Origin of the sequence: Geodermatophilus nigrescens (assembly GCF_900129495.1) — a bacterium.
Lineage (GTDB): Bacteria > Actinomycetota > Actinomycetes > Mycobacteriales > Geodermatophilaceae > Geodermatophilus > Geodermatophilus nigrescens.
In genome coordinates this window covers 1,075,114-1,190,456 of record NZ_FQVX01000002.1, presented here as the reverse complement: position 1 = coordinate 1,190,456, position 115,343 = coordinate 1,075,114, and the positions used below count along the sequence as shown (strand labels likewise).

Genomic DNA, 115,343 nt, shown 5'->3' with positions numbered 1-115,343 from the left:
CGGGTGCCGCCGGTCGGGGCGCTCGCGCCTCAGGCCACCAGCTCGTCCAGCAGCCCGCGCACGCGGCGGTCGAGCTCGTCACGCACCGGGCGGGCGTCCCCGCCGGCCGGTTCCTCGACCGGCCAGTCGAGGTAGCGGGTGCCCGGCAGCACCGGGCAGCCGCGGACGGCGCCGAGCCGCACGACGACGGCGGAGACGTGCACCGCGTCGGCGGTCAGCGGCCGGGGCAGCCGGGCGGCGAGGTCGACGCCGACCTCCGCCATCGCCGCCACGGCGGCCGGGTCGACCCGCGCCGCCGGGGCGGAGCCGGCCGACAGCGCCCGCACCCGGCCGGACGCGCGCCGGGCGAGCAGCGCGGCGGCCATCGGCGAGACGGCCGCGTCGGAGGCGGCGACGAACAGCACCGTCGGCGGGCCGACGGCCGGGTCGGGGGCGCTGCGCTGGGGAGCGGGGGAGGGGACCACGGGCACTCCGGTGCGGGTCGTGCGCCGGCTGAGGCCGGTCGCGTCGGGACGTCGTCCGGGCGGGGACGGCGCCGTCCTCCGGGCCCACCGTGCCACCCCCGGCCCGCGGGCGCATCACTCGCGCAGCAGCGTGACCTCCTCCAGGTCCATCTCGTGCTGCACCCGGCGGAACACCTCGTCGTCGATGCGGCGCTGGTCGCGGTAGCGCACGAACACCTCCCGCTCGGCCTCGAGCATCGCCCGGCGCAGCCGCCGGTACACCGCGCTCGGCGTCTCCCCGCCGCCCGCGATCGGCCCGCCGAGCCGCTCCCACGCGGCGTTGGTGCGCGCCTCGATGCGCGAGCGCAGCTCGGTGACGGTCTGCGCGTGCAGCGGGTCGCCGTCGTCGAGCGCCTCGAGCCGGGCGACGGCGGCCGTCCCGGCGTCGGTCTGCGCCTGGGCCTCGGCCAGCGCGTCGGCGGAGCTCTCCGTGCCGCGCACACCGAGCCGGCGGATGAGGGCGGGCAGCGTCAGCCCGTGCAGCAGCAGCGTGCCGACGGTGACGACGAACGCCAGGTAGACGACCTCCGCGCGGCCGGGGAAGGGGTCGCCGTCCAGCGTGGTCAGCGGGATGCCGGCCGCGGCGGCGAGCGAGACCACGCCGCGCATCCCGGCCCACGACACCACTGCCAGGTGCCGCCACGACGGCGACTCCCAGTCGGCCCGGCGGCGGGCCAGCGGCCGCAGGTAGGTCGTCGGGAAGACGAACGCCACCCGCGCGACCAGGGCGACGAGCACCAGCACCAGCCCGACGGCGGTCATGCCCCACACCGACGGCCCGACGCCCTCCACCACCGCGCGCAGCTGCAGGCCGATGAGGGCGAACACCGTGGCCTCGAGGACGGTGTCGGCGGCCTGCCAGACGGCGCGGTCCTGCAGCCGGGCGACCGGGTCGGCCGCCGGGGAGCGGTGCCCCAGGTAGAGGCCGGCCAGCACGACGGCCAGCACCCCGGAGGCGTGCACCTCCTCGGCGACGACGAAGCCGACGAAGGGCACGAGCAGGCCCATCGCGGACTCGAGCACGCCGTCGTGCAGCAGCCGCCGGATCCGGTCGACCAGCCAGCCCAGCGCCCAGCCGATCGCGGCGCCGCCCGCGGCGGCCAGCACGAACACGCCGAGGCCCTGCGCGATGCCGTACCCGGCGCCGGCGGCCACCGCGACCGCCACCCGGTAGGCGGTCAGCGCGGTCGCGTCGTTCACCAGGCTCTCGCCGCCGAGGATCGTCATCACCCGCCGCGGCAGGCCCAGGCGCCGGCCGACGGCGGTGGCCGCGACGGCGTCGGGCGGGGCGACGACGGCGCCGAGCACCAGCGCCGAGGCCAGCGGCAGCCCGGGCACCAGCCACCACGCCGCGAGCCCGACCGCGACCGTGGTCAGCAGGACGGCGCCCAGCGCGAGCAGGCCGATCGGGCGCAGGTTGGCGCGCAGCCGCAGGTAGGAGCTGTCCAGCGCCGCCGAGTACAGCAGTGGCGGCAGCACCAGCGTGAGGATCAGCTCGGGGTCCAGCGCGTAGTCGGGGACCCCGGGCACGAACGACAGCGCCAGGCCGACGACGACCAGCAGCAGCGGCGCCGAGACGCCGGTCCGCCGGGCGAGCACGGTGACCGCGAAGGAGCCGGCCAGCAGCGCGACGAGCGGGAGCTCCATCAGACGAGCGCCGCGTCGGGATAGCACCAGCGCCAGGACTCACCCGGCTCCACCGACCGGATGATCGGGTGGCCGGAGGTCCCGGCGTGCGCGGTGGCGTGCCGGTTCGGCGAGGAGTCGCAGCAGGCCACGTGCCCGCACGACAGGCACATCCGCAGGTGCACCCACCGGCTGCCGATGGCCAGGCAGTCGCCGCACCCCTCCGTCGAGTCCGGCGTCACGTCCCGGATCTGGTCCAGGTGCCCGCAGGTCGTCATCCCGCCCCCTCCTCCTCGTTCTCCGCCGCCCGGGAGTCGACCACCGGCGCGACGCGGGCGGCAACGTCCCGCGGCCGGTCGCGTCTTCCCGTGGCAGGGTCGGCGGCGACCGCACGGGCCGGGAGGGGGCGACGTGGACCTCGAGGAGGTCGCCGACGAGCTCTACGGGCTGCTGCCCGGCGACTTCGTGGCCGCCCGCACCGAGGCCGCCCGCCGGGCCCGCGCGGCGGGGGACAGGGCGCTGGCGACGGAGGTCGCCGCCCTCGGCAAGCCGTCGACGGCGGCGTGGGCGTGCAACGCGCTGGTGCGCGAGCAGCCCGACGAGATCGCCGGCCTGGTGGAGCTCGGTGACCTGCTGCGGGAGGCGCAGGAGAGCCTGGCCGGCGACCAGCTGCGGGCGCTCGGCACCCAGCGCTCCCGGCTGCTCGCCGCGCTCACCCGCCAGGCGCGGGTCGTGGCCGCGCGGCTCGGCCTCCCGCTCAGCGACGCCGTCGCCGACCAGGTGGAGCAGACGCTGCGCGCGGCGCTGGCCGACCCCGACGCCGGCGAGGCGCTGCTGGCGGGGCGGCTCACCGGCCCGCTGTCGGTGTCCGGCGGGCTCGGCGTGCGGCCCGACCTGCGGGTGGTGCCGCCCCCGCGGCCGGCCCGGCCCGTCCCCGAGCGGCCTGCCCGGCCGGCTCCGGACCCGGCGGCCGAGGAGCGCCGCCGGGCCGAGGAGGAGCGGCGGCGGGCGGCCGAGGAGCGGCGGCAGCGGGAGCTGGCCGAGGCGCGGGAGGACGCGGAGGCGGCCGCGGACCTGGCCGAGGAGGCGGCGCGGGGCGCCCGCACCGCCCGGGAGCGGGCCGGGCGGGCGGAGCGCCGGGCGGCGGAACTCGCGGCACGGGTCGAGGAGCTGGCCGCCGAGCTCGCGCGGGTGCGCGAGGAGGCCGCCGAAGCCGACGGCGAGGCGGGGACCGCCCGGCGCCGGGCCGACGCGGCCGGGCGGGCGGCGGAGCGGGCGGCCGCGGAGCGCGACGCGGCGGCCGCCCGGGTGACCGATCTCGAGCGGGCCGGGCGCTAGCCCATCGTCCGCTGGCCGTCCAGGGACTCCCGCAGGATGTCCGCGTGCCCGGCGTGCTGGGCGGTCTCGGCCACGACGTGCAGGAAGACCCGGCGGACCGAGCGGACGGCGCCCGGCGGGAACCACGGCGCCTCGGGCAGCGGGTGGGCCGTGTCGAGGTCGAGGCTGCGCACCAGCTCGTCGGTGCGCGCGGCCACCTCGTCGTAGAGCGCGAGGACCGAGGCGAGCGTCTCGCCCGGCTGCAGCACCCAGTCGGCGCCCCAGTCCTCCGGCGACTGCTCCAGCGCCGCCGTCCCGCGCACCGCGAAGTCCGCCCAGGACCGCTCGGTGACGGCGACGTGCTTGACGAGCGTGGCGAGGGTCAGCTCGCTGGCCGTGGTGCGGCGGGCGGCCTGCTCGTCGGTCAGGCCGCGCACCGTGAAACGCAGGAAGCCGCGGTGCGCGGCCAGCGTCTCGAGCAGGTCGGCCCGCTCGGCGGAGAGGGCGGGGGAGCCGGTCGGGGGAGCGGTCGGAGCGGTCACGGGGTCCTCCTGGTCGTCGTCTGCCGGTGTCTCCATCGTCGCGGGGAAGCGGACGGATCCTGTCCGCTGGGCGGGCCAGGATGGGCGCATGAGCGACCCGGCCGTCCGCACGCTCCGCCTGCTCTCGCTGCTGCAGACCCGCCGCTTCTGGTCCGGCCCCGACCTCGCCGCCCGGCTCGGCGTCTCCGTGCGCACGCTGCGCCGCGACGTCGAGCGGCTCCGCGAGCTCGGCTACCCGGTCGACGCCTCCCGCGGCACCGACGGCGGGTACGCGCTGGCCCGCGGCGCGGCGCTGCCGCCGCTGGTGCTCGACGACGACGAGGCGGTCGCGCTGGCCGTCGGGCTGCAGGCCGCCGCGGCGGGGCCGGTCGCCGGCATGGCCGAGACGTCCCTGCGGGTGCTGGCCAAGCTCGTGCAGGTGATGCCCGGGCGCCTGCGCGGCCGCGTCGAGGCCCTGCGCGCGGTGACCGTGCCGGCCGGCGTCGCCCCGGCCCCGGGCAGCCCCGACGCCGTCGACCCCGACGTGCTCACCGCCGTCGCGCTGGCCTGCCGCGACACCGAGCGGCTCGGGTTCGGCTACGCCCCGCCGGACCGGGAGCGCGAGGAGCGGCTGGTCGAGCCGCACCGGCTGGTCTCGCTGGGGCGCCGCTGGTACCTCGTCGCCTGGGACCTCGACCGCGGCGACTGGCGCACCTTCCGGCTCGACCGGCTCGACGCCCCGCGCGGCACCGGCTCCCGCGCCGCGCCCCGCCGCTTCCCGGCCGAGGACGCGGCGGCCTGGGTGCGGGAGCGGCTGGACAAGGCGTGGGCGCGGCACGTGGTGGAGGCGGAGGTGGCCGCCCCGGCGGAGCAGGTGCGCGGGCGCATCGGCCGCTGGGCGACCGTCACCGAGGACCTCGGCGACGCCTGCCGCGTGCGGATCGAGGGCGACGACCTGGACTGGGCGACGGCCGCGCTGGTCGTGGCGGGGGCGCCGTTCACCGCGCTGTCGCCGCCGGGGTTCGCCGCGCACGTGCGCGGCGTGGCCGCGCGCTGCGCCGCCGCGTCGCGGGCCGGCGCGGCCGCGCCCAGCATGGGGTCATGACGGAGTCAGCCGGCCGCGTCGCGGTCGTCACCGGGTCGGAGTCGGGCATCGGGCGGGCCGTGGCGGTCGCGCTGGCCGAGCAGGGGTGCGACGTCGGGATCACCTGGTACCGCGACGAGGCGCACGCGCAGGCCACCGCCGAGGAGGTGCGCTCCACGGGCCGCCGCGCGGAGGTCCGCCACGTCGACCTCACGCAGCTGCCGCAGGCCGCCGATGTCGTCGACGAGCTGGCCGAGGCGCTCGGCGGCGTCGACGTCCTGGTCAACGACGCGGGCACCGGCCACTCGACGCGCATCCTGGACACCGACTACGAGACCTGGCGCGAGGTGCTGGCCACCGACCTCGACGCGGCGTTCCTCTGCCTGCAGCGCGCCGCGCGGCGGATGGTCGACGCCGGCCGCGGCGGGCGGATCGTCAACATCACCAGCGTCCACGAGCACCAGCCACGGGTGGGCGCGGCCGCCTACTGCGCGGCCAAGGGCGGCCTCGGCCTGCTCACCCGCGTGGCGGCGATCGAGCTGGCCGAGCACGGCATCACGGTCAACGCCGTCGCGCCGGGCGAGATCGCCACCCCGATGACCGGCCAGGAGGACGAGGACCCGGCCTCGCCCGGCCACGAGCGCCCCGGCGTCCCGGTCGGCCGGCCCGGGTACGCCCACGAGGTCGCCGCCGTCGTCGCCTTCCTCGCCTCGCCGCAGGCCTCCTACGTCACCGGGGCGTCCTACGCCGTCGACGGCGGCATGCTGCAGATGGGCCCGATGGCCGGGTCGCACATGACCTCCGACGACTGGCGGCGCCCCTGACCCGGGCTTCCTGACTCAGGCGTCCAGCAGTTCCAGCAGCCGGGCGCGGTCGGGCCCCGGGAAGGCGGCGGGCGGTCGCGGCCCGGCCGCGGCCAGCGCGTCCACGCGCTGCCGCACCTCCGGACGGGCGAGCACCTCGGCCAGCGGCGCCATGCACAGCCGGAACTCGACCATCGCCCGGAAGAGGTCGGCGTCCTGCATCGCCGCGCCGAGGAAGGCCGTCGTCTCCGGCGGTGGGGGAGGCGCGGGGCGGCCCTCGCGCGCGGCGGCCATCTGCGCGAGGCGGACGCGGTCCTCGGCCAGCTGCTCCTCGACGAACGGGGCGGCGTCCCGCTCGCTCGCCTCGGCGAAGGCGGTCGCCAGGTCGGCGGGCCGGTCGAGGTGGCCGGCGACCGCGGCGCGCAGCAGCGCGGCGTGCAGGATCCCGACCGACAGGCCGCGCCCGGCCGAGGGGTTCGTGCAGGCCCAGGCGTCCCCGACGGCGGCGAAGCCGGTGACCACGGGGCGGCCGTCGGCGACGAAGCGGCGGTGCCGGTCCAGCCCGCCACCCATCGCCAGCACGCCGTCCAGGGCGGTCCCGTCGAGCCAGTGCGCCTGCAGGGGGCACGCGGCGATGACCCGGTCGAAGGTCGCGGGGTCGCGCAGCGCCCGGAGCGGCCGGTCGCCGCTCTCCCCGTAGACGGTCACCGACCAGGTGCCGGCGTCGCCGACGAGGGTGAGCAGCGAGATGCTGCCCAGCGGGCACACCGGCGGGCCGACCGCTGCCGGCGGCTCCGGGCCCGCCAGGTAGCGGGTGTAGTAGACGAAGCCCGAGTCCTGCGCCCGCACGCGCGGCGGGACGGCACCCAGCTCGGCCAGCCACCCGGCCGAGCGGCTCCGCCGGCCGGTGGCGTCGACGACGAGGTCCGCCCGCAGGTCCTCGCCCGCCGTCGTCCGGACCCCGGCGGCGTGCGGGACGCCGGCCAGCGCCGGGGCGCCGGGCAGCAGGCCCGCGACGCCGGTCCCGCGACGGATCTCCACCCCCGCCGTCTCCTCGGCGGCCGCCGCCACCACCGACTCGACGACCGGCCGCCGTCCGGTGACCCCCCGCAGCCGGTCGTCGCCGTCCCGCGGTGCGCGGTCGGCGATCGAGGGAGGCAGCGCGGACAGCCGGTCCACCCAGACGCAGCCGGCGTCCAGCAGCCGCCCGGTGAGCCCCGGCAGCTGCTCGTCGGCGACGGCGCGGAAGCGGGCGTGCAACGTGTGCGGCTGCCGGAACTGCGCCACGCCACGGCGCCGCCAGCCCGCCCAGGCCTCCGCCGGCGTGGCCGGGGCGCCGTCGGGGTCGGCCTCCAGCACCGTCACCTCGTGCCCGTCGCGGGCCAGCATCATCGCCGCGCACAGCCCGACGACGCTCCCGCCGCACACCACCACCGAGGCCATGTCCGCCTCCTCGCCCGCCGGTCGCCCCCCGTGGTGCCGGCAGGCTCCTCCGGCGGCGGGCGGGGAGGGAACGGGGCGGTGCGCGCCGTCCGCGGAACCCGGGCGCGCCGGTACGCAGGGTCAGTCGACGCGCGAGCGGTGCGAGCGGGCGGCCTTCTCGCGGTAGAGCGCGGTGTCGGCGCGGGCGAGCAGCGCGGTCAGCCCGTCGCCCGGGCGGGCGGTCGCCGTGCCGGCCGACCAGGCGCCGGTCGAGACCGCGCGCAGGCGCAGCAGCAGCTCGGCGGTGGCCGCGGCGTCGCTGCCGGGCAGCACGAGGGCGAACTCGTCGCCGCCGAGGCGCCCGAGCAGGTCCGAGCGGCGCAGCTCCCGCCGCCAGGCCGTGGCCAGCGAGCACAGCAGCGCGTCGCCGGCCGCGTGCCCGGCGGTGTCGTTGACGGCCTTGAAGCCGTCGAGGTCGAGCAGCACGACGGTGACGGGCTCCCCGGCGCGCTCGGCGGTCGCGAGCAGCCGCTCGGCGCCGTCCTCCCAGGCCCGGCGGTTGGCCACGCCGGTGAGCGGGTCGGTGCCCGCGGTGCGCCGCAGCGCGCCGGTCTGGCGCACCTGGGCCTCGGTGAGCACGACGGTGGTGACGACGGCGGTCAGCCACGGGGCGAGGAAGCCCGACGGGACCGCGGCCAGCGCGCCGGCCGACACCACGGCGACCGCGCCGAGGACGTGCAGCCGCGCCTGCGGGGCCGGGAGCACGTGGCCGGCGAGGACGCCGAGGGCGACGAGCGCGGGACCGAGTCCCACGACGCCGACCGCGGTCACCGACTGCCAGGCCAGCAGGGCGGTGAGCGCGGCCAACAGCGCGAGGCCGGCGTGCACGGCGGCCATGGGGAGGCGGTCGCGGCCGAGCTCGAACGCGGCGGCGAGCAGGCCGCCGGCGACGGCGAGGACGGCGAGCAGCGCGACGGGGGTGCGCGCGGCCATCGGCCACAGCGCGCCGAGGGCGCACATCGCGGCGGCGCAGCCGTACAGCAGCGCGAGCAGGCGCAGCCCGCTCCTGCGGTCGCCGGTCACCGGTCTCCCTCCGTCACGGGGGGAGCATCGTCACCTGATCGGGCGCTCCTGAGGAGACCCCACCCGCACGGGTGGTCAGCCGGTGAGCTCCGTGGGCACGGCGATGACGTCGACCATCGCGCCGCGTCGGTACACCGTCACGGGCAGTGGCTGCCCGACGGCCTCGGCGAACAGCAGCCGCTGCAGGCTCTGCGCCTCGGCCACCGGCGCGCGCCCGGCCTCGAGCACGAGGTCGCCCGGCCGCAGCCCGGCCCGGTCGGCCGGCGACCCGGCGACGACGTCGACCACGCGCAGCCCCCGCCGCCGGCCGGTGCGCGCGGCCAGCTCCGCGGGCAGCGGCGCGGGGCTGCTGACCAGGCCGAGGTAGGCCCGCCGCACCCGGCCGTCCCGGACGAGGGTGTCGATGATCCGGCGGGTGGTGTCGTTGACCGGCACGGCCAGGCCCAGCCCCCACCCGGCGACGGCGGTGTTGATGCCGACCACCCGGCTCGCGGAGTCGGCGAGCGCGCCGCCGGAGTTGCCGGGGTTGAGCGCTGCGTCGGTCTGGATGACGTCCTCGACCACCCGGGCGGTCCGCCCGTCCCGCGTGGGCAGCGACCGGCCCAGGCCGCTGACGACGCCGGCGGTCACCGAGCCGGCCAGGCCCAGCGGGTTGCCGACGGCGACGACGAGCTGCCCGACCCGCAGCCGCGCGGCGTCGCCGAGCACCACCGGCTCGGGCGCCCCGGCGGTGGCCCGGACGACGGCGAGGTCCGACAGCGGGTCGGTGCCCACCACCTCCACCGGCGTCTCGGAGCCGTCGCCGAACACGGCCCGCCCGGCGCGGGCCCGGCCGACGACGTGCGCGTTGGTGAGCAGCAGCCCGTCGCCGGGGACGACGACGGCGGAGCCCGCGCCCGAGCGCCCGTCGGGCCCGGTGACCTGCAGCGCGGCGACGTGCGGGGTGAGGTCGGCGGCCACCGCGGTGACCACCTGCGAGTAGGCGTCCAGCGCCGCGTCGGTGTCCGGTCGGGTCACGGCGCACCTCCTGGAGTCGATTACACCGTTACAGCGACCAGTGGACGCCTGCGGAGGGCCGGCGGGCCACCCTCCCGGCTACGCCGTGAGCGATCACCGCGCGGCGGCGGGTGCGCGGCCGTAGCGTCGGCTTCCCCGGCGAACCCACGGCACCCAGGAGCGGCGTGTCCCCCGAGCAGTCCCCGCCCGACCGCGCCGTCGGGCGCACCCTCGGCGTCGAGGAGGAGTTCCACCTCGTCGCCCCCGGCACCTTCGACCTGACCCCGGGACCGGGTGCCGCGGCCGCGGCGCTGGCCGGGGAGGCCGGCCCGCTGGTGCACCCGGAGATCGCCACCACGCAGCTGGAGACGGCGAGCGGCGTGTGCACCACGCTCGCCGAGGTGCGCGCCGACCTCGTGGCCGGGCGCGCGCAGGCCGCCGCGGCCGCCGCCCGTGACGGGCTGGTCCTGCTGCCGGCCTCCACCCACCCCTGGGACTCCTGGCACACCATGCCGGTGACGCCGGGGGAGCGGTACGAGGCGATGGTCGACCGCTGGGCGGGTCTCGCGCGCCAGCAGGACATCTGCGGCTGCCACGTGCACGTCGGCGTCCCCGACCTCGACACCGCCGTCGCCGTCCTCGACCGCGCCCGGCCCTACGTCCCCCTGCTGCTCGCGATGACCGGCAGCTCGCCGTTCCACGACGGCGTCGACACCGGCTACGAGTCGTGGCGGACGCTGTGGTGGACCCGCTTCCCGCACGCCGGCGCCCCCGAGCCGCTCGGCGACGCCGACGGCTACCGCCGCGTGCTCGCCGGCCTGGTCGCCTCCGGCGTGGTCGCCGACGGCTCGCACCTGTACTGGGACGTCCGCCCGTCGGCCCGGCTGCCCACGATCGAGTTCCGGCTGGCCGACGTGTGCACCACCGTCGACGACGCGGTGCTGCACGCGGCGCTGGTCCGCTCCCTGGTGCGGGTGCTCGCCGGCCGCGCCGAACGGGGCGAGCCGGTGCCCGAGGTGCGGCCCGAGCACCTGCGCGCGGCCCGGTGGCGGGCGGCGCGGGAGGGCCTCGGCGGCCGGCTGTTCGACCCGCTGCGCCTCGAGCTGGTCGACGCCCGGGCCGCCGTCGGGGGGCTGCTGGGTGAGCTGGAGGCCGACCTCGCCGACGCCGGGGAGTGGGACGAGGTCACCGCCCTGGTGCAGGACCTGCTCGGGCGGGGTACCTCGGCGGCGCGGCAGCGGAGCACCTGGCTGCGCACGGGCGACCGCCGGGCGGTCGCGGAGTGGGTCGTCCGCGAGGGGGCGGCCGGGAGGGCCTGATGGACCCCGACGACGTCCGGCGGCTCGCGCTGCCCCTGCGCGACCCCGCCGACCTGGACCCGCTGCTCGACCGGATCGGCGACGCGCGCGTCGTGGCCGTCGGCGAGGCCAGCCACGGCACGCACGAGTACTACGCCTGGCGGTCGGCGCTCACGCGCCGGCTGGTGGAGGAGCGCGGCTTCGGGCTGGTGGCCGTCGAGGGCGACTGGCCCGACTGCCGCCGGGTGGACCGCAGCGTGCGGCTGCGACCGGGCGGGGCCGCCGACCCGCGGGACGCCCTGGACGCCATCGACCGGTGGCCGACCTGGATGTGGGCCAACGACGACGTCGTCGACTTCACCCGGTGGCTGCGCGGGGTCAACGCCGGGCGCCCGGAGCCGGAGCGGGTCGCCTTCGCCGGGCTCGACGTCTACAGCCTGTGGGACTCCATGCACGAGCTGCTGGCCTGGCTGGAGGAGCACGAGCCCGGCCACGTGGCCGCCGCCCGGCGGGCGCTGCACTGCTTCGAGCCGTTCGGGGAGGACGGCGCCGAGTACGCCTTCGCCACCCGGTTCGCGCCCAGCACCTGCGAGGAGACCGTCGTCGAGCTGCTCCGCCGGCTGTGCGAGCGGCGCGCCGCCGACGACGGCCCCGGGGACCCCGACGACCGCGACGACCGCTTCGCCGCCGAGCAGAACGCCGCGGTGGTCGTCGGCGCCGAGCGCTACTACCGGGCGATGGTCGGCAGCTCGGCGGAGTCCTGGAACGTCCGCGACGAGCACATGGCCGACACCCTCGACCGGCTGCTCGGGCACACCGGCACCAAGGCGGTGGTCTGGGAGCACAACACGCACGTCGGCGACGCGCGGGCCACCGACATGGCCGACGCCGGCATGACGAACGTCGGGCAGCTGCTGCGCGAGCGGTACGGCACGGGGGACGTCGTCCTGGTCGGGTTCGCCGGCCACCGCGGCGGCGTGGTCGCCGGGCGGGAGTGGGGCGCGCAGATGGAGCGGATGGCCGTGCCCGCGGCGCGGGAGGGCAGCCTGGAGGCGCTGTTGCACGAGGAGGTCGGCCGGGACGCGCTGGTCGTGGTCCCGCGCGGCGACCGGCCGGCCTGGCTGGACCGGCGGCTCGGGCACCGGGCGATCGGCGTCGTCTACCGGCCCGAGCGGGAGCGGTGGGGCAACTACGTGCCCACGGTGACCGGCGACCGGTACGACGCCCTGCTCCACCTCGAGGACACGACGCCGCTGCAGCCGCTGCACCTCGAGCGCCCGGACGAGCACGTGCCCCCGCCGGGGCACCCGGAGTGACGCGGCCCGCGGCGCAGGGCCGCCTCGACAGCCGGCCCGGCGCCGGTCCGGCCGGCCCGCCGCTGCCGGCCGGCGTCACCCGCCTCGACCTCGGCGGGGACGCCGAGGCGCTGGTCCGGCTACCCGAGGGCACCGGGCCGCGCCCGCTGCTGGTGTTCTGCCACGGCGCCGGCGGGGACGCCGTGCAGTCGCTGGCCGCGGTCGGGGACGTCGCCGCGGCTCGCGGGGTGGCGGTGCTCGCCACCTCCTCGGTGGCGACCACCTGGGACCTGATCGCCGGCGGGCTCGGCCGCGACGTCGCCGTCCTCGACGCCGCGCTCGACGCCGTCGCCGGGCGGCTGCCGGTGTCCCGGCTGGCGCTGGGCGGGTTCTCCGACGGCGCCTCGTACGCGCTGTCGCTGGGCCTGGCGAACGGCGACCTGTTCGAGGCGCTGCTCGCCTTCTCGCCCGGCTTCGCGGCGCCGCCGGGCCGCACGGGGCGGCCGCGGGTGTGGATCGCCCACGGCACCGCCGACCGCGTGCTGCCGGTCGAGCGGTGCGGCCGGCGGGTGTCGCACGCGCTGTCGGCCGCCGGCTACGACGTCACCTACGACGAGTTCGCCGGCGGTCACGTGGTGACGCCGGACCTGGTGACCGCCGCGCTCGGCACCTGGCTCGGGAACTGACCGCTCAGATCGAGCGGGTCTCGCCCGCGCGGTCGGCGAAGGCGTCCTCGAGCCGGCCCGCCAGGGCGAGGTCGACCCGCATCCGCAGGTCGCGGACCCCGTCGGCGTCCTGCTCCAGCGGCTGGTGGGCGAGCTGGCCGCAGACCTCGTCCGCGGCGCGGGCGACCGCCGTGCGCTGCTCGTCGTCCCGGCAGACGACGGCCACGTCGCGCAGCATCCGGAGGAGGGCGACCAGCACCGTCGGCTCCCCGGCGCTGAACCGGCGGAGCTGGCCGCAGGCGAGGTCCAGGTAGTAGCGCAGGTCCCGGTCGGGGACGACGACGCGGCCGACGCCCTCGGCGTCCTCGTGCAGCGTCGCGCCGAGGTGGCGTCCGGTGAGTCGCACCAGCAGGTCGGCCATGTGGCCGACGGCGGTCGCGGCCGTCGTCGGGTCGTTGACCGCCGGCGACATGGCCTTGATCGCGATGTCCTCCAGCTGGCGGAACCCGAAGCCGGCGTCCTGGTCGATGGTGCGCTCCGCGGACAGGTGCACCGCCTCGCGGACGGCGTCGGCGACGCGGTCCGCCGCCGTGCCTCCCGCCGCCCACACCGTGGCGATCGGGGACCCCTGGACGACGTGGTCGCCGGGGCGGACCTCGATGCGCACGACGGCGTCCTGCGCCTGGGCGGCGCGCACCGCGTGCTCGGCGTCGGTGACGCGCACGAAGCCGCTGCGGGTCGCCCGGACGGGTGTCCCGCGGGCCCGGCCCGTGTCCAGCTCGTCGGGGGAGCGAGCGGAACGGTCGCCGTAGTCCCGGTAGAACACCCGGATCGCCGTGTCGGTCTCGTCGTGGACGCGGACCATCATCGAGTCGACCCGCAGCATGCGGGCGATGTGCGTGACGAAGGCCAGCAGCGCACCGAAGGAGGCCAGGCCCAGCAGCGCGGCGACCAGGCAGACGAGGGTCGGCACCGGTTCGGCCTGGTCGATCCCCCGGAGGCCGGCCAGGGCGAAGGTGAACGTCGCGGCGAACACGGCGAGGACCGTCTTCGTCACCCGGTCGCGGACGAAGTCCCGCAGCAGGCGGGGGGAGAACTGCGAGGACGCCAGCTGCAGCGCGACGACGGTGAGGCTCAGCGTGAGCGTGGTGATGGTGACCGCGCCGGTGGCCACCACCTGCAGGAGCGACCCGGCGGCGCTGCTGTCGCTCGGCCACAGTCCGGCCAGGAGCCCGGAGCGCGGCTCGACCTCGCCGAGCAACCACCCGGCCACGGCGGCGACCAGCCCGGCGGTGGCCGGCCACACCCACAGGGGTGCGCGCGAGCTCTCGGCACTGCTCCGGCCGCGGGACGTCGTCGGCATGGGTGCCTCGCAGGGGCGGGGGTCCGGCCGGGACTCCTCCCCGGCACCCGCACTCTCCCCCACCCCGGCTCGGCCCGCGCGAGCCGGTGCCCCCACCGCTCGTGGCCCGGACGCACGCCGGCCCCGGACCACGGGGTCCGGGGCCGGCGTGCGTCGGCGGAGTGGATCAGGTCGTGCGGATCAGGTCGTGCGGATCAGGCGGTGCGGATCAGGCGGTGCGGATCAGGCGGTGCGGCGCCCGACCAGGTCGTGCTGCTGCTCGGGGTTGACGTCGTCGGGGGTCTGGGGGTGGTCCTTGGGCCCGCCGGTCTTCGACGTCGCGAACCCCTCACCGAGCTTCTCCAGCGCGAGGCGCCCGTAGACCTGCTGCTGGGTGGCCACCCGCTGGGAGCGGCCGCGGCCCAGGAAGCTGACCATCCAGTGCAGCACCGTGGTGACCCGGCTCTTGAAGCCGATGATGTAGAAGAGGTGCACCACCAGCCAGATCACCCAGGCGATGAAGCCCTCGAACTTCATGTTCTTGATGTCGGCGACCGCGGAGAACCGCGAGATCGTCGCCATGTTGCCCTTGTCGTGGTACTTGAACGGCGGCTTGGGCCCGCGGCCGGTCACCCGCCGCTTGATGGCGTCGGCGGCGTAGCGCCCGCCCTGGATGGCCACCTGGGCGACGCCGGGCAGCTTGTCGGGGTGGTTGGCCATGTCGCCGACGACGTGGATCTCCGGGTGGCCCGGCAGCGTGAGGTCCGGCTGCACCGAGATGCGGCCGGCGCGGTCGACCTCGGCGCCGGTGGCGTCGCCGAGCAGCCGGCCGAGCGGGGAGGCCTGCACGCCGGCGGCCCACACCTTGGTGGCGGCGCTGATGCGGCGCAGCTGGCCGTCGGAGTCCTTGACGGTCAGGCCGTCGGCGTCGAGGTCGGTGACCAGGGCGCCGAGCTGGACCTCGACGCCGATCTCGTTGAGGTGCCGGCGGGCCTTCTCGCCGAGCTTCGGCCCGAACGGCGGCAGCACCTGCGGCGCGCCGTCGAGCAGGATGATGCGGGCCCGCTGCGGGTCGATGTTGCGGAAGTCGCGGCGCAGCGTGCGGTGCGCGAGCTCGGCGATCTGGCCGGCCATCTCCACGCCGGTCGGGCCGGCGCCGACGACGACGAACGTCATCAGCCGGTCGACCTCGGCCGGGTCGGTGGCGAGCTCGGCCAGCTCGAAGGCGCCGAAGATGCGGCCGCGCAGCTCGAGGGCGTCGTCGACGCTCTTCATGCCGGGGGCGAACTCGGCGAAGCGGTCGTTGCCGAAGTAGGACTGCCCGGCGCCGGCGGCGACCACGAGCTCGTCGTAGGGGTGGACCGTGGTGCGGCCGAGGATCGTCGAGGTGACCGTGCGCGCGTCGACGTCGATGTCCACGACCTCACCGAGCACCACCCGAGCGTTCTTCTGGTGGCGCAGCACCTCGCGGGTGGCCGGCGCGATCTCGCCCTCGGACAGGATCCCGGTGGCCACCTGGTAGAGCAGCGGCTGGAACAGGTGGTGGCTGGTCTTGCCGATGACGGTGACGTCGACGTCGGCGTTGCGCAGCGCCTTGGCGGCGAACAGGCCACCGAAGCCGGATCCGACGATCACCACCCGCGGCCGTCCGGTCGAGGGGCTGCCGGGGGCGGTGGGCGCAGGTGATGTCGTCATGATGACTGATCCTCTCCCGTCGGGGGCTCCGCTGTCCTGTGGCGGGCCGGTCGGGGCGGTGATCCCCGTCACGGCCGCGCCGGCCTGCTGGTCTGTTCGCCGGTCGGTCCGCTCGCGGCCACCGGTCCCACCCGGTACAACCGGGCCGGTGCCCGCCGTCATCCCCCGGATCGTGCTGGTCCCGGGGCTCGGGCTGGACCGGCGGTCGTGGTCGCGGCTGCGCCGGCGGTCGCCCGCCGACGTCGTGCTCCTACCCGGGATGGGGCGGTCTGCACCTGTGCCGCCGCTCGACGACCTCGCCGCCGCGCTGCGGGCGCACCTCGGCGAGGGTCCGGTCGTCCTCGTGGGCCACAGCCAGGGCTGCCAGGTGGTCGCCGCGGCCGCCGTCGACCCGCGGGTGGCCGCCGTCGTGCTGCTCGGCCCCTCGACCGACCCGCGGCTGCGGCGGGCGCCGGTGCTGGCGGGCGCGTGGCTGCGCACGGCGCTGCGCGAGCCCTGGTGGCAGGTGCCGCTGATCCTCGCCCAGTGGCTGACCACCGGGCCGCGGGCGATGCACGCGCTGTGGCGGGAGAGCAGCCCCGACCGCATCGACGGCCGGCTGCGCGCGGTGACCGCGCCGGTGACCGTCGTCCGCGGCACCCGGGACCGGCTGTGCGACGCCGCGTGGGCCGCGCGGGTGGCCGCCGCGGCGCCGCGCGGGCGGGTCGTCGAGGTGCCCGGCGCGGCGCACATGACGCCGCAGACCCACCCCGGCGAGGTGGCCGCCGTGCTGCGCGACGCCGTGGCGCGCGCGACCCGGCCGGGCGAACCGGCGCCGCCGGAGGCCCGGGACCGGGGGAGGGGCGTGCCACCATGACCGCATGGCCACCTCCTCCGCCTCGGCCGGCGCGCTGCTGCACCACGTGCGCACCGGCCGCGCGCGGAGCCGGGCCGAGCTCGTCGCGCTGACCGGCGCGGCCCGCAACACCGTCAGCGCCCGCGTCGACCAGCTCATCGCCGCCGGCCTGCTCGAGGAGGGCGGGCGCGGCTGGAGCACCGGCGGGCGACCGCCCACGCTGCTGCGCTTCAACAGCGCCGCCGGCTGCGTGCTCGCCGTCGACCTGGGCGTCACGAGCGTCGACGTCGCGGTCACCGACCTGTCCGCGCAGGTGCTGGCCACCGTCGGTCACCCGATCGACATCGCCGACGGGCCCCGGCCGGTGCTCGCCGAGGTCGACCGGCTGGCCCAGGAGGTGCTCGCCGAGGCGGGGCTCACCCCGGCCGACGTGTGCGCCGTGGGCGTCGGCGTCCCCGGACCGGTGGAGTTCTCGACCGGCCGGCCCTCCCACCCGCCGATCATGCCGGGCTGGCACGACTTCCCGATCCCGAGCGCCTTCGGCCGCTACGAGTGCCCCGTGTTCGTCGACAACGACGTCAACGTGATGGCGCTGGGGGAGATGGGCGTCGCCGGGTCCGACCAGGACGTGCTGGTCGTCAAGGTCGGCACCGGCATCGGCTGCGGGATCGTCGTCGAGGGCGGCGTCTACCGCGGCGCCCAGGGCAGCGCCGGCGACATCGGGCACATCCACGTCCCGTCGGCCGACGGCACCGAGGTGGTGTGCCGCTGCGGGCAGCTCAACTGCCTCGAGGCGATCGCCGGCGGCATGGCCCTGCTGCGCGACGCGCAGGCGGCCGGCCTCCCGGTCACCACGACGCGCGAGGTCGTCGAGCGCGCGGCGCTGGGCGACGGGCAGGCGCTCGAGCTCGTCCGCCGCGCCGGCCGCACGATCGGCACGGTGCTCGCCGCGCTGGTCAACTTCTTCAACCCGCACCGGATCGTCATGACCGGCGGGGTCGCGCGGGCCGGCGTCCCGCTGCTGGCCGGCATCCGCGAGGCCGTCTACGCGCGCTCCATGCCGCTGGCCGCCCGCGCGCTGGAGATCACCGTCAGCGACGCCCCCGACCTCTCCGGCCGGGTCGGCGCCGCGCTGATGGCCATCGAGGGCTACCTCGACGACGACTCGGTGTCCGAGGCCCTCACCCGCGCACTCGCCCGCTGAGCCGGCGCTCCCACCCGCGTCACCACCCGCGTCGCCACCCGCGTCACCGGCGTCCCTCCCGTCGCCCGCGCGGCGGCGATTTCATCGCGATTCGGTAACCGCCCGATCGGGACCTTGACCGACCTGTGAACCGCCTCATACGTTCTGCCCTCAGCGGACTAATGGTCAACGATGAGCAGAAGTCGGGAGGTGACGTCGTGCTCCACGGGATGCGACGACCGACCGCCGGCGGTACCCGGGCGGTCGCCCGGTGACGGCGCCGGCACAGGAGGCAGTGCTGCGCGGTGCGCCGCTGCTGGAGATGCAGGGCATCGTCAAGACCTTCCCGGGCGTCCGGGCCCTCGGCGGCGTCGACCTCGACGTGCGGGCCGGCGAGGTGCACTGCCTGCTCGGCCAGAACGGCGCGGGCAAGTCGACGCTGATCAAGGTCCTGGCCGGTGCCCACCAGCCCGACGAGGGCACGATCACCTGGCAGGGCGAGCAGGTGGCGCTGAGCAACCCGCAGGCCGCGCTCAGGCTCGGCATCGCCACGATCTACCAGGAGCTCGACCTCGTCGCCGGGCTCACCGTCGCCGACAACGTCTTCCTCGGCCGGGAGCAGTCCCGCTTCGGGCTGACCTTCCCCGGTGAGATCAACCGGCGGGCCGCGGCCCTGCTCACCCGTCTGGGCCACCCCGAGATCCGGCCCGGCGCGGAGGTCGGCTCGCTGTCGGCCGCCTCACAGCAGATGGTCAGCATCGCGCGGGCGCTGTCGCAGGACGCGCGGCTGATCATCATGGACGAGCCGTCCGCGGTGCTCGACAACGAGGAGGTCGGGCGGCTCTTCGACGTCATCCGCGACCTCACCGCCGACGGCGTCGCCGTCGTCTACATCTCCCACCGCCTCGAGGAGATCCGCGAGATCGGCGACCGGATCACCGTCATCAAGGACGGGCGCACCGTCGCCACCGGCCTGCCGGCCCGCGAGACCCCGACCCGCGAGGTCATCACGCTGATGACCGGCCGCGACATCGAGTACGTCTTCCCCGAGCGGGCGACCCCCGTCGCGGCGGGCACCGCGCCGCTGCTCGAGGTCGAGGACCTGGCCCTGCGCGGGTCCTTCTCCGGCGTCTCCTTCGCCGTCCGGCCCGGCGAGATCGTCGGCCTGGCCGGCCTCGTGGGCTCGGGCCGCTCGGAGATCCTCGAGACCGTCTACGGCGCCCGCCGCGCCACCGGCGGCGTCGTCCGGGTCGGCGGCCGGTCGCTGCGGCGCGGCGACGTCGGCGCCGCGGTGGCCGCGGGTGTCGGGCTGGCTCCCGAGGAGCGCAAGAGCCAGGCGCTGCTGCTCGGCGAGTCCGTCGCCCGCAACATCAGCATCTCCAGCCTGGCCCGGTTCGCCCGCGGCGGCTTCCTCTCCGGAGCCGCCGAGCGCACCGCCGCCCGCGAGCAGGTCCGGTCGCTGGACGTGCGCCCGGGCGACGAGACCCGCGAGGTGCGGACGCTGTCCGGCGGCAACCAGCAGAAGGTCGTGCTCGCGCGCTGGCTGCTGCGCGACTGCCGGGTGCTGCTGCTCGACGAGCCCACCCGCGGTGTCGACGTCGGTGCCCGCTCGGAGATCTACGCGCTGGTGCGCGACCTCGCCGACCGCGGCGTCGCCGTCGTCGTCGTCTCCAGCGAGATCCCCGAGGTCCTCGGCCTCGCCGACCGCGTGCTCGTGGTCGCCGAGGGCCGGGTCATGGCCGAGGAGCCCGCCTCCGCGCTCGACGAGCACCGGGTGCTCGACCTGGTCATGCAGGGGACCACCACGCACGGCGTCGCGCCGGAACTCCACCACACGACAGGCGTCGCGCAGGCGCAGCACGAAGGGACCGGAGCATGAGCAGCGACATCGGCGGCAGCACCGCGCTGGCCGCGGGGACCGGGAAGTCCGACGCCGACGGCCCCGGCGGGTCGCGGGGGGCCCGCTCCGGTGGCCTGCTGGCCGGCCCGGTCGGCCGCAACCTCGGCCTGGTCGTCGCCCTGGTCATCCTCTGCATCGTCGGCGTCGCCACCGCCGGCGACCGGTTCGCCAGCGTCGACAACGTCCTGACCATCCTGCGGCTGGCCTCGGTCATCGGCGTGGTCAGCATCGGCATGACGTTCGTGATCATCGGCGGCGGCATCGACCTGTCGGTCGGCGCGCTGGTGGCGCTGTCCTCCATCTGGGCCACCACGCTGGCCACCCAGCAGATGGCCGAGGACACCCACTGGATCGTCATGGTCTTCACGGCCGTCGTCGTCGGCGGGGTCGCGGGACTGGTCAACGGCCTGGTCATCGCCTACGGGAAACTCGCCGCGTTCATCGCGACGCTGGCGATGCTCACCGGGGCCCGCGGCCTGGCGGAGATCATCGCGAACCGGCGCACCCAGATCGTGCGGGACAGCGACTTCCTGGCCTTCTTCTCCGGCGACGTGCTCGGCATCCCGACCCTGGTGATCATCTTCGCCCTGGTCGCGGTCGCCGGGTGGGTGCTGCTCAACCGGACCACCTTCGGCCGGCGCACCTTCGCCGTCGGCGGCAACGCCGAGGCCGCCCGTCTGGCCGGCATCCGGGTGCAGCGGCACACGGTGAAGCTCTACGTCCTGTCGGGCGTCTGCTGCGGCATCGCCGCCGTGATGCTCATGGCGCGCACCACGACCGGCAGCTCGACGCACGGCACGCTCTACGAGCTCGACGCCATCGCCGCGGTGGTCATCGGCGGGACGCTGCTGATCGGCGGGCGCGGGACGATCGTCGGGACCGTCATCGGCGTCCTCGTCTTCGAGACCCTCGGCAACATCTTCACGCTCAACAACCTGTCGAGCTCGGCGCAGGCCGTGGCGACCGGCGTGATCATCGTCCTCGCCGTCCTGCTGCAGCAGCGGCTGGCCACCGGCGGGTTCAGCTTCCGCCGGCCGTCGTCCGGGGGACAGGCCGGCGGGCCGGTGCTGACCGGCGCCCCGTCGGGGGCCGTCTCCGGCGGCACCACCACCGACGGCGGCCCGGGCGGCACCCGCCCGGCGCCTCCCGGCAAGACCCTCTGACACCCGGCGCGCGACCGCGCGCCGGACCGCACCACCCACCGGGCGCCCGCCCGGTGGCGGACCACCCCGGCTCCCGGACAGGGGGCGACACCTGAGGAGACAGCATGTCTGCAACGAGGCAGCGTCCGTTCCGCCGCCTGCCCTACGCCACGGTCGCCCTGCTCAGCGCAGGCGTCCTCGTGGCCGGCTGCACCAGCAACACCCCGGAGGACTCCGGTAGCGGCGGCGGCGGTGGCGGCAACACGGCCGCCAGCGACAACGACGAGGCCGGCGACACCGTCACCATCGGCTTCTCGGCGCCCGCCGCCGACCACGGCTGGATGGCCGGCATCACCGAGGCCGCCCGCGCCGAGGCCGAGAGCTACGAGGACGTCGAGCTGGTGGTCGCGGAGGGCACCAACGACGTCAGCACGCAGATCAGCCAGGTCGAGACCTTCATCAACGACGGCGTCGACGCCATCGTGCTGCTGCCCTTCGACGGCGCGGCGATGACCCCGGTCGCGCTGCAGGCGATGGAGGCCGGCATCCCGGTCATCAACGTCGACCGCGAGTTCGACAGCCCGTTCGCCGCCCGCACCACCGTCCTCGGTGACAACTACGGCATGGGCGTCTCGGCCGGCACCTACGTCTGCGAGCAGCTCGGCGACAACCCCGACGCCGTCGTCGCGGAGATCGCCGGCATCGACTCCCTGCCGCTGACCCAGGACCGCAGCCAGGGCTTCGCCGACGCGCTGGCCGAGTGCGGTCTCGACGTCGACAACCGCGTCGCCGCCGACTTCACCGTCGAGGGCGGCGAGGAGGCGGCCTCCAACCTGCTCCAGGCCGCCCCGCAGATCGACGCCATCTGGAACCACGACGACGACCAGGGCGTCGGCGTCCTGGCCGCCATCGAGAGCGCCGGCCGCGACGAGTTCTTCATGGTCGGCGGCGCCGGCTCGGCCAACGCCATGCGGGCGATCCAGGAGGGCAACTCCGTCCTCCAGGCGACGGTCATCTACCCGTCGACCCAGGCCGCCGACGGCGTCCGCCTGGCCCGCCTCATCGCGCAGGACAAGGCCCTCTCCGACCTGGTCGAGATCGAGATCCCGCGGCAGATCGTGCTGAACGCGCCGGTCGTCACCGCGGACAACGTCGACCAGTACATCGACACCGCCTTCGAGTCCTGAGCCGCCCGGGGCGGGGCCGCCGGACCACGGCGGCCCCGCCCCACTCCCCGAGGAGAACCCGATGACCCCGCCCGACCGGCCGACCCTCGGGGTGGGCCTGATCGGCTACGCCTTCATGGGCGCGGCGCACTCGCAGGCCTGGCGCACCGCCCCCCACTTCTTCGACCTGCCGATCCGCCCCGACCTGCGGGTGCTCGCCGGCCGCGACGCCGGCCGCGTGGCCGAGGCCGCCGGCAAGCTCGGCTGGTCGCAGACCGAGACCGACTGGCGCCGCGTCGTCGAGCGCGAGGACGTCGGCCTGGTCGACGTCTGCACCCCCGGCGACACGCACGCCGAGATCGCGATCGCCGCGCTCGAGGCCGGCAAGCACGTCCTGTGCGAGAAGCCGCTGGCCAACACCGTCGCCGAGGCCGAGGCCATGGCCGAGGCCGCGCAGCGCGCCGCCGCCCGCGGCGTCCGCTCGATGGTCGGCTTCACCTACCGCCGCGTGCCGGCGATCGGCCTGGCCCGCCGGCTGGTCGCCGAGGGCCGCCTCGGCCGCATCCGGCACGTCCGCGCCGCCTACCTGCAGGACTGGATCGCCGACCCGTCGGCGCCGATGTCCTGGCGGCTGGAGAAGGACAAGGCCGGCTCCGGCGCGCTCGGCGACATCGGCGCGCACGTCGTCGACCTGACGCAGTACATCACCGGCGAGACCGTCACCGGCGTGAGCGCGCTGCTGGAGACGTTCGTCAAGGAGCGGCCGCTGGCCGCCTCCGCCGGCTCGCTGTCCGGCACCGCCGGCGAGGGCATGGGGCAGGTGACCGTCGACGACGCCGCCGTCTTCCTCGCCCGCTTCTCCGGCGGCGCGCTGGCCACCTTCGAGGCCACCCGCTTCGCCCTGGGCCGCAAGAACGGCATCCGGATCGAGATCAACGGGTCCGAGGGCAGCCTGGCGTTCGACTTCGAGGACATGAACGTCCTGGAGTTCTTCGACGGCAGCGAGCCCGCCGAGCGGGCCGGCTTCCGCCGGATCATCGTCACCGAGCCCGAGCACCCCTACGTCGCCGCGTGGTGGCCGGCCGGGCACGGGCTGGGCTACGAGCACGGCTTCACCCACCAGGTCGTCGACCTGCTCACCGCGATCGCCAAGGACGAGGACCCCACGCCGTCGTTCGCCGACGGCCTGCAGATCCAGCGCGTCCTCGACGCCGTGGAGCGCAGCGCCGCCGCGGACGCGACCTGGACCCCCGTCCCCGCCTGACGAAGAGAGGTTCTCCCTCATGCCACGCCCGATCACCCTGTTCACCGGCCAGTGGGCCGACCTGCCCTTCGAGGAGATGTGCCGGCTGGCCTCCGAGTGGGGCTACGACGGCCTGGAGATCGCCTGCTGGGGCGACCACCTCGACGTCGAGCGCGCCGCCAACGACGACTCCTACGTCGCCGAGCGCCTCGCGCTGCTGGAGAAGCACGGCCTGCAGGTCTTCGCCATCTCCAACCACCTCAACGGCCAGGCCGTCTGCGACGACCCGATCGACGAGCGGCACCGCGGCATGGTCAACGCCCGCGTCTGGGGCGACGGCGAGCCCGAGGGCGTCCGGCAGCGGGCGGCCGAGGAGATGAAGCTGACCGCCCGCGCGGCGGCGAAGCTCGGCGTGAAGACCGTCGTCGGGTTCACCGGGTCGAAGATCTGGAAGACCGTGGCGATGTTCCCGCCGGTGCCCGAGTCGATGATCGAGGACGGCTACCGGGATTTCGCCGACCGGTGGAACCCGATCCTCGACGTCTTCGACGAGGTCGGCGTCCGGTTCGCCCACGAGGTGCACCCGTCGGAGATCGCCTACGACTACTGGACGACGGTCCGCACGATGGAGGCCATCGGCCACCGCGAGGCGTTCGGCCTCAACTGGGACCCGTCCCACTTCGTGTGGCAGGACCTCGACCCGGTGTCGTTCATCTGGGACTTCAAGGACCGGATCTACCACGTCGACTGCAAGGACGCGAAGAAGCAGGTCGGCAACGGCCGCAACGGCCGGATGGGCTCGCACCTGCCCTGGGCCGACCCGCGGCGCGGCTGGGACTTCGTCTCCACCGGGCACGGCGACGTCCCGTGGGAGGCCTGCTTCCGGATGCTGAACACGATCGGCTACGACGGCCCGATCTCGGTGGAGTGGGAGGACGCCGGCATGGACCGCCTCGTCGGCGCCCCGGAGGCGCTGGCGTTCGTCCGCCGCCTGGCCTTCGACCCGCCGGCGGCCGCGTTCGACGCCGCCTTCGCCAGCGGCAACTGAGGAACTCCCGGCGTCTGCCGGGGGAGTGCGGCGGAGGGTCGGGCGCGGACGCGCGCCCGGCCCTCCGTGCTGTCCGGGAGGTCGTGCTCAGGCCGCCGGGACGAGGCCGGTGACGGCGCGGCACCACGAGGTGACGGCGTCGAGCACCTCACGGTCCACCGGCTGCCGCAGCTCGCGGCGGTAGGCGCGCAGCGAGGCCGGGCCGGGCTGGCGCCGCAGCGTGTGGGTGAGGTCGGGCGGGCGCAGGGTGGTGACCGGGCCCGCGACCGTCGCGGCGATGGTGTCGAGGTCCGCGGCCGGCACCTGAAGGTCCTTCCCGCCGGTCACCGCGAGCACCGGCACGGGGATGCGGGAGAGGTCGCCGCGGGGGTCGTACGCCAGGAACTCGCGGTGCCACCGCGCGTTGAGGCGGACGCCGCCGACCCGGGCGACGTCGCCGGTGGTGGCCCGGATGCGCTCGTGGTTGGCCGCCACCTTCCGCTCGAGGTCGGTCCGCAGCAACCGCAGGAGCCCGCGCACGGGCGCCGGCAGCGTCGGCGCGATCTGCCGCGCCTGCCAGCGCAGCAGCGCGTCGCCCGGGGTGGCCGACCCGGCGAGCAGGACGACGCCGGCGACACGAGCGCCTGCCGTGCCGGCCGCCGTGGTGGCCAGCAGGGCGCCCTCGCTGTGGCCGGCGAGGACGATCCGGTCGCCGTCGACCTCCGGCCGCGCGGCCAGCGTGTCCAGGGCGCGGAGCAGGTCGTCGGCGTTGTCCGTGAACCCGGCCCGCCGCCAGTCGCCCGGTGAGCCGCCGACGCCCCGCTTGTCGTAGCGCAGCGAGGCGAGGCCCGCGGCGGCGAGGGCGTGCGCCAGGTCGCGGGTGACGCCGAACCGCATCCGCCGGTGGTCGGAGTCGCGGTCGAGCGGGCCGGAGCCCGGCGCGAGCAGCACCGCCGGGACCGGACCGGCGGTGCCCGGGAGGGTGAGGGTGCCCGCGAGCGGCGGCTCACCCGGCACGGTCACCGGCAGCTCGCGCCCGGTCACGTCCGCGCGCCCGGGACCGCGGCGACGACCGCTGCGGGGTCGGGCGCGCTGACGAGCGCGGCGTCGAACCGCTGACCGGCCAGTCCGAGCCGCACGGCGGGACCGCGGCGGACGCTGACGAACGTCCGCTTCCCGCGCCGGCGCCAGGTGCCGATCTTCCGCAGGCCGGGCAGGCCGAGGCCGGGGGCGCGCAGGCCGCGGGCGGCGGCCGGCCCGTCGGGGACGACCTCGGCCGAGCGCACCGCCGTCAGCGGGACCTCGAGGTCGCGCAGCAGGCCGAGCACCCTCTCGGCCGGGGTGAGGGTGATCCGCAGGGTCCGCGCTGTCGTCTCGATCGTCGCCATGGCACCATCGTTCTCGACCGTGAGACCGTTGTCAATCATGAGAGAGGTCGAGCGTGGCAACAGCCGACCTGCTGCTGCACCCCGTCCGCCTGCGCGTGGTGCAGGCGCTGCTGGGGGACCGCACCCTGACCACCGGGAACCTGCACGCCGAGCTGCCCGACGTCCCGGTGGCGACGCTGTACCGGCACGTCGGCGTGCTCGCGGACGCGGGCGTCCTCGAGGTGGTGGGGGAGCGCCGGGTGCGCGGCAGCACCGAGCGCACCTACCGGCTGGTGACCGCCGCGGCGTCCGTCGGCCCGGACGAGGCGGCGGGCATGACCCCCGAGGAGCACCGCCGCGCCTTCGGGACGTTCGTCGCCGCGCTGCTCGCCGACTTCGACCGCTGGGCCGACGCCGCCGGCCCGGACGGGCTGGACCCCGCCCGGGACGGCGTCGGCTACCGGATGACCGGCCTGTGGCTGGACGACGAGGAGTTCAGCGGCCTGCTCGACGACGTCCGGGCGGTGCTGCGGGCCCGGCTGGACAACACGCCCCGCGCGGGCCGGCGGCGCCGGCTGGTGGGGACGGTGTTCCTGCCCGGCGGCTGACTAGGCGGCGGCGCGCTCGGCCTTCCGCTCCGCCTTGCGCTCGGCCCGGGCGACCCGCTTGTTCGCCTTGGCCAGCGTCCTGCCGGCGCGCGAGATCTTCCGCGAGCTGCGGTCGACGGTGCCGCGGGTGAGCAGGCCGACGCCGATGCCCAGCAGCCAGACGTCCTTGGCGATGGACAGGCCCTGCTCGGTGGGGGCGAGGCTGCCCTCCTTGCGCATGCCGGGCGTGCGCAGGTAGAGCCCGAGCAGCCCGCCGGCGAACCCGGTGAGGACGGCGCCGGCCAGTGCGGTGGGCACGAACGGCGTCAGCAGCGCGGCGCCGACGGCGATCTCCGCCGTCGAGAGGGCCTGCACGAACTGCCGCGGCTCGACGTCCTTGAGGAAGGGATACGTGCCGGACGCGAAGCCGTGCAGGCCGGCCGCGGTCTGCTCGTCGGCGGCGCGCTTGCCCAGGCCGCTGTTGAGGATGAACGCGCCGGCCGAGATGCGGGGGCCGATCTCGGACAGGGTGATGGGCAGGGCCACGGGGCACCTCCGCGGGGTCGGGGACGGTCGGGACTGCACTGCCCGACCGTCCCCGCCGGAAACCGCCCGGGGCTCAGCGGCCGCCGCGCCGCGAACGGCCGCTGAACGACGCCGCGGAGTGCGAGCCGGCCCGCGCGGCGAGCTCGGCACGGGTGCGCGCCGGGCCCTGCGGGCTGCGGGACTGGCCGCGGCTCCCGGTCGCCTTCGTGGACGACGACGCCGTCGCCGTCCCGCTGCCGCCACCGGACCCGCCGCGGCGGCGTCGGCCGCCGCCCTGGCCCTGCGGCTGAGGGGCGGGCGCCGGGGCCGGCTCGACGTACGGCGCGGCCGGGCCGGTGAGCCCGGTGATCTGCTCCGCGCCGGGGCGCACCTGGCTGACGATCGGCGTGATGCCGGCCTGGCGGGTCAGCGTGCGGACCTCGCCGTTCTGGTCCGGCGTCGACACCGTGACCACCGTGCCGCCGGCACCGGCGCGGGCCGTGCGGCCGGAGCGGTGCAGGTAGGCCTTGTGCTCGGTCGGCGGGTCGACGTGCACGACCAGCGAGACGTCGTCGACGTGGATGCCGCGGGCGGCGATGTCGGTCGCGCACAGCACGCGGGTGCCGCCGGTGCTGAACGCCTCGAGGTTGCGCTCGCGGGCGTTCTGGCTGAGGTTGCCGTGCAGGTCGACGGCCGGGATGCCGGCGGCGGTCAGCTGCTTGGCGAGCTTCTTGGCCTGGTGCTTGGTGCGGGTGAACAGCACGCTGCGGCCGAGCCCGGAGGCGAGCTGGCGCACGACCTCGGCCTTGTCGGCGGCGCTGACCTGGAACACGTGGTGGGTCATCGTGGCCACCGGCGCGACGGCCGGGTCGACCGAGTGGGTCACCGGCTGCGACAGGTAGCGCTTGACCAGCACGTCGACGCCGTTGTCCAGCGTGGCGGAGAACAGCAGCCGCTGGCCGCCCTGCGGGGTGCGGTCGAGCAGCCGCTTCACGCCGGGCAGGAAGCCCAGGTCGGCCATGTGGTCGGCCTCGTCGAGCACGGTGACCTCGACGGCGGACAGGTCGGCGTGCCCCTGCCCGATGAGGTCCTCGAGCCGGCCGGGGCAGGCGACGAGCACGTCGACGCCTGCGGCCAGGGCCTGCACCTGCGGGTTCTGGCCGACGCCGCCGAAGACGACGGTGGAGCGCAGGCCGAGGGCCGTGGCGAGCGGCTCGACGGTGGCCAGCACCTGGTTGGCGAGCTCGCGGGTCGGCACGAGCACCAGCGCGCGCGGCTTGCGCGCCTGGCGCCGCGTGGTGGAGGCGGCCAGGCGGGCCACCAGCGGGAGGGCGAAGGCGATGGTCTTGCCCGAGCCGGTGCGACCGCGGCCGAGCACGTCGCGGCCGGCCAGGGAGTCGGGCAGCGTCGCGACCTGGATGGGGAACGGCGCGGTGATGCCGCTGGCGGTGAGCACCTCGACCAGCGGGGCGGGCACGCCGAGCTCGGCGAAGGTGGCGTCGGTGGGCAGCACGGTGGCGACGTCGCCGGCCGGGAGCACGGGCGTCGCCGCCGGGGTCTGGGTGGGGGCCTGCACCGGGCTGTTCTGGGCGGCGCCGGTGCCGGCGCCGGAGCCGCGGCCGCGGCCGCCGCGACGGCGGCGGGGCCGGGACGTGCCGGCGGCAGGAGAGGACTGCGGGGAGGTCATGGGTTCCTCGGTGGTGCTCGGGTCGCCGTCCTCGGCCACCGCGGGCGCACGCCGGCCCCGGTCGGGGGGCGGGTCGCGCCGTCGGCGACGTCGGACAGCCGGGCGCGCCTCGGTGGCGCTGCTCCAGCCCGACGTCGAGTCCTGCAGCTCCGGATGAGCGAGGGCGGCGCCGGTACGTCCCACTCAACCAGACGCGGCCGCCGGACCTGCCCTGGGCGGGGGAGGCGCGCGTCACACCCGCCCCGTCCGGGTGGCCTTTGTAGCGCTATCGGCCCACGCCGGCACCCCGGTAGGTGCGGCGGTAGGCGCCCGGCGGGACGCCGATCGAGGCGCGCAGGTGCGCCCGCAGCGACGCCGTCGTCCCGAAGCCGGCCTCGGCGGCCACCCGGTCGACCGAGGCGTCGGTGGACTCCAGCAGCCGGCGGGCCAGTGCGATCCGCTGCGCGGCCAGCCAGCGCTGCGGCGACTGGCCGGTCTCCTCGCGGAAGCGCCGGGTGAAGGTGCGCACGCTCATCCGGGCGTGCGCGGCGAGCCCGGCGAGGGTCAGCGGCTCGCCGAGGCGCTCGAGCGCCCAGGCGCGGGTGGCGGCGGTGCCGGCGTCGCCGGTCTCGGGCAGCGGCCGCTCGACGAACTGCGACTGCCCGCCCTCCCGCCACGGCGCGACGACGTTGCGCCGCGCCACCCGGTTGGCCACCGCGCTGCCGTGGTCGCGCCGGACGAGGTGCAGCAGCAGGTCGATGCCGGCCGCGTTGCCCGCGCTGGTGAGCACGTCGCCGTCGTCGACGAACAGGACGTCGGGGTCCAGCCGCACCCGGGGGAAGTGCCGGGCGAAGGCCTGCGTGTGCATCCAGTGCGTGGTGGCCGGCCGGCCGTCGAGCAGCCCGGCCGCGGCGAGCACGAACGCGCCGGTGCAGATCGAGAGCAGGCGGGCGTGCGCCGCCGCGGCCCGGAGCGCGGCGGCGAGGTCGGCCGGGACCTGGCCGTCGCTCATCGCCGGGCCGCCCTGGACTCCGGGGACGACCACGGTGCGCGCGGTCTCCAGCAGCGTGGCGTCGTGCTCCGGCTGGATCGAGTAGCCGGCCGACGTGCGCACCGGACCGCCGTCGAGGGTGGCCACCCGCACCCGGTAGAGCGGGCGCTCGTCGGCGTCGACGGCGCTGCCCAGCAGGCGGTGGGGGAGGCCGAGCTCGAAGGCGATGGTGCCGGGGAGCGCGAGGACGGCGACCTCGTGCCGGGCGGGGCCGGCGGTCACGGCCGGACGCGGGCCTCGGTCCATGGCCGGACCCGTACCTGCTGTCACGGCCGGGCGCGGCCCTCGTCTCATGGCCGGATCCTTGCACGTGTTGGCCGTCGGGCCACTGGTCGTTGCAGCCAGCGGTCGGTCATGCTCTCCGCTCGTGACGACGACCGTGCCCCGCCGCCGGATCCACCCCGCCTGGTGGGTGGCCGCGGTGACCTTCCTGGCGCTGGTCGGCGCCGCGGCCTTCCGCGCGGTGCCCGGCGTGCTCATCGACCCGCTGCGCGAGGAGTTCGGCTGGTCGGTCTCGACGATCTCGGCCGCCGTCGCGGTGAACATGGCGCTCTACGGGCTGACCGCGCCGTTCGCCGCCGCGCTGATGGAGCGGTTCGGCATCCGGCGGGTCGTCGTCGGCGCGCTGCTGCTCACCGCCGTCGGCAGCGGGCTGACGGTGTTCATGACGGCGAGCTGGCAACTGGTGCTGCTGTGGGGCCTCGCGGTCGGGCTGGGCACGGGCTCCATGGCGCTGTCGCTGGTGGCCACGGTGACCGGGCGGTGGTTCGTGGCCCGGCGCGGGCTGGTCAGCGGCATCCTCACCGCCGGCGGCGCGACCGGGCAGCTGGTGTTCCTGCCTGTCGTCGCGGCGGTGGCGGAGACCGACGGCGGGTGGCGGGCGGCGTCACTGGGGACCACGGCGGCCGCGCTCGCCGTCGTCCCGCTGGTGCTGTGGCTGCTGCGCGACCGGCCGCGCGACGTGGGCGCCGTCCCCTACGGCGGCACCGCTGCCGACGACGTCGACCCGGTGCGCACCGGCGCGGCCCGCGCGGCGCTGGCCGGCCTGGCGCTCGCGGCGCGGTCGCGGCCGTTCTGGCTGCTGGCAGCCGGCTTCTTCATCTGCGGCGCGTCGACCAACGGGCTGGTGCAGCCGCACTTCATCCCGGCCGCGCACGACCACGGCATGCCGGTGACGACGGCGGCGTCGCTGCTGGCGGTCGTCGGGATCTTCGACATCGCCGGCACCGTGTTCTCCGGCTGGCTGACCGACCGCGTCGACCCGCGGGTGCTGCTGCTGGCCTACTACGCGCTGCGCGGCTTCTCGCTGTTCCTGCTGCCGCCCCTGTTCGGGCCGGACCTGCACGTCAGCATGATCGCGTTCATCGTCTTCTACGGCCTGGACTGGGTGGCCACCGTGCCGCCGACGCTGGCGCTGTGCCGCGAGCACTTCGGCGCGCGGGCGCCGGTGGTGTTCGGCTGGGTGTTCGCCTCGCACCAGGTCGGGTCGGCGGCGGCCGCGTTCGGTGGCGGCGTGATCCGCGACGTCACCGGCTCCTACGACCTGGCCTGGTTCGGCGCGGGCGCGCTGTGCCTGGTGGCCGCGGCGCTGTCGATCTCGATCCGCCGTCGCCCGGCCCCGGACGCCCCGCCCGCGACGCCCACCGAGCCGACCACTGCCTCCGCAGCGACCACCCACGGCTGAGCCGGGCCTTTGTAGCGCTATCGGCCCTCTCGGCCGTCCCCAGGTCGGCCTTTGTAGCGCTGTTGGCCCTGTTACCTGTGGACGACGCCCGGTGGTGGCCGTCCGGCCCGTGAGGCTGCCGGGGTGACCACCCACCGTCGTCTCCTCCCCGGGGTCTTCGTCGGCAGCCACGCCATCGCCGAGGGGCTCCTGACGCGAAAACAGCTCCGCACCCGCAGCTACCGCAGGCTCGTCCAGGGCGTCTACGCCGACCCGGGCCTCCCCGTCGACCACGGCCTGCGCTGCCGCGGGGCCGCACTCGTGCTGCCGGACGGCTGCGCCATCGGCGGTCACTCGGCAGCCGCCTGGTACGGCGCACCGTTCGCGAGGGCCGGTGACCCGGTGACCGTGCTCTGCCCTGAGGCGATCCGGTGGCGCGGTCCTCGAGGAGTGGCCGTCCACCACACGACGTTGCTGCCGGAGGACGTCAGGCTCGTGGACGACGTCCCGGTGGCGACGGCGACGCGGACGGCGTGGGACGTCATGGCGCTCGAACCGCTGACGACGGCGGTGGCGGCACTCGACGCGATGGTCCGGGCCGAGCACCTGACGCGCGAGGACCTGTTCGGGATGGCCGAGCGTGGTGCCGGTCGCTGGGGCGTGAGCAAGGTGCGTCGCGCGGCGCCGCTGGTCGACCCGTCCGCCGAGTCGCCGCAGGAGTCCCGGCTGCGGGTGTGTCTCGTCCTCGCGGGGCTCACGCCGGTGCCGCAGTACGAGATCGAGCACCACGGTCGGTTCGTCGCGCGAGTCGACCTCGCGTTCCCGGAGGCGCGGCTCGCGATCGAGTACGACGGCGCCCACCACTTCGAGGACGACCAGATGGCCAAGGACGACGACCGGCTCGACCGGCTCCGGGCGGCCGGCTGGCGGGTGATCCGGGTGACCGCCGCGGACATGCGCGACCTCGACGCCCTGCTCGCCCGCATCCGCGCAGCACTGGCGGCCGGAGAGGGCCAATAGCGCTACAAAGGCCCAGTTGGGCCGCCGCCCGGGTGCCATCAGCGCTACAAAGGCCCCGCGCGGGCGGGTCAGGCGGTGGCGGCGAGGGCCGGGTCGACGGCGCGGCCGGCCAGGAGGTCGGCGGCGCGCTCGGCGATCATGATCGTCGGCGCGTTCGTGTTGCCGCGGACCAGCGTCGGCATCACCGAGGCGTCGACCACCCGCAGACCGGACAGGCCGTGCACGCGCAGCTGCGGATCCACGACCGAGGAGTCGTCGGTGCCCATCCGGCACGAGGACACCGGGTGGTACAGCGACTCGAGCGTCTCCCGCACCTTCGCCCGCAGCGCCTCGCGCCCCGTCGCGGCCCCGCCCGGTGACCACTCCCCGGCCAGCACCTCCGCCAGAGGCCCGACCGACGCAATCTCCCGCGCCTTCTCCACGCCGGTGACCAGCGCGTCGAGGTCCCGCTCGTCGGTGAGGTAGCCGGCGTCGATGGCCGGCGCCCACGTCGGGTCGGCCGAGCGCAGCCGCACCGAGCCGCGCGAGTGCACGTGCACCAGGACGGCGGCCGCGGTGAACGCGTCGACGTCGGGGTCGACCTCCGCCTGACGCCAGAACTTGACCGGCAGGAAGTGGTACTGCAGGTCGGGCTGGTCGAGGTCCGGCCGCGAGCGGGTGAACAGCCCCGCCTCCGCCAGGTTCGACGACAGCGGCCCGCGCCGGGCGCCGAACCACCGCGCGTAGCCCGACGGCGACTCCGCCCGCAGCAGCGACTTCCCGGACCGCACGTCCCAGATGACCGGCACGAGCGGGTGGTCCTGCAGCCCGCCGCCGACACCGGGCAGGTCGTGGACGACGTCGACGCCGACCTCCCGCAGGTGGGCGGCCGGCCCGATGCCCGAGAGCATGAGCAGCTGCGGCGAGTTCACCGCGCCGCCGCAGAGCACCACCTCGCCCGACGCGTGCGCGGTGTGCACCTGCCCGCCGCGCCGGTACTCGACGCCGGTGGCCCGCCCGCCGGAGACGAGCACCCGGGTGGTGAGCGCACCGGTGAGCACGGTCAGGTTCGGCCGGCCGAGCGCCGGGCGCAGGTACGCGTCGGCGGCCGACCACCGCCGGCCCCGCTTCTGCGTCACCTGGTACTGCCCGACGCCCTCCTGGGCGGCGCCGTTGAAGTCGTCGTTGCGCGGGTGGCCGGCGGCGACCGCCGATTCGACCACCGCCCGCGTCCACGGGTGCGGCGAGCGCAGGTCCTCCACCCGCAGCGGCCCGCCGACGCCGTGGAAACGGTCGGCGCCGCGCGCGTTGTCCTCCATGCGGCGGAACAGCGGCAGCACCGCGTCGTGGGACCACGACGGATCACCCGTCAGCTGCGCCCACTCGTCGTAGTCGGCGGCCGCACCCCTGATGTAGATCATCGCGTTGATCGACGACGACCCGCCCAGGAGCTTGCCGCGCGGCCAGAACAGCTCCCGGCCGCCGAGGCCCGGCTGCGGCCCGGTCGTGTAGTTCCAGTCCCGCCGGGTGCGCCAGACCTTGTACATCGCGGCCGGGATCTGCACCTCGAGGACGTCGTCGGACCCGCCCGCCTCCAGCAGCAGCACCCGCACCGAGGGGTCCTCGGTCAGCCGGGCGGCCAGCGCGCACCCGGCCGAACCCGCCCCGACGACGACGACGTCGAACCCGTCGCCCACGCCAGCGGTCACCGGTGCCGCCCGTGCACCACGCCCATGACCCGCGCCAGCGCGTCGGCCGCGGCCGGCGGGCGGGTGAACGACATCAGGTTCACCGGCAGGGCGTAGCGCTGGCGGGTGATCGCCTTGGCCCGGGTGAACTCCTTGAGCCCGTCCTCGCCGTGGATCCGGCCGAACCCGCTCTCGCCCACGCCGCCGAAGGGCAGCGCCGGCACCGAGGCGAAGGTGAGCACCGAGTTCACGCTGGTCATGCCGCTGCGCATCCGGCGGGCGAGGTCCATCGCGCGCGCCCGCGACCGGGAGAACACCGCCCCGGCCAGCCCGTACGACGTCGCGTTCGTGCGCTCCAGCGCCTCCTCGGCGTCGCGCACCCGGGTGATCGTCAGCGTCGGGCCGAAGGTCTCCTCCCGCACGGCCGCCGAGGACTCGGGCACGTCGAGCAGCACGGTCGGCGCCACGAACCCGCCGTCCAGCGTCCCGCCGAGCACCGCCCGCCCGCCCGAGGACGTCGCGTCGTCGAGGTGCCGGCGGACGACGTCGGCCTGCGAGGCCATCGTCATCGGCCCGTACGCGGCCTCGTCGTCGGACCCCGGGCGCAGCCCCTGCACGCGCTCGGTCACCTCGGCGACGAACCGGTCGTAGACGGGGGAGGAGACGTACACCCGCTCGATGCCGATGCAGGTCTGCCCGGCGTTGCTCATCGCACCCCAGACGGCGGCGTCGGCGGCGGCGGCCACGTCGGCGTCGTCGTCGACGATCATCGCGTCCTTGCCGCCGAGCTCCATGAGCACCGGCGTGAGCGTCTCGGCGCAGGCGGCCATCACCTTCCGGCCGGTGGGCGCGGAGCCGGTGAAGGCGAGTTTGCCGACCCCGGCCCGGCACAGCGCCGCGCCGGTCTCGCCGTACCCGGTGACCACCTGGAGGGCGTCGGCGACGTCGGGGACGGCGGCGCGCCACGCGGCGGCCAGCCACGCGCCGACGGCGGGGGTGTGCTCCGACGGCTTGAAGACGACGGCGTTGCCGGCGGCCAGCGCGTAGGCGATCGAGCCCATCGGCGTGAACACCGGGTAGTTCCACGGGCCGATCACGCCGACGACGCCGAGCGGCTGGTACTCCAGGTACGCGGCGTGGTTGGCCGCGAGCATCCCGGCGCGCACCCGGCGCGGGCCGAGGGTCTTCCGCGCGTGCGCCCCGGCCCAGGCCAGGTGGTCGATCGCCAGGGTGATCTCGAGTATCGCGTCGGCGTGCGGCTTGCCGTTCTCCCGGTGCACCAGGTCGGCGAGCTCGTGCATGCGCCGGGCCAGGTAGCCGCGGTAGGCGGCCAGCCGCTCGCGCCGGCCGTCGAAGCCGAGTTCCGCCCACCGCTGCGCGGCCGCGCGGGCGCGCTCCACGGTCTCCCGGACGGCGTCGGCGTCGTGGACCGGAAAGACGCCGACGACCGCGCCGGAGGCCGGGTTCGTCGACTCGAAGGTCTCGGTGGTGGCGTGCCGGTCGACCGTGCCGGCGGCGGCGTCGGTGACCGTGTCCAACTGCTCGGCGAGCGACATGTGGCGCAGGTTACCCCGCAAGTTACCGGCGCGTAGGTCCGGTCCGGGACCCATGCTCGGACCGTGTCCGACCCCTTCGACACCGCCGCGCTGCGCCGCCGCGTGCTCGCCGCGTGGGGCGACTCCCCGGCGCGGTTCCGCGAGGACGCCAACGCCGAGGAGGACCTCGTCCGCGGCGGCTACCGCGACCGGCTGCTCGTCGAGCTCGCGCAGAACGCCGCCGACGCCGCCGTCCGCGCGGGCGTCCCGGGCCGGCTGCGGCTGGAGCTCGCGGCCGTCGGCGGCGGGGGAGAGGTGCTGCACGCCGCCAACACCGGGGCACCGCTGGACGCCGACGGCGTGGCCGGGCTGGCGAGCCTGCGCGCGTCGGCGAAGCGGGACCAGGAGGCCACGGTCGGCCGGTTCGGGGTCGGCTTCGCCGCGGTGCTCGCCGTCAGTGACGAACCGGCCGTGCACTCACTCTCCGGCGGCGTGCGGTTCAGCGCCGGGCGCACCCGGGCCGAGGTGGCCGCCGTCCCGGCGCTCGCCGGGGAGCTGGCCCGCCGGGAGGGCGCCGTGCCGGTGCTGCGGCTGGCCTGGCCGGCCGAGGGCGCGCCGCCGGAGGGCTTCGCCACCGAGGTCGTGCTCCCGCTGCGCGCCGGCGCCCGGGCGGCGGTCCGCGCCGCGCTGCAGGACCTGGAGGCCGAGCTGCTGCTCGCCCTGCCGGGCCTGCGGGAGGTCGAGGTCGTCGTCGACGGCGCCGTGCGCACGCTCGCCTGCACCCGCACCCCGCCGCTGGCGCGCGTCCGCGACGGCGACCGCACCACCGTCTGGCGGCTGGCCGAGCGCAGCGGCGAGCTGCCCGCGGCGCTGCTCGCCGACCGGCCCGTGGAGGAGCGCACCCGGCGCGCCTTCACCGTCACCTGGGCCGTGCCGCTCGACGACGACGGCCGCCCGGTGCCGCCGCCCGGACGCCCGGTCGTGCACGCGCCGACCCCGAGCGACGAGCCGCTGTCGCTGCCGGCCCGGCTCCTCGCCCCGTTCCCGCTCGGTCCCGACCGGCGGCACGTGACATCCGGGCCGGTCACCGCCGCCCTCGTCGACGCCGCCGCCGCGGCCTACGCCGACCTGGTGACCGCCCTCCCGCCCGACCCGGCCGTGCTCGCGCTCGTGCCCCGCGTCGGGCTGGCCGCCGCCGAGCTCGACGCGGACCTCGGCTCGGCCGTCCTCGACCGGCTGCGCGCGACCGCCTGGCTCCCCGTCGCCGACGCCGACAGCCACACCGACGCCGGCACCCGCCGGCCGCCCGGCCGCGCCGCCGTCCTCGACGACGACGCCGGCGACCGCGTCGGCGCCCTCACCGGCGTGGTGCCCGGGCTGCTCCCGCCCGGCTGGGCCCGCCGCGACGCCGCCCCGGCCCTGGCCGCGCTCGGCGTCCGCCGGGTGGGACCGGCCGCCGTCGTCGAGGCGGTCACCGGCATCGCGCGGCCGCCGTCGTGGTGGGCGCGGCTCTACGCCGCGTTCGAGACCGCCGACCGCGAGGAGCTCGGCGCGCTGCCGGTGCCGCTGGCCGACGGCCGCACCGCGCCCGGCCCCGCCGGCGTGCTGCTCGCCGGCGACGACCTCCCGGTCGGCCGGCTCGGGCCGCTGTCGCTGCGCATCGCGCACCCCGACGCCGTCGCCCCGCCCGCCGCGCGCCGGCTGCTCGAACGGCTCGGCGCCCGCCCCGCCACCGCCGCCGCGGTGCTCGCCGACCCGGCGGTGCGCGCCGCCGTCGAGGAGTCGGTCGACGCCGTCGACGAGGGCTTCGACGACGGCGACCCCGCCGACCTCGCCGACGCGGTGCTGGCGCTGGTCGCCGCGGCCGGCACGGCACCGGGCGAGCTGCCGTGGCTCGCCGAGCTGGCCCTGCCCGACGACGACGGCACCTGGGCCCCGGCCGGCGAGCTGCTGCTGCCCGGGGCGCCGCTGGCCGCGGTGCTCGGCGACGGGGCGCTCGGCACGCTCGACCCGGACTTCGCCGCCGCGCACGACCCCGCCGCGCTGCAGGCCGCGGGCGTGCTGTCGACCTTCGCGCTGGTGCGCGCCGAGGACCCCGACGACCTCGACGTCGACGGGGCGGGGGAGTGGGCCGACGCCGTCCTCGACCGGCTGCCGCCCGGGACACCGCCGTCGTGGCCGCCGCTGACCACCGTCCGCGACCTCGACCTGGTCGCCGACTGGGCCGGGGCGCTGCCGCTGCTCGCCGCGCTGCCCGACGAGGCGTGGGCCGACGTCGTGCTCGACACCGTCACCGTGCCCTGCCACCTCCGCTGGTGGCTGGCCACGCACCCGGTACTCGACGGGCAGCGGCCGGGCCGGCTCCGCCACCCCTCGAGCACACAGCTGCAGGGGCTGTACGAACCGGCGCAGGCCGCGCCGGAGGTGCTCGCGCGGCTGCGGCCGCCGGCCACCGTCGACGACGTGCTCGCCGACCCCGACGCCGCCCTCGACCTGCTCGAGCGGCTCGGCGACCCGGCGCGCACGGTGCCGGCGGCGGTGCTGCGCGACGTGCACGCGCGGCTCGCGGCGGCGCTGGACGGCCTCGACGTCGAGCCCCCGGAGCGCGTCCGGGTGGCGCCGGACCGGGTCGCCGACCCCGGGCGCGAGCCGGTCGCCGTCCTCGACGCGCCGTGGTTGCAGCCGCTGGCCGACGGGCCGCTCGTGCCCGCCGGCGGCGCGCCGGGCGCGGTGGCCGACCTGCTGGACCTGCCGCTGCTGAGCGAGCGGGTGCGGGCGGCGGTGGAGAGCGCGCCGGAGAGCCGGCACGCGTGGGCGGACCTGCCCGGCGCGGATCTCGCCGCGGCGCGGCTCGGGCTGCCGGGGCTGGCGGGGGAGGTGGAGGTGCACGGCCCCCTGCTCGCGGGCGGGCGGCCGGTGCCCTGGTGGCCCGGGAGCGACGGGGGCCCCGACGCCGTGGACGGCACGCCCGCCGCGCTCGGCCGGGCGCTGGCCTGGCGGCACGGGGCGTGGCCGCTGCGGCAGGCGCTGGCCGAGGCGTTCGCCGAGCCCGGCCGGTCGGCCGACCTCGCCGCGGAGGACGGGGTCGGCTGACCGGGCCGGGGACGGATCAGTGCCAGCGCGGGGCGGCCATCGCGCCGGGCGCGTGCCCGTGCGCGGAGGTCCGCCCCCCGACCCGCCGGCCGGCGGGGCCGCCGGCGGAGGGGGCCGGCGCGGTGGCCCGCCAGCACTCGTGGAGGGACTGCCACTGGCCGGCCGTGAGCGCGGACGCCCGGGTGGTCGGCGGCAGGCCCGCCGTGCGCAGCCAGCGGATGCCGGCCGTGCCGGGGAGCACCGAGCGCAGGACGGCGCCCAGCGCGGCCGACGGTGAGGCGAGCACGGCCGACGCGAGCCGGTCGAACGCCGCCCCGTCGTCGGCGGGCAGCGCGGCGCGGGCGGCGGCGGCCGCGGGGGAGAGGGGACGCAGGGGACGTGACACGGGGGCCTCCGGGTGGAGGTCGGACCGGCCGCGGGCAGCCGGCAGCCAGGCAGGGGCGCGCCCGGGGGACGGGCGGGAGGGGAGCGGGGAGTCGGGGCTCGACCCGCGGGCGTCAGCGAGGACGCGGCAGGACTCGGTCGCGGGAGGACTCAGAGGCGCATGACGACGACCGTAGGACCACCCCGCGGACGCCGTCCACGGATTTACCGGGCCCCGCTGTCCTCCGGGCGTCCCGTGCCCGGTCGCGGTCAGTCCTGCCGGGGCCGGCGCGCGGCCTTCTCCGCCTGGCGGGCCTGGTGGGCCTCCCAGCGCTGCCGGTCGCGGGCGCGGACGTCGGCGTTGCGGTCCCACTTGTCCTTGCGCCGGCGGGAGCGGTACAGCTCGCGCTCCTCGAAGTCGGGGTGGCTGTCCCAGTCGCTGGCCATCGCCAGCACGACGAGGAGCACGAGCCCGAAGACGACCAGGCCGGCGGCCACGATCACGTTGCCGATGGCGACGAACGCGGCGACCGAGACCGCTGCCCAGACCACGCCCGCCAGGGCCAACCGACCGTTCACGGCGACCAGTATCCCCGCCCCCGCGGAGGAGGCGGTCGCCGTCGTCCCGCCGCAGGTGGACGGCCGGTGTCGCGCGGTGGACACACCGGCGGGACCCTTGCGTCCCACCTGCCCCGGGCCTACCGTCCGAGGTGCGGTTCAACATCAGCCGTGCTCGTCCTTCCCGGACTCCGCGCTTTGGTACGGCTCCCCAGCCGCTGTCCTCCGCACGGGTTCGCCCTCGACCGAGAGGCGCACCGTGACCACTGTCTCCCCTGGGCCCACCAGCGAACTCCTCGCCGTCGACGCCATCCCGGTGGACGGCGCCGTGCGCATCGTCTGCGCCGGCGAGGTGGACTGCTCCACCGCCCCGGCCCTGCGCCGGGCGCTCGACGGCGCCTTCGCCGACCGCCCGCGCCGGGTGACCGTGGACCTCGAGGCGGTCACCTTCCTCGACTCCGCCGGCCTGTCCGCCCTCGCCGTCGCCCACCGCACCGCCGACCAGGCCGGCGTCCCGATGCGCGTCCTGGTCGCCACCCGCGCGGTCACCCGGGCGCTGCAGGTCACCGGCCTGTGGGACCTGCTGGGCTGCGAGACCGTCCACCCGGGCACCGCCGGCGCCGCCTGAACCCGGCTGCGACCTGGCTGCGCGGCTCCCTGCGGCGGGGAGCACACTCGGCGTCGGTGCGGGACCGTGCCCGCCGGAGCCGAGGAGGACGCCGTGCGTGACGCGGTCATCTGTGAGCCGCTGCGGACCCCGGTCGGGGGTTTCGGGGGGTCTCTGCGGGACGTGCCCGTGCAGGACCTCGCCACCACCGTCATTGAGGCGCTCATGCAGCGCACCGGCCTCCCGCCGGAGTCGGTCGACGACGTCCTGCTCGGCCACTGCTACCCGACCATGGAGGCGCCGGCGATCGGCCGCGTCGCCGCGCTGAACGCCGGGCTGCCGGTGACCGCCTCGGGGCTGCAGATCGACCGCCGCTGCGGCTCGGGCCTGCAGGCCGTCCTCTACGCCGCCATGTCGGTGCAGACCGGCGCCGCCGACGTCGTCCTGGCCGGCGGGGCGGAGTCGATGAGCAACGCGCCGTTCTACTCGACCGCCATGCGCTGGGGCGTCAAGGCCGGCCCCGGCGTGCTGCTGCAGGACGGCCTGGCCCGCGGCCGCGTCACCGCCGGCGGCGTCAACCACCCGGTGCCCGGCGGCATGCTCGAGACGGCGGAGAACCTGCGCCGCGAGTACTCGATCAGCCGCGAGGAGCAGGACGAGTACTCCGTCCGCAGCCACCAGCGCGCCGCCGCCGCCACGGCCGAGGGCCGCTTCGCCGACGAGGTCGTCCCGGTGACGATCAAGGGCCGCAAGGGCGACACCGTCGTCGAGCGCGACGAGCACATCCGCCCCGACTCGAACGTCGAGACCCTCGCGAAGCTCCGCCCGATCATGGGCAAGGACGACCCGGAGGCCACCGTCACCGCCGGCAACGCCAGCGGGCAGAACGACGGCGCCGCCGTCTGCGTGGTCACCTCGCCGGAGAAGGCGGCCGAGTACGGGCTGCGGCCGCTGGCGCGGGTCGTGTCCTGGGCGGTGGCCGGCGTCCCGCCGCGGACCATGGGCATCGGCCCGGTGCCCGCGACGGCGAAGGCGCTCGAGCTGGCCGGCCTGAAGCTCTCCGACATCGACCTCATCGAGCTCAACGAGGCCTTCGCCAGCCAGGTGCTCGCGGTGACCCGCGAGTGGGGCTTCACCGAGTCCGACTTCGAGCGCACCAATGTCAACGGCTCGGGCATCTCCCTCGGCCACCCGGTCGGCGCCACCGGCGGGCGCATCCTCGCCACGTTGACCCGCGAGATGGACCGCCGCGGTGCCCGCTACGGCCTGGAGACGATGTGCATCGGCGGCGGGCAGGGCCTGGCCGCGGTCCTCGAGCGCGTCTGAGCCGCCGGCTGTAACACTCCTCCGACATGTGACACCCTCGCCCGGCGTGTCCGGGGGCTGCCCGGCATGATCGGCCGGCAGCCCCCGACCCCGAGGAGAGCCTCCCCATGAGCGAGTCCCCCGCCCGCGTCGCGATCGTCACCGGCGCCGCCCGCGGCATCGGCGCGGCCACCGCGCTGCGCCTGGCCGCCGACGGGTTCGCCGTCGCCGTCCTCGACCTCGACGAGGCCTCCACGGCCGACACCGTGCAGGCCGTCGAGGCCGCCGGCGGGCGGGCGCTGGGGGTGGGGGCCGACGTCGGCGACGCCGAGCAGGTGCAGGCCGCCGTCGACCGGATCGCCGCCGAGCTCGGCCCGCCCGTCGTCCTGGTCAACAACGCGGGCGTCACCCGCGACAACATGCTGTTCAAGATGACCGACGCCGACTGGGACCTGGTCATGCACGTGCACCTGCGCGGCTCGTTCCTCATGGCGCGCGCGTGCCAGAAGTACATGGTGGATGCGAAGTGGGGCCGCGTGGTCAACCTGTCGAGCACCTCGGCGCTCGGCAACCGCGGCCAGGCCAACTACGCCACCGCCAAGGCCGGCCTGCAGGGCTTCACCAAGACCCTCGCGATCGAGCTCGGCAAGTTCGGCGTCACCGCCAACGCGATCGCCCCCGGCTTCATCCAGACGGAGATGACCAAGGCGACCGCCGAGCGGATCGGCCGCGACTGGGACGAGTACGTGGCCGAGCGGGCCGCCGCCATCCCGGTGGCCCGCGCCGGCACGCCCGAGGACATCGCGCACACCGTCTCGTTCTTCGTCAGCGAGGGCGCGGGCTTCGTGTCCGGCCAGGTCGTCTACGTCGCCGGCGGACCCCGCACCTAGGCGAAGGACCCCCGTGCCCCCCACGCCTCGCAGGCTCGGCGCGGGCCCCTGCACGAGGGCCGTCCCAGCACGTCACTGTGAGGGGTCGCGGTCGGGGTAGCGGGCGCGGGCCAGGGCGTACACGCCGAACGCGGCGAAGCCGGCCGCGACGACGGCCAGCAGCGCCGGGCCCGCGCCCGTGCGGCCGATCGCCGTCATCGCGCCGTCGAGGCCGGTGGCGGTGGAGACGTCGGCCGTCGTCGCGGCGCGGAACAGCAGCACGCCGACGACGCCGAACGCCACGCCCTTGGCCGCGTACCCGACCCGGCCGATCACCTCGATCACCGGCTCGAACCGGTCGGGGGCGGCGGGCAGGTCGACGTCCTTCATGAAGCCGCCGGTGGCCCCGCGCCACAGCGAGTAGAGGCCGAGGGCGACGATGCCGACCGCCGCCGCGCCCACGGCCACCGCGCCGCCGGGCACCTCGAGCGTCTCGCCGGTGAGCTCCCGCAGCCGCGCGCCGGCCTCGTACTCCGCGCCGACGGCGAACAGCAGCGCCGTGACGCCGAGGACGGCGTAGACGGCGGCCTTCGCCAGGCACTTGGCGCAGACGACGGCGGCGCGGAGCCGGTGCGCTCCGTCGAGGACGCCGTGCCACCACAGCAGCACCTCGCCGGCCTGCCACAGCGCCAGCGCGAGCAGGCCCAGCCCGATCGCCCAGAGCAGCACCCCGCCGCCCGGGGTGCCGGCGACCGCGTGCAGCGCGCCGGTCTGGTCGGCGTCGGCCTCCTCCGCCCCGCGGGACACCCGCCAGGTCAGCCAGGCGATGAGCAGGTGCACCACGCCGTAGGCGACCAGCCCGACCCGGGCGAGCGCGCGCAGGACCGGGTGGTCGGTGACCTCGCGGGCGGCGGTGACCGCGCGGTGCACCCGGGCGAGGAGACCGCCCGTCACGTCCGCTCGGGGTAGCGGGCCCGGACGAAGCAGAAGGCGCCGAACGCGGCGATGCCGAGCGCGACCAGGGTGAGCAGGACCCGGCCGAACGGCGCGTCGAGGATGGTGCGCATGGCGCCGTCGAGGCCCGAGGCCTTGGCGGGGTCGAAGGTGACCGCGGCCCAGACGAACAGGACGCCGACGACGCCGAGCGCGACGCCCTTCGCCGGGTAGCCGACCTGCCCGAGGCGGGTGACCGTCCGGCGCGCGGACTGCGGCGCCGAGGACAGGTCGACCTGCTCGAGGAACTTCTTCGTCACGCCCTTGACCACGTGGTAGATCCCCACGCCGACGACGACCAGGCCCGCCAGCCCGACCAGCCAGCGCCCGGCGGGCCAGCCGAAGACGCCGGCCGCGGTCTGCTGCTGCTGGCCCGAGCTCGACTGCCCGCCGCCGGTCGCGGCGCGGAACGCGGTGACCGCGAGGACGAGGTAGACGACGGCCTTGGCCACCGCCTTGCCCGAGCGGCCGAGCGCCTTCTTCCGCTGGTCGCCCGACGCCGACCAGCCCGACCGCCAGCGGAACACCTCCGCGGCCTGCCACAGCGCCAGCGCGACCAGGCCGATCGCGAGCACCCAGAGCAGCGGCTTGCCCACCGGCGACTCCGCGAGGGTGGCCAGCGCGCCGGACTGGTCGGCGGACTGGCCGCCGCCGCCCCACGCCAGCTGCAGGGACAGCCAGGCGATGAGCAGGTGGACGACGCCGTAGGCGATCAACCCGACCCGGGCCAGGTTCTCCAGTGCGTCGCTGTTGCCCGCGCGGCCGGCCGCGCCCGTCACCGACCCCGTACCGCTCATCGTCTGGCCTCCCGTCGTCGCACCCCCGTGCGCCGTTCAGCGTGGCACGGAGACGATCACCGCGCGGGTCGAGCGCGCGGGCTCAGCCGACGGGGTGCCGGGCCCGCGCCAGCAGGTACACGGCGAAGGCGGCCAGCCCGGTGGCGACGACGGTCAGCGCGGCCGGGCCGACCGGCGAGGTGGCCACCGTGCGCAGGGCGCCGTCGAGGCCGGTGGCGCTGTCGGCGTCGACGGTGACCGCCGCCCAGCCGACCACCGCGCCCACGAGCACGAGCGCGACGCCCTTGAGCACGAACCCGGCCTGGGCCGCGCGGTGGGTGAGCGCGCGGAGGGTCGGGGCGACGGTGGACAGCTCGATCTCGCCCAGGAAGTCCGACCGCCAGCCCTTGCGCACGTGGTAGGCGCCGATGCCGACGACGACCAGTGCGACGGCGACCACGAGCACCTGGCCGCCGGGCCAGCCGAGCACGCCGCGCACCGTCTCCTCCTCCTCGCGGCGCCCCGACCGGTCGCCCAACGCGGCGCGGACGGCGGAGACGGCGAGGAACCCGTAGAGCAGCGCCGTCCCGACGGTCTTGCCCAGCTGCCCGAGCGCCTCGCGGCGGCGCGGTCCCGGCGGTGGAACCCCGCGGTGGTGGCGCAGCACCTCCACCGCCTGCCACAGGCACAGCCCGGCCAGCGACGCGGCGAGCACCCAGAGCAGGCCGTCGCCGAGTGGGGACTCGGCCAGGACGTCGAGGGCCCCGGCGGAGTCGGCCGAGCGCCCGGCGGTGCGTGCCCGGCCCGGGCCCCACGCCAGCTGCAGCGCGAGCCAGGCGACGAGCAGGTGGATGAGCGCGTAGCCGAGCAGGCCGGCGCGGGCGGTGTGGCGGAGCGCTGGACTCCGCGCGGCACGCCGGACGGCGGGGGCGACCTCCTCGGCCACGCGCCTCCCGTCGTCCCGTGCCGCGGTGGGCTGCGCGGCCGGTGCAGCCTCGCACGTCCTCGCCCCGCCTGCCGGGTGCGCCGCCACCCCGGCCGGCGGATGCGGGACACTGGCCTCCGTGGCGACCCCGACGGCAGCACGCACGGCAGCAGGTACGGCAGCAGGGACCCCGGGACGGACGGCGGCCGCGCCGACCGAGCAGGAGGCCGCCCGCCGTGCCTGGCCGCTGCGGGCCGCCCTCGGCGTCGCGCTGCTCGTCGTCGCCGTCGTGGCCGTCGTCGCGGTGCTGACCGGCGACCTCGGCGCCCGCCTGCTGCTGGGTGCCCTGGGCGTGCTCGCCGCCGCCCGCGGCGCGCAGCTGCTCCGGGCCGGGACGGCGCTGCCCGGCGGGCTCGCCGTCGCCGGGGGACTGGCCGCGGTGGCCGTCGCCGTCCTCTCCGCCCCGCTCACCGGGTGGGTGCTGCTGCTCGGGGTGCCGCTGGCGCTGGTCGGCGCGGCCGCCGTCGCGCTCGCCCGCGGGGGCGCCGCCCGGCGGGGCGGGCTGGCGCTGCTGGTGTGGGCGCTGCTGGTCGGCGGCCTGCTGGCCGCCACCGCGCTGGTGCAGGGCACCGGCCGCGCGGCCGACGTCGCCACCGTCGTGGCGGCGCTGGCCACCGGGGTGGCCGGGGTGCCGCTGCTGGTCGCCGCGGCCGGGCTGCGCACGGTGGCGCGGCAGCCGGCGCCCGCCCGCCCGCTCGGCTGCGGTGGCTGCGCCTGCTCGGCCGGGGGCTGCGGCAGCGCCTGAGGCGGAACGCCCCGGTCCCGTTCCGCCCCGGGGGCGGGGTGGGTAGGGGAGGGGCGTGAGCGGACACGTCTTCGTCGTCGGCGCCGACCTCACCCGCCTGACCTGCGACGACGTCCTGGTGCCCACCGGCCGCACGCTGCGGGTGGCCGCGAGCTGGCGGGACCTGCTCCCGGCCGACCTGGTCGCCGAGGAGGACCACGAGGGCGTCTGCGTGGACCTCGCGTGGTCCGGCGACGAGCGGGTGCTGGCCGTGCCGGGGGAGGGCCCGCGCCAGGCGTGGCTGCTCGACACCGTCGACGACTGCGGCCGTGGCCTGGACTGGCTGCTCGACGGCGCCCGGGAGGCGCTGGCCGCCGTCGCCCGCCGGGAGGTGACCGAGCCGGTGCACGGCCGGGCGCGCCGGCTGGTCGGGCTGCCGGCGCTGGGCACCGGCTGGGGCGGCGCGGCCGGGCGGCGCGGGGACCTGCTGCAGCAGCTGCTGCCGGTGCTGCGCGAGGCCGCCGACGAGCACGGCTTCGACGTCGCGCTGGTGCTGCGCGGGCCCAGCGACCTCGCCGCCGCCCAGCGCATCCGCCGCGGCGAGGACACCGGCTGGGACCTGCCGGACACGCTGCGCACGCTCGCCGAGCAGCTGGGGGAGCGCGCGCGGCGCGGCCAGCTGGCGCTGTTCATCGGCGCGGGGGTGAGCGCCGCGGCCGGCCTGCCCACGTGGGAGCAGCTGCTCGGCGAGCTCGCCGGCCGCTCCGGCCTCGACGAGGACCTGCGCGCCGGGCTCGCGCAGCTGCCGCCCCAGGACTCCGCGGCGCTGCTGGCCCGCGAGCTCGGCCGCGACCGGCTGCAGGAGTTCGTGCAGGACCGCTTCGGCCCCGGGCCCTACGCGCTGGCGCACGCGCTGATCGCCGACCTGCCGGTGCAGGAGTTCGTGACGACGAACTACGACCCGCTGGTGGAGCTCGCCGCCGCCGACATCGGCCGGGAGCTGTCGGTGCTGCCCTACGACGAGGCCCGGCCCGGCAAGCCGTGGCTGCTCAAGCTGCACGGCGACGCCGCGCACCCGGAGAGCGTCGTCCTCACGCGCGAGGAGTACCTGCAGCTGGGCGACTCGCGGGCCGCCCTGGCCGGCGTCCTGCACTCGCTGCTGCTCACCCGGCACGTGCTGTTCGTGGGCACCTCGATGCTCGACGACGACCTCATCCGCATCGCCCACCAGGTGCGCAGCGCCGTCTCCGGGCCGGGCCGCGAGCCCCGGCACCGCACCGGCACCGTGCTCGCGCTCCGGGAGGACGCCGCCCGCAGCCGCCTGTGGGAGCAGGACGTGGAGACGGTCGCGATGTCGCGCGGCAGCACCCCGCCCGCCGAGGCCGCGCGTCGGCTCGAGGTGCTGCTCGACCTCATCGGCTGCCTGTCCACCCCGCCCACCGGCTACCTGCTCGACCCCGCCTACCGCGGGATGCTCGACGCCGACGAGCGCGACCTCGCCGAGGCACTGCAGCAGGTGGCCGCGCGGCTGCCGGAGGGCGCGGCGACGACGTCGGCGGCCGCCGAGGTGGGCGCGCTGCTGCGCCGGCTCGGGCACGGGCGGTCGGCGGGGCGCCGCGACGGCGCGGACGCCTCCGACGGCCCCGCCGACGCTGCCAGCGAGCCGCGCGACGACCGCCTGCAGTCCCAGCGCCCCGGCTGAGCGGCCGGCCCCGGCCGGGCGGCCGGCTCCGGCCGGGCGGTTGGCCTCCTGCCGGTCGGGGAACCCGCCGGGCCATGCGCCTGGAGAACTCGATCGCCCTGCTGACCAAGGGCTACGCCTGGCTGCCGGACCTGCGCCGGGCCCGCGGCCCGCGGGCGGTCGGCACGCGGCTGGGCGGGCTGCCGGCGGTGGGCATCGAGGGTCCCGACGCCGCCCGGTTCCTCTACGACGAGGACCACGTGCGCCGCTCGCACGCCATCCCCGAGCCGGTGCAGGGCACGCTGTTCGGCAAGGGGGCCGTGCACACCCTCGACGGCGAGGCGCACCGCGTCCGCAAGGCGATGTTCGTGGCCATGCTGATGGACGGCGCGGGCATCGACGCCCTCGCGGAGCGGACGGCGGCCGCCTGGGACGACGCCGTGCGCGACTGGGCCACCCGGCCGCAGGTGGTGCTCTTCGACGCCTCCGCGGAGGTGATCGCCGGTTCGGTCACCCGCTGGGCCGGCATCCCCGTGACCGACGCCGAGGTGCCGGCCCTGACCCGGGACCTGCTCGCGATGGTCGACGGCTTCGCCACCGGCGGGCCCCGGCACTGGCGGGCGCGGCGGGCGCGCGGCCGGCGCGAGCGCTGGCTGGCCGACGTCGTGCAGCGTGTGCGGGCGGGGGAGCTCCCCGCGCCGGCGGGCTCGGTGCTGGCCGTGGTGTCGGCGCACCGCGACGCCGACGGCTCGCTGCTCGACCCGCGGGTGGCCGCCGTCGAGCTGCTCAACGTCATCCGCCCGACGACGGCGGTCGCCTGGTTCATGGCCTTCAGCGGGCACGCGCTGGCCCGCTGGCCCGGGTACCGCGGGAAGCTCGCCTCGGCCGACCCGGGGTTCGCCGAGGCGTGGGCGCACGAGGTGCGCCGGTTCTACCCCTTCGCGCCGTTCATCGGCGGGCGGGCGCCGCAGCGGCTGGAGTTCGGCGGGGAGACGATCCGGAAGAACTCGATGGTGCTGCTCGACCTGTACGGGCAGAACCACGACCCGGCGCTGTGGGAGGAGCCCTACGCGTTCCGGCCCGAGCGATTCCTCGGCCGGGAGATCGGCGAGTTCGAGCTGGTGCCGCAGGGCGGCGGTGACCCGCGCACGAACCACCGCTGCCCGGGCGAGCAGATCACCATCGCGCTGCTGGCGACCCTCGCCCCGCGGCTGGCGGCGGCGCCGGTCGACATCCCGGAGGACCAGGACCTCACCATCGCGCTGCACCGCATCCCGGCTCGCCCGGCCAGCGGCGTCGTCCTCCGGCCGGCGGTCGCGTCCTCCTGAGCGGCCCTGCCGCCTGAGCGGCCCTGCCTCCTGGACCGCCCGGGAGCAGGTGCCCTTCCCCGAGCGCAGTCGTGCTCTGCCCCGTCCCCGTGGGCAGAGCACGACTCCGCTCGAGAGGACTAGGCCGCCGCCGGCTTCAGCGCCCCGAGCACGGCCGGCAGCGGGCCGGGGGAGAGCACCGTCAGCCGCTGGGTGGCCCGGGTCAGCGCCACGTACAGGTCGTTGAGTCCGCGCACGCCCTCGTCGAGCACGCCCTGCGGGTCCACGACGACGACCGAGTCGAACTCCAGCCCCTTGGCCTCGCCCGGGAGCAGCACCACCGGCCCGAGCGAGGAGTCGGCGTCCGGGCCCGACTGGACGTCCGGCCGCAGCTCCGCCAGCGCCGCGACCACCTCGTCGCGACGGCCCGGCGGCACGACGAGCGCCGTCGTCCCCTCGCCGGCGGCCAGGTCCGCCCCGACCGACGCCGCCCGCGACGCCAGGCCCGACTCGCCGGTCACCTCCGCGACCGGCGGCGCCCCGCCGGTGCGCACCGACCGCGGGGGCGTGAGGCCGGTGCCGGTCGCGGCGAGCACGTCGGCGGCCACGGCCATCACCTCGGCCGGCGTCCGGTAGTTGACGGTCAGCTCCTCCAGCCGCCACGCGTTGCCGACGTGCGGGGTGAGCACGGCCTCCCACCGGTCGGTGCCGGCCAGGCTGCCGGTCTGCGCGACGTCGCCGACGACGGTCATCGACCGGGTGGGGCAGCGGCGCACCAGCAGCCGCCACGCCATCGGCGAGAGCTCCTGCGCCTCGTCGACCACCACGTGCCCGAAGGTCCACGTGCGGTCGGCGGCGGCCCGCTCAGCGGTGGTCCGCAGGTCGACCTCGCGCTGCCGGTCGGCGAGGTCCTCGGCCGACAGCAGGTCGCCGGCGCTGAGCACCTCGGCCTCCAGGTGCTCGTCCTCGAGGTCCACCGACCGCGAGCCGTGCAGCACGTCGAGGGTCTCCTGCGCCCGCCGGAGCGCGCGCTGCCGGTCGCGGTCGGCGCGGGCCCGCTGCGCGCTGTCGTCGAACCCGAGCAGCTCCTCGGCCTCCTCGAGCAGCGGCACGTCGGCCGGGGTCCACGCCGCCGGGTGGGCGGATGACGGGCGCGGGCGGTGCAGCAGCGCCCGGTCGGCGTCGGACCAGCCCGGGGTGGCCGTGGCGATCCGCGCGGGGTCGGCGTAGAGGTCGGTGAGCAGTCGCTCCGGCGTGAGCACCGGCCACAGCCGCGCGAGCAGCGAGCGCACGCCGGGGTCCTGGGCCACCTCGCTCCGCAGGGCGGCGACGTCCTCCCGGTCGAGCAGGTCGGGCCCGGCCTGCACTCCGGCGCCGATGCGGTCGACGTAGCGGCGGGTCAGCAGGTCGACGACCCGGCGCACGAACACCGGCCGGGCCAGGTTGTGCAGCGGGTCGGCCTTGCGGGCGGCGGCCTGCGCCCGGCTGACGTCGATCGGCCGCAGCTTGAGGGGGAAGCCGTCGACGACGACCTCGACCGGCGCGTCGGGCACCACCTGGCGGTCGCGGACGGCGGCGCGCAGCACGTCGACCATCTCCAGCCGGCCCTTCACGGCCGCCGTCTCCGGCGACTCCTCGCCGCGCGCGTCCAGGCCCGGCCGCAGCTGTCCCAGCCCGGCCAGCAGCACGCCGGTCTCGCCGAGGGAGGGCAGCACGTCGGCGATGTAGCGCAGGAAGGTGGGCGTCGGGCCGACGACGAGCAGGCCGCGGCGGGCCAGCCGCTCGCGGTGCGTGTAGAGCAGGTAGGCCGCCCGGTGCAGCGCGACCGCCGTCTTGCCGGTGCCCGGCCCGCCCTGGACGACCAGCACGCCGGCGGCGTCGCTGCGGATGATCCGGTCCTGCTCGGCCTGGATGGTGCGCACGATGTCGGTCATCCGGCCGGTGCGCGAGGCGTCCAGGGCCGACAGCAGCGCCGCCTCGCCGGTCAGCCCCGACCCGGCGATGCCGGTGGTGAGCAGCTCGTCGTCGAGGCGGACGACGGTGCGCCCGCGGGTGCGGATGTGCCGGCGCCGGACGATGCCGAGCGGGTGCACCGGCGTGGCCACGTAGAACGGCCGGGCAGCCGGCGCCCGCCAGTCGACCAGCGCCGGGTCGCCGCCGGCGTCGTCGGCGGGCAGGCCGATGCGGCCGACGTAGAGCGCGCCTCCGTCGTCCTCGCGGTCGATGCGGCCCACGCACAGGCCCGCCTCGGCCGCGTCGAGCGCGACCATCCGCTCCCCGTGGAAGCGGACGGTCGCGTCGCGCTCCTGCAGCGCCTGCGGGTCGACGGCGGGCCAGGTGATCGCCTGCCTCCACCGCTGCTCGGCCAGGGCCCGGGCGGCGTCGAGCCGGGCGTAGAGGTCGCTGACGTACTCCTGCTCGCGGGCCAGTTCTGGGTCGGGGACGACGTCGGACGGGGTGGCCGGCAATGCACTTCCCTCGTGCTCGGGGTGGCGATCGGACCGCGTGGTACCGGATGACCGGCACCACGGGCGGCCGTCCATCCTGCGCCGTCGCGGGCCGCGCGTCACGCGTGCGGGCGTGTCGTCTCCCGCACGAGCCCGTCCAGGCGTTCCGCCAGCTCGGCCGGCCGGCTCAGCGCGCACAGGTGGCCGCCCGGCACCTCGTCGACGTCGAGGCCCAGCCGCTCGCGGGCCACCCGCCGCTGCAGGGCGGGCGGGAAGAACCGGTCGTCCCGCCCGGCCAGCACGCGGGTGGGCACGTCGGGCCAGGCGGGCAGCGGCCACGGCTCGGCGAACGGCGTGCCCGACTGCGCGAACGGCTGGTCCGCGCCGGCCGCCCAGACCTCCGGCGGGACGTCGTGGGAGAAGTCGCTGTCGGGGTCGTCGTCCTCGGGGCGCCCCTGCGCCCGCGCCAGCTCGGCGCGGGCGGCGGCCTGGCCGACCGCCTCCCACCACTGCCCGCCGGTCTCGCCGGGCCGCGGGACCATCGCGTTGAGCAGGACCAGCAGCCGCACCGGCCGGCGCGCCGCCACCAGCGGCGCGCTCAGCCCGCCCATCGACTGCCCGACCACGACGACGTCCCCGTCGACGTCGGCGTCCCGGCGGCTCCCGGCCGCCGCGTCCAGGGCGGCCGTCGCCACCGCGGCGTAGCGCTCCAGGCCCGCGGCGTCGTCGCCGGCCGGCAGGTCGACGGCCACCGCCCGGTGCCCGCGGCTCTCCAGCTCGGGGACCAGGCGGTGCCAGTACCAGGCGCGGCCGCCGGCGCCGGGGACGAGGAGGAGGGTGCTCACGTCCTCCCGACCGGCGCCGGCCCCCGGACTCATCGGCCCGGTCAGAACAGGGTGCGCAGGGCCTCGGCGAAGGCGTCGGACGCGGCGTCGTCGTCGGCGGAGTTGCCGGAGAACTCGACCGTGCCCGACTCCGGGGCGGCGATGCCGGTGCTGCCGTTGTCGTGGTCGCCGGTCAGGCCGTAGCCGTACTCCACGCCGACCTCCCAGTAGGCCCAGCCGTCGGCCTCGGCGAAGACGTAGGTCACCGTCGCGTAGGCGTAGGAGGAGGGCACGGCGGCCTCCGACCAGTCGGCGTAGCCGTCGTCGTCGTGGTCGTAGGCCACGGCGTCGATGAAGCCGTCGTAGTCGCTGTCGGCGCCCCACACGTCGGGCAGGCCGTTGTAGGTCGTGTCGACGCCGACCTCCTCGCTGTAGCCGTCCTCGTCGCTGTCGAAGGCGAATGTGTCGGCCCAGCCGTCCCCGTCGGTGTCGACGGCGACCTGCTCGACGTAGCCGTTCTCGTCCCAGTCGATCGCCCAGGTGTCCTCGTACCCGTCGCCGCTGTCGTCGAAGGCGTACTGGTCGTAGTAGCCGTTGTAGTCCGTGTCGTAGGCGTTGTAGGCGTAGGAGTCGGCCGACGCGGTGCCGGCGGTGGCCAGGACCGTGGCCATCGCGGCCACGGGGACGGCGGTGCGGAGCAGCGTGCGGGTCAGGCGGGTGCGGGTCATGGCAGTGCCTCCTCGGTGGGGAGCCGTGGTCCGGCTCGCTGGGGAGGACGCTCCCGCCCGCCGCCTGCAGGGGACTGGGCCGCGACTGGGGAGCCGGCTTGCAGCCCGTTCCCAGTGCGCCGCCAGCGCCCCGTGGCGGGATGGACGCGGAGTCAGGGGAGATCCGGAACCTTCCGCAACCCGCAGGACATCTCCCCGTCATCCCGGCTGCCTACCGTCGGGGGCTCCCGGACGACAGGGGAGAAGAGATGACCACGACCGTCACCGAGCGACCGACCGAGCGCACCACCGACCGGGCCACCTGGTCCTGCCCGAACTGCCAGGGCGAGACCACGACGGCCAAGAAGCGCTGCCGCGACTGCGGCACCTCCCGCTGGTGAACCCGGTGCCGGGCCCGTCGTCGCGCCCGGCACCCGGCTCCCGGCGTCCCCGCCCCGGCGCCCCGGCCGGCCGGGCACCCCGCTGACCTGCGGCCCCGCGCCGGTGTGGAACGGGACGGGGACACAGACGGCGGCGTCCGTTACGGTCGGTACGGTGAGCGTGATCACGCGGAACTGTGTGCGCGTGAGCGGCCCGCCGACCGGCCGGCCCATGCTGCTGGCACACGGCTTCGGCTGCGACCAGGCGATGTGGCGGGCCGTCGTCCCGCACTTCTCCGTCGACCACCGCGTGGTCACCTTCGACCACGTCGGCTCCGGCTCGTCCGACGTCGGCGCCTACGACCCGCGGCGCTACGGCACGCTCGATGGGTACGCCGACGACGTCGTCGAGATCTGCCGCGAGCTCGGCCTCTCCGACGTCGTGCTGGTCGGCCACTCGGTGAGCTCCATGATCGGCGTGCTCGCCGTCCGGCGGGCGCCGGAGCTGTTCGGGGCGCTGGTGATGGTCGGGCCGAGCCCGCGCTACGTCGACGACGAGGGCTACACCGGCGGGTTCAGCCGCGCCGACATCGCGGGCCTGCTGGACTCCCTCGACAGCGACCCGGACCTCTGGTCGGCGGCGCTGGCGCCGGTCGTCGCCGGGCCCGGCAACCCCGAGGTCGCCGCCGAGCTGCAGCAGAGCTTCTGCCGCACCGACCCCGGGGTGGCCCGCCAGTTCGCGCGGGTCACGTTCCTCTCCGACAACCGCGCCGACCTGCCCGCCGTCACCGTGCCCACGCTGGTGCTGCAGTGCACCGACGACACGATCGCGCCCGAGCCGGTCGGCCGGTACGTGCACGCGCACGTGCCCGGCAGCGTCTTCCACCAGCTGGCGGCCACCGGCCACTGCCCGCACCTGTCCGCGCCGGAGGAGACGGCGGCGGCGATCCGGACCTTCCTCCTCGCGGGGACCTGAGGGAGCGCCGGTGCAGGGGGAGCACGGGGCGGGCGGGCTGGCGCGGCTGCTGGAGGAGGACCCCGCCGACCTCTACGAGAACGCGCCCTGCGGGTACCTGTCGATGGTCCCGGACGGGCGGGTCGTCAAGGTCAACGGCACCTTCTGCTCCTGGACCGGCCGGGCTCCCGACGACATCCGCGGCAGCCGGCTGCCCGACCTGCTCAGCGCGGGCGGGCGGGTCTACTACGAGACCCACCTCGCGCCGCTGCTGCGGCTGCAGGGCGCGGTGCGCGAGGTGGCCCTCGACGTCGTCCGCGCCGACGGGTCGGTGCTGCCGTGCCTGGTCAACGCCGTCGAGGTCCGCGACCCCGACGGGCGACCGCTGCTCATCCGCGCCACCGTGTTCGAGGCCACCTCGCGGCGGCGCTACGAGCGGGCGCTGCTCGCCGCGCAGCGGGCCGCCGAGGAGTCCGAGGGCCGCGCCCGCACGCTGCAGCAGGTGGTGTCCGAGCTCGCCGCCGCGGCCACGCCCGCGGACGTCGCCGACGTCGTCGTCCGCCGGGCCCGGCAGGCGGTGCAGGCCGGCGGCGCCGGGCTGTGGCTGGCGGCGGGCGGGCCGGGCCGCCCGGTCGAGGGCCGGCCGGTGCCGGTCGAGCTCGCCTCGGCCGACGGCCTGGGCCCCGAGCTGCTCGCCGCGATGGCGGAGGCCGCCGGCGCGGGCGCGGAGCTGGTGCGCACCGGCGGGGTGCGCACGGTGCCGCTGGGCCCGGGGCTGCGGGGGCGCTGGCCGCTGCTGGCGGAGCTGCTGGCGGAGGCCGGGCAGGAGGCGATCGTCGTCGTGCCGGTGTCGGCCACCGACGACCGGCACCTCGGGGCGCTCGTGCTCGTCCTCGGCGTCACCGACGACAGCGACCTCATCAGCCTCGCCGAGCCCGGCACGCGGGGGTCGCTCGCGCCCGCCGACGCCGACCTGCTGGCGACCCTCGGCCGCCAGGCCGGGCAGGCACTGGAGCGGGTCCGGCTGCACGAGGAGACCGCCCGGCAGGCCACCCGCTCGGCGTTCCTGCTCGACGCCGCGCGGCTGATGGCCGCCGGCCACGGGGTCGCCGAGACCAGCGAGGGCCTCGCCCGGCTGGCGGTGGAGCGGCTGGCCGACATGTGCGTCATCGACCTGGTGACCGAGCACGGCCTGACCGAGCCGGTGGTCGCGCACGCCGACCCGACGCGCCGGTCACTCATCGAGGAGCTGCGCGACGTGCACCTGCCGCGGCGCGACGGCTCCCACCCGAGCGTGCAGGCGATGGTCGGCCGCCGGACGGTGTGGCTGCGCGGCATCGACGAGGCGTTGCGAGCGCGGTTCACCTCCGGCCCCGGCCACCTGGCGATCTCGCGGGCGCTGGAGGTCACCGACCTCATCTGCGTGCCGCTGGTGGTCGACAACCGGCCGCTCGGGGTGATCACCCTGGGCAACGACGTCCGGCGCGGCTCGTTCACCGAGGCCGACGTCGACACCGCCGAGCAGCTGGCGCTGCAGATGGCGCAGGGCATGGAGGTCGCCGCGCGCTTCGAGCTGGAGTCGCGGACGTCGCACACGCTGCAGGCCAGCCTGCTGCCGCCGGCGCCCCCGCACCTGCCCGGCCTCGCGGTGGCGGCGCGCTACCTGCCAGGCAGCCGCGGCGCCGACGTCGGCGGCGACTTCCACGACGTCGTGCCGCTGCCCGAGGGCGACGTGGCGCTGGCCGTCGGCGACGTCGTCGGCCACGACGTCACCGCCGCCGCCACGATGGGCCAGCTGCGCAGCGTGCACCGCGCGCTGCTGGCCGAGCGGCCGGGCCCGGCCGAGCTGGTCGACCGGCTGCACGGCAGCTGGCCGCTGCTCGGCCTGCCGCGGATGGCCACCGCGCTGTTCGCCCGGCTCGACCCGGCCACCGGGGCGCTGCGGATCGCGTCGGCCGGGCACCTCCCGCCGCTGGTGGTCGCCGGCGGGCGGGCCGAGCTGCTCGACGTCGTCCCCGGCCGGCTGCTCGGCGCGCCGCCGGGCCCGGCGCCGGAGTGGACCGGCGTGCTGCTGCCCGGCGCCACCCTGGTGCTCTACACCGACGGGCTGGTGGAGAGCCGCACGGCCGACCTCGACGACGGCCTGGCCCGGCTGCGCACGGTCGCCGCCGACGCGGCCCGCGACGGCGGGGACGCCGACCCCGGCGTGCTGGCCGACCGGCTGCTCGCCGCGCTCACCGGGCCGCGCCGGGCCGACGACGTCGCGCTGCTGGCCCTGACCCGGTTGCCCTGACCCCGTTGCTCTGACCCGGTTGCTCTGACCCGGCTGCCCTGACCCGGCTGCCCTGACCGGTGGACGCCCGGTCCCGGCGGGCGGACCATCCCCGTAGCGCCGGCCGCGCCGGCGCCCACCCGCGAGGAGGCGGCCGTGGGACCTGAGCCGGGGGACCTGTCCGACGCGCTCGACGGCGCGGGCGCCGACCTGACCGTCTCCGGGGACGCGATGCGCTGGTCACCGGAGCGGTCCGGGGCCGAGCCGCCCCCGGCCTTCCCGGGGGCCGACGTCGCCGCCGGGATCGGGGAGTTCCTCGGCTTCGACCCGGCGACCGTCCGCCGGCTGGTGTCCGAGGCGGCCGGGCGGCTGGCGGTCGCCGCGGGCGACGCGGTCGCGGAGCTGCGGCGGCTCGCCGCCGACGCCTTCCCGGGCGACGACCGCTCCTGACCCGCGGGCGCGTCGGGTGCACGGCCGGATGCAGTCCCGGGAGTGGGACATCCGACACCCCCGCCCGCGGGTGCGACACGTCGGTGACCTGTACAACCGACGGTGACCACTGCCACGCCGACGTGGGAGACCGCATGACCACCGACCAGCTCACCCTGGCGCCCGCGCCACCGTCCGAGGCCGCCGAGCGCGTGCGGCTCGAGGTGCGCCAGTTCCTCGCCGAGGAGCTCGCCGCCGGCAGCTTCAGCACGCACGTCGACACCTGGCTGTCCGGCGTCGACCCGGAGTTCTCCCGCAAGCTCGGCGCCCGCGGCTGGCTCGGCATGACCTGGCCGAAGGAGTACGGCGGCCACGAGCGCACCGCGCAGGAGCGCTACGCCGTCACCGAGGAGCTGCTCGCCGCCGGCGCCCCGGTGGCCGCGCACTGGATCGCCGACCGGCAGTCCGGGCCGAACCTGCTGCGCTACGGCACCGAGGCGCAGCGCAAGGAGATCCTGCCGCGCATCGCCGCGGGGGAGTGCTACTTCGTCATCGGGATGAGCGAGCCCGACAGCGGCTCCGACCTCGCCTCCATCCGCACCCGGGCCACCCGCAACGCCGACGGCGACTTCGTCGTCAACGGCGCGAAGGTCTGGACGAGCAACGCCCACCACTCGCACTACGCGATCGTGCTGGTGCGCACCGGCCCGCCCGGGGAGGGCCCGCGCGGCAAGCACCAGGGCCTCACCCAGCTGCTGGTCGACCTGTCGCTGCCGGGGATCGCCATCAACCCGATCCGCATCCTCGACGGCGGCCACCACTTCAACGAGGTCGTGTTCAGCGACGTCGTCGTCCCCGGCGACATGCTGCTGGGCACCGAGGGCGCCGGCTGGCACCAGGTGACCGCGGAGCTCGCGTTCGAGCGATCGGGCCCCGAGCGGTTCCTGTCCACCTGGCCGCTGCTGGCGGAGTTCGGCCGCCGCGCCGCCGCCACGCAGGACCCGGCGCAGCTGGCCACGCTGGGCCGGCTGTCGTCACGGGCGCTGGCGCTGCGCCAGCTGTCGCTGCGCATCGCCGCGGCCCTGGACCGCGGGGAGCTGCCCGACATCCCGGCCGCGCTGGTCAAGGACGTGGGGACGACGTTCGAGCAGGACGTCGTCGACGAGGTGCGCCGGGTGGCCGACGTGCCGGCGTCGCTGGACAGCCCCGACCCGCTCGGGCGGGCGCTGGCCGAGGCGCAGCTGCACGCGCCGGGCTACACGCTGCGCGGCGGCACCAACGAGATCCTCAAGGGGATCGTGGCGCGAGGGCTGGGGCTGCGCTGATGGCATCCGACCAGGACCTGGTGGTCGAGACCGTCCGGGAGATCCTCCACGGGCACGAGCCGTTCGTGCTCACCGCCGAGCGGTCGTGGGACGAGGGCCTGTGGGCCGCCCTGGCCGACGCCGGGCTGACCGGCGTCGGGCTGCCCGAGGAGGCCGGCGGCTCCGGCGGGGAGCTCGCCGACGCCGTCGCGGTCGTGCGCACCCTGGCCGCCGGGGCCGGCGCCGTGCCGGTGGCCGAGCAGCTGCTCGTCGCCGGGCCCGCGCTCGTGGCCGCCGACCTCGACCTGCCCTCGCCCGACGAGCCGCTGACCGTGGCGTTCGAGGGCACGGTGGCCGCCGAGCCCTCCGACGACGGCGACGGCCCCGGTCGGTTCGTGCTCACCGGCACCGCCACCGACGTCCCGTGGGCCGGCGTCGCGCGGCACGTCGCGGTGCTCGCCACCCCGCCGGCCGGCATCGAGGGCGCGGTGCTCGCCGTCGTCGACGCCTCGGGACTGACGGCGTCGCGTGCGGTCAACCTCGCCGGGGAGCCGCGCGGCTCGCTCGTGCTCGACGGCGTCGGCGTGCCCGGCGCGCTGCTGGACCCGGCGCGGGCCGCCCAGCTGCGTGCCCGCTACGCCCTGGCCCGCGCGGTGCAGATCTCCGCGGCGCTGCAGCAGGTGCTCGCCTGGACGGTGCAGTACGCCGGCGAGCGGGTGCAGTTCGGCCGGCCGCTGGGCAAGTTCCAGGCGATCCAGATGGAGCTCGCGCAGATGGCCGGCGAGGTCACCGCTACCGCCGCGCTCGTCGACGCCGCCGTCCAGGCCCTCGGCCGCGGCGAGGAGACCCTGCCGCTGGCCGCCGCGGCCGCCAAGGTGCGGGCCGGCGAGGCGGTGGAGCGGGTGGCCAAGCTCGCCCACCAGGTGCACGGCGCGATCGGGTTCACCCAGGAGCACCGGCTGCACCACCTCACCCGGCGCTGCTGGTCGTGGCGCGACGAGGCCGGCTCCGAGCTGACCTGGTCCCGCACGCTCGGTGCCGCGCTGGTGGCGGCCGGCCCCGACGACGTCTGGCCGGCCTTCACCGCGGTCGTCTGAGCCGCTCCGCTCGGCCTATCGGGGGCGCCGGGCGGCCCAGAGCCGCACTGGCGCCGCCCAGGTCCGCGTCACCTCCCGCGCGCCGGCGAGCCCGGCGTCGCAGAGCAGGGCGACGAGCTCGTCCGGCGGCCACGGATGGCCGCCGGAGCGCACGGTGCGCAGGTCGGTGAGCAGCTGCGACAGCCGGTCGCCGGGGCCGGTGAACGTACCGGCCAGCAGCCAGCCGCCGGGCCGCAGCGCGCGGCAGGCCGCGGCCACCACCCGTGCGACGGCGTCGCGCCGGAGGAACGGCATCGGCAGCCAGACGGCGTCGTAGGCGGCCGCCTCGTCGAGCTCGGCGGCGTCCTGCTGCCGCAGTGTCACGCGGTCGGCCAGGCCCTCGGTCGCCACGTTGCCGCGGGCGAGGTCGAGCGACGGCGCGAACAGGTCGATCCCGGTCACCTGCAGCCGCGGGTAGGCGTGCGCCAGCGCGACGGCGAGCCAGCCGACGCCCGTGCCGACGTCGAGGAAACGGCCGCCCGGGGCGGCGAGTGCCTCCCCGAGGCCGTCGAGCTCCCGCTCGGCGGCGCGCACGGCGCCCGCGATGCCCATCGACATCCGGCCGGTGCTCTGCAGCAGCGGCACGTCGACGCGGTCCCAGCCCCCGCTGCGGCCCGGGTCCTCGACCAGGTCCAGGGCCTGCCGGAGGACGGCCCGCGCCACCCCCACGACCGGGACCGCCGCGGCGGGGTCGGCGGCGCCGCCCTCGCCCAGCAGCTCCATGGTCACCTCGGCGAGCAGCCGGCGGACCGCGGGGTCGGCGTCCAGGTGCTCGGTCTCCAGGCGGAGGGAGGCGGCCAGCGCGGCAAGCGCGTCGGCCGCGGCGCCCAGGCGGACCGCCTGGGCCATCGCGGTTTCCACGGCAGGCGGCCCGCCGGTCAGACGGTCTCGGGCACGCGCAGGTGGGCGAGGACGAGGTCGAACTCGTCGGCGTCGATGATCGCGACCTTCATGAGGCGGGCGAAGTCGTCGCGGCTGGCGCGCGCGTGGGTGCGGCTGGCCTCCATGCAGTCGCGGTCCTCGAACACCACCGCGGAGGCGGCCAGGCCCTCCTCGCGGTCGAGGAACAGGCTCACGCTGCAGAACCCGGGGTAGTCCTCCATGCGCGGCACCATCACCGAGCGGTAGGCGTCGAGCACCCGGTCGACGGCGGCCGGCTCCATGCGGAACCAGGTCACCCGGCAGCCGGCGCCCGAGGGCGACTCGGACCGGCGGTGCATGACCGCGACCTCCCAGTCGTGCACCTCGGGCGGGCCGCCGAACACCGAGGCGGCGCGCTCGCGCAGCCCGCGGACGGCGTCGGCGCTGCTGCGCATCGCGGCGAGGTCGCGCCAGGAGGAGGTGACGATGCACCGGCCGGTCGCCCGGTCGGCCAGCATCGACATCCCCATGCAGCCGGGCATCGCGGTGATCGCGGGCATGACCTCGTCGCAGACGTGGGCGATGCCGTCGTCGATGGTGGCGGGCGCACCGGTGAGCGTGGTCGAGCGTGCGTACATGCCGTCCTCCTGTCGCAGACGGCGGCGCCCGCGCGGCACCGCCGCCCGGTCAGCGTGCTCGCTCTCGCCGATCACCGGGAGCGCCTGCGCGACGCGCCCGGGACGTCCGTGACCCACCGTGCACCGGCTGGTGCGGTGTGCAGTGGCTCACAGCCGGGTGATGTCCTCGCTGCGTCCGCGCGGCCCGTGGCGCGGGGGCCTCCGCCCGCTGGCCATGACCAGCCCGAGCACCCGGTAGCGGTGCGGGCGGTGCGGCTCCAGCAGCTCGAGCATCGCGGCGTCGTCGGCCCGCCTGCGGCCCGCGAGCACCCACGCCACGAGGGAGGGGATGCCGCTGTCGCCGGGGATGACGGCGTCGCGGTCGCCCCAGGTCAGCGCGGCCAGGCAGCCGGTGGTCCACGGGCCGACGCCCGGCACGCTGCGCAGCGCCGCCGTCCCCGCGGCGACGTCGCTGTCGGCGAGGTCCTGGTGCCGGGCCAGCGCGACGGCGGCGGTGACGAGCGTCTGCGCCCGCCGCCGCTCCAGGCCGGTGAGGTGCAGCTTCGGCGTCGACAGCCGGCCGACGACCTCTGGCGCGGGCGGCACCCACAGGCCCGGGATGCCGGGCGCGGGGGAGCCGTGCGCGGTGACCAGACGGCGCCACTGGTCGGCGGCGTCGGCGCGGCTGACCCGCTGCTGCACGACCAGGCAGGCCAGGTCGTGCCAGAGCGTGCCGGTGCGGGCGATGCGCCGGCGGCGGTGCCGGCGCCAGAGGTCGCGCAGCGGTGGCGTGGCGGGGTCGAAGCCGGTCACGTCGTCCTCGCAGCCGAGCAGCCGGGGCGCGCGCTCGAGCAGCCAGCCGGCGCCGTCGCCGTGCGCCTCGACCCGCGCGCTGCCGCCGTCCCAGGTGACGACGACGGTGCCGGGGCCCTCCGGCGTCCAGGTGGCGCGCTCGAACCGGCTCGCCCCGACCCGCACCGTCGGGTCGCCGGGCAGCCACGCGACCGCGCCGAGGGTGGCCGCGAGGTCGACGTCGCCGGTGGGGACGGTCCGCGCCGTCGTCGTTCCGGGCTCCTCGGGCACCTGCCGATACTGCACCCGTGACGACCGCTCTCGTCCTCGTCCACGACGCCGACCCCTCCCGCGGGCACCGCCTCGTGGGCACGCTCCGCCCGGCGCTGGAGGCCCAGGGGCTGGAGGTCGTCGTCGGCACGACCGTCGGACCCTCGCCCCTGATGACCGAGCTGCCCGACCCGGCGGCGCTGCGCACGGTGGTGGTCATGGGGTCCGGCGCGGCCGCCTACGACGACACCGTCCCGTGGCTGGCCGGCGAGCTCGCGTACCTGCGCTGGGCGGTCGCCGTCGGGACGCCGGTGCTCGGCGTCTGCTTCGGCGGGCAGGCGCTGTCGCGGGTGCTCGGCGGGGTGGTGGCGCAGGCGCCGGCCGGCGAGCACGGCTTCCTCGACGTCGAGACCGCCGACCCCGCGCTGGTCCCGGCCGGACCGTGGTTCGAGTACCACGGCGACCGGTTCACCGTGCCGCCCGGCGCGGTGGAGGTGGCCCGCACCGGGCGCGCGGTGCAAGCGTTCGTCTCCGGCCCGCACCTGGGCGTGCAGTTCCACCCGGAGATCGACCCGGGCGCTTTCTCGGCGTGGGAGGAGACCTGGGAGCTCACCGGCCCGCCGCCGCCCGAGGCCGCCGCGCTGGTGCCCGCGCTGCGGCGGGAGATCGCCGAGCGGGCGCCGGAGTCGGCCGCGTCCTGTGCCCGGCTGGTGGAGGCGTTCCTCGCCCGCGCGGAGGAGCTCCGCCCGGCCGCCTGAGCGTTCGGCAGGATGCCGTCCCGTGAGCGCTGACCTGCACGGGCACACCCACCGCCTCGACCTCGACGACGCCACCGTCCGGGAGTGGGACGCCACCGTCGTCGCCGCCGACCCCGAGCAGGGGATCGTGCTGGACCGGTCGGCGTTCTACCCCGGCGGCGGCGGGCAGCCGCCGGACGAGGGCGTGCTGCTGTGGGGCGGGGTGCGCACCCGGATCGCCGGCACGCGCAGGGGCGACGAGCTGTACCTGGTCCCGGTCGAGGGCGACCCGCTGCCGCCGCCCGGGACCGCCGTGCGCGGGGCCCTCGACGACGAGCGGCGCACCGCGCTGATGCGCACCCACTCGGGGCTGCACGTGCTCACCGGCGTGGTGCTCCGCGACTTCGGCGCGAAGGTCACCGGCGGCAACATGGAGCCGCTGACCGCGCGGATGGACTTCGACCTGCCCGAGGTGCCGGCCGACTTCCGCGACCGCATCGCCGAGGCGGTGAACGCCGAGATCGTCGCCGACCGGCGCATCGAGGTGCGCACGCTGCCCCGCGCGGAGGCCTACGCCATCCCGGACCTCATCCGCACCGCGACCGACCTGCTGCCGCCCGACATCGAGCAGGTGCGGATCGTCGACATCGTGGGCCTGGACCTGCAGGCCGACGGCGGCACGCACGTGGCCTCGACGGCGATGGTCGGCCGGGTCGAGGTGGTGAAGCTGGAGAACAAGGGGCGCGGGTTCCGGCGGCTCCGGATCCGGATCGTCTGAGATCCGCGTGATCGACGAGCGGACGGACCCGGACGGATCTAATCTCCGTCCGTGGCGAGGACCGGCTCGGCACCGGCGGCGCAGACCGCCCATGCGTGGCTCAGGCGAGCTCTGTTGCTCGTCGGCCTCGTCGCGTGCCTGTACGCGGTTCTGCTCGCCGTCTCCGACTCCCGGGCGCGGGCCGAGGACCCGCTCGCGCCGGCCGGCGGCGTGCTCGGGGGAGCGGCCGAGGCCGTGACCGAGCCGGCCGCCGAGGTCGTCGCTCCGGTGGTCGAGGAGGTCGCGCAGCCGGTCGTCGACGCGGTGCCCGAGCCGGTGACGGATGTCGTGGCTCCGGTCGTCGAGGCCGTCGCCGACGTTCCCGCGGAAACGCTGCAGCCGGTCGTCGAGACCGTCGAGCCGGTCGTCGACGCGGTGACCGAGCCGGTCGCGGAGGTCTTCGTTCCGGTCGAGGCTGCCGCCGGCGTTCCCGCGGAGACGCTGCAGCCGGTGGTGGAGACGGTCGCGCCGGTCGGCGACGCGGTGACCGAGCCCGTGTCCGAGGTGGTCGCCCCGGTCGTCGCGGAGGTCGTGCAGCCCGCCGCCGAGCCGGTGACCAACGCGGTCGAGGCCGTCGTCGCGCCGGTCACTGAGGTGGTCGCGCCGGTCGTCGAGAGCGTGACCGCGCCGGTCACTGAGGTGGTCGCGCCGGTCGTCGAGAGCGTGACCGAGCCGGCCACTGAGGTGGTCGCGCCGGTCGTCGAGAGCGTGACCGAGCCGGTCACCGAGGTCGTCACGCCGGCTGTCGGGGCCGTCGTGCCGCCGGCTGTCGAGACCGTCGTGCCGCCGGCTGTCGAGGCCGTCCTCCCGCCGGTGGTCGAGGTCGTGGCGCCGGTGGTCGACGCCGTGGTGCCGCCGGTCCTCGAACCGGTCACTGAGGTCGTCGTGCCGGTGGTCGAGGTCGCGCCTCCGGTGGTGGAGACCGTGGTGCCGCCGGTGGTGTCGCCGGTGACCGGAGTCGTTCCGCCAGTCCTGAAGCCGGTCGGGGCGCCGGTTGCCCGGGGCGTCACGCCCGTGGTCGATGCCGTGGTGAGACCGGTCCTCCGCGGTGTCGTGCCGCCCGTGGCCGAGGTCGTGGTGCCGGTCGTCGACTCCGTCCTGCCGCCGGTGACAGAGGTCGTCGTCCCGGTCGTGGAGGTCGTGGTCCCGCCGGCCCTCGAGCCGGTGGTCGAGGTGCTGACCCCGGTGGTCGAGACCGTCGTCCCGCCGGTGCTGCAGCCGGTCACCGAGGTGCTCGCTCCCGTCGTCGACGAGGTCGTGGCTCCGGTCGTCGTCCCCGACGTCGAGGCCGTCGTGCCGCCGGTCGTGGACGTCGTGGTCCCCGTGGTCGAGGCGGTCGTGCCGCCGGTCGTCGAGCCGGCGATCGAGGTGTCGACCCCGGTGGTGGACGCCGTGGTCCCGCCGGCGATCGAGGTGTCGACCCCGGTGGTGGACTCGGACGTCCCGCCGGTGGTCGGCGTCGTGGTCCCGGTGGTCGAGACGGTCGTGCCGCCCGTGGTCTCACCCGTCGCCGAGGCCATCGCTCCCGTCGTGACGCCGGTGATCGAGGTCGTGGTCCCGGTCGTCGCGCCGGTGATCGAGGTGGCGGCCCCGGCCGCCCCTCCCGTTCTCCGGCCGGTCGTCGTCGGGGTCGCCGAGCCGGCCACCACGGTCGTGGCGGCGGCCACTCAGCCCGCCACCACCGCGACCACCGCGAGCACCGCACCCACCGCCGCCGCCCCGGCCGCCGTCATCCCGGCCACCCTGGCGGCCGCCGCGTCCGCGGTCACCGTCGCCCCGGCCGGCGCCGTCCCGGCCGACGCCGTCGCGGCCGACGTCGTCCCGGCCGACGTCCGGACAGTCGCCGTCCGCTCGATCGCCGAGGCCGTCGCGCCGCTCACCGCGGACCTGACCGCGCCGGCGGCGCCGCACCCGGCCGGGCACCACCGCACCCCGGCACCGGCGCCGCTCCCGACCCTGCCCGCCGGTGACACCGGCACCATGCCGCCCGTCGCGCCCAGCGCGCCGTCGGGCTCCTCGCAGTCCTCGTCCGGTGGGCCCGCGGCGGTTGCCGCCGTCCTCTCGGCTGGGCTCCCGGCACCGGGCGCCTTCGAGCTCCTCGTGCCCGCGCCGGCCCCGGCGGTCGCGTCGGCCTACCTGCGCGACCCCTCCTTCTCGCCCGACTGACCTCCTCGCCAGGCGCGCTCCAGCCGCCGGCCGGGTCCGGGTCCCGCCCGCACCACATCGCCGCGCTGGGCGCTGCCTCCCGGGTGTGACCCCGTCCTGGCCTCCGGCTGGGCCGGGGCCACCGGGCGGGGAGGTATCGGGGCTGGGGGTTCCACGCACGGCCGCGCCGTCGGGGCACCCCTGACCTCCCCGCCCGATCCTCAGGCCGACGGAGGCGGTGGGTGCACCGCCGCCTCCGTCGACCTCTCGGCGGACACCTCGGCGACGTCGACAGGCCACCCGTTCGACACGGAGATGTGCTGTCATGACGTCATGACGACTCGTCCGACCCTGGTCCCACGACGGGAGGACGCGACGGTCGTCGAGGTCCACGGCTCCCGGTTCCTGCTCGAGTGGCTCGACCTCGGGACCCTCGCGCACGCCGCGCTCGACCGGCCCCGCGACGAGCTGCCCGAGCCGGAGGCCCCGGCCGCCGCCTGACCGCGCGGGAGATCCCCCCGCACCGCGGACCCATCGGGCACAGTGCCGCCCATGACGGTCGTCCTGGTCGTGATCGCCCTCACGGTCGCCTTCTCCTTCGCTGTCGGCGCGCTGACCAACCGCCTCCGCGCGCCCCGCCACCGGCCGCGCCACCGCAGCAGCGGCGGTGGCGACGGCGGCACCTGGTACGGCGGTGACGGCTACGACGGCGGCTCGCACTCGCATTCCGACAGCGGCTGGGGCGGCGGCGACGGCGGTGGCGGCGGGGACGGCGGCGGAGGCGGTGGCGGCGGCGACTGAGCGCCGCCGAGCCGGAGGTCCCTGGCGCGCACGAGCCGGATGCGGGACCGTTCCGCCATGACGGCAGTCGTGGTGATCGCCGCGGTGGCGGTGGTCCTCCTCCTGGCACTGGCACAGCAGCGCAACCGCGTCCGCGCTGAGCGGCGGGGCGGCTCCTGGGACGCCGCCGGCGGCTACGGCGTCGGCCGCGGCCACTCCGGCCGCTATCTGGCCGGCGGCGCCGCCGGCTACACCGCCGCCGACGGCGGCGGTGGTGGCTTTGACGCCGGCGGTGGTGGCGGGGGAGGGGACGGCGGAGGCGGCTGCTGACCGCCCCCGCCGACCGGGCTCAGGACTGCCGCTCCTCGTCGGGGCGGTGGCCGATCCCGCCCGGGCCGTGCGACTCCGGCACCTCCTCGCCGGGCGCCACCGGACCGGGCGGCGTCCCGTCCCCGAACGGTGAGCCGCCGAGCTCCTCGCGCCCGTGCGGGGTCAGCCAGTTGCGGGTGTCGGGCCCCATCGGGATGACCTGCGTCGGGTTGATGTCGGCGTGCACCACGTAGTAGTGCTCCTTGATCTGCGGGAAGTCGGTGGTGTCCCCGAACCCCGGCGTCTGGAACAGGTCGCGCGCGTAGCCCCACAGCGCCGGCATCTCGGAGAGCTTCTGCCGGTTCGCCTTGAAGTGGCCGTGGTAGACGGCGTCGAAGCGGGCCAGCGTGGTGAACAGCCGGACGTCGGCCTCGGTGATCGTGTCGCCCATGAGGTAGCGCTGCGTCGTCAGCCGCTCCTCGAGCCAGTCCAGCGCCGTCCACAGCCGCTCGTAGGCCGCGTCGTAGGCGTCCTGCGAGCCGGCGAACCCGCACCGGTACACGCCGTTGTTGATCTCCGTGTAGACGCGCTTCATGACGGCGTCCATCTCGTCCCGCAGGTGCTCGGGGTAGAGGTCGGGGGCGCCGTCGCGGTGGTGCGCCGTCCACTCGGTGGAGAAGTCGAGCGTCATCTGCATGAAGTCGTTGGTGACGACGGCCTTCGTCGGGACGTCGACCATCGCCGGGACCGTGATGCCGCGCGGGTACTCCGGGTCGCGGGCGAAGAAGGCCTCCTGCAGCCGCTCGTAGCCCAGCACCGGGTCGCGGCCGCCGGGGTCGAGGTCGAAGGTCCAGCTGCGCTCGTCGTGCGTGGGTCCGCAGATGCCCATCGAGAAGGCCTGCTCCAGCCCGAGCAGCCGGCGCACGATCGCCGCGCGGTTGGCCCAGGGGCACGCCCGCGCGATGACCAGCCGGTACCGGCCGGCCTCCACGGGCCAGGGGCTCGACCCGTCGGCGGTGATCCGGTCGGTGATGTAGTTCGTGTCGCGGCTGTACTCCTGGCCGCTGGTGACGTACCCGGATCCGCTGTTGTCGCTCACGTGATCAAGGGTCGCCGACCCGGGGCGCGACCGCCCGCCGGACGGTCGCGATCCGCAACTCACCCGCAACGTCCGGTTGCGCCAGCGGAAGCACAGGTGTCCGGAGCGGAGTCGTGCTCTACCCACGGAGGCGGGGCAGAGCACGACTGGCTCCAGGACTACAGCCGCGACGTCGTCGCCCCGTCCTCCTCGCCGCCGAAGTACTGGTCCAGCACGGCGCGGAACACCGGCTGCGCCGGGTCGGCGTGCGCGAACAGGGTCATCGACGAGCGCAGCTTCTGCGCGTCGACGGGACCGAGGACGGCGGCGGCGTCGCGGCCGGGCAGGTCGGTGAGCGCCCGCGCCGCCTCGACCAGGCGCTCGCCGAGCACGGGGTGCGCCAGGTAGGCGCGCGCCTCGTCGAGCCCGCTGATCGCGTAGCGCTGCGCGGTCGCGCTGCGGCCCAGGCCCTCGACCTGCGGGAACACGAACCACATCCAGTGGCTGGTCTTGTGCCCGGCGCGCAGCTCGGTGAGCGCCTGGGCGTAGGTGTCGGTCTGGGCGTCGACGAAGCGGGACAGCCGGTACGGGTCGTCGGTCACGACCGGCAGCATCGCCCACTCCGCGGACGGGGGCCCGACGGGCGCGGGCGGACGGCGGCGCTCACCATGGTCCCCGGCACACGCGACGGAAGGGAGGGCCACCGGATGCAGCACGACGACCCGGTGTGGACGGCGTGGTCGGAGGCCGCCGCCCTCGCCGCCGCGGCTCTGGACCGCGCCGACGAGACCTGGCGCCGGGCGTGGGTGGACGCGGTCGCGGCCGCGGTGCCCCCCTCCGCGATGGCGCCGGCGCGGCCCTGGCAGCTGCGCGCCCGCCGCCGGGCGCACCTGCAGCGCGCCGCCGTCTTCGGCGTCGACCCGCTGCGCGACCCGGTGCCCGCCTGGTCGCGGGCGGTCGACATGGCGCGCATCCGCGCGGCGCTGGCCACCGAGCGGCCGGCCGGTCCCGTCGGGCTGGCCGACCTGCCCTCGCTGCGGCTGCCCGAGGTCGCGGTGCGCGGCCTGCCCGTCCCGCTCGACGCCGCGGCCGCCGACCTCGCCGAGCGGGTGCGCGCCTGGGACGCCGAGGTCCGCGCGGTGCTGGCCGGGGTCTGAGCCGGTCCTAGCGGGTCTCCGCCGGGTCGTCGTCGGTGCCGACCGTGATCGCGGCGTTGATCAGCGCCAGGTGGGTGAGCGCCTGGGGGAGGTTGCCCAGCCAGTCGCCGGTGGCCGGGTCGAGCACCTCAGGCAGCAGGCCGACGTCGTTCGCCGTCGTCATCAGCTCGTCCATGAGCGCGTACGCCTCCTCGCGCCGGCCGCAGAGCGCGAGCGCCGAGACGGTCCAGAACGAGCACGGCAGGAAGACGCCCTCGACGTCGGACGCGCCGGTGAAGCGGTACAGGTGCGGGCCGGCGCCGAGCTCGCGGCGCAGCGCGTCCAGTGTCGAGCTCATCCGCTCGCCGCGGTCGAAGCCGCTGATCGCGTGCAGCACGATCGAGGCGTCCAGCGCGTCCGAGCCCGGGTACCAGACGTAGGCGCCGCGCTCGGCGTCCCACGCGTTCTCGTCCACCCACGCAGCGATCCGCTCGGCCTCGTGTGCCCACCGCGCCGGGTCGCCGGGGATCTGCCCGCGCTCGGCGAGCTCCACGGCCTTGGTCAGCGCCTGCCAGCAGCCGAGCTTCGACGTCGTGTAGTGGCGCAGCTCCGGCAGCTCCCACATGCCGGAGTCGCGCACCTGCCAGCGGTCGCAGGCGAGGTCGGCGATGCCGGCGAGCATCCGGCCGGTCCCGGCGTCGAGCACGTGCCCGTTCTCCACGTACAGCGACACGATGCCGAAGACGTCGCCGAAGACGCCGAGCTGCAGCTGGTCGGCCGCGGCGTTGCCCACCCGCACCGGGCCGATGCCGCGCCAGCCGGGCACGTCGGCCACGGTGACGCCGTCGCTGCGGCCGCCGTCGACGGTGTAGCAGACCCGCGGCTCGGGCCCGTGCCGGCGCATCACCGACAGCAGCCAGCTCATCGCGCCGTGGGTCTCCTCGCGCAGGCCGAACCGGATGAGTGCCACGAGGGCATAGGCGGAGTCGCGCACCCAGGCGTAGCGGTAGTCCCAGGTGCGCCCGCCGGCCGGGCCTTCGGGCAGCGACGTCGTCGGCGCGGCGACGATCGCGCCGGTCGAGGCGTGGATGAGCTGCTTGAGGATGAGCGTGCTGCGGCGGACGGCGTCGGCCCACGGCCCCTTCCACTCGAAGGCGTCCATCCACGCGCCCCAGCGGTCGACGGTGCGGTCGATGCCGGCGTCGATGGCCTCCGGCGGCGGGAGGAACAGCGGCTCGTCCTCGGTGCCGACGACGGCGAGCAGGTGCCGCGAGCCCGCGTGCGTGGTGAAGGTGACGTCGATGCGGCGGTCGGCGGCGGTCACGTCGTCGGCGGCCAGCGTGCGGACGGCGAGGGTCAGGCCGGCCACCCGCAGCACTGGACCGTGCGTGGTGTCGTGCACCCACGGGCTGACGGTGTTCAGGCAGGTGCCCGGGCGGACGGTGCCGCGCATCGTCACCGATCCCTCGAGCCCCTCGACCCGGCGGGCCAGCTCGACCCAGGGCAGCCGGCCGGCGATGCCGGTGTTGAGCGCGTCGGTGACCCGGACCCGGCCGGTGGGCGTGGTGAACGTCGTGGCCAGGACGTTCGAGTCGCCGACGTACGCGCGGGCGACGGTGAACTCGCCGTCGGGGCACAGCTCCAGGCAGCCGCCGTTGTCGGTGTCGAGCAGCGCGCCGAACACCGGGGCGCCGTCGAGCTCGGGCAGCGGCAGCCAGTCGATCCGGCCGTCGCGGGCGACCAGCGCGAGGGTGCGGCCGTCGCCGATCGAGGCGTAGGTGCGCAGGTCGGCGTAGCCGAGGTCGTCGCGCTCGGTCACCGGTGCCTCGCGGCCGTCGCCCCAGCGCAGGCTCTCGACGCGCACGGCGCCGGGTCGGGGCACCTCGGTGCGGGCCGGGTCGACGCCGGCGGACTCGTCGACGCCGGTGACGCCGGGCATCGGGCGGGAGGCGGAGCGCGCGGTGCCGGTCACGGGCTGTGGCTGCCCGTCGTGCGCCGGGGTGAATCCCGGGTGCCGGCGGTGGCCTACGTGTTGATCATCGGATGTGTGCCGCTCGCTCCGGCGTGTCCGCGCGTGTCGGCGGCACGCATCCGATGATCAACTGGCGAGGCGGTGCTGCGTCCCCTCGCGGAGGCGCTGCGCGGCGTCCCGCAGCGAGGTGACGTTGCTCCGCGCGGGCGCCGTCCGCTGCACCCAGGCCTCGCGCGGCGGGAGGACGTCGCGGCACCACCGCTCGCAGTCGGCCAGCAGGTGGCCGGTGGAGATCGAGCGGGACATGCGGTCGAGCGGGGGGTGCACGGGCGTCCTTCCGGAGGGGTCCTCCTGTCCATCGGCAGGCCGGACGCCGACCGGCACCCTCAGGCCGCGGGCAGTCGCAGCCCGGCGCAGCGGACGCGCAGGTGCTCGCGGTGGTGACGCATCCACACCAGGTCCTGCAGCGCGCGCAGGTCCCCCGTCGTGACGAGCCCGGCCGCCCGCCGGACCGCGGTCACCCGGTCCACGAGGTCGTCGTCCGCGAACGCGTCCAGCGCCCAGTCCCACCCGTCGCCGGTCACGTCGAGCGCGCACCACACGACGGGGTCGGGCACCGGCACGAGCAGGGGCCGCTTGCGCGCGAGCAGCGTGCCGGCGGCGCGCAGGCCCGCGCGTTCCTCGAGCAGGTCCCGCGCGAGGCCGAGCGACGACGCCGTCCCGAGCAGCCCGGGAGCGCGCGGGTCGCCGACCGGCACGTCGTCCGGGACCTGGGCGAGGCAGTCGGCGACGTCGAGACCGAGGTCGCCCTCCAGCAGGTCGAGGGCGACGTCGCCCGGCAGCGTGACGCCGACCAGCCCGACGGCGACCAGGTCGTCGGCGGTGACGCGCACCGGGTCGCGGGCGCCGAGGAACGCGAAGCGCCGGCCGGGGTAGAACGGCGCGTCGTGCCGGCGCAGGTCCTCGACCGCGTGCGGGTCGTCGACGAGGGGGAGCAGATCGACGGGCATGGCGGCACGGTGCCGCGGGGGTCCGACGGTTCAGGCGGGCAGCAGCGCGTCCAGGCCCTGCTCGGAGTCGGCGGCCAGCGCCCGGCCGACGGCGACCGCGTGCGTCATCCGCAGCGACCCGGACAGCCAGAGCAGCACGTCGTGCAGGCGCAGCCGGGTGAGCGGACGGCCGATGAGCGCCGCCGTCGCCGTCTCCAGGGAGGCGAACGCGGCGGCGTTGGCGGTGAGCTCGCGGTGCACGACGGCCTCCGGTCCGCTGTCGCCCTCGCTCACGTGGCCGTAGAGCTGGCGCCGCGTGACGCCGTCGACCAGCGGCACGAGCCCCGGGTACCGCGAGTGCAGCGCGGCGACCACGTGCCGGGCGCCCGGCGAGCCGGTGAGCGTGCGCAGCGCCGCGCCGACGGTGCCGGGCTCGCCGAGCACGGAGAACTCGTCGTCGGGCAGCTCCCACATCGGGCGGCCGGCGGCGCGGTCGAGCATCGTGCGCACCAGCGGCCAGACGTCGTCGAGGGTGCCGCGCACCTCCCGCCAGGCGGCCGGGTCGAGCCGGCCGTGCAGGCCCTCGGCGACGAGGACGTCGCGGTCGGTGGGCCGGTCGGCGGTCTCGGGCGCCTGGCCGTCGAAGCGGTCGAGGGCGTAGGCGAGCACCTCAACCCAGCGTCCCTGCGGCTGGCTGGGGGAGCGGAAGAACAGCGGCCGGCGGCCGCGCGCGTACCCGAGGACGGCGGCCAGCGCGGTCGGCAGCGGGATCGGGTCGGGTCCGGCGCTGGGCAGCACCAGGACGGCGTCGCTCCCTCGTCCCGCGGTCACGGCTGTCCTTCTTACTCCGTTCCCGCGACGGCGATGAGTCCCGGCGCGCCGTCCGGTCTGCCGTCCATGACCTTCGACCTGGGACCGGCCGCGGCGACGACGGCGGGGGTGGTCGCCGGCATCCGCGACGAGCAACTCGACGCCCCCACGCCCTGCGCCGGCACCTCCGTCGCGGGCCTCCTCGGTCACCTCGCCGGGCTGGCGTACGCGTTCCGGATGGCCGCGGCGAAGACGCCGGTCGAGGGCGCCGCGTCGGTCGACCCGGCGCATCTGCCCGCCGACTGGCGCACCCGCATCCCCGCCGAGCTCGACGCGCTGGCCGCCGCCTGGCGCGACCCGGCCGCGTGGGAGGGGATGACGGCGGCCGGCGGCGTGGAGATGCCGGGCGACGTCACCGCCGTCGTCGCGCTGGACGAGGTGGTCGTGCACGGCTGGGACCTCGCCGTCGCCACCGGACAGCCCTACGACGTCGACCTAGCGGCGGCCGACGCGTGCCGGGAGTTCGCCGAGTCCTTCGGCGACGACCGCCCGCCGAGCCTGTACGGGCCGGTCGTGCCGGTGCCCGCCGGCGCGCCCGCGCTCGACCGCCTGCTGGGCGCCACCGGCCGCGACCCGGGTTGGAAGCCGCCGGCCTAGCCGAGGCGCCAGAGGGTGGGCTCGCCGCGGCAGTCGGCGACCACCGCGCCGCCGCCCTCGTCGTCGAGGTCCGCCCCGGCGACCGACCCGCTGTCGCACAGCTCCACCTCTCCGGTCACCTCCCCGGAGGCCAGGTCGACGGTGCGCTCGAGCACCCGCGGCACCTCGGCGTCGGACACGGTGTCGACGAGCGTGGCGGTGCTCCCGTCGACGGCGATCGCAGCGGGCAGGTCGCCGTCGACGGTGGTGACCACCTCGGCGCCGCGGGTGATGCGCAGCTCGCCGCGGCTGCCGGCGGTCGCGTACACCTCGCCGCCTGCCACGGTCAGCGGTCCCGCGGACCCGTTGCCGAGCGGCGTCGCGCCCACGACGGCCGCCGCGGCGTCGACCGTGGTGACGGCGGCCGCCGGCCCGTCCTCGGTGGCGACGACCGCGCCGCCGTCGCCGGTCGGCTGCAGGTCGCGCGGGGTGCCGGGCAGCGTGGCGGTACCGCGGACGGCGCCGGTCGCCGGGTCGACGGCGACCACCCGCGCGGTGCCGGTGATGCCGCCGAGCGCGAGGTGCAGCGAGTCGGTGCCGCCGGCGACGTGGACGGCCGCGACGTCGGCGGCGCCGATCGTGCCGACCGGCTGGACCTCGCCGGCGCCCTGCGGGCCGACGGCGACCAGGGCTACGCGCCCCGCGGCCGTGCCGACGACGACCACGCCGTCGCCGGTGGCCGCGATGCGGGTGAGGCCGGGCCGCTCGGCGTCGAGGCCGGGCACGGGGACGGCGGTGGCGGTGCCGTCGGCGGCGACGTCGGCGAGGGTGAGCGGGCCGCCGGGCGGGGCGAGCAGGACGACCGACCGCCCGTCGGGGAGGGAGGCGACCCCGAGGACGCCGTCGTCGGCCCCGGCGACGTCTCCCAGCGGGATCGGGTCCGGGCCCTGGCTGCCGGCAGCGTCCGCGGCGACCGGGCCGCCGCAGCCGGTGAGCAGGACGGCGGCCACCAGCAGCGCGGGTGAGCGGCGCACCCGCCGGAGTCTGGCCGGGCCGTTCCGGTGCGACAAGGAGTCGCGGCGCGGTCAGTCGTAGGGGTTCGTGAGGATGGCGGCGGCCTCGACGACGGAGAAGGTGACCGGCGGGCCGTCGGTCGTGGTGGTGCCGGGCACGTCGGCCGGCGCGCTGCCGTCGACGGTGAACGTGGCGCCCCAGGTGACGGTGAGCGACGCGGTGTACGTGCCGGAGCGGTAGAGGTGCTCGGTGGCCTGGCCGGGGTAGGCGCGGCCGGGGACGGTGGTGGTGAGCGTTGGCCGGGCGGGGTCGCCGGTGTGCCAGTCGTAGCGCTGCGCCTCGGCGACGATGACGACGGCGAACCCGCGGATGTCCACGGTGAAGGTCTGCATGGACGGGGTGTCGGTCCAGAAGACGACGGGGAGGCCGGACAGTCCTCGGCCGGGCGGCGCCTGCGAGGTGGCGAGCTGGGGGAGAGGCAGGCGCTGGAAGTACTGGAACACCTCCTCCGGCGACGGCGGGGGGTTCAGCGCGGTGATGTCGATGCACTCGGTCCGGAGGGTGTCCCAAGAACCGAGCTGGTCTCCCGGGCTGAGTCCGGGAGTCACGGGTACAACGGCTGTTCCGTCCGGACGCACGACGGGTCGCTGCTGGACGGCCAGAAAGCGGACAACCTGTCCTGGTGCGGCGGGGCAGGCTTGGAAGTCCTGGGCATTGCACGAACCGTCCTGCTCGTCCGAAATGACGCAGGGCGAGACGAGCCGCCAGACGTAGTCCACGGCCGCGGCCCCACCGCCACTGACGAGCTGGCTGACCGTGCCGCCTGAGTACTCGACCGTGGCTGCCCCGTCAGCCACCCCAGTTGAGCCACAGTCGTCGAATGAGCAGGCGAATGCCGACGGTTCAGTCGAGACCGTCATCCATGTCGTCCAGGCGAGAAGGGCGACAGCTGTCGCCAGCAGACGCTTCATCCAAGTTGAAATGACGTGACCCGCCAGGAGCGAGTGCCCTCATCCCACTCCAGGTAGAGCCCCGATGACAGTTGCGGCGCGGCGTCGGGCTGGGCCTCAAGCACGTTGCCCGAGCTATCGACCAAAGTGACCGGCTCACGACGCGCGCTGAAGGAGTACTGCGTCACTGCACCGTTCAACGCTGGCTGTGCGACGGCCGTGATCGTGACTTCACCGCCGACGTATCGGTTCCCAGCCGCGGCTGCCTCGTCGTAGTTGTTCGCGATGCGGCGGCACTCGTCGCAGTCTGGGCCCAGGTCGCGCAGGGGCTGCCCGGCCGGGATGGCGCGCTGACGGTTGAGCAGGTCGATCCAGTAGCGGAGGAACGCCTCGGCGCCCGCGGCGTCCTGGGTGCGCGCCTCGGGCGGGACGGGGAAGTCGGGCGGGCCGACCACCGGCAGCGCCGCGGTGGTGGTCGCGGGCGCCGACGTCGTCGGCAGGCTCTCGCTCGGTGCCTCGGCCTCAGCAGCGCAGGCCGACAGCAGCGCCGTCGCGAGGGTCAGCGCCGCGGCAGCGAGGCGCGTCCGTCGTCCGGGATTCCGCACGATCGCGGACGATAACCAGCCGGACGCCCTCCGCGCGGTAGCCCTGGGGACAACCCACCCGAACGGTTACCCCAGGGCCTCGCGCCGTCGTCAGGCCTGCCCGGCCTTCTCCTTCTCGTACCGCTCGGTCATCGTCGCGACGGCCGCCATCTGCGCGGCGGCGTAGTCCTCGCGCTTGCCGCCGGCGTACTCCTTGGCGGTGAGCGTGGCCTGAGCGTGCGTGATCTCCCCGCCCTGGAAGTGCGGCATGACGTGCTGGGCGATGAGCTCCCAGGAGCGCTTCGTCGCCTGCGGGTTGGCCCACTCGTGGCCGAGCAGCAGCATCGCGCCGAAGCCGCCGGACTGGTCCCACAGCCGCTGCACCTGCGCGCGGGCGTCCTCGACGGTGCCGATCGCGCCGATGCCGGCCTCGTTGATGAAGTCGATCATCTCCTTGGCGTCGCCGCCCTCGACCGCCATCTGCGGGAACGCCGCCGTCTTCTGGAAGTACCGGAACCACGTCTCGATGCCGAATTGCACGTCGGCGTAGGCCTGCTCGCGCGTCTCGGCGATGTGCATGAGCCCGACCAGCCGCCAGTCGCGCCGCGACACCGTCTGCCCGAAGTGCGCGGCCCGCTCCTCGACGACGTTCCAGTGGTGGGCCAGCGCGTCGAAGCCGTCCTTGGTCAGCGTCGCGCCGATCGACAGCAGCCCGATGCCGTGCCGGCCGGCCATCCGCGGGCCGGTGGGGGAGGCGACCGCCGCGACCGCGATCTCGAAGCACGGCTGCGTGTACGGGCGCAGGTGCAGGCGGGCGTTGACGAGGTTGTGCGTCTTGGTCTGCTCGGTGACCGTCTCGCCGCGCAGCAGCCGCATGATGATGTCGAGGTCGACCTCGAGCAGCTCGCGGGTGTCGGTGGGGGTGAGGCCCAGCATCATCGAGTCGGTGGGCAGCGAGCCCGGGCCGCAGCCGAGCATCGCGCGGCCGCGGGTGAGGTGGTCGAGCAGCACCATGCGCTCGGCCACCCAGAGCGGGTTGTGGTACGCGATCGAGGTGACGCCGGTGCCGAGCTTGATGTGCCGCGTGCGCTCGGCCGCGGCAGCGATGAAGATCTCCGGCGAGGCGATGATCTCCGTGCCGGCCGAGTGGTGCTCGCCAATCCAGGCCTCGTCGTAGCCGAGCTTGTCGAGGTGCTCGACGAGCTCGAGGTCGCGCTGCAGGGCGAGCGTGGGGTTCTCGCCGGCGGGGTGGAACGGGGCCAGGAAGGTGCCGAAGCGCAGCCGGTCCATGGGGGTCCTCCTCGGTTCGGGGTGCCGCCCATCGTGGTGCAGGTCACAGTCGTGTGACCAGGGTCAGCGGAGCGCGAACGCGGTGGACGACGGCGCGTCGCTGCTGATGCACGAGCCGACGACGACCAGCGCCTCCTTACCCAGCGCGACGCGGCCGAAGGTGCCCTGGCCGTCGCACAGCCGGACGTCGTCGAGCTGCTCGCCGCTGTCGAGGTCCAGGGTGATGACGCCGGAGGTGACCTCGAACCCGGCCACCGGCAGGTAGGCGACCCGGCCTTCAGGGGAGACGGCGAGGTCGGGCGGGGTGCGGTCGGTGCCGGGGATGGCGTGCGACGCGGTCACCTCGCCGTCCTCGACCACCACCACGCGGAACGGCTCGTCGCCGCCGGCGCTGAGCGTGGCGACGGCGGTGCCGTCCCCGGCGAGCCGCAGGCCGAACGGGACGCTCGCCGGCTGGTCAGGGGCAAGCTCGACGCGGGCGGTCTCCCGGAGCCGGTCGTCCCAGGTGGCCAGCGCGGCGACGTCGGCCAGGTCGGGCGCGCGGGCGTCGCTGAGCAGGGCAGTGACGCCGTCGTCGGAGGCGGCGAGGCGCTGGACGGTGAGGCCGTCGTCGAGGTCGACCGTTCCGGCGGTCTCGCCGGTGGACGGGTCGACGGCGGCGACGCGGCGCTCGTCGGCGAGGTACAGGCGGCGGCCGTCGGGGGAGAGGGCGGCGGCAGTGGCGTCGGCGTCGAGCGGGACGACGTCGGGCCCGCCGCCGGGCGGGACGCGCGTGAGCGTGCCGGGGCCGACGACGAGCGCGGTGCCGTCGGGCATGACGAGCAGGTGCCGCCCGCCGTCGACCCGCCGCACCTCGCCGACGCCGGCGGCGTCCACCGGCGCCAGGTAGGTGACCGCCGGGTCAGCGGTGTCGGCGAGCAGGGCGAGCGCGCCGTCCGGTCCGGCCGTCAGGTCGAGGACGTCGACGCCCGCGGGGGAGACGGCGTCCAGGTCGATGGTCACCACGTCGGAGAAGCTGCGCGGCGGCGGGGTGGGATTGCCGTCGACGCCCGTGCACCCGGTGAGGACCAACAGCGCGACGAGGGCGGCGGATCTGGACGGCATGCGGGCTCCGGGGTCGGGGCCCGAGTGTGGAACCGGGCCGCTCGGGGCGGCAACCGGACGCCGTGGTCTGATGCCCTAGCAGGCCCGGCACCGGTGCCGAGGCCCCGTATCCGGAGGTGCACTGGTGGCTGACGCCGAGGTCCTGCTCGAGGTCGACGGCGGCGTGGCGGTGGTGACGCTCAACGCGCCCGACCGCCGCAACGCGCTGACGCCGGCGATGGCGTCCGAGCTCATCGACGTCTTCGACCAGGTCGACGCCCGGCCTGAGGTCGGCGCGCTCGTCGTCCGCGCGGTGGGCAAGTCGTTCTGCGCGGGCGGCGACGTCGCCACGCTGACCAACGCCGGCAAGGACCCCGCCGCCCCCGACGCCTACGACGGCATGGGCCGCATCTACGACTCCTTCTACCGGCTCGGCCAGGTGAAGGTCCCCACGATCGCGGCGGTGCGCGGGTCCGCCGTCGGCGCCGGGATGAACATGCTGCTGGCCGCCGACCTGCGGATCGTCGCGAACGACGCCCGCCTGCTGGCCGGCTTCCTCAAGCGCGGCCTGCACCCCGGCGGCGGGCACTTCGTCATCCTGTCGCGGCTGATCGGCCGGGAGGCCGCCGCGGCGATGGCGCTGTTCGGCGAGGAGATCAACGGCACCAAGGCCGTGGAGCTCGGCCTGGCGTGGGAGTCGGTGGACGACGCCGCCGTCGAGGACCGCGCCCTCGAGCTGGCCCGCCGCGTGGCCGCCGACCCCGAGCTCGCCCGCGTGGCCGTGGGCAACTTCCGCAGGGAGGTCGTCAACGGCGCGGTCAGCTGGGAGGTCGCCACCCAGTTCGAGCGGCCCGCCCAGATGTGGTCGATGCGCCGGTCGTCCCAGGGCTGACCCGTTCGGCGCTCCGGCCCTCTTGCGCCCGGGGCGCCGGGACGCGGGTCACCTGCTGCCGCAGACGCGCAGACCGCCGCCCTCCTCCACGACCAGCAGCGCCATCCGGTGCGTCTCGTCATCCCGGCGGAACTCGACGTCGACGACGTGGGACTGAGGTGCGGTGGAACCATTGGCGCGGACGCCGGCGACGCGGAAGGTCAGCCCGTCGTTGAGCGGTCCGGTGGTCGCTACGGCCGCGTCCTGCAGGCGGATGTAACGGTCGATCGGGCCGTTGGCCGCCTGCTCGCTGTGGCAGATCAGCTCCCAGGACGCTACCCAGTCGTAGCTCTGGCGGGCCGACAGGTACTCCTCGACGAGTTCCTGTGGAGTGTCCGGGCCTGCAGTGAGGACACGCCAGGTGACAGCGCCCCCGGCGACAGCCACGAAGGCGAGCACCGCCGCGGTGACGAGGAGTCCGCGGCGACGGCGGCGCGCTGGCGGTGGCGAGGCAGGAATGGCGTCGACCACCCAGTCGCGGGGACCGGGCGTCCAGCGCGGGAGGTCGTCCCGGGCGGGCGCCTTCCCGGGCTGCGCCGTCACCGGGCACCGTCCTCGGCGGCCGCGAACCGGTCGAGGAAGTACCGGACGTCGGTGAGCGGCTCGACCCGCCCGCCGGCGGCCAGGTGGAGGCTCCAGCAGGTGCCGAGGGCGTCGTCGAGGACGTCGCGGAAGACGTCGGCCCACGCGCGGTCGTCGGCGGTCGCACCCGGAGGCCCGGGCCGACACAGCGCCATCGCCAGCAGGACGTCGCCGCCGGCCGGTGCGGCCACGTCCTCGTGGAGAGCGAGCAGCTCGGCGACCAGCCGGTGACGGGGACGAGCGGGCACTTCCTCGACCGGAACGAGGAACGGCGTCTGCCGGCCGTCCGGGGTCAGCCAGCTCAGCCAAATGCTGCGGGAGGCGAACAGGGGCGGCGCGAGGAGGTCGGCCCAGCGGGTGGTCAGCTCGAGGGCGGACCGCACGGGGTCGGTGGGCATCGGTGTCGTCATGCCGGTCACCGTGGCAGCGACGGAGGACCGGGGAGCCGGTTGTCCACAGGCAGACGCGGAGCCGATGCGGTCGACCGAGCCGCTGCAGCTCTGTCCACAGAGCCCTCCGAGGTCGCACCGTCAGCTGGTCAGCGCGGCAAGGTCCAGGCATGGCCTCGTTCCGGCACCAGATCCGTCCTCAGCCGTCCGACCCGGAGATGCCAGGCACAGCGGTTCCGCTGTCGGCGCTCAGCCAGGTCGGCGTCCCGTGTTCGGTGCGCCGCGGCCTGCCCCTTCCAGGTCGGCTGAGGATCGGAGACCTCGACCTCGACCTCGGCAACGGTCGTCCGGCGTCGGCTCGCGGGCTGGGTTCGGAGGACGGGCCGGCACCCTCAGCGCCCCTGTGGCTGACCGACCGGGAGATCGATGCTCCGATGGCAACCTGGCGGCGGTTGTTCGACCTGTCTCCCGAGACTGGTCTGTGGCCTCTGGTGCTGACGCCGCTTGGGACGGAGGGATGCGAGCGCCCCTGGGACTCCGGAGAGCTCGAGCCGGCTCCCGTGGCCGCGATCGACGGGATCGACCCCGGAGCGGTGCTCGCCGAGGGTTGGGCAGACGGCCTCGTGCCCATCGGCGCCCAGCCGTATGTCGGGCATCTGCGTCCCTTCGGGAGGGAGTTCCCCGGACTATCGGCGGCAGGGCTGCACGGCGGGCGGCCCGCCTCAGTGCAGACGGATGCGCTCGCCCGCGGTGGACGGGCGCGGATTGGCCTCGTCCCGTGCGCTCGCCCCGCTGACGCGGTCGCCACGATCGGCTGGCAGGGGGCGATCAACCGGAGGAGTGCAGTCGAGCTCTCGGCCGTCCTACGGAGCTGGGAGGACCGTCACGGGATCGTCCTCGCAGGACTCGGGTTCGCCACGGTCACCCTGCTGGTTCCTCACCCACCGGCGGACGAGGCGGAGGCTCATGCGCTCGCCGCGGAGTTGGCCGCACTGTGCCCGGACGTCCTGGCAGAGGACGGCCCGGTGGACGGCTTCGGTCTCGCCGGGGACGGCACGCTCGCCGGCCTCGCCCGGCTCCTCGTGGGCCGTCCTGTCTGGAAGTTGTGGTGGGACTGATGCCCGCAACCGCAGCACAGGGAGCGAGGCCCTCAGCTGTGTGGCGGCGCTGCCACGGGACGGTTCGGCTCGGACACCCGCGTGTCCCAGCGCGTGCTGGCCAGGCGCCGCTCGGTCACCGTGACGAGCGAGAAGACGTCCGTGGCGGTGTAGCCGGTCGTCCCGCGTTCGACCGAGCGGCGCCCGAGGATGCCTGCGTCGGCCAGCTCCTCGAGAGCAGCGCGCGCAGCGGGGAAGGAGACCCCCAGGCGTCGCTGAGCGGTGCGGGTGGTGAGGATCGGGATCTCGGGCAGCGTGCGGAGGATGCGCGACGTCGCCGAGTCCGCCCGCGGTGTCTCGCGGCGTCCTCGTGCCGCTCGGTGCTCGGCGAGCCTCGCCTCCCACTCGTCCTGCATCTGCGTGACCTGATCGGCGAAGGCGGCCGCCTGCTCGGCGGCGACGGTCGTCGCCTCGAGGAAGAGGTCGAGCCAGGCGGCGACGGCGGACGCGGCCTCCGCGCTGTCGGGCGCCGAGGAGTAGCGATAGGCGGTCAGGCCGTCAACGTAGCGCCCGCGCAGCGTGGCGAGGACGAGACTGACCGGGAGGATGGCGGACGGCGTCAGGCCGCGCCGGGTGAGCACGGTGTGGATGAGCGCTCGTCCCACCCGGCCGTTGCCGTCGGTGAAGGGATGGATCGTCTCGAACTGCGCGTGGACGATGCCCGCCTGGACCAGAGGCGCATGCACGGAGCCGTTCAGGTACTCGACGAGGTCGCCCATCAGTTCCGGGACCAGTTCGGGCGGAGGCGGGACGAAGTCGGCGGACAGCGGATGCCAGCTCGAGCCGCCGATCCAGTTCTGGACCCGCCGGAGCCCGTGGTGCTTCTCGTCCGGTAGCAGCGCGGCGTGCAGCTGTTCGACGTCGGCGACCGTGACGGCATCGCCGGCCGCGAGGTCCTCGCCCGCCTTGCGGAGGATCGTGATGTTGTTGGCGACCAGGCGCGCCTGGTCGCCGAAGCCCCGGACGTCCTCGTCCTGAGCGAGCTCGGCGAGCGCGACCTGCTGCGGTGACGGCGCGATGCCCTCGATCAGCGAGCTGGCGATGGCTTCCGAGCGCAGGAGAAACCGCGACAGCCCCTCGAGTGCGCGCGCCCCCGGTCCGCTCGCCAGGTCGCGGACGGCCCGTTCGGCGACGGTGGCCCGGCGGTTGACCTCGGCGGACATGCTGAGCGGTCGCGAGGTGACGGGGTCGGGGCGGTACTGCCGGTACGGACCGGCACGTCGGTCGGAGCGGGGGACCATCTCGAGGTCCGAGTGATCCCAGACCGCGTCGAGCCACTCAGCCACGTCCTCAACCTTGCATGCGTGAGGCGCTCGTCAAAGTTTCCGACACGATCCTTTGATCGTCGGTGTGTTCGTTCAAGGATCGTGTGGCGCTCGGCCGCCGGCGCGGCTCGGAAGGGCCCCGGTGAGCTCACCAGCCCTCGTCCTCCCACGAGCGGACGGCCGAGAGGAGCGGGCTGGAGAACCGGTCGATCGCGGCCAGGGTCTCGTCGGTGAGCCCGGGTCGCAGACCGCGCTCAGCGTGGCCGTAGCGGACCAGATCGCGGAGCAGATCCGGCGCACGAGCGGCATCGACGTCGAGGAGCGCGGAGCCCTCGGGATCCAGCAGCCGGGCGACGTGGTGCGGCGCCCACAGCAGCGGATCGCCGAGGCCGTTGGCCAGGCCGTCGCCCAGGACTGCCTCGAGGAGCGGCGCCAGGAGCCAGTTGGTCCACGGGCGTCCCCAGGGACTGGCGAGGAAGGCCGCGGCGATCTCGTCGAGGTCGACGTCCTCGACTGTTCGCGGCACGGTCGCGTCGCCACCGGAGGGCAGGAGCGCGACCAGCCAGCGGACCAGCGGCCGCAGCCGGGGCCACGGAGTGTCCCGGCCGAGCAGGACGTCGAGGTCCGGTCCGCGCAGTGCCTCCGTGAGCCGGGCGCGCGCGTCGGCGGGCGCGATGTCCCGCACGGACAGGTCCGGGGTGCCTGCGGCGATCCGCGCCACGACGTCGTCGAGACGCTCCTCGTAGGCGATGCCTCCGACGGCTCGGGAGCCGAGCTCGTTATCCACCCGGACGACGGCGGTCAGCGCGTGACCACCGGGGACGATGCCGCCGACGACCAGCTCGTCGACGTCGCGGAACGGCCCGCTCAGCTCGACGGCGCGGCTCATGGGCTCGGCGCGGTGCAGCTCCGCCAGCCACCGGGGGAGCGCGTGCCCGCGGTCGGCGGCAGCGCGGCGCATCTTCCGTCGCAGGCTCTCGTCGCCGGCGAGTGCGGCCATCGCCACAGCCCCGGCGGAGGACTCGGGCCGGTCCCAGGCGGCGATCCGCCGGATCAGGGTGGCGGTCGCGGTGGGATCCGTCGCCCCCGCGGCGATGTCCACCAGCATTGCCGCCGTGGCGAGCAGCGGGCCGGGCGTGGGGGAGTCCGTGCCGGCGCGCAGGGCGCTCGCCATCATGGCCTGCCATGCGACGGCGACCTGCGGGTCGATCGGGAGGGAGGGACGTCGTCCGGTCGTGGTCATGCCGGCGGACGCTAGGAACGTCTGCCGACACGATCCGTCCGATCCGGAGAGTGCCTGTGGACAACCCACCCGAAGTGGCCGTCGAGGGCTCAGCCGCCCATACCCGGCGCGGGCGGGAGCACGCCGGCCTTCGTCAGCCAGCCGAGCCAGTCACCGATGTGCCAGGCCTCGGACACCCTGTCCCCGGTCCAGTGCAGGACGTGCGCGCCGTCCGCGGACGCGTGGTTCCCGGTCGGCTCCACCCCCGGGAGCAGCGGCGTCGTCCCGGAGAGGTCGGCCTCGGCCGTCCAGCGGTGCACGGAGGTGGTCCCGTCGACGACGTGCTCGTGCACCTGGACGTGGATGCCGGAGAAGCCCGAGCGGAAGGCGGCGACGAAGTCCCGCAGCCCGTCGCGGCCCATGTCCGGGAACGGGGGACCGTGGTAGACGAGGTCCTCGGCGAACACCTCGTCGACGGCGGACATGTCCCCCTGCTCCCAGGCCGCCATGAAGCGGATCATCGCCTCCCGCGCCCGCTCCTTCGAGACCGTCGAACCCGTGGTCTGGGTCATGGCAGCAGCTCCTTCCGCTTGCGATCCCGACGTCCCCGATGCTCCTCGGGCCGACGTCCCGGACCAGGGACTTCCGCCCCCGGAGCGCGGACCTCAGTGGACGGCGCGCTCCTGCCCCGCCCAGTACGGCGCGCGCAGCTCCCGCTTGAGCACCTTCCCGGCGGCGGACAGGGGCAGCGCCTCGACGACCTCCATCGACCGCGGCGTCTTGTAGCCCGCGAGCCGGTCGGCGCAGAAGTCCCGCAGCTCGTCGAGCGTGACCGTGGCGCCGGACGCCGGGACGACGACGGCGTGCACGCGCTCGCCCCACGTCTCGTCGGGGACGCCGATGACCGCGCAGGTGGCCACCGCCGGGTGCTGGGCGAGGACGCTCTCCACCTCGACCGAGTACACGTTCTCCCCGCCGGAGATGATCATGTCCTTGAGGCGGTCGGTGAGGGAGACGTAGCCCTGCTCGTCCATCCACCCGGCGTCGCCGGTGTGCATCCAGCCGCCGTGCAGCGCCTCCGCGGTGGCCTCGGGCCGGTCCCAGTAGCCGAGCATGACGTTGCCGCCGCGGACGACGATCTCGCCTACCTCGCCCCGCGGCAGCTCGACGTCGTCCGGCCCGACGACGCGCACCTCGCAGCACGGCGCGGCACGCCCGACGGTGCGCCGGTGGACGGCGTCCTCGTGGTCCTCGGGGGTGAGCAGGGTGGCGACGGGCGCGAGCTCGGTCATGCCGTAGGCCTGCACGAAGCTGGCGTTGGGGAAGCCCTTCATGGCGCGGCCGAGCAGCGCGTCGGACATGGGGGAGGCGCCGTAGAGGACACGCCGCAGGCTGGTCAGGTCGAACTCGTCGACCCGCGGGGAATCGACGGTCAGCTGGATCATCGTGGGCACCAGCAGGACGTCGCTGACGCGGTGCTCCTGCACGGCGGCCAGGACGGCGACCGGGTCGAACGCCGGGATCATCACCTGCGTGCCGCCGACCACGCAGCCGGCGACCCAGGCGGAGAAGTCGGCGAGGTGGAACATCGGCGCCGCGTGCAGGTACACGCGGTCGCCCGGGGTGGGGACGCCGGCGAGGTAGCCCATGGACGACGTCAGCAGGTTGTCGTGGCTGAGCATCACGCCCTTGGACCGGCCGGTGGTGCCGCCGGTGTAGAAGACGCCGGCGAGTGCGTCGCCGCCGCGGCGGGCGTCCTCGACCGGCTCGTGCGCCGCGACCAAGTCCTCGAAGGCGAGCATCCTGTCGGGGGTCGGGCCGTCGCCGGCGTGGACGACGTGCTCCAGACCGGGGCAGGCCGCGCGGATGCCGTCGACGCACCCGGCGAGGGCGTCGTCGACGACGAGCACCCGGGCACCCACCTCGGCGAGCGACTCGGCGATCTCCGGGACGCTCCAGCGGAAGTTCACCGGGACGACGACGCCGCCGGCCCACAGCGTCGCGGCGAGGAACTCGGAGTAGCGGTCGGAGTTCAGGGAGAGGATCGCCGCGCGGTCGCCGTCCCCGATCCCGAGCTCCTGCAGGGCGGCCGCGAGGCGGGCGATCCGGTCGACGGACTCGGCGTGGGTGCGGATGCGGCCGGCGCAGACGGTGGCGACCTCGTGCGGCCGCTGCTGGACGTGGCGGTGCAGACCCTGGGTGACGTACACGGGACCTCCCTGTCCGGTGGAGGCTCCGCATCGTGGCGGCGACGGCGAGGCGGGGCCAGAGGCGGACGGCCCTGCGGCGGCGCGCGGCGTGTTCCCGGGGTGACGCGGCGCCACTAGGGTGCGCGCGCGTGAGCGCCGCCGTCGAGACGCCCGTCCTGCCCTCCCCGCGCGCCGCCGTCGCGGAGCCCGCGCGGCTGGCCGCGGTCGGCAGCTACCGGCTGGGCGGGCACGCGGGCGTCGCCGACCTCGACGCCGTCGTCGCCTACATGGCGCAGACGGTGGAGGCGCCGATCGCGATGATCAACCTGGTCGGCCCGGACGAGCAGTGCTACCCGGCCGAGAAGGGGGCCGGGGCGCCGTACTCGCACGTGCCCGACGAGCTGTCGTTCTGCGCGTACGTGGTGGCGCTGCGGGAGCCGCTGCAGGTTGCCGACGCGCTCGACCACCCGGTGTTCCGCGACAACCCGGCGGTGGCGGCCGGCGCGATCCGGTCCTACCTCGGGGTGCCGCTGGTCGACGAGGACGGCTTCGTCCTCGGCTCGCTCGGCGTCTTCGACGACGAGCCGCGCGCGTTCTCGCAGGCGGAGCAGGCGCTGCTGGAGAACCAGGTCCGGCTGGTGCGCGGCGTGCTGTCGCTGCGGCGGCAGGTGGCCGCGCACTGCTGGGACAAGGGGCTGCTGGCGGCGCAGGGGCGGACGCTGGAGGCGGTGGCGGCCGGGCTGCCGCTGGAGGCGGTGCTGGACACGCTGGCGTCGTCGACGGCTTCGCTGGCTCCCGAGGCGGATGACGAGCAGTCGCGGCGGCTGCACGAGACGGTGGACCGGCTGACCGCGGTGGCGACCAAGGCCGACGGGTGGAAGCAGGCGCTGCTGCGGTCGGCGCGGCAGGACCCGCTGACCGGGCTGGCCAACCGCAGCCACCTCCTCGACACCGGCCGCGCGGCGCTGGCGGTCGGGGGAGCGGTGCTGTTCGTGGACGTCGACCGGTTCAAGGAGGTCAACGACCGCGGCGGGCACGCGGTGGGGGACCAGCTGCTCGTCCGCCTCGCCGACCGGCTCCGCCGGCACGTGGAGCGGGAACTGCCGGGGGCGGTGGTCGGCCGGCTGGGCGGGGACGAGTTCGTGGCGGTCCTGCCCGGGGTATCCGCCGCCGCGGCCGAAGCGATCGGGCACGGGCTGGCCGCCGTGCTGGTGGACGAGGTCGAGGTGGGACGGCGGACGGTGCGGGTGTCGGCCTCGATCGGGCTGGCGATGGCCGCGCCCGGGACGACGCTGGACGAGGTGCTCTTGCTGGCGGACCGGGCGATGTACGGCGCCAAGGAGCGCGGCCGCGGCGTCCTGCACATCGTGGGGACCGAGGACCTACCGGCGTAGGGACGGTGCTCCGGTCGCGCTTCGCATGTCTCATCCAGGGTGGCGTGCGGTGCGTCGAGGGTTCATGGGATCGCGGGCTTGCTACTCATCTCTTGATCGGGAGGTGACTCACCGTCCCCTGGAGAGGATCGGCGTGACGACCAGCCCTGTCGATGCAGAGTCCGCAACCGTGGTCAGGAGCCCGGCACCTCCTCGGCGACGCCGGCTCGCGCTTGTCGTCCTGAGCTGCATCAGTGTCGCCATGACCGCGCTCGCGGTCCTCGCCTTCATCTCTGGGCAGACAGACGCGGACGCGACTGCCGACCTCGTCGAACAGGCCAGGTCCGAGGGAGTTGCAGAGGGCAGGGCCGCGGGCGTCACTGCCGGCAGGAGCCAGGCAAAAACATCATTGGGGCAGCAACACGACCGCGAGCTGGCTGAGGCCACGCTGAGCGCATACAACGCAGGTGCCGAGTTTGCATACCCGTCCGGGGTCGCCGACGGTCGCAGCGCAGGCTACGAGGAGGGCTACGCGGCTGGCGTAGCCAGGGCTATGCGGAAGGTCAGCTCGACGGCCAAGCCGCCGGCGAGGCGGCTGGCTACAGCGACGGCTACCGAGACGGAGAAGCTGCCGGCTACGACGAGGGCTACGACGACGGACTGAACGCGGGCGCCTCGCGCTACGCGTACTGCCAGACGCACAGCATCAGCGTCTACTGCTGGCGGAACGGTTGGACATCCCTCCGTCCGGCCCGACAGCGGGCACCGAAGAGTGGGAGAGCTCCTTGCCATCGCACTGGATCCTCAAGTCCAACCCGCAGGTGTGGAACGTATGGGAGTGGTGGGAGAAGGAGGACACCGAGCTCAACTCCTGGACGATCAGCCGGCGCATCGACCAGATCGGTCCCGGTGACGACTTCGCCTTGTGGGTCACCGGACCAGAGGCCGGCGTGTACGCCTTCGGCAAGGTCGTCGGTCAACCGCAGGGGCCGGGGTACGCCGGAGGCGGCTACTGGGAGACACCACCCGAGGGACCCGTCTGGGACGTCGAACTCGCGACCGAGGGCTACTTTTTCGAGTCGCCCATCTACAAGAGCGAGTTGGCTGCAGACCCGGACTTCGCCGACGCCTTGATCCTGCGTGTGCCTGCGGCGGCCAATCCTTTATCGCTCACCGATGTGCAGTGGGACGCACTCGTACGGCATTTCCCGGGAGCAGGATCCACGAGTCGCCCGAGAACCGACGAGGTCGTCGTGACCAGCAGGCGCGTCGGCCTCCCCCCTTCAGACACCGACTACGAGGTCGGGACGACGGAACGGAAGCTGGCATTCCGCGAGGCGCGCCTGCTCCAGGCATTTGAGCGACAGCATCCGCACCCGCTCACTCGTCAGCGTGTTCGCTTGCCGGACGGGGACTCGATCGAGTGCGACGCCTATGACGCTGTGGACGACCTCGTCATCGAGGCGAAGGGCAGCGCAGGGCGCGACGACGTCCGCACTGCGATCGGCCAGCTCCTGGACTATCGCCGCCACATCGGGAGCAACCCGAGCATGGCGGTCCTCTTTCCTGAGGACCCCAGCTCGGACCTCCGTGAGCTGCTTGCGGAGTGCGATATCACTGTGATCGTTCTCCGGGGCGGCGTGTTCACACGGCTCTAGCCCGGTTGGCTGCACGACCAGCTGGCCCCGCGCTGTGACTCGCCCGGGGCCCCTCACTCGATTGCGTTACGACACGGTCCGCCTACGCTCTGTTGTCGGTCGTCCATGCGAGCCTCTGGCGTCTGCTGGTCCCCGACGACAGGAGAGTGCTCCGTGCGGCTGTTTCCGATGTTCGACGCGAAGGGCCTCGCGGAGGAGAACCAGAAGGCATACGAGGAGCTTCTGGCCACCAAGGAGGAGGCGGAGCAGCAGGCAGCCGGAGCCCAGATGAGGCTGGACGCGGCCTACAGGAAGGGGTTCGACACCTACCTCAGCCCGTTCGCCGCCCAGTTCGCCCGCCTGCGCAACGTCGAGCTCAGCGATCTCCCTACCATCACGGCGGTGCCCGAGCTGAAGGCCATGGACGTCAAACTGCGCGACGTCGGCTTCAAGGCCGTGGACGGACTGGCTGCTCTGGCAGGCGGCAGTGCCGCCGGGGCAGCGGCCGGGGGATTGACCTTTGCTGCCGTCGGCGCGCTGGCAGCTGCCTCGACGGGAACTGCCATCTCTGCGTTGAGCGGAGCTGCGGCGACGAGCGCGACGCTCGCATGGCTCGGCGGTGGATCCCTCGCGGCCGGCGGGCTCGGCGTCGCGGGCGGTACCGCAGTACTCGCCGGCGTGGTGGCTGCGCCGGCGGTCCTGATCGCCTACGGCGTCATGTGGTGGAAGGGCGAGGAGGCCTACCAGCAGCAGGTCAAGGTCCAGCAGGAGCTGGAGGTCGCCAAGAGTGAGATGGCCGTCCAGGTCGCGAAAGTCGACGCAGCCGTCAAGCGCATCAAAGACACGTGCCGGGTGGTCCGCGCGCTCGGCGCCTGTGGGCGTCCGCAGCTCAAGAAGCTCACCGCGCTCATCGACACGAACGATGACTACGCCGCCTACACGCCAGCGCAGCGGGCGCTCGTGGCTGAACTCGCGGGTGTGGCCCAGGCCATGGCCGCCGTCATTGCCTGCCCGATCGTCGACGAGGACGGGCGTGTGACGGCGATGTCCGACAGGACCATCACCGCCGCCACCAAGCTCGCCGACCGCCTGGCTGCATGAGCGGATCACCTTTCGAGGGTCGGCCAGCGCTCGCGGAAGCAGTTCAGGAGGAAGCCGCTCGAGCCGCTGCTCACGCGGCTACTCAGGTGGGTCGGCGGCAGCTCGCCTTGCTGCTGCAACAGCGCGAGGTCGCAGCGCGCATGGCCGAGCGATTCGGAGCGCTGGGGCAGGCTCAACGGCAGGGACACGTCTTCGAGTGGATGCACGAACTCTCGTACAACCTCAAGGCGGTAGCTCAGAACGAGGCAGCGCGGCTCCGCGTCACGACGTGGCTCGGCGAGCCGCACGCTGCTGCTGACCTCCGGGTCCATGGCCCTTCGGGGGAAGTGCTGAGTGAGGTGCAGGCGAAGGTCGTCAGTGGAGCGGCGCGACGTCTGGCGTCGACGGACGGACTCACCGCGGACAAGTACGGGGAGATGCAGCTCCTGGTACCGAGGGACCACCTGACCGAGACTCAGGACCTGCTCGACCGGCGACTCGCGATGCCCGAGGGACAGCTCCATGCGCGGTATGCGGACGTCCGCGAGCGGCTCACCGACCGGGTCGTCAGCGGGAACGTCTCCTCGACCCCGGTGGGCACCGGCGACGTCGCAAGTGCGGCGCGTGACCCGCAGGCATACCTGCAGTCGTTGATTAGGTCCCAACAGCTGCGCGACATCGCGCACGCCGGCGGTGCGGCAGCACTGACGGCCGGGCTCACGACCGGCCTGGTTGAGGTCGCGACCTCCTACGTTCAGGCGGGAACACGCGAGGGCATCCCCTGGCCCGAGGTGGCCCGCCGAGCGGCGCAGAGCGCGCTCAAGGCCGGAACCGTCGCCTGTCTCAGCGAAGGCATTGCCAGCGCTGCGCAGCACGCGGCGGAGGCAGGAGCCGGCTCCTGGGTCGGTGCCGTGGTCGACGGCGGATTCGACCACGTCCTGGGTAGAGCCGTGTTCGACCTGGCCGGCATCGCGCATGGCGTCGCCACGGGTCGGCTGACCGCCGACGCTGCGGCTTGGGCGGCGGCGGAGACCCTGACCAAGGACCTCGCCGGATTGGCTTGTGCCGCGGTGGGCCAGTCGGTTATCCCCGTCCCGGTTGTGGGGGCGCTGATCGGCCGGGTGGTCGGCCAGTACGGAGCCGTCATGTTGGTCCAGGGCCTGCGGCTGGCGGTCACGGCCCGCGACAGATCGGCCGCGTGGGACGCCGAGTACGAGGCGCTGCTGCGTCACACTGCGGAGATCCAGGCAGCTGCCGCAGAGGAGCTCCGCGAGGTGGAGACAGCTCTGGCGGTCTACGACGTGGGCTTCCGCCGCCTGGTGCTGCCTCGGCTGGACGCGATCCAGACAGCCCTGGGCATAGGCAGGCCGGACGACGTCCTCGCCGACCTGGCGGACCTCACGCACACGTACTTGGGGACGCCGGTGTTCGCCTCGATGGCGGAATTCGACGCGTTGATGCAGGACCGGGGCTTCACGCTCGTTCTCGACCTGGGTGGCGTATGACCGCCTCCGGCTGACGCGACGTCCTGGCCCGAACCGGTGCGCGTGCTCCGCACCAGGGCTGCGGCCGGTGAGCAGCCATGTGCCCGCAGTTCGGTCGCTCGTGCATCGGCGCGTCCTCGTTCAAGGGGGCCTTCCCCTTGCCGCTCGAGACTCCGAACCTCCACGTGCACCGCCGAGGAGGTCGCCATGAGATGTTGACCAGGGCGGGTCGTATGGGAGCGCGACCTGGTGGAGCGAGCTAGGGCTCGGTGAAAGCCGAACGGCGGCAGCGGCCGAGACCCGTCTCCAGCAGCAACAGCACTCACGGGCCCGATCCGCCCATACCGATACACACGCCACTGGTCCTCGAGCTGAAAGTCATGCTCGACTGTCTCGGCCGGGTGCCGAGTGAGCCTCAGGCGGTCCGCGGACCGCAAGGTGACCAACCTGCCGTCGCCGAACGGCAAGACAGCCAAGATCGCCAACAGTTTCGGCCTCCCGGCCGGACGCGACTACTCCTGTCCTGGAGCCACGGAGACCTGCCAGCGCGTCTGCTACGCCGGCAAGCTCGAGAACCTGTACAAGGGCCTGCGTGAAGTGCTCACCGCGAACCTGGCCGAGCTGATGTGGCTCGATCGAGCAGGAATGGCCCAGCTCTTGAACGACATGATCGCCGACTTCCGAGCCGACTGTGAGCGCGCCGAAGCCAGAGGAGCGAGCGTCCCGAGGGACTTCCGCATCCACTGGGACGGCGACTTCTTCTCCTGGGACTACGCGCAGGCGTGGGCGGATGTGGTCCGGAGCAACCCGGATGTCCATTTCTGGGTTTACACCCGCAGCTTCGATCCCGCGGCCCTGGACGTCCTCCCGGCGCTCGTCGGGTTGTCCAACCTGTCGGTTTACCTCTCAGTCGACCCCGACAACCTGGAGGCCGCCAAGGCCGCGCGGCAACGACACTCCTGGGTTCACTGGGCCTATCTGGCTGAGACCTTCGCCAGCGGCCGGGCGGACTTGGCCGACCTGCCCGGCAAGCGTTACCCGTGTCCGGAGAATGGGCACCGGATCCCATTGATCTCCGAGAAAGGCTCGGCCTGTATCCGGTGTGGCATCTGTCCTAGCGGTCGTGGCGACGTCGTCTTCTCGATCGCGAAGAAGTGACGTCGCCCCTCGATGGCTCGGCCGGCTTCGGACGTCATCGATCGCGACTCGTCGCTCGGAGTGCGTCGTCTGAGGCTTGGCCATATTTAAGCGCGGTCGCGCCGTTGACTGCGATGTGAGACCACGGCGGGTGCTCGCTCCGTGGACGGCTCCTTATGAAGACGCAGGAACACCTCAGCCGGCGTGCTCTCTTGCGCGTCAGGGCTGCGGTCGGCCGTCGAGACGCCTACCGCATGATCAACTCCTTGAGAGGTTGACTCGCCTAACTCCAACGAGTGATGTAGCGCCCCAAGCGTCACAGAAGTGCATGTTTGCAACAGGGAGTATCGGAACGGCTCGTTAGCGTCACGGGCGTGGAGATTCGCTCGTGACCTCGCTGCTGCGCCGGACGTCTGTGGCGTCCGACCTGCCTGCCGTCGGCCAGCTCGTGACCGTCCGCGGACGCAACTGGGTCGTCGTTGATGTCCAGGAGTCCCGGATCCCCCTGGACGTCACGGCAGCGAGCGTGGGGGAAGGCGCCACGTTCGTCACTCTGAGCAGCGTCGAGGACGACGGTCTGGGCGAGGAACTCCGGGTCCTGTGGGAGCTCGAGGCCGGACGCCGTGTCCTGGAGCGCGCCACCCTGCCGGACGTCTCGGAGGGCCGGTTTGACGACCCTGCCAGGCTCGGCGCCTTCCTGGACGCCCTGCGCTGGGGCGCCGTCACGAGCGCCGAGACGACGGTCCTGCAGGCACCGTTCCGTGCTGGCATCTCGGTCGAGGACTACCAGCTCGAACCGGCCATCCGTGCGCTCAGCCTGCCTCGCGTCAACCTGCTCGTCGCGGACGACGTCGGGCTGGGCAAGACGATCGAAGCTGGCCTGGTCGTTCAGGAGCTCCTGCTCCGCAGCCGTGTCCGTCGGGTCATGGTCGTCTGCCCCGCCCACCTGACCGACAAGTGGCACGACGAGATGCTGAACCGCTTCGGCCTCGACTTCGCGGTGGTCAACAGCGAGACCTTGAGCCAGGTACGCCGTGACCGCGGACTGCACGCCAACCCGTTCAAGGTCTACCCCTACACGATCGTCAGCCTGGCCTGGCTGCGTGGCCCGAAGGCCGGCCGGCTGCTGGACGAGGTCCTCACTCAGTCCGGCCTGAGCCGCACCCGCCCGCTCGACCTGCTCATCGTCGACGAGGCACACCACGTCGCGCCGCCGGGCAAGGGACAGTACGCCGTCGACAGTCAGCAAACCCGGATCGTCAAGCGGCTCGCGGACCACGCCGAACACCGGTTGTTCATGTCAGCGACGCCGCACAACGGCTACCTCGAGTCGTGGACGGCCCTCCTCGCGATGCTCGACCCGCAGCGATTCGCTCGTGGGGTGGTCCCGGACCCGGCCGCGCTCAAGCAGATCCTCATCCGACGGCTGAAGACCGAGATCACCAACGCCGACGGCACGCCGCGCTACCCCGCGCGGCAGGCGATGGACATCACCGTCACCTACCCGAAGGGCGAGCTGGAGGTCCAGGACCTGCTGGCCCGCTACACCCGCGCTCGCTCCGCAAAGGCCAAGAACAAGTCCCGCAAGGCTGGTGTCGACCTGCTGGGACTGCTGCTCAAGAAGCGCTTCTTCAGCAGTCCCGCGGCCTTCGCCAGCACGGTGCTCGCCGTCCGCGACAACAGCGTCAAGATCGACCTCGCCTGGGCGCCCGAGGGCTATGACATCGAGGTCGACGAGCGCTTCGCCCATGGACTCGACGAGGACCGGCAGCAGCTGCTGGACGCCGACTATGCCGACGACGACGCAGTCGACGAGGCCGAGCTCGTGGTCCTGACCAAGGCACAGCAGGTCGCCGGCAAGGTGGACGCCGACGAGGCCGGGCTGCTCGACGAGCTTTGCACCTGGGCGGAGCAGCACGGCCACGAGACCGACGCCAAGGCCCAGGCGCTACTCGCGTTCCTGCGCGAGACGTGCCTGGACGACTCAGGGCAGTGGAACGACGAGCGCGTCGTCGTCTTCACCGAGTACCGGGACACTCAGCGCTGGCTGTTGGAGCTGCTGGAGAAGCACGGCCTCGCTGGCCCCGGTCGCGTTGAGCTGCTCTACGGCGGGATGGACGACGACAAGCGCGCCACCGTCATGACGGCGTTCCAGCGCCCGCCAGACCTACACCCGATCCGGATCATCCTGGCCACAGACACTGCCAGCGAAGGTGTTGACCTTCAGAACCACTGCCACCGACTGGTCAACTACGACCTGCCTTTCAACCCCAACCGGTTGGAGCAGCGCGCCGGCCGGATCGACCGGTACGGGCAGATTAGGACGCCGCTCGTCTACCACTTCGCCGGGAGCGACTGGGAGACCGCCTCGAAGGAAAGCCTGCAGGGCGACCTGCAGTTCCTCACCATCATCGCCCGCAAGATTGCCGCTGCCCGTGAGGACCTCGGCAGCGTCAACCCGGTCATCAGCGACGCTGTCGAGCGGCGCATGCTGGGCCGGCCCGCACGCAACTTCGACATCGACCGGACCCTCGCCAAGGCGAAGGCCGACCCCGCTCTCAAGGTCGAGCGTCAGTTGCGCGAGGAGACGGCTCGGCTGGCGGCGACCCTCGACAACAGCCGCCGCGAGCTGCACTGCACTTCCGCGGACGTCGAGCGCGTCGTCCGCACCGGGCTCGCCCTCGGGCGCCAGCCCGACCTGACTCCCGAGGTCCGGGACGGCCACACCGTCTTCCACGTCGGCACCCTGACCGGCTCCTGGGCGCGCACCGTCGCCGACCTCGCGGACCGTGACTACGGCCAGCGGCCGCTCTCGTTCGATCCGGGCTACGCCGCCAAGCGCGACGACGTCGTCCTCGCGCACCTCAACCACCCGCTCGTCGCGATGGCCACCCGGCTTCTGCGCGCTGAGGTCTGGGGCGCCAGCCAAGACGGCGGGCAGAGCAGCCTCGCCCGTGCGGCCAGCATCCGCGTTGAGGACCCGGCGCTGAGCGAGGAGGTGCTGGCCGCGTACAGCCGCCTCGTCGTCATCGGCGCTGACGGCAAGCGCCTGCACGAGGAGCTCGTCCCGGTCGGCGGAACGCTGCGCGGCACGTCCTTCGCCCGCCTGGGCGTCACCGAACTCGCGCGGATCCTGGACGCCACCCTCGGACCCGACGCGCATCCCATCGCCGCCGGCCCCGGTGCTCGGCAGGCGCTCGTCGAGGCCTGGGACAGGGTGAGCGGCAATCTCGGCCTCGCCATCGAGGCCCGCGCCAAGGAACGCCAGGAGAGCCTCACACGAGCCCTCGGCCGGCGCCGCGACGACGAGGTCAAGCGAACCACCCAGCTGCTCGACGCCTTCGCTGAAGCCCTCAGGGGGGCCATCAACGTCGACAGCGCTCCCCAGCAGCTCTCGTTCGCCGACCTCGAGCCCGACGAGCGTCAGCAGCTCACCGCCGACCGCGCTGCGTGGCAGGAACGCCTCGACCGGCTGCCTGTGGAGCGCGCCGAGGAGCTCGCCCGTATCCGAGGCCGGTACGCGAGCGTCGAGTTCCTGACCTTCCCGGCCGCCGTTGTCCACCTCGTCCCGGCAGGACTCGACCGATGAGCAACTCCACCCACCGGACTCGTCGCGGCCGCAGGCCCAGCAGCACTGACTGGCTGCAGATCCTCGACATCGACGGTCCGTTTCTCGCCGCCCCCGTCGTCACCGACACGTGGCCCGACGGGCTGCCTGCCCTCGACCAGGCGCGCATGGACGCGCTGCGTACGAGCAACTCGCTCTACGACGCGAACCCCGGCGCCCGTGACGGGTTCATCCGCCACATCCTCGTGGACACCCTCGACTGGCGGCACAACCTGGCCTGGGGCCCGGATGCCGCCGCTTTCGCCGTTGCCGTCCCCGAGCACCAAACCAGGGTCGACATCACGTTCGCGATGCAGGCCCAGGACGACACCGGCGTCGTGACGCCGGGAGCCGCCCTGCTCCTCGGCATCGTGCTCCCGCCGAAGACCGCGACGACCGGCCGGGCCCCAGTGGGTGGCGGCACGTGGACAGCTGGCCCGGCTGACCGGCTCGCGCACGCGCTGCGCGTGCGTGGCGTGCCTCTCGGTCTCGTCACCAATGGGGACACGTGGACGCTTGTCAGCGTCTCCGACGGCGGTGCCGTCAGCACCGCCACGTGGACCCGGCATGCGTGGCTGGAGGAGCCGCAGACCCTGCGCGCCTTCGTCGCGCTGCTCACCCGAGCCCGGTTCCTCGGGGTTGCCGCGGATCAGACTCTGCCCGCCCTGCTCACGGCGAGCCTGGCTCGGCAGGAGGAGGTCACTGAGCGCCTCGCCGAGCAGTCCCAGGCTGTCGTCGAGATGCTCGTGGCCACCCTCGGCCGGCTCGACGCGACACACCTCGCCGAGCACGGCGCGCGCTTGCTGCCTGGCAACGTTGGACCCGCCGAGGTGTACCAGGCGTCAGTCACCGTCCTGATGCGCCTGGTGTTCCTCCTCTACGCCGAGGAGCGCGGCCTGCTCCCGCTCGACGACGACACCTACGCGGGCGGCTACGCCGTCACCACCCTGGCCGAGAGCCTTCGCGAGCGCGCCACCGATCACGGTGAGGATGCCCTCGAGCGCACGGCGACCGGCTGGTATCGGCTGCTGTCATTGTTTCGTGGCGTTCACCGCGGTGCCCGCCACGAGCAGCTCATCCTGCCGGCGTACGGCGGCAGCCTGTTCGACCCCGACCGGTTTCCGTGGCTGGAAGGCCGAGCCAGTGCCACGGAGCCGCTGGGCAGAAACCGCGTCCCAGCGATCGACGACCGCACCCTGCTGCGTGCCCTCGACGCACTGCAGACGCTGCAGTTTGCCAAGGAACGTCGCCGAGTCTCCTATCGCAGTCTCGACGTCGAGCAAATCGGCTACGTCTACGAGGGTCTGCTCGACCAGGACGCCCGCACCGCCGAGGACTGGGTCGTCAGCATTGCCGTCAGCGACAAGGACCTCCGTAAGAACGGCCCGGAGATATACCTGACCGACTTGGAGGTCCAGCAGGCCAAGGGCGACGATGCCCTCGCCGCCTGGCTCGTCGACCAGATCAAGAACGCGGGCGGCAACCGCAGTAAGGCGAGCATCCTGAAGGCCCTCACCTCGCCGACCGGGGACGACGCGCAGCGCTTCGCCCGGCTGGTCCGCGAGGCCTGCGGCAACGACGACACTGCCACCGCACGCGTCATGCCCTACTGTCGGCTCCTCCGGATGGACCCGCGCGATCTCCCAGTGGTCTACCCGCCGGGCAGCCTCTACCTCACCGACAGCAGCGCCCGCGCCAACACAGGCGCCATTTACACGCCGCGGTTCCTCGCCGAGCGGGTCGTCGAGACGACTCTCGAAGGCCTCGTCTACAAGCCGGGGCCGCTGGACACAGAAGACAAGAGCGCCTGGGTGCTGCGCACCCCGAAGGAGATCCTCGACCTAAGAATTTGTGACATCGCCGCTGGCAGCGGTGCGTTCCTCGTCGCCGCCACTCGCTACCTCGCCAACCGGCTCGTCGAGGCTCGTCGCCAGCACGGCTCTCAGTCCAAGGTGCCGGACGCGGACGAGCCCGCGACAGTGTCGTTCGGTGCGCGGGCGCTTGAGGAGCAGGAGCTTCTCGACGCACGTCGAGAAGTCATCGATCACTGTATCTACGGCGTCGATATCAACCCCATGGCCGTCGAGATGGCCAAGCTCAGCCTCTGGCTGGTGACGCTCGACCCTCGCCGGCCCTTCAGCTTCCTCGACGATCGACTCGCAATTGGGGACAGCCTGCTCGGTATCACTAGCCCTGACCAGCTCCGCGACCTTCACTTTGATCCTAAGAAGGGGCGCGCTCTCCACGAGAACGCCCTCGACCTCTACACGTCTAAGACCGACGAGCTTATGAAGGCCGCAAGTGAACTGCGATGGCAGATCGCGGAAATCGATCTGCATGACGCTCGAGACGCTGAGTACAAGAAGCGCCTCCTGCATCGCAGTGAACAGCTCACGAGGCGTCTGGCGCTGATAGCCGACGCGCTATCTGGCGCGGTCGTGGCCGGTGCGTCGGAAAGCGACTTTCTGAAAGTTGCGATGTTGGCAAATGATGCCAATGACGGCTCGAACTATGGTGATGAAAAGCTGCGAGAATCGGTCGTGGCCGTACTTGGCGGCACAACTGGAGCTCAGAATCGGCCAGCCCATTTCCCTCTGTTGTTCCCCGAGGTATTCACGGACGGTCGTAGCGGATTTGATGCCATCGTCGGCAATCCTCCCTTCCTTGGGAATCGGCACTGGAGGGCTGCTTTTGGCCCTGACTTTCAAGCACTTGCTGCGCGACTGCTGGCAGCGCGGTCGATTGGCAAGATTGATTTGGCTGCGCTCTTTCTGCGTCGCGCCTGCACAATCCTCGGGGAACAGGGCTCCGTTGGCCTTATTTTGACAACCTCGCTCCGCGAGCCTCAAGCCCGTCCGCATACATATGAAGCCCTCACGTCTGACGGCTTGGAGATATTTGCGGCCGAACCCGAGATTCCCTGGCCGACCTCCAGTGTTGGTATTCATGTGAGCCTTGTGTGGCTAACCCGTGCTGCAGTATTCGTTTCCCGGCGACTTGGTGGCCGTAATGTTGATAGGATCCCTGCCTCACTGTCCGAAGAGGTCGAATCGCTGACGCCAGAACCGCTCAGTTGGCTCTTCGCATTCGAAGGGTCACACAACGGCAAGGGCGAAAGCTTCTTGGTTGACGCGTCCGATTCGCAGCTTCCAGCCTTGCGTGATGAAGCCCCTGACTTATGGGTTCCATATCTCACTGCTGATGATATCGCTGGTTCGCTGGTTCTCCATCCAAGGCGCTACTGCTTTTATGCCGGGGATCAATCTCTTCACGCAGTCTGTGCGGGCCGTCCGCTAACCGAGCGATTCTTGCACGAGGTCGTTCGGCCGCAGCGATCGCCGGACGCGCTGAAGTCCTACCCCGGGCTCATTGATCGATGGTGGCAGATGGTGCGAACTCGCTACGCACTGCGGCAGCAACTCGGCGCAATCGCTCCAACCTATATCGCCATGCCAGCTGTCTCGAAATACGCGATCGCAGCACGCGTGCCGGCGACATGGCTGGCGAACAATGGCGTGAGGCTGATCGCGGATCATGGTGATTGGCTTTTCGCGTTCATGCATTCGCAGTGGTTCGAGTCCTGGGTGTGGCGTTTCTCGGGTCGGCGCGAGACGAGAATCAACCTCGCGGTCACCGGGGCTATTCACACATTGCCCAAATTGCGCTTGTCTGATGACTGGGCTGGCACCTGGCTTCAAGACTGGGAAGAGGCCGTGCGTGCGGCGGCGAGGAGTGGGAAGGGGCTCACCGACTTCTGGAACAATTTCCATTCCAACATCGATGCTCCACCGCTCAACCGCTGTCGGCGGCTTCGCGGTGTGCTTGATCGTCGTATTGCCGAGGAGAACGATTTGCCGGACCTTTCGAGCGCTTCCACTGTCATCGATGTTGGGCCGCGCTTCGGATGGGATACCGCTAGCAGGGAGGTAGCCGTTCAGCATATGTACCGGCTTCACCTCGAACAGCGAGCCTTATTAACGGAGACTCCCAGACGTCAGCGACCGACGGCGGTCGCCGGGCTCGGCCAGATGCAGTTCGGTGATGGCGCATGAGTGCGGTGCGTCAGATTGCATCTGAGGAGCAGGAGGTTGTGGCGACGTCTGCGTCGGTACGTTCGGAGATCGAGCGCTTACTCGGCAAGGACCTAGTGGGTCCGTGGGACGACGAAGCGCACGAGGTGCTGCCGCAGGGCTCGACGCCGGGGGAGCGGTACATCCTCGGGGTCCTCGCGCCGCGGGGCAGCGTCCTCGACGCCGGACTGACTGACGTCACCGCGAGCGACGACGGCACCGGAGAAGGGGCAGGGGAGGCGGCCGCCGCCGCGGCGGCCGGCTCCATGGCACCCGCGTCCCTGGGCCTGTCCTTCCGCGTCGCGAAGACCACCACGCGGCTGCCCGTCGAGGCAGCGTGGGGTCGTTATGAGCAGGAAAGGGTCGACATCGACACGCAGGACGGGCCGGAGCAGCGCCTTGCCTGGGTACGCCGCCCCGAGGCCTCGAAGACCGAGATCGACCTGACGGTGCCGGACGACACTGCTCCACTGCCGGGCGCCCCGATGGGCGTTGTGGTGCGCTGGCGTACTCGCCTCGTCGGTGAGTGCAGGTTCGTCGACGTCTCGTTGGTGAACGGGCAGCCGGAGCCGAAGGACAGGCGCGACGCCGCGAAGCTCTTCCAGGTCCGCCTGGCCGTCACTGCCCTGGACGGTCACGCGGCCGTGTTCCTGCCGCACAGCGACGACACGCACGACGTCGCCGGCGACACGAGCGACGTCGGTGCAGACGGCGAGCCGGTCACCGCGACTGACCCTGAAGTCGCGGCACTCACCATGCTGTACCGCGGCGCGCTGCAGTTCGCCGTCGGCCGCAACTGCGCCCCGGTCGTACAGCGTCGAGACGGCGAGGACCGGGCCTGGCGGCTGTCCTCGACGGCGCTCCCCACGTACGACATCCCGCAGACCGTCGCGCCGGACCCGTCCAAGCAGCCGCTCCTCGCCGGACTCCAGCTCGACATGCGCTGGCTCGGGACCGCCGACAAGGCCGAGGTGCTCCGCTCGCTCGCCCCTCTGGCGAGCGGCTACGCGACGTGGCTCGAGCAGCAGGCTGAGCGAATCGAGAAGGACCCGACGCTGGCGCGGCATCAGCAGCCGGCGAAGACGAACCTCACGGCCGCGCGGAAGATCGCGGCGCGCATGCAGGCAGGACTCGACCTCCTGGGCGAGGACTCCCCGCGGGGTGCGCAGGCATGGCAGGCGTGGCAGTTCGCCAACCTCGTCATGGCCGATCAGCGGCAGCGGACCGAGGTTGCCGCCCTCCGGACGAGCCCTGAGCAGCCGATCGGTGAGCTCCTCAAGGAGACCGACCGCCCTGAGCAGCGCTCGTGGCGGCCGTTCCAGCTGGCGTTCGTTCTGCTGAACCTGCCGTCGCTGGTCGATCCTGCCCATGTGGAGCGGAGCCTTCCTGGCGCCGATGAGGGCAACGGCTTGCTCGACCTGCTGTTCTTCCCGACCGGCGGTGGCAAGACCGAGGCCTACCTCGGTCTGACCGCCTTCACCTTCGCCATCCGGCGGCTGCAGGGAGTCGTCGGGGATGGCGCTGATGCGCGGGACGGCGGCGCCGGCGTCGCCGTTCTTATGCGCTACACGTTGCGGCTGCTGACGGCCCAGCAGTTCCAGCGCGCCGCGGCGCTCGTCTGCGCGGCGGAGAAGCGCCGTCGCGACGCCGCTGCCCGCGCCAAGACTGAGCCGGACTTCGTCAATCCCTGGGGCGACGAGCCCTTCCGGATCGGCCTCTGGGTCGGCTCCGGCGTCTCGCCGAACTGGTACGACCAGGCCAAGGAAGCCGTCGAGGCGGCCAAGGACAAGCTCGGGTCGAGCGCGCAGGGCAACCCGGTGCAGCTGGTGACCTGCCCGTGGTGCGCGCTGCCGATCTTGGCGAAGAACGCCGAGTGCGACGACGACCAGCGCCGGGTCCTGCTCTACTGCGCCGACCCGGACGGGCTGTGCGCCTTCGGCAGGAAGCAGAGCGCCCAGTACCGCGAGGGCCTGCCGGTCGTCACCGTCGACGAGGAGGTCTACCGGCTGGCGCCCACGCTGGTCATCGGCACGGTCGACAAGTTCGCCCAGCTCCCCCTCAACGGGCAGACCGCCCTGCTGTTCGGTCGGGTCCGTAGCCGCTGTGAACGGCACGGATACCGGCACCCGGACATGGCCGACAAGGTGGGCTGCAAGAGCGTTCACCCGGCCAAGAAGGAGTGGCCGACCGCGCATCCCCGGGAGTGCACGGCGCTTCGGCCGCCGGACCTCATCATCCAGGACGAGCTGCACCTGATCTCCGGTGCGCTGGGGACGATGGTGGGGCTGTACGAGACCGTCGTCGACGAGCTTGCTACCTGGACCGTCAACGGCGTCCGGACCCGCCCCAAGGTCGTGGCCTCGACCGCAACGGTGCGTCGCGCGGACAGCCAGGTACACGCTCTTTTTGCCCGCGACACCGCGGTGTTCCCGCCGCCGCTGTTCGACGCCGGGGACACATTCTTCTCTGAGCAGATCCCGGTCAGTGACGAGCGGCCCGGCCGGCGGTACGTCGGTGTGTGCGCGCACGGGGTGCGGGTCAAGCAGGTCCAGATCCGGGTCGCTCAGATCCTGCTGGGGGCTGCGCAGACCGAGTTCGACAAGCACGACGGGAACGGCAAGAACCCGGCCGATCCGTACATGACCCTCGTCGACTACTTCAGCAGCACGGTGGAGCTCGCCGGGATGCGCCGGATGGTCGAGGACGACATCACGCGCCGTGTCCGGCGATTGAGCCGCCGGGGGCTGTCCAACCGCTCGACCCCGCTGGTCCTCACCGAGCTGACCAGCCGGATCAACTCCGCGGACATCGCCTTGGCGTTGTCGTCCGCGGCCAACGAGTTCGTCACCGCTCTCGACAGCACCGCTGCTCACCAGAACGTCGTGGCGCTGGCCAAGGCCCGCAGGGAGGCGACCGGGAAGGCCAAGAAGGCCGCGGAGGAGGCCTACGCCGCCGCCGTCGGTGCCCGGGCGTTCTCGGAGCGGCCGATCGACGTGCTGCTCGCGACCAGCATGCTCCAGGTCGGTGTGGACGTCGCCCGGCTCGGCCTGATGGTCGTCACCGGGCAGCCGAAGAACAGCGCCGAGTACATCCAGGCCTCGTCCCGCGTCGGCCGAGACCCCAAGCGGCCGGGGCTGGTGACGGTTATTTACAACTGGGCCCGGCCACGGGATCTGGCGCACTTCGAGACGTTCGCGCACTTCCACGAGACCGCGTACGCGAAGGTCGAGGCGCTGTCGGTGACCCCCTTCGCCGACCGGGCGCTCGACCGGGGTCTGGCGGCCGTCCTCGTCGCGCTGGTCCGTCACCTGCGTCCCGAGTTCGAGTCCGAGGGCGGAGCGCACAAGGTGCCCGATCACCGGACCGCGGCAGACGTCGCCCACGCCGTCGAGGTGGTGGCGCGCCGCGCCGAGTACGTCACCGGTGACCCGGCGGTCGGCGTCCGTGTGCGCCGGCAGGCGAACACGCTGCTCGACGAGTGGGTGTACCGCCGCAAGACGCTGGAGGCGGGTGGCCTGACATACCGCAAGCAGGGCGACACCCAGCACCCGCTGCTGGTGTCCAGCCCGACGAGGTGGGACGAGTTCAGCGTCGGTTGGTCACTGCGCGAGGTGGAGCCGGAGATCAACCTCATCGTCGACGTCCCGGCACCGGAGATCGCCGGCAGCCCCGGTTGGTCGTACGGCCCACCGCAGGACAAGGCCGAGAAGCCCGCCACCGATGAGCCAAGGGACGACGATGAGGACGAGGACGACGACGTGCTGCTGAGTGCCAAGGGTGGGCTCGACGAGGTGGGGCAGGTGGCCGCTCGGCCCCTCGTCGCCGCTGCTCCTGTCGGGGAGCCGGCTCTGTGAGCACCGACGACAAGCAGATGATCCGGGTCGGCACCGAGCGACCCAACGCCCTCCTGTTCACCGGTGGCGTCGGGGCGCTCGTCGACCTGCCCAACATGAGCGTGATCGTCCGCGGGCTCGACTACTGGGACCACAACAAGAGCCAGCTCACCGACCTGACCGAGCCGCGGTTGCTCCGGAACGTGCGAGCGGTCCTCGGGCGGCAGGTCGAGGCATTGAAGCCGGCGCCGTTCCTCGAGCGGAAACCGGGGGAGAAGCCCACCGGTGACCACGCGCGCGTCGGTGTGCCTGTCACCCCCTTCCCGCGGTGGATGCGCTGCAGCCGGTGCAGCCTGCTGCACCCGCTGGCCGGCGACGGCAGCAGCGGCGCATTCCTCTATCGCAACAACAACCCGTACAAGCCGGACGAGGCGCGGTTTGTCCACGAAAACTGCCCGCAGGCCAGGCAGTCGAAGGTCAAGCCCAGCGCGATCCCGGCTCGCTTCGTGCTCGCGTGCAAGGACGGCCACCTCGACGAGTTCCCCTACAACGAGTACGTCCACCGCGGTAAGGACTGCAGCAAGGGCGTCGACGGCAAACTCGAGTTCCACGACCCCGGCCTCAACGCCGGCTCGGCGATCAGCATCTACTGCTCCTGCGGCGCCAAGCGCACCATGCGCGACGCCCTCAAGCACCACTCTGAGTGGTGGAACGAGGTCCTGCCGCTGTGCCGTGGCCGGCACCCACACCTCGGCAAATTCGCGGATGAGGGCTGCGGCAAGACGGTCCGGGCCATGGTGCTGGGTGCCAGCAACCAGTGGTTCAGCGTGCTGGCCCGTGCGCTCTACATCCCGGATCAGGGCAACGTCCTGAGCGAGCTCGTGACCAAGCACTGGCCGAAGCTCGCGGGCGTCGCCGACCGTGCTGAGCTCGGCTCCGCGGTCAAGTACGCGGACGACCTGAGGCCGTTCAGGGACCTGGACCTGGACGACGTGTGGAGCGAGATCGCCAAGCGTCAGGACGACGTCCCCGCGGAGCCCGAGGACCTCACCGCCCGCGAGTACCACGCCCTCGTCGACCCGGGCAGTGCCAAGAAGGGCGACGCCGACTACGAGGCCCGGATCGTCGGTCACGTTCCCCCAGGCTGGGAGGCGCTGCTGACTCGCGTCGTCGCGGTGACGCGGCTACGGGAGACGAAGGCGCTGCTCGGTTTCACCCGCATCGACGCCCCCGAGTACGGGGAGGTCGACGGCGACAACGTCAAGCGCGCCCCCATGACGCGCAGTGGCAAGCCGACCTGGGTCCCCGCGGCCGTCACCCGCGGCGAAGGGATCTTCCTGCAGCTCGACACGGGCACGCTGCAGGCATGGGAGGCCGTCGCTGAGGCGAGCCAGCACATGGCCAACCTCCGCAGGGCGCACCGCCAGTGGCGCGTCAACCGCGCTCTGGACGGTCCGCACGACGACTACTGGCCCGGCGACCGGTACCTGCTTCTGCACACCCTCAGCCACCTGCTCATCCGCGAGATCGCCCTGGAGTGCGGCTACAGCAGCGCCAGCATCACCGAGCGCATCTACGGCACGACGCGTGAGGGGCGCGACGAGGCGGGGATCCTGCTGTACACGGCCGCCAGCGACAGCGAGGGAACGCTCGGTGGTCTGGTGCGTCTCGCCCAGCCGGCCGAGCTCGGCCGGCTGTTGCGCGCCGCCTTCAGCAATGCTCGGCGTTGCTCCAGCGACCCACTCTGCGGCGACTACCGCCCCAGCGAGACCGAGGACTCCCTGCACGGCGCGGCCTGCCACGCCTGCACCTTCGCCTCCGAGACGAGCTGCCAGCGAGGCAACCGCTTCCTGGACCGCCGGCTGATCGTCCCCCTGGATCCCGAGGAGCCGAAGCTCGACCTGCTGACGCACCTCGGCGGCCTGCCGGCCTCGGTCTGACATGTCACTCGGATTGGCACTCATTCGGGCATGTGCTGAGCTCGGCCGGGAGCTCGCCCCGGCACATGCCCGCGCCGTCGCAGATGCGCTCTCCGAGCACGACAGCCCAGCGGGCGCCGAGGTCGTGCTGGCCGTCGTTAAGACCCCGCATGCCCTCGCGGTAGTCAAGCGGCTGCTTGCCGTGTGGGTGCAGAACCCGCATGTCCCCGGTTCCGAGCTTGGTGCGGTGCTCGCGGGCGCGGCCTACGCACACGACCTAGCGCGTCGCGAGCAAGGCATGGAGCTGGTGCTCAGCGGCCCGGGCAGCGCACACGTTCACGCCCGGCGTACCGACCAGGTGCTCATCGACCTCATCAACGGTACCCAGCGCTCCCTCGTGCTCGTGACCTACTCACTGTCGATGTACGCCGAGCTAAAGGCAGCCTTGCAAGCGGCGCTTGCGCGCGGTGTGGACGTCACGGTGCTCGCCGAGGATCCCCGCGACGGTTCCCCTCACTTCAAGCAGGACCCAGCCGTTGCCCTTGCCGGCCTCCTCGTTCGACGTCTTCGGTGGCCGAAAAGCCAGCGCCCTGCTGGCTGGACCTCATTGCACGCGAAAATCGCGATCGCAGACGAAGAGACCGTGCTCATCACGAGTGCAAACCTCAGTGAGAAGGCGGCCGGTGACAACCTCGAGGCGGGACTGTTGATCCGAGATAGCGACTATGCCGTCCGTCTGGGCAAGCACCTCGAAAGTCTGCTTATCGGTGGAGTGCTCATCCGCGAGTGACCGCCAGAATGAGCGACACATGAGCAGCTCCGCGCATCAGTCGAACGGGAGGAATAATTGGCAATTATCAGGTCCATGGACTGGGTCAACGAAGGTGGGCGGGTGCACCCCACCGAGGTTGACTGTGAAGTGCGGGCGATCAGGGAGGAGGGCGCTACCTATCTGCAGGTCAGCACCTTTGGGTCTGACTATCGGCAACGAGAAAAGAAGGTGAGCCAGACACTGCAGTTCGACCGAAGCGCTGCCCTTCGACTTGCTGCGTACATCAGGCAGACCTTCGGTGAAGGTGATTAGTGAAGTCGTTCACTAGCGCGACAACTAACTCGTCCAGCAGTCTTACGTACTGTTCATATCGCGATATGGGGCGTTGACGTGGGCTGGTTTGACGATGTTCCGGCCGTCATCAAAGTTGGGCGTGAGCGCTTCGCAGAGCAGGCGCTCGAGACCTGGGAGTTGGCGCTTGACTTGCGCCCCGACGAGCCGTATGGCGAGCGGCCTGAAACCGACTGGGCGGCCGCGGGCCTCCTGATCCTGGCACAGCTCCAACTTGACCAGACAGCGTCAATTCTGCAGTCTGAGTTCGACATCGACGCTCGCCTGTTCTCAGGCCGCGAGATTAGCCGGCGTCTGCGTGCCGAGATCTTGCCCGTCAGAGGCGGAGGTCAGGCAATTAGGAACTTCTCGCGTGAAATTGATGTCGTAGGCGAAGGGGTTGACCTCTGGCGTGCGCTGCGCGAGGCGCCAAAGTTCCGCGTCACTCACGGCTTCGAGTACGACGGGAGCATCACGATCTCGTTCGGACCTGAACTGCCGGAACTTGCTGCTCTCGGGATCCGCGCTAGCGATGGGATGGAGTTGAATGCCAGCCCAGGTCAGGTCTTCGCGGCAGCCACCGAATGTACCAATTCTGCCGCGGAGTTGGCCGTGCGCCTCAGGATCTGGACAAGTGAGGGCTACGTTCCCGAGCCCTAAGAGGCGGAGTTGCAGGCGTCGAAAGGTCGGCTCCAGTGAACTGGGTACCTGTAACGGGCAGAGCTCAGGTGCATCATCGGGGCGTGGGCACGGTTGCGTGACCGCTGATCCAGCGGGCTAGGCGATCGATCGCCTGGTCGAGCTCCTCCGGGCGTCCGCCAATGTCTAGGCGGTAGGTGTGCAAGCGGGGGCCGGAATGCCTCACCGTCACTGCAGAGGCAGGAGGTTCGTTGTCGGACTGCGCGTAGATCAGGACACCCTGGGCCAGACCGAGCGTCTGGCAGTACGCGAGCAGCTGGTAGTAGTCGCTGCTTCGAGCCACGCCCAACGGCGCGACCTTGTATTTCACGTCGCCCACGAAGACCGGTGTCCGACCGTTGGAGAAGACGAGGTCCGGTCGAATGGGCACCTGCCGGCCTTCGCCAAGCCAGGTCCCGACCTGCGCCGCGACGTCCAGCCGTCCCCGCAGCGCACGGGCGAGCCGTCGGGTGACGAAATCTTCGTAGACGCGCGGCATGTCGAGCAGGAATGAGCTCACGGCGGTGGAACCGAGCGTGTCACGCAGCGAGAGGTTCTCGGCTATGAGCCGGGCCAGCCGTAGCGGACCGCGGTAGTGCTCGGTGAGCCGAGTCAGCGTGATTCGATCGAAGTCCGCCGGGAGTGGCCTGGCAGGGGCAACCTCTTCGAACCGACTGCGCAGTGAGCGCAGCATCCTCCGCACGCGCGGAGGAATGTCAGCCACCCCGAGGAGCCGCTCGACCATGCCCAGCAGGAGCTGGTTTTCCGGCACGTCGGTGGTGAACTCGTCGAACCGGCACGCCAGCGGGCTTGGGGTGGTGGCCCGGCGCATCTGCGCCGTGAAGTCGATACGCCCACGCGGAGCGACCAGCACGTCCTCGTGCTCGCGGTACCGCCGCACCAGGCCGCGGCTGATTGCCCGGAGTGTCGACCGGGTGAAGAACTCGGCGAATACCGGAAGCAGCTCGGGGGCGGTCGCCAGGCCGACGTCCTGGGACAGCAGCGCATCGGTGGGTAGGCCGTCGTCCAGCAGAGCGAGCACGTTTGCGATGCCCACCTTCGGGCGGATGAGCACGTGCAATCCGGGGACGGCGAGGGTGCCGACCTGTGACGAGGCGGTCAGTCGCCACCTTCCGGCTGTGGACGTCGGAGCGACGGCGACCGCGCGAGAGCTTGTCGTGAGTAGATGCCTGACCGTCTCCTGGGTCAGCGGCAGTTCGCGGGACTCGTACTCGGCGAGCTCCAGGACCGGCGCGGTCACCGGCCGGGCTCGGTGCCGCCGGTCGACGCGGCGTCGTCATCCTCGGACGCAGCGGCGGCCGCGGCGAGAGGGGAGGTCCAGTCAGGCGGGGCCGCTCCGCCAGCGGCGACGGAGCTGGCCACGGCTCGCTCAAATCCGAAGCGCAGCAGCTCGTCGTTGCGGCCCCACAGCTGGTCCTCGATGAAGGGCTGGACGCTGTACTGCCAGGAGCGCTTCACGCGCTTGCTCGACAGCTCCGGGTCGAAGAAGTGGCTCGGGCCGATCTGCAGGTGCGGACCCCCGAGCAGGTCGACCAGCTGCGCGTTCACGTGGTCGACCAGGTCAGCCACCCAGACCGCCTCGGGCCGACGCTGCTCCAACCACGAGCGGAGGACGCCGTCGTGCGGCGGCTCGCTCGGGAAGAAGGGCACGAACTGGAATCGTCGTCGTAGCGCTGCGTCGATCAGCGCGATCGACCTGTCGGCGGTGTTCATCGTGCCGATCACCAAGAGGTTGGCTGGCAACTCGAACGGCTCTTCGGGCCGGTAGAGGGTGAAGGCCTGCTGCTCGCGGTACTCGAGCAGGAACAGCAGCTCACCCAGCACCTTGGGCAGGTTGGCGCGGTTGATCTCGTCGATCACCAGCACGTGCTGCAAGTGCGGAGACTGCGCGGCTTGCTCGGCGAGCCGGGCTAGCGGCCCCGGCACGAGCCGGTAGACAAGCTGACCCTCCGGCGAAACCTCCGGCCGGTAGCCCTCGAAGAAGTCCTCGTAGGACGTGCTCGGATGGAACTGGACGAGGCGCACTCGCGAGAGATCCCCCGCCACGAGCGCGGCGAGTTTGCGCGCCACATAGGTCTTTCCGGTTCCGGGCGGGCCGAAGAAGACCAGCTGTCGCTTCTCCAGCAGCATCTCGCGGACCTCGGTGAGGTAGTCCGTGGGCAGGTGTAGCTCCTCGGCAAGCGCCGCGATCGAGTCGCCGTCGTCGACCTGCTCCGCGGCCCCCTCGGGTCGGGTGCGCAGCCAGTAGAGGAACTGCCCCTGGGCCCAGGTGTCGCCGGGGAAGTGCGGCTCCAGGAGCTCTCGCAACCGGTCGTTGGCCTGCACGTGCTGCGCACCGCGCGACAGGGTGGTTGATGGCGGCGCGAGCCCGACCAGGCGCATCAGCCTGGCCTTGCCCATCTCACCCTTGAGCGGGAACGCCGGCACCACCCGCTGGGGATGGGCCACCGCCAGCAACTTCAGCAGGACCGACTCGCCCAGCCCCGGGAACCGGCTGGCGTCGGCGAAGGTCCGGTCCAGCCGATCTTCCAACGCCTCGGGTCCCCACAGCAGGTCCCTGATTAAGGCGAAGAACTCCTCCAGTCCGGCCGCGTCCAGGCCGTTGAGCGTGGTGTTGAGCCGCGACTGCGGTCCAGGAGCCCCGTAGGAGCCGGAGTTCACGATCTGCCGGATGACGGAGAGGTCGGCGACGTCGAGCTCTTCATCGGTGAGCTGGGCTGCCCACTCCAACTGCTTGATACGGGCCTGCTCGTCCTTGGCGGTCGGGTATCCCCGGGTGGAGCGGAACTCCGCGACCAGGGAGCCGAGTTCGTCCTCCGGAATCGGCCCTTCGAGGGCGGCAACCCCCGTGTCGTCGTCGGCCACCGTGGTGAGCAAGGCGGCAAAGTTGTTCAGCAGTGATGCGACATCAGATGCCACCTGGACTACCAGCTGGCAGAAAGCTGTTGGGTCCGCCGCTACGTCGTCCGGTACGTCGCGGCCGACCAGGAACTCGCCGCCCGCGAAGGACCGGCCCGTTGGGATGATGCGGCCGGGGTCGTCGTCGAACGGGAGGAGCTGGAAGAACTCGTAGCCGAGCGGCAGTTTCTTCTCGGCGAGCCGACCGGTCTCCTCGAACCAGCCCTGCCGCCCGTGCCCTGGGCTGACCGCGATCCAGAGCCCCTGGTCGGTGGCGTGGAGCCGTAGTGATGCGGGGCTGGAGGTGACCCGCCACGAGGCCCACGCCCACCATCGGTAGAGGTGGGTCTTGGTGTCGACGGGGTTGGCGGCGGCCGAGACGTCGTGCTTCAGTGCCGCGGCGACCTCAGCGCTCAGGCCCGTCACCGCGTGCCAGAGCTCATAGGCCATCGCCGTGGCGTTGAGCCGGCTGGCCTCGCGCACCGCCGGGTCGCGGTAGTGGCCGTCGGTGCCGACGAGCTGGCTCAGGGCCCGACCGCGCCGGCAGCGCTCGGTCAGGTGCGGGCTGATACCGACGAAGCGGTGCTTCTCGAACCAGAAAAACGCATGTCCCAGCTCCTGCGGGTTGCCCAGCTGGCGGACCAGCTCCGCGAAATCCAGGTAGTCACGGGTCGGGTCATCGCTCTTGCTTAGCCAGCCGAGATACCTCAAGGAAGTGAGCGCGCTGGTCCAGGCGACTGGCCATCGGTCCGGGTCCTGCAGGGCCCAGACGTACGAGAGCAAGAAGGGCGCGCGCGCCGGCGCAGGATGGCCGCCCTGCCGCACCTTCTCGATGAAGGTGAGCAGCCGGGTGAACTTCTCCACGGCGCCTGCGTCGTCCTCGGGAGCTTTGAGGACGTCGGCGAGCAACTCGGCGCTCTCACCCGGGGCGCCGGCGCTCACCAACTGCTTGAGGAACATCTGACCGTTCGGGCCGACGAACGAAGCGCCGGGCCGACGACACCACTGCTCCATGGCGCTCGCGAAGGTGGCGGCATCGCCGGTCGACCAGAACGCGTGCAGCAGCTGGAGTGCCTCGGTTCTCCGCTCCACCCGCTCGCTCTCGACGTGCGCGATCTCGGCCGTGCGCTCGGCGTCCTTGGCCTGGGCGGCGAGGATCTGTGCGACCTTGACGCGCCGGGCCTCCAGCTCGAACTCCGCCTGCGTGTCGAGAACCGTCGAAGCGGACGGGGTCGTTTCGCTCACCCGGGCGACCCTAGATGCGAGCCGGGAGGTTCACGGTGCAGACCCGTGGACGTGTCTCGGGCACTCCGGACGCTGTCCGGAGTCGGTGCACGATCTTCGCCGCGATGCGCCCGTGCGGTTCCAAATGTGGCGTGGCGTCCGAGAGCCCGGTCAGTGGGCGCTGCTCGGAATCTCGGCCGGGACATCGGAGCCGTCCGTGCCCGCCGCGACGAGCAACTCGTCGACGGCACGGCGGAGGGCCCCTGCGATCGAGGTGCCAGGCAGCCGCTCGGCGACCGCTCGCTCGACGCTCGTGTAGTACCAGAGCAGCTCGTCGCGCGAGGCGTTGAACGTCTTCCAGAAGTCCTGCCCGTAGCGGCGGACGTCGGCGGCGATGCAGAGCCCGTTGTGCGTCTTGTCCGCCGCGGTCACCAGCAGGGCGTCGAGGGACTTGTCGCTCAGCCCGGCGATGTACGGCCGCTTGCGCTCGGCCCACGTCCCGCTGCGGTTGCCGTCGGCGTCCAGTCCGTCCGAGCAGGCCCGCACGATGTCCGCGACGTCGTCGCCGAAGCGCGACCGGGTGTCGGCCAGGACGGCGCCGCCGGTGCCCTTCGGCGCGTCCTCGACGGCGTCGTGCAGCAGCCCGGCGATCGCCTGGACCTCGGTGCCGCCGTGCTCGAGCACCAGCGCGCTCACGCTCATCAGGTGCGTCAGGTAGGGCACTCGCGAGCTATCGCGCAGCTGCGTCCGGTGGTGCTCCGACGCGTACGCCAGCGCCTCGCCGTAGCGCCCCGACAGCGGGCCGCTGCCCATCTCCCGCACTCCTCAAGCGGCACGTCGTGCGGCCGGCGTTGCGCAGCCTCGTGGTGAAGGTCGCGGCGGGCACCCCGCTGGTGGCCGCCGACCGCCCCAGTTACGTCGCGCTGCACCCCGCCGAGGACCGGCCGGTAGCGGCGTACGTCCACGCGCACCGCATTTCGATCGTCCTCGACCCGGTCGACGCGCGGGCCTTCGGGGAGGAGGACGCCTCCGTCCGGGTGCAGGAGGTGTCGGCGAGGTCCTGGCACGTGCACGTGCCGGAGGCGGCACTGGCCGACAAAGCGACCCGTCGGCGGACGAGGGACCACCTCGGCCGCGCCTTGATCCGTGCGTCCGGCCGTACCGCCACGGGCGCTCCGTCCGGCGACCGGCGCGCGTAAGCCGCCTCGGGCACGCGGTGTCCGGACGGCGACACGGGGCCCGGGTGCGTCACCGTGTCGGACCTCCCTGTCACCCTCCGTCGGGAACCGAGTCCACGGGGGTGTACATGACGGCACGGGTCTTCCCGGCCGAGCCGGTCTTCGAGTCGCACGCCGAGCGGCAGTTCGCCGAGGCGTTGCGCGACCAGCTGCCCGACGACGCCGTCCTGGTCTGCGGCCAGCGCTTCAGCGACCGGCGCGAGGACCGCGAGGTCGACGTCATCGTCGCCTGGCCCGGCTTCGGCATCGCCGTCGTCGAGGTCAAGGGCGGCAGCGTGTCCCTGCAGGGCGCCGAGTGGCGCCAGACGAGCAACGGGGAGAGCCGGCGCATCCGCCCGGTCGACCAGGCCGTCCGCTGCAAGTACCTCCTGCGCGAGTACCTGCGTCGGGACCGGCGGTGGCGGGCCGGCGACCCCCGGATGGTGCACCTCGTCGCCTTGCCGGCCACCGTCCTCCCGGAGGACTTCACCGCGCCCGACGCACCGCGCTGGACGGTCATCGACCGCACCGACCTGGGGCGGGCGGCGGCCCTCGTCGCGTCCGCCCTGCGGCAGTGCGAAACCGAGGCCAAGCCGCCGACCGCCGACGACGTCGAGGTCCTCGTGGACTGCCTCGCCGGTGTCGGCATCCCGCAGCAGGACCTCCTCGCGCAGTTGCACGAGCGCGAGTCCGAGTGCGACCTGCTCACCCGCGAGCAGGCACGCGTGCTCGACATGCTCGAGGACATCCGGCGGGTCGAGGTCCGTGGCGGGGCGGGCTCGGGCAAGACGTGGCTGGCGCTGGAGAAGGCCCGCCGGCTGGCGCGGAGCGGTGAACGGGTCGCCGTCATGTGCTACTCGCGGGGGCTCGCGGAGTTCCTCCGCCGGCGGGTGGCGACCTGGCGGCCGAAGGAGCGCCCTGCCTACGTCGGCACCTTCCACGGCCTCGGCATCGACTGGGGCGTGCCGCCGGGCAGCGACGACGACAGCGGCTACTGGGAGCACCGCCTTCCCGACCGGATGGTCGCGCTTGCGGGCGCCCTGCCGGAGGAGGAGCGCTTCGACGCCGTCGTCATCGACGAGGCGCAGGACTTCGCCGAGAGCTGGTGGCCCGCGGTCGTGGCGGCGCTGCGCTCGCCGGACGACGGCCAGCTCTACGTCTTCGCCGACGAGGGACAGCGGGTGTTCGCCCGCCAGGGCCGGCCGACCGTCGAGCTGATCCCGTTCAACCTCAACGAGAACCTGCGGAACACCAAGCAGATAGCCGGGACGTTCGGCAGCCTGACGCCGACGCAGATGCGCAACCGCGGGGGCAACGGGGTGCCCGTGCGGTTCGTCCCGTGCGCGAGCGAGGACGCCGTCGCCGCGGCCGACGACGCCGCCGACGCACTGCTGGAGGAGGGCTGGCCGCACGAGGCGGTCGCGCTGCTCACGACCTACCACCGGCACCCCGTGCAGGTGGAGCGGCAACAGGACGGCCAGGACGCCTACTGGAAGACCTTCTGGGAGGGCGACGACCTGTTCTACGGGCACGTGCTCGGGTTCAAGGGCCTCGAACGGCCGGCCGTCGTACTCGCGGTCAACGGCTTCCGGGACGAGGCGCGGGCGCGGGAGATGCTCTACGTCGGCCTCTCGCGTGCGCGTGACCTGCTGGCCGTCTGCGGTGACCTGGAGCTGATCCGCCGCGTCGGCGGCGAGGCCGTCGTCCGTCGGCTGACGGCCGAGCGGGAACAGTGAGGCGACCGGCTCCCCTGAAGCGGAGGCGGAACCCGTGACGAAGCTCAATCACGGACGGCCGGCGCTGAGGACCACCGACGCGGGCGGAGGGGAGCGCATCCGCACGATCGCGGAGGAGCTCGCCGCCTCTCAGCGCGCCCGGTCCGACTCGGAACCCAGGCGCTGCCGCAGTTGCGGGAACCGCGGTCACGTCATGGACGGCGCCTGCCGTGCCTGCCTCGCCGACGAGCGGGTCATCAAGTCGGCGAACCGTAAGCTGCACCCGAGGAAGAACGGGAAAGGCAACAGTCAGGGCCGGCTGGCGTACGTCGACGAGCCGCAGGGGAAGATTGATCGTCGCGCCCTGCAGCGTCAGATCGATGAGGCCCGTGCGCGCATCGCCGCACGGAAGAGGCGGGTCTCCCACGCGCCGAGGCCCCAGGCGGGTCCGCGACCGGGAGGTCGTGTCGTCGGTACTGCGGATCTCAAGAAGGCGGAGCGGGCCGTCGAGGACGCCCGCAAGGACCTGCTCATGGCGCGGTCCGACTGGGAGAAGGACATCCTCCGCGGCCGGTACAGGAAGGCGCAGGAGGAGCTGTCGCTCCTGCAGCGGCAGGTCAACGCACGCCGGTCCCTCGGCTGACCGCCGGGCCGCGCCCTCGGCGGGGCGGGCGCCGGCGAGGGCGTGCTCAGGCGGCCAGGGGAGATCCGTGGAAGACCTGCTCGCGGTGCCAGACGACGTGTCTTTCGGCCGGCGTCGGCGTGCCCGGCCGCGGGCGCAGTCGGCGTCCGTGCAGGTCG

General features: G+C 74.3%; 102 protein-coding genes (1 of these 102 running past the window's edge). 54 read left to right on the top strand and 48 right to left on the bottom strand.

Annotated elements, in window-relative coordinates; translation table 11 throughout:
- Positions 1–29: 29 nt before the first annotated feature.
- The 3 genes from BUE37_RS13175 to BUE37_RS13165 all read right to left on the bottom strand — a co-directional run bounded on the left by BUE37_RS13175 (position 30) and on the right by BUE37_RS13165 (position 2,407).
- Complete coding sequence (locus BUE37_RS13175) at positions 30–464, bottom strand: arsenate-mycothiol transferase ArsC (RefSeq protein WP_073420831.1); 435 nt, start codon at positions 462–464, stop codon at positions 30–32.
- Positions 465–578: 114 nt separating this feature from the next.
- Positions 579–2,150, bottom strand: a complete 1,572-nt coding sequence (locus tag BUE37_RS13170; protein ID WP_217651226.1) for a Na+/H+ antiporter — start codon at positions 2,148–2,150, stop codon at positions 579–581.
- Complete coding sequence (locus BUE37_RS13165) at positions 2,150–2,407, bottom strand: UBP-type zinc finger domain-containing protein (protein ID WP_073420548.1); 258 nt, start codon at positions 2,405–2,407, stop codon at positions 2,150–2,152. The genes BUE37_RS13170 and BUE37_RS13165 overlap by 1 nt, the downstream gene beginning before the upstream one ends.
- A 133-nt stretch (positions 2,408–2,540) precedes the next feature.
- Here BUE37_RS13165 and BUE37_RS13160 point away from each other — a divergent pair, with 133 nt between their 5' ends.
- Positions 2,541–3,467: a hypothetical protein gene (locus BUE37_RS13160; RefSeq protein WP_073420547.1), complete on the top strand. Its 927-nt coding sequence runs from the start codon at positions 2,541–2,543 to the stop codon at positions 3,465–3,467.
- Here the strand turns inward: BUE37_RS13160 and BUE37_RS13155 are convergent.
- Positions 3,464–3,988, bottom strand: coding sequence for a DinB family protein (locus BUE37_RS13155; RefSeq protein ID WP_073420546.1), 525 nt, complete (start codon positions 3,986–3,988; stop codon positions 3,464–3,466). The genes BUE37_RS13160 and BUE37_RS13155 overlap by 4 nt on opposite strands.
- A gap of 88 nt (positions 3,989–4,076) precedes the next feature.
- Here BUE37_RS13155 and BUE37_RS13150 point away from each other — a divergent pair, with 88 nt between their 5' ends.
- Positions 4,077–5,072, top strand: coding sequence for a helix-turn-helix transcriptional regulator (locus BUE37_RS13150; RefSeq protein ID WP_073420545.1), 996 nt, complete (start codon positions 4,077–4,079; stop codon positions 5,070–5,072).
- Entirely contained in the window at positions 5,069–5,875 is an 807-nt protein-coding gene (locus BUE37_RS13145) for an SDR family oxidoreductase (protein WP_073420544.1), read from the top strand. Before BUE37_RS13150 ends, BUE37_RS13145 begins: the two co-directional genes overlap by 4 nt.
- Positions 5,876–5,890: 15 nt before the next feature.
- Here BUE37_RS13145 and BUE37_RS13140 read toward each other — a convergent pair whose 3' ends face one another.
- The 3 genes from BUE37_RS13140 to BUE37_RS13130 all read right to left on the bottom strand — a co-directional run bounded on the left by BUE37_RS13140 (position 5,891) and on the right by BUE37_RS13130 (position 9,376).
- A complete protein-coding gene (locus BUE37_RS13140) occupies positions 5,891–7,297 on the bottom strand; it encodes an NAD(P)/FAD-dependent oxidoreductase (RefSeq protein ID WP_073420543.1) in 1,407 nt (468 codons plus the stop codon).
- A 120-nt stretch (positions 7,298–7,417) separates the two neighbouring features.
- Complete coding sequence (locus tag BUE37_RS13135; RefSeq protein ID WP_073420542.1) at positions 7,418–8,359, bottom strand: GGDEF domain-containing protein; 942 nt, start codon at positions 8,357–8,359, stop codon at positions 7,418–7,420.
- A 75-nt stretch (positions 8,360–8,434) separates the two neighbouring features.
- On the bottom strand, positions 8,435–9,376 hold the full coding sequence (locus BUE37_RS13130) for a S1C family serine protease (RefSeq protein ID WP_073420541.1): 942 nt from the start codon (positions 9,374–9,376) through the stop codon (positions 8,435–8,437).
- A gap of 164 nt (positions 9,377–9,540) precedes the next feature.
- Here BUE37_RS13130 and BUE37_RS13125 point away from each other — a divergent pair, with 164 nt between their 5' ends.
- The 3 genes from BUE37_RS13125 to BUE37_RS13115 are packed head-to-tail and all read left to right on the top strand — an operon-like array spanning position 9,541 to position 12,634.
- Entirely contained in the window at positions 9,541–10,674 is a 1,134-nt protein-coding gene (locus tag BUE37_RS13125) for a carboxylate-amine ligase (RefSeq protein WP_073420540.1), read from the top strand.
- Complete coding sequence (locus BUE37_RS13120) at positions 10,674–11,969, top strand: erythromycin esterase family protein (protein ID WP_073420539.1); 1,296 nt, start codon at positions 10,674–10,676, stop codon at positions 11,967–11,969. Before BUE37_RS13125 ends, BUE37_RS13120 begins: the two co-directional genes overlap by 1 nt.
- Positions 11,966–12,634 carry an alpha/beta hydrolase gene (locus BUE37_RS13115; RefSeq protein WP_073420538.1) on the top strand — a complete coding sequence of 223 codons (669 nt, stop codon included), beginning with the start codon at positions 11,966–11,968 and terminating at the stop codon, positions 12,632–12,634. Before BUE37_RS13120 ends, BUE37_RS13115 begins: the two co-directional genes overlap by 4 nt.
- A 4-nt stretch (positions 12,635–12,638) precedes the next feature.
- Here BUE37_RS13115 and BUE37_RS13110 read toward each other — a convergent pair whose 3' ends face one another.
- Together BUE37_RS13110 and BUE37_RS13105 are read right to left on the bottom strand one after the other, a co-directional pair.
- Entirely contained in the window at positions 12,639–13,976 is a 1,338-nt protein-coding gene (locus BUE37_RS13110) for a DUF2254 domain-containing protein (RefSeq protein WP_073420537.1), read from the bottom strand.
- A 222-nt stretch (positions 13,977–14,198) separates the two neighbouring features.
- Positions 14,199–15,650: an NAD(P)/FAD-dependent oxidoreductase gene (locus tag BUE37_RS13105; protein WP_073420536.1), complete on the bottom strand. Its 1,452-nt coding sequence runs from the start codon at positions 15,648–15,650 to the stop codon at positions 14,199–14,201.
- Between the two features lie 148 nt (positions 15,651–15,798).
- Here BUE37_RS13105 and BUE37_RS13100 point away from each other — a divergent pair, with 148 nt between their 5' ends.
- The 7 genes from BUE37_RS13100 to BUE37_RS13070 all read left to right on the top strand — a co-directional run bounded on the left by BUE37_RS13100 (position 15,799) and on the right by BUE37_RS13070 (position 24,167).
- Positions 15,799–16,506: an alpha/beta fold hydrolase gene (locus tag BUE37_RS13100; protein WP_073420535.1), complete on the top strand. Its 708-nt coding sequence runs from the start codon at positions 15,799–15,801 to the stop codon at positions 16,504–16,506.
- A 4-nt stretch (positions 16,507–16,510) separates the two neighbouring features.
- The gene (locus BUE37_RS13095) at positions 16,511–17,689 is read left to right on the top strand and encodes an ROK family protein (protein ID WP_073420534.1); all 1,179 of its coding nucleotides are present in this window, start codon (positions 16,511–16,513) and stop codon (positions 17,687–17,689) included.
- A 250-nt stretch (positions 17,690–17,939) separates the two neighbouring features.
- Positions 17,940–19,547, top strand: a complete 1,608-nt coding sequence (locus BUE37_RS13090; RefSeq protein WP_073420533.1) for a sugar ABC transporter ATP-binding protein — start codon at positions 17,940–17,942, stop codon at positions 19,545–19,547.
- Complete coding sequence (locus BUE37_RS13085; RefSeq protein ID WP_073420532.1) at positions 19,544–20,731, top strand: ABC transporter permease; 1,188 nt, start codon at positions 19,544–19,546, stop codon at positions 20,729–20,731. Before BUE37_RS13090 ends, BUE37_RS13085 begins: the two co-directional genes overlap by 4 nt.
- A 104-nt stretch (positions 20,732–20,835) precedes the next feature.
- Positions 20,836–21,897, top strand: a complete 1,062-nt coding sequence (locus BUE37_RS13080) for a substrate-binding domain-containing protein (protein ID WP_073420531.1) — start codon at positions 20,836–20,838, stop codon at positions 21,895–21,897.
- 61 nt (positions 21,898–21,958) lie between these two features.
- Entirely contained in the window at positions 21,959–23,140 is a 1,182-nt protein-coding gene (locus tag BUE37_RS13075) for a Gfo/Idh/MocA family protein (protein WP_073420530.1), read from the top strand.
- A gap of 19 nt (positions 23,141–23,159) precedes the next feature.
- Positions 23,160–24,167: a sugar phosphate isomerase/epimerase family protein gene (locus tag BUE37_RS13070; RefSeq protein WP_073420529.1), complete on the top strand. Its 1,008-nt coding sequence runs from the start codon at positions 23,160–23,162 to the stop codon at positions 24,165–24,167.
- Between the two features lie 87 nt (positions 24,168–24,254).
- Here the strand turns inward: BUE37_RS13070 and BUE37_RS13065 are convergent, their stop codons facing one another.
- Together BUE37_RS13065 and BUE37_RS13060 are read right to left on the bottom strand one after the other, a co-directional pair.
- On the bottom strand, positions 24,255–25,190 hold the full coding sequence (locus BUE37_RS13065) for an alpha/beta hydrolase family protein (protein WP_073420528.1): 936 nt from the start codon (positions 25,188–25,190) through the stop codon (positions 24,255–24,257).
- On the bottom strand, positions 25,187–25,534 hold the full coding sequence (locus tag BUE37_RS13060) for a hypothetical protein (RefSeq protein WP_073420527.1): 348 nt from the start codon (positions 25,532–25,534) through the stop codon (positions 25,187–25,189). Before BUE37_RS13060 ends, BUE37_RS13065 begins: the two co-directional genes overlap by 4 nt.
- Before the next feature lie 53 nt (positions 25,535–25,587).
- Between BUE37_RS13060 and BUE37_RS13055 the strand changes: the two genes are divergently transcribed.
- A complete protein-coding gene (locus BUE37_RS13055; RefSeq protein ID WP_073420526.1) occupies positions 25,588–26,121 on the top strand; it encodes a helix-turn-helix domain-containing protein in 534 nt (177 codons plus the stop codon).
- Here the strand turns inward: BUE37_RS13055 and BUE37_RS13050 are convergent, their stop codons facing one another.
- The 3 genes from BUE37_RS13050 to BUE37_RS13040 form a co-directional block, all read right to left on the bottom strand.
- A complete protein-coding gene (locus BUE37_RS13050) occupies positions 26,122–26,646 on the bottom strand; it encodes a hypothetical protein (protein ID WP_073420525.1) in 525 nt (174 codons plus the stop codon).
- A gap of 73 nt (positions 26,647–26,719) precedes the next feature.
- Positions 26,720–28,312: a DEAD/DEAH box helicase gene (locus BUE37_RS13045; protein ID WP_083628681.1), complete on the bottom strand. Its 1,593-nt coding sequence runs from the start codon at positions 28,310–28,312 to the stop codon at positions 26,720–26,722.
- Between the two features lie 265 nt (positions 28,313–28,577).
- Positions 28,578–29,564: a GlxA family transcriptional regulator gene (locus tag BUE37_RS13040; RefSeq protein WP_245794586.1), complete on the bottom strand. Its 987-nt coding sequence runs from the start codon at positions 29,562–29,564 to the stop codon at positions 28,578–28,580.
- A gap of 145 nt (positions 29,565–29,709) precedes the next feature.
- Here BUE37_RS13040 and BUE37_RS13035 point away from each other — a divergent pair, with 145 nt between their 5' ends.
- Both BUE37_RS13035 and BUE37_RS13030 read left to right on the top strand, forming a co-directional pair.
- Positions 29,710–31,026, top strand: a complete 1,317-nt coding sequence (locus BUE37_RS13035) for an MFS transporter (protein WP_139252952.1) — start codon at positions 29,710–29,712, stop codon at positions 31,024–31,026.
- 123 nt (positions 31,027–31,149) lie between these two features.
- Positions 31,150–32,025 carry a DUF559 domain-containing protein gene (locus tag BUE37_RS13030; protein ID WP_073420523.1) on the top strand — a complete coding sequence of 292 codons (876 nt, stop codon included), beginning with the start codon at positions 31,150–31,152 and terminating at the stop codon, positions 32,023–32,025.
- A 68-nt stretch (positions 32,026–32,093) separates the two neighbouring features.
- Here BUE37_RS13030 and BUE37_RS13025 read toward each other — a convergent pair whose 3' ends face one another.
- Positions 32,094–33,713 carry a GMC family oxidoreductase gene (locus tag BUE37_RS13025; protein WP_245794584.1) on the bottom strand — a complete coding sequence of 540 codons (1,620 nt, stop codon included), beginning with the start codon at positions 33,711–33,713 and terminating at the stop codon, positions 32,094–32,096.
- Positions 33,710–35,248 (bottom strand): aldehyde dehydrogenase family protein, encoded by a 1,539-nt coding sequence (locus BUE37_RS13020; RefSeq protein WP_083628606.1) that lies wholly within the window; start codon positions 35,246–35,248, stop codon positions 33,710–33,712. Before BUE37_RS13020 ends, BUE37_RS13025 begins: the two co-directional genes overlap by 4 nt.
- Positions 35,249–35,311: 63 nt before the next feature.
- Here BUE37_RS13020 and BUE37_RS13015 point away from each other — a divergent pair, with 63 nt between their 5' ends.
- Positions 35,312–38,320, top strand: a complete 3,009-nt coding sequence (locus BUE37_RS13015) for a sacsin N-terminal ATP-binding-like domain-containing protein (RefSeq protein WP_073420521.1) — start codon at positions 35,312–35,314, stop codon at positions 38,318–38,320.
- Between the two features lie 16 nt (positions 38,321–38,336).
- On the opposite strand, the gene BUE37_RS13010 is transcribed toward BUE37_RS13015, so the two are convergent.
- Positions 38,337–38,705, bottom strand: coding sequence for a hypothetical protein (locus BUE37_RS13010; RefSeq protein ID WP_073420520.1), 369 nt, complete (start codon positions 38,703–38,705; stop codon positions 38,337–38,339).
- 248 nt (positions 38,706–38,953) lie between these two features.
- Positions 38,954–39,262 (bottom strand): hypothetical protein, encoded by a 309-nt coding sequence (locus tag BUE37_RS23885; RefSeq protein ID WP_073420519.1) that lies wholly within the window; start codon positions 39,260–39,262, stop codon positions 38,954–38,956.
- Positions 39,263–39,500: 238 nt separating this feature from the next.
- On the opposite strand from BUE37_RS23885, the gene BUE37_RS23880 reads away from it, so the two are divergent.
- From BUE37_RS23880 to BUE37_RS12990, 3 genes are all read left to right on the top strand, one after another.
- Positions 39,501–39,869, top strand: a complete 369-nt coding sequence (locus BUE37_RS23880; RefSeq protein ID WP_073420518.1) for an STAS domain-containing protein — start codon at positions 39,501–39,503, stop codon at positions 39,867–39,869.
- A 66-nt stretch (positions 39,870–39,935) separates the two neighbouring features.
- Positions 39,936–41,174 (top strand): acetyl-CoA C-acetyltransferase, encoded by a 1,239-nt coding sequence (locus BUE37_RS12995; protein ID WP_342742280.1) that lies wholly within the window; start codon positions 39,936–39,938, stop codon positions 41,172–41,174.
- 107 nt (positions 41,175–41,281) lie between these two features.
- Entirely contained in the window at positions 41,282–42,043 is a 762-nt protein-coding gene (locus BUE37_RS12990; RefSeq protein WP_073420517.1) for an SDR family oxidoreductase, read from the top strand.
- Between the two features lie 72 nt (positions 42,044–42,115).
- Here BUE37_RS12990 and BUE37_RS12985 read toward each other — a convergent pair whose 3' ends face one another.
- The 3 genes from BUE37_RS12985 to BUE37_RS23875 all read right to left on the bottom strand — a co-directional run bounded on the left by BUE37_RS12985 (position 42,116) and on the right by BUE37_RS23875 (position 44,737).
- Positions 42,116–42,976, bottom strand: coding sequence for a DUF1206 domain-containing protein (locus BUE37_RS12985; protein WP_073420516.1), 861 nt, complete (start codon positions 42,974–42,976; stop codon positions 42,116–42,118).
- A complete protein-coding gene (locus BUE37_RS12980; protein WP_073420515.1) occupies positions 42,973–43,812 on the bottom strand; it encodes a DUF1206 domain-containing protein in 840 nt (279 codons plus the stop codon). The genes BUE37_RS12985 and BUE37_RS12980 overlap by 4 nt, the downstream gene beginning before the upstream one ends.
- An 82-nt stretch (positions 43,813–43,894) precedes the next feature.
- Positions 43,895–44,737, bottom strand: coding sequence for a DUF1206 domain-containing protein (locus BUE37_RS23875; protein ID WP_073420514.1), 843 nt, complete (start codon positions 44,735–44,737; stop codon positions 43,895–43,897).
- Positions 44,738–44,855: 118 nt separating this feature from the next.
- Here BUE37_RS23875 and BUE37_RS23870 point away from each other — a divergent pair, with 118 nt between their 5' ends.
- The 3 genes from BUE37_RS23870 to BUE37_RS12960 all read left to right on the top strand — a co-directional run bounded on the left by BUE37_RS23870 (position 44,856) and on the right by BUE37_RS12960 (position 48,509).
- Positions 44,856–45,521, top strand: coding sequence for a hypothetical protein (locus BUE37_RS23870; protein WP_073420513.1), 666 nt, complete (start codon positions 44,856–44,858; stop codon positions 45,519–45,521).
- Positions 45,522–45,576: 55 nt separating this feature from the next.
- Positions 45,577–47,202, top strand: coding sequence for an SIR2 family NAD-dependent protein deacylase (locus BUE37_RS12965; protein ID WP_073420512.1), 1,626 nt, complete (start codon positions 45,577–45,579; stop codon positions 47,200–47,202).
- Between the two features lie 74 nt (positions 47,203–47,276).
- Positions 47,277–48,509: a cytochrome P450 gene (locus BUE37_RS12960; RefSeq protein WP_073420511.1), complete on the top strand. Its 1,233-nt coding sequence runs from the start codon at positions 47,277–47,279 to the stop codon at positions 48,507–48,509.
- A 119-nt stretch (positions 48,510–48,628) separates the two neighbouring features.
- Here the strand turns inward: BUE37_RS12960 and BUE37_RS12955 are convergent, their stop codons facing one another.
- The 3 genes from BUE37_RS12955 to BUE37_RS12945 form a co-directional block, all read right to left on the bottom strand.
- Complete coding sequence (locus tag BUE37_RS12955) at positions 48,629–50,956, bottom strand: HelD family protein (RefSeq protein ID WP_073420510.1); 2,328 nt, start codon at positions 50,954–50,956, stop codon at positions 48,629–48,631.
- 98 nt (positions 50,957–51,054) lie between these two features.
- On the bottom strand, positions 51,055–51,780 hold the full coding sequence (locus tag BUE37_RS12950; protein ID WP_073420509.1) for an alpha/beta fold hydrolase: 726 nt from the start codon (positions 51,778–51,780) through the stop codon (positions 51,055–51,057).
- Between the two features lie 41 nt (positions 51,781–51,821).
- Positions 51,822–52,487: a hypothetical protein gene (locus BUE37_RS12945; protein ID WP_073420508.1), complete on the bottom strand. Its 666-nt coding sequence runs from the start codon at positions 52,485–52,487 to the stop codon at positions 51,822–51,824.
- Between the two features lie 248 nt (positions 52,488–52,735).
- Here BUE37_RS12945 and BUE37_RS24840 point away from each other — a divergent pair, with 248 nt between their 5' ends.
- The 6 genes from BUE37_RS24840 to BUE37_RS12920 all read left to right on the top strand — a co-directional run bounded on the left by BUE37_RS24840 (position 52,736) and on the right by BUE37_RS12920 (position 58,903).
- Complete coding sequence (locus BUE37_RS24840; RefSeq protein ID WP_281248085.1) at positions 52,736–52,867, top strand: hypothetical protein; 132 nt, start codon at positions 52,736–52,738, stop codon at positions 52,865–52,867.
- Positions 52,868–53,051: 184 nt separating this feature from the next.
- A complete protein-coding gene (locus tag BUE37_RS12940; RefSeq protein WP_245794582.1) occupies positions 53,052–53,822 on the top strand; it encodes an alpha/beta fold hydrolase in 771 nt (256 codons plus the stop codon).
- Between the two features lie 10 nt (positions 53,823–53,832).
- Complete coding sequence (locus tag BUE37_RS12935) at positions 53,833–56,094, top strand: SpoIIE family protein phosphatase (RefSeq protein WP_073420506.1); 2,262 nt, start codon at positions 53,833–53,835, stop codon at positions 56,092–56,094.
- 135 nt (positions 56,095–56,229) lie between these two features.
- The gene (locus BUE37_RS12930) at positions 56,230–56,523 is read left to right on the top strand and encodes a hypothetical protein (RefSeq protein ID WP_073420505.1); all 294 of its coding nucleotides are present in this window, start codon (positions 56,230–56,232) and stop codon (positions 56,521–56,523) included.
- A 134-nt stretch (positions 56,524–56,657) separates the two neighbouring features.
- Entirely contained in the window at positions 56,658–57,827 is a 1,170-nt protein-coding gene (locus tag BUE37_RS12925; protein WP_073420504.1) for an acyl-CoA dehydrogenase family protein, read from the top strand.
- Positions 57,827–58,903 carry an acyl-CoA dehydrogenase family protein gene (locus tag BUE37_RS12920; RefSeq protein ID WP_073420503.1) on the top strand — a complete coding sequence of 359 codons (1,077 nt, stop codon included), beginning with the start codon at positions 57,827–57,829 and terminating at the stop codon, positions 58,901–58,903. The genes BUE37_RS12925 and BUE37_RS12920 overlap by 1 nt, the downstream gene beginning before the upstream one ends.
- 15 nt (positions 58,904–58,918) lie before the next feature.
- Here BUE37_RS12920 and BUE37_RS12915 read toward each other — a convergent pair whose 3' ends face one another.
- The 3 genes from BUE37_RS12915 to BUE37_RS12905 all read right to left on the bottom strand — a co-directional run bounded on the left by BUE37_RS12915 (position 58,919) and on the right by BUE37_RS12905 (position 61,518).
- Positions 58,919–59,791, bottom strand: coding sequence for a class I SAM-dependent methyltransferase (locus tag BUE37_RS12915; RefSeq protein ID WP_073420502.1), 873 nt, complete (start codon positions 59,789–59,791; stop codon positions 58,919–58,921).
- 29 nt (positions 59,792–59,820) lie between these two features.
- On the bottom strand, positions 59,821–60,441 hold the full coding sequence (locus tag BUE37_RS12910; protein ID WP_073420501.1) for an antibiotic biosynthesis monooxygenase: 621 nt from the start codon (positions 60,439–60,441) through the stop codon (positions 59,821–59,823).
- A 147-nt stretch (positions 60,442–60,588) separates the two neighbouring features.
- The gene (locus tag BUE37_RS12905; RefSeq protein WP_139252949.1) at positions 60,589–61,518 is read right to left on the bottom strand and encodes a DNA-3-methyladenine glycosylase family protein; all 930 of its coding nucleotides are present in this window, start codon (positions 61,516–61,518) and stop codon (positions 60,589–60,591) included.
- Between the two features lie 2 nt (positions 61,519–61,520).
- Here BUE37_RS12905 and BUE37_RS12900 point away from each other — a divergent pair, with 2 nt between their 5' ends.
- The 6 genes from BUE37_RS12900 (at position 61,521) to BUE37_RS12885 (ending at position 66,291) form a co-directional block, all read left to right on the top strand.
- Positions 61,521–62,240, top strand: a complete 720-nt coding sequence (locus BUE37_RS12900) for a type 1 glutamine amidotransferase (protein ID WP_073420499.1) — start codon at positions 61,521–61,523, stop codon at positions 62,238–62,240.
- A gap of 22 nt (positions 62,241–62,262) precedes the next feature.
- Positions 62,263–62,997 carry an alanyl-tRNA editing protein gene (locus BUE37_RS12895; RefSeq protein ID WP_073420498.1) on the top strand — a complete coding sequence of 245 codons (735 nt, stop codon included), beginning with the start codon at positions 62,263–62,265 and terminating at the stop codon, positions 62,995–62,997.
- 114 nt (positions 62,998–63,111) lie between these two features.
- On the top strand, positions 63,112–65,202 hold the full coding sequence (locus BUE37_RS12890; protein WP_073420497.1) for a hypothetical protein: 2,091 nt from the start codon (positions 63,112–63,114) through the stop codon (positions 65,200–65,202).
- Positions 65,203–65,514: 312 nt separating this feature from the next.
- A complete protein-coding gene (locus tag BUE37_RS23865; protein WP_175562862.1) occupies positions 65,515–65,682 on the top strand; it encodes a hypothetical protein in 168 nt (55 codons plus the stop codon).
- 51 nt (positions 65,683–65,733) lie between these two features.
- On the top strand, positions 65,734–65,982 hold the full coding sequence (locus BUE37_RS23365) for a hypothetical protein (RefSeq protein WP_139252948.1): 249 nt from the start codon (positions 65,734–65,736) through the stop codon (positions 65,980–65,982).
- Between the two features lie 57 nt (positions 65,983–66,039).
- Positions 66,040–66,291, top strand: coding sequence for a hypothetical protein (locus BUE37_RS12885; RefSeq protein ID WP_139252947.1), 252 nt, complete (start codon positions 66,040–66,042; stop codon positions 66,289–66,291).
- 19 nt (positions 66,292–66,310) lie between these two features.
- On the opposite strand, the gene BUE37_RS12880 is transcribed toward BUE37_RS12885, so the two are convergent.
- Together BUE37_RS12880 and BUE37_RS12875 are read right to left on the bottom strand one after the other, a co-directional pair.
- On the bottom strand, positions 66,311–67,369 hold the full coding sequence (locus tag BUE37_RS12880; protein ID WP_073420495.1) for a glutathione S-transferase family protein: 1,059 nt from the start codon (positions 67,367–67,369) through the stop codon (positions 66,311–66,313).
- Between the two features lie 158 nt (positions 67,370–67,527).
- A complete protein-coding gene (locus BUE37_RS12875) occupies positions 67,528–67,950 on the bottom strand; it encodes a DUF1810 domain-containing protein (RefSeq protein ID WP_245794580.1) in 423 nt (140 codons plus the stop codon).
- Positions 67,951–68,055: 105 nt separating this feature from the next.
- On the opposite strand from BUE37_RS12875, the gene BUE37_RS12870 reads away from it, so the two are divergent.
- Complete coding sequence (locus BUE37_RS12870) at positions 68,056–68,505, top strand: hypothetical protein (protein WP_073420493.1); 450 nt, start codon at positions 68,056–68,058, stop codon at positions 68,503–68,505.
- 7 nt (positions 68,506–68,512) lie between these two features.
- Here the strand turns inward: BUE37_RS12870 and BUE37_RS12865 are convergent, their stop codons facing one another.
- The 4 genes from BUE37_RS12865 to BUE37_RS12850 all read right to left on the bottom strand — a co-directional run bounded on the left by BUE37_RS12865 (position 68,513) and on the right by BUE37_RS12850 (position 72,276).
- Complete coding sequence (locus tag BUE37_RS12865; RefSeq protein WP_245794578.1) at positions 68,513–70,456, bottom strand: glycoside hydrolase family 15 protein; 1,944 nt, start codon at positions 70,454–70,456, stop codon at positions 68,513–68,515.
- 126 nt (positions 70,457–70,582) lie between these two features.
- Positions 70,583–70,783 (bottom strand): hypothetical protein, encoded by a 201-nt coding sequence (locus BUE37_RS12860; protein ID WP_073420492.1) that lies wholly within the window; start codon positions 70,781–70,783, stop codon positions 70,583–70,585.
- A gap of 59 nt (positions 70,784–70,842) precedes the next feature.
- The gene (locus BUE37_RS12855) at positions 70,843–71,466 is read right to left on the bottom strand and encodes a DUF6308 family protein (protein WP_073420491.1); all 624 of its coding nucleotides are present in this window, start codon (positions 71,464–71,466) and stop codon (positions 70,843–70,845) included.
- A 30-nt stretch (positions 71,467–71,496) separates the two neighbouring features.
- On the bottom strand, positions 71,497–72,276 hold the full coding sequence (locus BUE37_RS12850; protein WP_073420490.1) for a DUF6308 family protein: 780 nt from the start codon (positions 72,274–72,276) through the stop codon (positions 71,497–71,499).
- Between the two features lie 66 nt (positions 72,277–72,342).
- Between BUE37_RS12850 and BUE37_RS12845 the strand changes: the two genes are divergently transcribed.
- Entirely contained in the window at positions 72,343–72,912 is a 570-nt protein-coding gene (locus BUE37_RS12845; protein WP_073420489.1) for a TIGR03086 family metal-binding protein, read from the top strand.
- Here BUE37_RS12845 and BUE37_RS12840 read toward each other — a convergent pair.
- The 5 genes from BUE37_RS12840 to BUE37_RS12820 all read right to left on the bottom strand — a co-directional run bounded on the left by BUE37_RS12840 (position 72,909) and on the right by BUE37_RS12820 (position 77,833).
- Positions 72,909–73,925 carry a hypothetical protein gene (locus BUE37_RS12840; RefSeq protein ID WP_073420488.1) on the bottom strand — a complete coding sequence of 339 codons (1,017 nt, stop codon included), beginning with the start codon at positions 73,923–73,925 and terminating at the stop codon, positions 72,909–72,911. The genes BUE37_RS12845 and BUE37_RS12840 overlap by 4 nt on opposite strands.
- Before the next feature lie 51 nt (positions 73,926–73,976).
- Positions 73,977–74,513, bottom strand: a complete 537-nt coding sequence (locus BUE37_RS12835; RefSeq protein ID WP_139252946.1) for a hypothetical protein — start codon at positions 74,511–74,513, stop codon at positions 73,977–73,979.
- Positions 74,514–74,872: 359 nt separating this feature from the next.
- Positions 74,873–75,460: a DUF6318 family protein gene (locus tag BUE37_RS12830; RefSeq protein ID WP_073420486.1), complete on the bottom strand. Its 588-nt coding sequence runs from the start codon at positions 75,458–75,460 to the stop codon at positions 74,873–74,875.
- Between the two features lie 90 nt (positions 75,461–75,550).
- Positions 75,551–76,729: an LLM class flavin-dependent oxidoreductase gene (locus BUE37_RS12825; RefSeq protein WP_073420485.1), complete on the bottom strand. Its 1,179-nt coding sequence runs from the start codon at positions 76,727–76,729 to the stop codon at positions 75,551–75,553.
- 63 nt (positions 76,730–76,792) lie between these two features.
- Complete coding sequence (locus BUE37_RS12820; protein ID WP_073420484.1) at positions 76,793–77,833, bottom strand: YncE family protein; 1,041 nt, start codon at positions 77,831–77,833, stop codon at positions 76,793–76,795.
- Positions 77,834–77,957: 124 nt separating this feature from the next.
- On the opposite strand from BUE37_RS12820, the gene BUE37_RS12815 reads away from it, so the two are divergent.
- Entirely contained in the window at positions 77,958–78,704 is a 747-nt protein-coding gene (locus BUE37_RS12815; RefSeq protein ID WP_073420483.1) for an enoyl-CoA hydratase-related protein, read from the top strand.
- A gap of 48 nt (positions 78,705–78,752) precedes the next feature.
- Here the strand turns inward: BUE37_RS12815 and BUE37_RS12810 are convergent, their stop codons facing one another.
- Both BUE37_RS12810 and BUE37_RS12805 read right to left on the bottom strand, forming a co-directional pair.
- Positions 78,753–79,286 carry a hypothetical protein gene (locus BUE37_RS12810; protein ID WP_073420482.1) on the bottom strand — a complete coding sequence of 178 codons (534 nt, stop codon included), beginning with the start codon at positions 79,284–79,286 and terminating at the stop codon, positions 78,753–78,755.
- Positions 79,283–79,735 carry a hypothetical protein gene (locus BUE37_RS12805; protein WP_073420824.1) on the bottom strand — a complete coding sequence of 151 codons (453 nt, stop codon included), beginning with the start codon at positions 79,733–79,735 and terminating at the stop codon, positions 79,283–79,285. Before BUE37_RS12805 ends, BUE37_RS12810 begins: the two co-directional genes overlap by 4 nt.
- Before the next feature lie 149 nt (positions 79,736–79,884).
- Here BUE37_RS12805 and BUE37_RS12800 point away from each other — a divergent pair, with 149 nt between their 5' ends.
- Complete coding sequence (locus BUE37_RS12800; protein WP_073420481.1) at positions 79,885–80,832, top strand: DUF4253 domain-containing protein; 948 nt, start codon at positions 79,885–79,887, stop codon at positions 80,830–80,832.
- A 32-nt stretch (positions 80,833–80,864) separates the two neighbouring features.
- Here BUE37_RS12800 and BUE37_RS12795 read toward each other — a convergent pair whose 3' ends face one another.
- From BUE37_RS12795 to BUE37_RS12780, 4 genes are all read right to left on the bottom strand, one after another.
- Positions 80,865–82,157 carry a Fic family protein gene (locus BUE37_RS12795; RefSeq protein WP_083628600.1) on the bottom strand — a complete coding sequence of 431 codons (1,293 nt, stop codon included), beginning with the start codon at positions 82,155–82,157 and terminating at the stop codon, positions 80,865–80,867.
- 127 nt (positions 82,158–82,284) lie between these two features.
- Positions 82,285–83,379, bottom strand: a complete 1,095-nt coding sequence (locus BUE37_RS12790; RefSeq protein ID WP_139252945.1) for a hypothetical protein — start codon at positions 83,377–83,379, stop codon at positions 82,285–82,287.
- A gap of 89 nt (positions 83,380–83,468) precedes the next feature.
- Positions 83,469–83,930: an ester cyclase gene (locus BUE37_RS12785; protein WP_073420479.1), complete on the bottom strand. Its 462-nt coding sequence runs from the start codon at positions 83,928–83,930 to the stop codon at positions 83,469–83,471.
- A 93-nt stretch (positions 83,931–84,023) separates the two neighbouring features.
- Positions 84,024–85,568: a long-chain-fatty-acid--CoA ligase gene (locus tag BUE37_RS12780; RefSeq protein ID WP_073420478.1), complete on the bottom strand. Its 1,545-nt coding sequence runs from the start codon at positions 85,566–85,568 to the stop codon at positions 84,024–84,026.
- 128 nt (positions 85,569–85,696) lie between these two features.
- On the opposite strand from BUE37_RS12780, the gene BUE37_RS12775 reads away from it, so the two are divergent.
- From BUE37_RS12775 to BUE37_RS12710, 12 genes are all read left to right on the top strand, one after another.
- On the top strand, positions 85,697–86,941 hold the full coding sequence (locus BUE37_RS12775) for a GGDEF domain-containing protein (protein WP_073420477.1): 1,245 nt from the start codon (positions 85,697–85,699) through the stop codon (positions 86,939–86,941).
- Between the two features lie 133 nt (positions 86,942–87,074).
- A complete protein-coding gene (locus tag BUE37_RS12770) occupies positions 87,075–87,584 on the top strand; it encodes a hypothetical protein (RefSeq protein ID WP_073420476.1) in 510 nt (169 codons plus the stop codon).
- A gap of 121 nt (positions 87,585–87,705) precedes the next feature.
- Positions 87,706–88,578, top strand: a complete 873-nt coding sequence (locus BUE37_RS12765) for a hypothetical protein (RefSeq protein WP_139252944.1) — start codon at positions 87,706–87,708, stop codon at positions 88,576–88,578.
- Positions 88,579–88,731: 153 nt separating this feature from the next.
- Positions 88,732–89,658: a hypothetical protein gene (locus BUE37_RS12760; RefSeq protein ID WP_073420474.1), complete on the top strand. Its 927-nt coding sequence runs from the start codon at positions 88,732–88,734 to the stop codon at positions 89,656–89,658.
- Positions 89,659–89,765: 107 nt separating this feature from the next.
- Positions 89,766–91,142 carry a hypothetical protein gene (locus tag BUE37_RS12755; RefSeq protein ID WP_139252943.1) on the top strand — a complete coding sequence of 459 codons (1,377 nt, stop codon included), beginning with the start codon at positions 89,766–89,768 and terminating at the stop codon, positions 91,140–91,142.
- Between the two features lie 387 nt (positions 91,143–91,529).
- On the top strand, positions 91,530–92,279 hold the full coding sequence (locus tag BUE37_RS12750) for a GP88 family protein (protein WP_073420472.1): 750 nt from the start codon (positions 91,530–91,532) through the stop codon (positions 92,277–92,279).
- A gap of 367 nt (positions 92,280–92,646) precedes the next feature.
- Positions 92,647–95,847, top strand: a complete 3,201-nt coding sequence (gene drmD, locus BUE37_RS12745) for a DISARM system SNF2-like helicase DrmD (protein WP_217651225.1) — start codon at positions 92,647–92,649, stop codon at positions 95,845–95,847.
- On the top strand, positions 95,844–99,917 hold the full coding sequence (locus BUE37_RS12740) for an Eco57I restriction-modification methylase domain-containing protein (protein ID WP_073420471.1): 4,074 nt from the start codon (positions 95,844–95,846) through the stop codon (positions 99,915–99,917). The genes drmD and BUE37_RS12740 overlap by 4 nt, the downstream gene beginning before the upstream one ends.
- Positions 99,914–103,789, top strand: coding sequence for a DISARM system helicase DrmA (drmA, locus tag BUE37_RS12735; RefSeq protein ID WP_139252941.1), 3,876 nt, complete (start codon positions 99,914–99,916; stop codon positions 103,787–103,789). The genes BUE37_RS12740 and drmA overlap by 4 nt, the downstream gene beginning before the upstream one ends.
- Complete coding sequence (gene drmB / locus BUE37_RS12730; protein ID WP_083628599.1) at positions 103,786–105,708, top strand: DUF1998 domain-containing protein; 1,923 nt, start codon at positions 103,786–103,788, stop codon at positions 105,706–105,708. The genes drmA and drmB overlap by 4 nt, the downstream gene beginning before the upstream one ends.
- A 1-nt stretch (position 105,709) precedes the next feature.
- Entirely contained in the window at positions 105,710–106,477 is a 768-nt protein-coding gene (gene drmC / locus BUE37_RS12720) for a DISARM system phospholipase D-like protein DrmC (RefSeq protein WP_083628598.1), read from the top strand.
- 372 nt (positions 106,478–106,849) lie between these two features.
- A complete protein-coding gene (locus BUE37_RS12710) occupies positions 106,850–107,449 on the top strand; it encodes a hypothetical protein (RefSeq protein ID WP_073420466.1) in 600 nt (199 codons plus the stop codon).
- Between the two features lie 73 nt (positions 107,450–107,522).
- On the opposite strand, the gene BUE37_RS12705 is transcribed toward BUE37_RS12710, so the two are convergent.
- The 3 genes from BUE37_RS12705 to BUE37_RS12695 all read right to left on the bottom strand — a co-directional run bounded on the left by BUE37_RS12705 (position 107,523) and on the right by BUE37_RS12695 (position 112,423).
- Positions 107,523–108,728 (bottom strand): McrC family protein, encoded by a 1,206-nt coding sequence (locus BUE37_RS12705; protein ID WP_073420465.1) that lies wholly within the window; start codon positions 108,726–108,728, stop codon positions 107,523–107,525.
- Positions 108,725–111,631: an McrB family protein gene (locus BUE37_RS12700; RefSeq protein WP_073420464.1), complete on the bottom strand. Its 2,907-nt coding sequence runs from the start codon at positions 111,629–111,631 to the stop codon at positions 108,725–108,727. The genes BUE37_RS12705 and BUE37_RS12700 overlap by 4 nt, the downstream gene beginning before the upstream one ends.
- A gap of 150 nt (positions 111,632–111,781) precedes the next feature.
- The gene (locus BUE37_RS12695) at positions 111,782–112,423 is read right to left on the bottom strand and encodes an HD domain-containing protein (RefSeq protein WP_073420463.1); all 642 of its coding nucleotides are present in this window, start codon (positions 112,421–112,423) and stop codon (positions 111,782–111,784) included.
- A 26-nt stretch (positions 112,424–112,449) separates the two neighbouring features.
- On the opposite strand from BUE37_RS12695, the gene BUE37_RS23860 reads away from it, so the two are divergent.
- The 3 genes from BUE37_RS23860 to BUE37_RS12680 all read left to right on the top strand — a co-directional run bounded on the left by BUE37_RS23860 (position 112,450) and on the right by BUE37_RS12680 (position 115,185).
- Complete coding sequence (locus tag BUE37_RS23860) at positions 112,450–112,809, top strand: hypothetical protein (protein WP_073420462.1); 360 nt, start codon at positions 112,450–112,452, stop codon at positions 112,807–112,809.
- A gap of 107 nt (positions 112,810–112,916) precedes the next feature.
- Positions 112,917–114,563, top strand: a complete 1,647-nt coding sequence (locus BUE37_RS12685) for a nuclease-related domain-containing DEAD/DEAH box helicase (RefSeq protein ID WP_073420461.1) — start codon at positions 112,917–112,919, stop codon at positions 114,561–114,563.
- 34 nt (positions 114,564–114,597) lie between these two features.
- Positions 114,598–115,185, top strand: coding sequence for a hypothetical protein (locus tag BUE37_RS12680; RefSeq protein ID WP_073420460.1), 588 nt, complete (start codon positions 114,598–114,600; stop codon positions 115,183–115,185).
- Positions 115,186–115,231: 46 nt separating this feature from the next.
- Here BUE37_RS12680 and BUE37_RS12675 read toward each other — a convergent pair whose 3' ends face one another.
- Positions 115,232–115,343: the 3' portion of a phosphorothioated DNA-binding restriction endonuclease gene (locus tag BUE37_RS12675; RefSeq protein WP_073420459.1), read on the bottom strand. The gene runs 740 nt beyond the window's last position; the window shows 112 of its 852 coding nt (coding positions 741–852); the start codon falls outside the window, past its right edge; its stop codon occupies positions 115,232–115,234.

What these genes read in the sequence shown, in the direction of transcription:
- BUE37_RS13095 (WP_073420534.1), top strand. Translation starts at nt 16,511, where the DNA reads ATGGCCACCTCCTCCGCCTCGGCCGGCGCGCTGCTGCACCACGTGCGC.
- BUE37_RS12845 (WP_073420489.1), top strand. Translation starts at nt 72,343, where the DNA reads ATGACCTTCGACCTGGGACCGGCCGCGGCGACGACGGCGGGGGTGGTC.
- drmC (WP_083628598.1), top strand. Translation starts at nt 105,710, where the DNA reads ATGTCACTCGGATTGGCACTCATTCGGGCATGTGCTGAGCTCGGCCGG.
- BUE37_RS12855 (WP_073420491.1), bottom strand. Translation starts at nt 71,466, where the DNA reads ATGCCCGTCGATCTGCTCCCCCTCGTCGACGACCCGCACGCGGTCGAG.
- BUE37_RS13080 (WP_073420531.1), top strand. Translation starts at nt 20,836, where the DNA reads ATGTCTGCAACGAGGCAGCGTCCGTTCCGCCGCCTGCCCTACGCCACG.
- BUE37_RS12740 (WP_073420471.1), top strand. Translation starts at nt 95,844, where the DNA reads ATGAGCAACTCCACCCACCGGACTCGTCGCGGCCGCAGGCCCAGCAGC.
- BUE37_RS12915 (WP_073420502.1), bottom strand. Translation starts at nt 59,791, where the DNA reads ATGGCCCAGGCGGTCCGCCTGGGCGCCGCGGCCGACGCGCTTGCCGCG.
- BUE37_RS12945 (WP_073420508.1), bottom strand. Translation starts at nt 52,487, where the DNA reads ATGACCCGCACCCGCCTGACCCGCACGCTGCTCCGCACCGCCGTCCCC.
- BUE37_RS12800 (WP_073420481.1), top strand. Translation starts at nt 79,885, where the DNA reads ATGGCCTCGTTCCGGCACCAGATCCGTCCTCAGCCGTCCGACCCGGAG.
- BUE37_RS13145 (WP_073420544.1), top strand. Translation starts at nt 5,069, where the DNA reads ATGACGGAGTCAGCCGGCCGCGTCGCGGTCGTCACCGGGTCGGAGTCG.
- BUE37_RS13045 (WP_083628681.1), bottom strand. Translation starts at nt 28,312, where the DNA reads ATGACCTCCCCGCAGTCCTCTCCTGCCGCCGGCACGTCCCGGCCCCGC.
- BUE37_RS12805 (WP_073420824.1), bottom strand. Translation starts at nt 79,735, where the DNA reads ATGACGACACCGATGCCCACCGACCCCGTGCGGTCCGCCCTCGAGCTG.
- BUE37_RS12820 (WP_073420484.1), bottom strand. Translation starts at nt 77,833, where the DNA reads ATGCCGTCCAGATCCGCCGCCCTCGTCGCGCTGTTGGTCCTCACCGGG.
- BUE37_RS12925 (WP_073420504.1), top strand. Translation starts at nt 56,658, where the DNA reads ATGACCACCGACCAGCTCACCCTGGCGCCCGCGCCACCGTCCGAGGCC.
- BUE37_RS12685 (WP_073420461.1), top strand. Translation starts at nt 112,917, where the DNA reads ATGACGGCACGGGTCTTCCCGGCCGAGCCGGTCTTCGAGTCGCACGCC.
- BUE37_RS13085 (WP_073420532.1), top strand. Translation starts at nt 19,544, where the DNA reads ATGAGCAGCGACATCGGCGGCAGCACCGCGCTGGCCGCGGGGACCGGG.
- BUE37_RS23865 (WP_175562862.1), top strand. Translation starts at nt 65,515, where the DNA reads ATGACGACTCGTCCGACCCTGGTCCCACGACGGGAGGACGCGACGGTC.
- BUE37_RS13070 (WP_073420529.1), top strand. Translation starts at nt 23,160, where the DNA reads ATGCCACGCCCGATCACCCTGTTCACCGGCCAGTGGGCCGACCTGCCC.
- BUE37_RS12870 (WP_073420493.1), top strand. Translation starts at nt 68,056, where the DNA reads ATGCAGCACGACGACCCGGTGTGGACGGCGTGGTCGGAGGCCGCCGCC.
- BUE37_RS13075 (WP_073420530.1), top strand. Translation starts at nt 21,959, where the DNA reads ATGACCCCGCCCGACCGGCCGACCCTCGGGGTGGGCCTGATCGGCTAC.
- BUE37_RS13110 (WP_073420537.1), bottom strand. Translation starts at nt 13,976, where the DNA reads ATGCCGACGACGTCCCGCGGCCGGAGCAGTGCCGAGAGCTCGCGCGCA.
- BUE37_RS13165 (WP_073420548.1), bottom strand. Translation starts at nt 2,407, where the DNA reads ATGACGACCTGCGGGCACCTGGACCAGATCCGGGACGTGACGCCGGAC.
- BUE37_RS13020 (WP_083628606.1), bottom strand. Translation starts at nt 35,248, where the DNA reads ATGTCGCTCGCCGAGCAGTTGGACACGGTCACCGACGCCGCCGCCGGC.
- BUE37_RS13140 (WP_073420543.1), bottom strand. Translation starts at nt 7,297, where the DNA reads ATGGCCTCGGTGGTGGTGTGCGGCGGGAGCGTCGTCGGGCTGTGCGCG.
- BUE37_RS13170 (WP_217651226.1), bottom strand. Translation starts at nt 2,150, where the DNA reads ATGGAGCTCCCGCTCGTCGCGCTGCTGGCCGGCTCCTTCGCGGTCACC.
- BUE37_RS13060 (WP_073420527.1), bottom strand. Translation starts at nt 25,534, where the DNA reads ATGGCGACGATCGAGACGACAGCGCGGACCCTGCGGATCACCCTCACC.
- BUE37_RS12885 (WP_139252947.1), top strand. Translation starts at nt 66,040, where the DNA reads ATGACGGCAGTCGTGGTGATCGCCGCGGTGGCGGTGGTCCTCCTCCTG.
- BUE37_RS13105 (WP_073420536.1), bottom strand. Translation starts at nt 15,650, where the DNA reads ATGACGACATCACCTGCGCCCACCGCCCCCGGCAGCCCCTCGACCGGA.
- BUE37_RS12980 (WP_073420515.1), bottom strand. Translation starts at nt 43,812, where the DNA reads ATGAGCGGTACGGGGTCGGTGACGGGCGCGGCCGGCCGCGCGGGCAAC.
- BUE37_RS12910 (WP_073420501.1), bottom strand. Translation starts at nt 60,441, where the DNA reads ATGTACGCACGCTCGACCACGCTCACCGGTGCGCCCGCCACCATCGAC.
- BUE37_RS12920 (WP_073420503.1), top strand. Translation starts at nt 57,827, where the DNA reads ATGGCATCCGACCAGGACCTGGTGGTCGAGACCGTCCGGGAGATCCTC.
- BUE37_RS24840 (WP_281248085.1), top strand. Translation starts at nt 52,736, where the DNA reads ATGACCACGACCGTCACCGAGCGACCGACCGAGCGCACCACCGACCGG.
- BUE37_RS12790 (WP_139252945.1), bottom strand. Translation starts at nt 83,379, where the DNA reads ATGACCACGACCGGACGACGTCCCTCCCTCCCGATCGACCCGCAGGTC.
- BUE37_RS12695 (WP_073420463.1), bottom strand. Translation starts at nt 112,423, where the DNA reads ATGGGCAGCGGCCCGCTGTCGGGGCGCTACGGCGAGGCGCTGGCGTAC.
- BUE37_RS12825 (WP_073420485.1), bottom strand. Translation starts at nt 76,729, where the DNA reads ATGGACCGGCTGCGCTTCGGCACCTTCCTGGCCCCGTTCCACCCCGCC.
- BUE37_RS12785 (WP_073420479.1), bottom strand. Translation starts at nt 83,930, where the DNA reads ATGACCCAGACCACGGGTTCGACGGTCTCGAAGGAGCGGGCGCGGGAG.
- BUE37_RS13150 (WP_073420545.1), top strand. Translation starts at nt 4,077, where the DNA reads ATGAGCGACCCGGCCGTCCGCACGCTCCGCCTGCTCTCGCTGCTGCAG.
- BUE37_RS13120 (WP_073420539.1), top strand. Translation starts at nt 10,674, where the DNA reads ATGGACCCCGACGACGTCCGGCGGCTCGCGCTGCCCCTGCGCGACCCC.
- BUE37_RS12960 (WP_073420511.1), top strand. Translation starts at nt 47,277, where the DNA reads ATGCGCCTGGAGAACTCGATCGCCCTGCTGACCAAGGGCTACGCCTGG.
- BUE37_RS12990 (WP_073420517.1), top strand. Translation starts at nt 41,282, where the DNA reads ATGAGCGAGTCCCCCGCCCGCGTCGCGATCGTCACCGGCGCCGCCCGC.
- drmA (WP_139252941.1), top strand. Translation starts at nt 99,914, where the DNA reads ATGAGTGCGGTGCGTCAGATTGCATCTGAGGAGCAGGAGGTTGTGGCG.
- BUE37_RS23365 (WP_139252948.1), top strand. Translation starts at nt 65,734, where the DNA reads ATGACGGTCGTCCTGGTCGTGATCGCCCTCACGGTCGCCTTCTCCTTC.